At 29.3% G+C, this 86,629-nt stretch carries 80 protein-coding genes, 1 tRNA gene, 3 pseudogenes and 2 riboswitches; of the genes and pseudogenes, 16 read left to right on the top strand and 68 right to left on the bottom strand.

Annotated elements, in window-relative coordinates:
* The first annotated feature begins 202 nt into the window (after window positions 1–202).
* The gene (locus tag BHW04_RS09110) at window positions 203–1,141 is read left to right on the top strand and encodes an L-lactate dehydrogenase (protein ID WP_302631968.1); all 939 of its coding nucleotides are present in this window, start codon (window positions 203–205) and stop codon (window positions 1,139–1,141) included.
* A gap of 58 nt (window positions 1,142–1,199) precedes the next feature.
* Here BHW04_RS09110 and nifJ read toward each other — a convergent pair whose 3' ends face one another.
* Window positions 1,200–4,718 carry a pyruvate:ferredoxin (flavodoxin) oxidoreductase gene (gene nifJ, locus BHW04_RS09105; protein ID WP_302699412.1) on the bottom strand — a complete coding sequence of 1,173 codons (3,519 nt, stop codon included), beginning with the start codon at window positions 4,716–4,718 and terminating at the stop codon, window positions 1,200–1,202.
* A gap of 218 nt (window positions 4,719–4,936) precedes the next feature.
* Here nifJ and BHW04_RS09100 point away from each other — a divergent pair.
* A tRNA-Met gene (locus BHW04_RS09100) sits at window positions 4,937–5,012 on the top strand.
* A gap of 39 nt (window positions 5,013–5,051) precedes the next feature.
* On the opposite strand, the gene BHW04_RS09095 is transcribed toward BHW04_RS09100, so the two are convergent.
* From BHW04_RS09095 to BHW04_RS09075, 5 genes are all read right to left on the bottom strand, one after another.
* On the bottom strand, window positions 5,052–6,707 hold the full coding sequence (locus tag BHW04_RS09095; protein WP_302699411.1) for a sensor histidine kinase: 1,656 nt from the start codon (window positions 6,705–6,707) through the stop codon (window positions 5,052–5,054).
* 226 nt (window positions 6,708–6,933) lie between these two features.
* Complete coding sequence (locus BHW04_RS09090) at window positions 6,934–7,557, bottom strand: cyclase family protein (RefSeq protein WP_022213095.1); 624 nt, start codon at window positions 7,555–7,557, stop codon at window positions 6,934–6,936.
* A 170-nt stretch (window positions 7,558–7,727) separates the two neighbouring features.
* Entirely contained in the window at window positions 7,728–8,174 is a 447-nt protein-coding gene (locus tag BHW04_RS09085) for a dUTP diphosphatase (RefSeq protein ID WP_022213096.1), read from the bottom strand.
* 103 nt (window positions 8,175–8,277) lie between these two features.
* Window positions 8,278–8,715, bottom strand: coding sequence for a hypothetical protein (locus BHW04_RS09080; protein WP_022213097.1), 438 nt, complete (start codon window positions 8,713–8,715; stop codon window positions 8,278–8,280).
* A gap of 127 nt (window positions 8,716–8,842) precedes the next feature.
* Window positions 8,843–10,132, bottom strand: a complete 1,290-nt coding sequence (locus BHW04_RS09075) for a uracil-xanthine permease family protein (RefSeq protein ID WP_302699410.1) — start codon at window positions 10,130–10,132, stop codon at window positions 8,843–8,845.
* A gap of 383 nt (window positions 10,133–10,515) precedes the next feature.
* On the opposite strand from BHW04_RS09075, the gene BHW04_RS09070 reads away from it, so the two are divergent.
* On the top strand, window positions 10,516–11,241 hold the full coding sequence (locus BHW04_RS09070; protein WP_186834557.1) for a polysaccharide deacetylase family protein: 726 nt from the start codon (window positions 10,516–10,518) through the stop codon (window positions 11,239–11,241).
* A gap of 129 nt (window positions 11,242–11,370) precedes the next feature.
* Here BHW04_RS09070 and BHW04_RS09065 read toward each other — a convergent pair whose 3' ends face one another.
* From BHW04_RS09065 to BHW04_RS09035, 7 genes are all read right to left on the bottom strand, one after another.
* Window positions 11,371–12,753, bottom strand: a complete 1,383-nt coding sequence (locus BHW04_RS09065; protein WP_302623448.1) for an MATE family efflux transporter — start codon at window positions 12,751–12,753, stop codon at window positions 11,371–11,373.
* Window positions 12,754–13,001: 248 nt separating this feature from the next.
* Window positions 13,002–13,184 (bottom strand): DUF4250 domain-containing protein, encoded by a 183-nt coding sequence (locus BHW04_RS09060; protein ID WP_302699409.1) that lies wholly within the window; start codon window positions 13,182–13,184, stop codon window positions 13,002–13,004.
* A gap of 246 nt (window positions 13,185–13,430) precedes the next feature.
* Entirely contained in the window at window positions 13,431–14,300 is an 870-nt protein-coding gene (locus BHW04_RS09055; protein WP_186834555.1) for a tRNA 2-thiocytidine biosynthesis TtcA family protein, read from the bottom strand.
* 152 nt (window positions 14,301–14,452) lie between these two features.
* Window positions 14,453–14,797 (bottom strand): BRCT domain-containing protein, encoded by a 345-nt coding sequence (locus tag BHW04_RS09050; protein WP_186834554.1) that lies wholly within the window; start codon window positions 14,795–14,797, stop codon window positions 14,453–14,455.
* Window positions 14,798–14,917: 120 nt separating this feature from the next.
* Window positions 14,918–16,558, bottom strand: coding sequence for a site-specific integrase (locus BHW04_RS09045; RefSeq protein ID WP_302699408.1), 1,641 nt, complete (start codon window positions 16,556–16,558; stop codon window positions 14,918–14,920).
* Between the two features lie 78 nt (window positions 16,559–16,636).
* Complete coding sequence (locus BHW04_RS09040; RefSeq protein ID WP_022213107.1) at window positions 16,637–17,374, bottom strand: metallophosphoesterase family protein; 738 nt, start codon at window positions 17,372–17,374, stop codon at window positions 16,637–16,639.
* A gap of 38 nt (window positions 17,375–17,412) precedes the next feature.
* Window positions 17,413–18,282, bottom strand: coding sequence for a hypothetical protein (locus tag BHW04_RS09035; protein WP_302699407.1), 870 nt, complete (start codon window positions 18,280–18,282; stop codon window positions 17,413–17,415).
* Window positions 18,283–18,444: 162 nt separating this feature from the next.
* Between BHW04_RS09035 and BHW04_RS09030 the strand changes: the two genes are divergently transcribed.
* Window positions 18,445–18,600, top strand: a complete 156-nt coding sequence (locus BHW04_RS09030; protein WP_022213109.1) for a hypothetical protein — start codon at window positions 18,445–18,447, stop codon at window positions 18,598–18,600.
* Between the two features lie 56 nt (window positions 18,601–18,656).
* Here the strand turns inward: BHW04_RS09030 and BHW04_RS09025 are convergent, their stop codons facing one another.
* The 3 genes from BHW04_RS09025 to pepV all read right to left on the bottom strand — a co-directional run bounded on the left by BHW04_RS09025 (window position 18,657) and on the right by pepV (window position 22,752).
* Entirely contained in the window at window positions 18,657–20,006 is a 1,350-nt protein-coding gene (locus tag BHW04_RS09025; RefSeq protein ID WP_302699414.1) for an FAD-dependent oxidoreductase, read from the bottom strand.
* Between the two features lie 103 nt (window positions 20,007–20,109).
* Window positions 20,110–21,324 (bottom strand): peptidase T, encoded by a 1,215-nt coding sequence (pepT, locus tag BHW04_RS09020; protein WP_302699406.1) that lies wholly within the window; start codon window positions 21,322–21,324, stop codon window positions 20,110–20,112.
* 24 nt (window positions 21,325–21,348) lie between these two features.
* Entirely contained in the window at window positions 21,349–22,752 is a 1,404-nt protein-coding gene (pepV, locus tag BHW04_RS09015) for a dipeptidase PepV (RefSeq protein ID WP_302699405.1), read from the bottom strand.
* A 243-nt stretch (window positions 22,753–22,995) separates the two neighbouring features.
* Between pepV and BHW04_RS09010 the strand changes: the two genes are divergently transcribed.
* The 3 genes from BHW04_RS09010 to BHW04_RS09000 are packed head-to-tail and all read left to right on the top strand — an operon-like array spanning window position 22,996 to window position 24,107.
* The gene (locus BHW04_RS09010) at window positions 22,996–23,265 is read left to right on the top strand and encodes a spore coat associated protein CotJA (RefSeq protein WP_022213113.1); all 270 of its coding nucleotides are present in this window, start codon (window positions 22,996–22,998) and stop codon (window positions 23,263–23,265) included.
* Entirely contained in the window at window positions 23,265–23,525 is a 261-nt protein-coding gene (locus BHW04_RS09005) for a spore coat protein CotJB (protein WP_022213114.1), read from the top strand. Before BHW04_RS09010 ends, BHW04_RS09005 begins: the two co-directional genes overlap by 1 nt.
* A 3-nt stretch (window positions 23,526–23,528) precedes the next feature.
* Window positions 23,529–24,107: a manganese catalase family protein gene (locus BHW04_RS09000; protein WP_022213115.1), complete on the top strand. Its 579-nt coding sequence runs from the start codon at window positions 23,529–23,531 to the stop codon at window positions 24,105–24,107.
* 207 nt (window positions 24,108–24,314) lie between these two features.
* On the opposite strand, the gene BHW04_RS08995 is transcribed toward BHW04_RS09000, so the two are convergent.
* The 5 genes from BHW04_RS08995 to codB form a co-directional block, all read right to left on the bottom strand.
* Window positions 24,315–24,905: a zinc-ribbon domain containing protein gene (locus BHW04_RS08995; protein WP_441294423.1), complete on the bottom strand. Its 591-nt coding sequence runs from the start codon at window positions 24,903–24,905 to the stop codon at window positions 24,315–24,317.
* A gap of 120 nt (window positions 24,906–25,025) precedes the next feature.
* Window positions 25,026–25,613, bottom strand: a complete 588-nt coding sequence (locus BHW04_RS08990; RefSeq protein WP_302699404.1) for a GNAT family N-acetyltransferase — start codon at window positions 25,611–25,613, stop codon at window positions 25,026–25,028.
* Window positions 25,606–26,253 carry a DUF2935 domain-containing protein gene (locus BHW04_RS08985; protein ID WP_302699403.1) on the bottom strand — a complete coding sequence of 216 codons (648 nt, stop codon included), beginning with the start codon at window positions 26,251–26,253 and terminating at the stop codon, window positions 25,606–25,608. The genes BHW04_RS08990 and BHW04_RS08985 overlap by 8 nt, the downstream gene beginning before the upstream one ends.
* A gap of 147 nt (window positions 26,254–26,400) precedes the next feature.
* A complete protein-coding gene (locus BHW04_RS08980) occupies window positions 26,401–27,666 on the bottom strand; it encodes a cytosine deaminase (RefSeq protein ID WP_022213118.1) in 1,266 nt (421 codons plus the stop codon).
* 12 nt (window positions 27,667–27,678) lie between these two features.
* Complete coding sequence (gene codB, locus BHW04_RS08975) at window positions 27,679–28,926, bottom strand: cytosine permease (RefSeq protein WP_022167509.1); 1,248 nt, start codon at window positions 28,924–28,926, stop codon at window positions 27,679–27,681.
* Window positions 28,927–29,316: 390 nt separating this feature from the next.
* Between codB and BHW04_RS08970 the strand changes: the two genes are divergently transcribed.
* On the top strand, window positions 29,317–29,532 hold the full coding sequence (locus tag BHW04_RS08970) for a hypothetical protein (protein ID WP_302699402.1): 216 nt from the start codon (window positions 29,317–29,319) through the stop codon (window positions 29,530–29,532).
* A gap of 4 nt (window positions 29,533–29,536) precedes the next feature.
* Window positions 29,537–29,839, top strand: a complete 303-nt coding sequence (locus tag BHW04_RS08965) for a spore coat protein (protein ID WP_022213119.1) — start codon at window positions 29,537–29,539, stop codon at window positions 29,837–29,839.
* A 118-nt stretch (window positions 29,840–29,957) separates the two neighbouring features.
* On the opposite strand, the gene BHW04_RS08960 is transcribed toward BHW04_RS08965, so the two are convergent.
* The 9 genes and pseudogenes from BHW04_RS08960 to BHW04_RS08915 all read right to left on the bottom strand — a co-directional run bounded on the left by BHW04_RS08960 (window position 29,958) and on the right by BHW04_RS08915 (window position 38,230).
* A complete protein-coding gene (locus BHW04_RS08960) occupies window positions 29,958–30,590 on the bottom strand; it encodes a YczE/YyaS/YitT family protein (protein ID WP_207722788.1) in 633 nt (210 codons plus the stop codon).
* Window positions 30,591–30,769: 179 nt separating this feature from the next.
* A pseudogene (locus tag BHW04_RS08955) lies at window positions 30,770–31,179 on the bottom strand (peptide deformylase).
* 128 nt (window positions 31,180–31,307) lie between these two features.
* The gene (locus BHW04_RS08950) at window positions 31,308–32,078 is read right to left on the bottom strand and encodes a formate/nitrite transporter family protein (protein WP_022167504.1); all 771 of its coding nucleotides are present in this window, start codon (window positions 32,076–32,078) and stop codon (window positions 31,308–31,310) included.
* Window positions 32,079–32,717: 639 nt separating this feature from the next.
* The gene (locus BHW04_RS08940; RefSeq protein WP_186834548.1) at window positions 32,718–33,308 is read right to left on the bottom strand and encodes a lysozyme inhibitor LprI family protein; all 591 of its coding nucleotides are present in this window, start codon (window positions 33,306–33,308) and stop codon (window positions 32,718–32,720) included.
* Between the two features lie 336 nt (window positions 33,309–33,644).
* Window positions 33,645–33,770 carry a hypothetical protein gene (locus BHW04_RS08935; RefSeq protein WP_022213125.1) on the bottom strand — a complete coding sequence of 42 codons (126 nt, stop codon included), beginning with the start codon at window positions 33,768–33,770 and terminating at the stop codon, window positions 33,645–33,647.
* Window positions 33,771–34,191: 421 nt separating this feature from the next.
* The gene (locus BHW04_RS08930; protein WP_302623244.1) at window positions 34,192–35,748 is read right to left on the bottom strand and encodes an ABC-F family ATP-binding cassette domain-containing protein; all 1,557 of its coding nucleotides are present in this window, start codon (window positions 35,746–35,748) and stop codon (window positions 34,192–34,194) included.
* A 103-nt stretch (window positions 35,749–35,851) separates the two neighbouring features.
* Window positions 35,852–36,409: a DUF3867 domain-containing protein gene (locus BHW04_RS08925; RefSeq protein ID WP_302652819.1), complete on the bottom strand. Its 558-nt coding sequence runs from the start codon at window positions 36,407–36,409 to the stop codon at window positions 35,852–35,854.
* Between the two features lie 68 nt (window positions 36,410–36,477).
* Window positions 36,478–37,515 carry an ABC transporter substrate-binding protein gene (locus tag BHW04_RS08920; RefSeq protein WP_022213128.1) on the bottom strand — a complete coding sequence of 346 codons (1,038 nt, stop codon included), beginning with the start codon at window positions 37,513–37,515 and terminating at the stop codon, window positions 36,478–36,480.
* Window positions 37,516–37,856: 341 nt separating this feature from the next.
* A pseudogene (locus tag BHW04_RS08915) lies at window positions 37,857–38,230 on the bottom strand (RidA family protein).
* A 143-nt stretch (window positions 38,231–38,373) separates the two neighbouring features.
* On the opposite strand from BHW04_RS08915, the gene BHW04_RS08910 reads away from it, so the two are divergent.
* Complete coding sequence (locus tag BHW04_RS08910; protein WP_022213130.1) at window positions 38,374–39,399, top strand: branched-chain amino acid aminotransferase; 1,026 nt, start codon at window positions 38,374–38,376, stop codon at window positions 39,397–39,399.
* Between the two features lie 31 nt (window positions 39,400–39,430).
* Here BHW04_RS08910 and BHW04_RS08905 read toward each other — a convergent pair whose 3' ends face one another.
* Genes BHW04_RS08905 through hemA form a run of 8 tightly spaced genes read right to left on the bottom strand, consistent with a single transcriptional unit; the run spans window position 39,431 to window position 46,783 of the window.
* Window positions 39,431–40,237 carry a formate/nitrite transporter family protein gene (locus tag BHW04_RS08905; RefSeq protein ID WP_022213131.1) on the bottom strand — a complete coding sequence of 269 codons (807 nt, stop codon included), beginning with the start codon at window positions 40,235–40,237 and terminating at the stop codon, window positions 39,431–39,433.
* A gap of 12 nt (window positions 40,238–40,249) precedes the next feature.
* On the bottom strand, window positions 40,250–40,393 hold the full coding sequence (locus BHW04_RS08900) for a hypothetical protein (RefSeq protein WP_186834543.1): 144 nt from the start codon (window positions 40,391–40,393) through the stop codon (window positions 40,250–40,252).
* The gene (gene hemL, locus BHW04_RS08895) at window positions 40,371–41,666 is read right to left on the bottom strand and encodes a glutamate-1-semialdehyde 2,1-aminomutase (RefSeq protein ID WP_022213133.1); all 1,296 of its coding nucleotides are present in this window, start codon (window positions 41,664–41,666) and stop codon (window positions 40,371–40,373) included. Before hemL ends, BHW04_RS08900 begins: the two co-directional genes overlap by 23 nt.
* Entirely contained in the window at window positions 41,666–42,640 is a 975-nt protein-coding gene (gene hemB / locus BHW04_RS08890) for a porphobilinogen synthase (RefSeq protein WP_302633243.1), read from the bottom strand. The genes hemL and hemB overlap by 1 nt, the downstream gene beginning before the upstream one ends.
* Window positions 42,633–44,108 carry a uroporphyrinogen-III C-methyltransferase gene (cobA, locus tag BHW04_RS08885; protein ID WP_302623297.1) on the bottom strand — a complete coding sequence of 492 codons (1,476 nt, stop codon included), beginning with the start codon at window positions 44,106–44,108 and terminating at the stop codon, window positions 42,633–42,635. The genes hemB and cobA overlap by 8 nt, the downstream gene beginning before the upstream one ends.
* 11 nt (window positions 44,109–44,119) lie before the next feature.
* A complete protein-coding gene (gene hemC, locus BHW04_RS08880; protein ID WP_022213136.1) occupies window positions 44,120–44,992 on the bottom strand; it encodes a hydroxymethylbilane synthase in 873 nt (290 codons plus the stop codon).
* Window positions 44,961–45,629 carry an NAD(P)-dependent oxidoreductase gene (locus BHW04_RS08875; RefSeq protein ID WP_022213137.1) on the bottom strand — a complete coding sequence of 223 codons (669 nt, stop codon included), beginning with the start codon at window positions 45,627–45,629 and terminating at the stop codon, window positions 44,961–44,963. The genes hemC and BHW04_RS08875 overlap by 32 nt, the downstream gene beginning before the upstream one ends.
* Window positions 45,590–46,783: a glutamyl-tRNA reductase gene (gene hemA, locus BHW04_RS08870; protein ID WP_022213138.1), complete on the bottom strand. Its 1,194-nt coding sequence runs from the start codon at window positions 46,781–46,783 to the stop codon at window positions 45,590–45,592. Before hemA ends, BHW04_RS08875 begins: the two co-directional genes overlap by 40 nt.
* Window positions 46,784–47,092: 309 nt before the next feature.
* Window positions 47,093–47,195: riboswitch (purine riboswitch) on the top strand.
* A 30-nt stretch (window positions 47,196–47,225) separates the two neighbouring features.
* Here hemA and ade point away from each other — a divergent pair.
* Window positions 47,226–48,962 carry an adenine deaminase gene (gene ade, locus BHW04_RS08865; protein ID WP_302623298.1) on the top strand — a complete coding sequence of 579 codons (1,737 nt, stop codon included), beginning with the start codon at window positions 47,226–47,228 and terminating at the stop codon, window positions 48,960–48,962.
* A gap of 73 nt (window positions 48,963–49,035) precedes the next feature.
* On the opposite strand, the gene BHW04_RS08860 is transcribed toward ade, so the two are convergent.
* The 4 genes from BHW04_RS08860 to BHW04_RS08845 form a co-directional block, all read right to left on the bottom strand.
* Window positions 49,036–50,538 (bottom strand): DUF1846 domain-containing protein, encoded by a 1,503-nt coding sequence (locus tag BHW04_RS08860; protein ID WP_302699401.1) that lies wholly within the window; start codon window positions 50,536–50,538, stop codon window positions 49,036–49,038.
* A 265-nt stretch (window positions 50,539–50,803) separates the two neighbouring features.
* Window positions 50,804–51,454, bottom strand: a complete 651-nt coding sequence (locus BHW04_RS08855) for an NAD(P)/FAD-dependent oxidoreductase (RefSeq protein WP_302699400.1) — start codon at window positions 51,452–51,454, stop codon at window positions 50,804–50,806.
* 59 nt (window positions 51,455–51,513) lie between these two features.
* A complete protein-coding gene (gene yidA / locus BHW04_RS08850; RefSeq protein ID WP_302699399.1) occupies window positions 51,514–52,326 on the bottom strand; it encodes a sugar-phosphatase in 813 nt (270 codons plus the stop codon).
* Window positions 52,327–52,414: 88 nt separating this feature from the next.
* A complete protein-coding gene (locus BHW04_RS08845) occupies window positions 52,415–52,687 on the bottom strand; it encodes an ATP cone domain-containing protein (RefSeq protein WP_302630641.1) in 273 nt (90 codons plus the stop codon).
* Between the two features lie 233 nt (window positions 52,688–52,920).
* Here BHW04_RS08845 and BHW04_RS08840 point away from each other — a divergent pair, with 233 nt between their 5' ends.
* Window positions 52,921–53,430: a L,D-transpeptidase gene (locus BHW04_RS08840; RefSeq protein WP_022213144.1), complete on the top strand. Its 510-nt coding sequence runs from the start codon at window positions 52,921–52,923 to the stop codon at window positions 53,428–53,430.
* Here the strand turns inward: BHW04_RS08840 and BHW04_RS08835 are convergent.
* The gene (locus BHW04_RS08835; RefSeq protein ID WP_302652830.1) at window positions 53,423–54,076 is read right to left on the bottom strand and encodes a peptidylprolyl isomerase; all 654 of its coding nucleotides are present in this window, start codon (window positions 54,074–54,076) and stop codon (window positions 53,423–53,425) included. The two genes, BHW04_RS08840 and BHW04_RS08835, sit on opposite strands and share 8 nt — an antisense overlap.
* A gap of 143 nt (window positions 54,077–54,219) precedes the next feature.
* Window positions 54,220–54,636: a DUF3785 family protein gene (locus tag BHW04_RS08830; RefSeq protein ID WP_186834539.1), complete on the bottom strand. Its 417-nt coding sequence runs from the start codon at window positions 54,634–54,636 to the stop codon at window positions 54,220–54,222.
* A gap of 172 nt (window positions 54,637–54,808) precedes the next feature.
* Here BHW04_RS08830 and BHW04_RS08825 point away from each other — a divergent pair, with 172 nt between their 5' ends.
* Window positions 54,809–55,369, top strand: coding sequence for a hypothetical protein (locus BHW04_RS08825; protein WP_186834538.1), 561 nt, complete (start codon window positions 54,809–54,811; stop codon window positions 55,367–55,369).
* 65 nt (window positions 55,370–55,434) lie between these two features.
* Here the strand turns inward: BHW04_RS08825 and BHW04_RS08820 are convergent, their stop codons facing one another.
* The 15 genes from BHW04_RS08820 to BHW04_RS08750 all read right to left on the bottom strand — a co-directional run bounded on the left by BHW04_RS08820 (window position 55,435) and on the right by BHW04_RS08750 (window position 73,682).
* On the bottom strand, window positions 55,435–56,736 hold the full coding sequence (locus BHW04_RS08820; RefSeq protein WP_186834537.1) for a homoserine dehydrogenase: 1,302 nt from the start codon (window positions 56,734–56,736) through the stop codon (window positions 55,435–55,437).
* Window positions 56,737–56,852: 116 nt separating this feature from the next.
* The gene (locus BHW04_RS08815) at window positions 56,853–57,800 is read right to left on the bottom strand and encodes an ABC transporter permease (protein ID WP_022213149.1); all 948 of its coding nucleotides are present in this window, start codon (window positions 57,798–57,800) and stop codon (window positions 56,853–56,855) included.
* Window positions 57,800–58,888 carry an ABC transporter permease gene (locus BHW04_RS08810; RefSeq protein ID WP_022213150.1) on the bottom strand — a complete coding sequence of 363 codons (1,089 nt, stop codon included), beginning with the start codon at window positions 58,886–58,888 and terminating at the stop codon, window positions 57,800–57,802. Before BHW04_RS08810 ends, BHW04_RS08815 begins: the two co-directional genes overlap by 1 nt.
* The gene (locus tag BHW04_RS08805; protein ID WP_022213151.1) at window positions 58,888–60,408 is read right to left on the bottom strand and encodes an ABC transporter ATP-binding protein; all 1,521 of its coding nucleotides are present in this window, start codon (window positions 60,406–60,408) and stop codon (window positions 58,888–58,890) included. Before BHW04_RS08805 ends, BHW04_RS08810 begins: the two co-directional genes overlap by 1 nt.
* Window positions 60,409–60,553: 145 nt before the next feature.
* Complete coding sequence (locus BHW04_RS08800) at window positions 60,554–61,609, bottom strand: BMP family lipoprotein (protein WP_022213152.1); 1,056 nt, start codon at window positions 61,607–61,609, stop codon at window positions 60,554–60,556.
* 158 nt (window positions 61,610–61,767) lie between these two features.
* A riboswitch (purine riboswitch) is annotated at window positions 61,768–61,866 on the bottom strand.
* Window positions 61,867–62,081: 215 nt separating this feature from the next.
* Window positions 62,082–63,923: an asparagine synthase (glutamine-hydrolyzing) gene (gene asnB / locus BHW04_RS08795; protein ID WP_022213153.1), complete on the bottom strand. Its 1,842-nt coding sequence runs from the start codon at window positions 63,921–63,923 to the stop codon at window positions 62,082–62,084.
* Between the two features lie 246 nt (window positions 63,924–64,169).
* A complete protein-coding gene (locus BHW04_RS08790) occupies window positions 64,170–64,271 on the bottom strand; it encodes a MetS family NSS transporter small subunit (protein ID WP_022213154.1) in 102 nt (33 codons plus the stop codon).
* A gap of 2 nt (window positions 64,272–64,273) precedes the next feature.
* Window positions 64,274–65,785 (bottom strand): sodium-dependent transporter, encoded by a 1,512-nt coding sequence (locus tag BHW04_RS08785; RefSeq protein ID WP_302623288.1) that lies wholly within the window; start codon window positions 65,783–65,785, stop codon window positions 64,274–64,276.
* Between the two features lie 342 nt (window positions 65,786–66,127).
* Entirely contained in the window at window positions 66,128–66,970 is an 843-nt protein-coding gene (locus BHW04_RS08780; RefSeq protein ID WP_302699398.1) for an HAD family hydrolase, read from the bottom strand.
* A 175-nt stretch (window positions 66,971–67,145) separates the two neighbouring features.
* Window positions 67,146–68,561 (bottom strand): aminotransferase class I/II-fold pyridoxal phosphate-dependent enzyme, encoded by a 1,416-nt coding sequence (locus BHW04_RS08775; RefSeq protein ID WP_302623278.1) that lies wholly within the window; start codon window positions 68,559–68,561, stop codon window positions 67,146–67,148.
* A gap of 156 nt (window positions 68,562–68,717) precedes the next feature.
* Complete coding sequence (locus BHW04_RS08770; protein WP_302623277.1) at window positions 68,718–69,935, bottom strand: M16 family metallopeptidase; 1,218 nt, start codon at window positions 69,933–69,935, stop codon at window positions 68,718–68,720.
* Window positions 69,936–70,012: 77 nt separating this feature from the next.
* Entirely contained in the window at window positions 70,013–71,365 is a 1,353-nt protein-coding gene (gene scfB / locus BHW04_RS08765; RefSeq protein ID WP_302623276.1) for a thioether cross-link-forming SCIFF peptide maturase, read from the bottom strand.
* A gap of 180 nt (window positions 71,366–71,545) precedes the next feature.
* Window positions 71,546–71,683, bottom strand: coding sequence for a six-cysteine ranthipeptide SCIFF (scfA, locus tag BHW04_RS08760; RefSeq protein ID WP_022213160.1), 138 nt, complete (start codon window positions 71,681–71,683; stop codon window positions 71,546–71,548).
* A 151-nt stretch (window positions 71,684–71,834) separates the two neighbouring features.
* On the bottom strand, window positions 71,835–72,068 hold the full coding sequence (locus tag BHW04_RS08755) for a hypothetical protein (RefSeq protein WP_022213161.1): 234 nt from the start codon (window positions 72,066–72,068) through the stop codon (window positions 71,835–71,837).
* Window positions 72,069–72,284: 216 nt separating this feature from the next.
* A complete protein-coding gene (locus BHW04_RS08750) occupies window positions 72,285–73,682 on the bottom strand; it encodes a VanW family protein (RefSeq protein ID WP_302623275.1) in 1,398 nt (465 codons plus the stop codon).
* Window positions 73,683–73,861: 179 nt separating this feature from the next.
* On the opposite strand from BHW04_RS08750, the gene BHW04_RS08745 reads away from it, so the two are divergent.
* Window positions 73,862–75,013 (top strand): DEAD/DEAH box helicase, encoded by a 1,152-nt coding sequence (locus tag BHW04_RS08745; RefSeq protein ID WP_302623274.1) that lies wholly within the window; start codon window positions 73,862–73,864, stop codon window positions 75,011–75,013.
* Window positions 75,014–75,041: 28 nt separating this feature from the next.
* Here the strand turns inward: BHW04_RS08745 and BHW04_RS08740 are convergent, their stop codons facing one another.
* Window positions 75,042–75,875 carry an Mrp/NBP35 family ATP-binding protein gene (locus tag BHW04_RS08740; protein ID WP_302631541.1) on the bottom strand — a complete coding sequence of 278 codons (834 nt, stop codon included), beginning with the start codon at window positions 75,873–75,875 and terminating at the stop codon, window positions 75,042–75,044.
* Window positions 75,876–76,038: 163 nt separating this feature from the next.
* Here BHW04_RS08740 and BHW04_RS08735 point away from each other — a divergent pair, with 163 nt between their 5' ends.
* Window positions 76,039–76,371 carry a hypothetical protein gene (locus BHW04_RS08735; protein ID WP_302631540.1) on the top strand — a complete coding sequence of 111 codons (333 nt, stop codon included), beginning with the start codon at window positions 76,039–76,041 and terminating at the stop codon, window positions 76,369–76,371.
* Here the strand turns inward: BHW04_RS08735 and BHW04_RS08730 are convergent.
* The 3 genes and pseudogenes from BHW04_RS08730 to BHW04_RS08720 all read right to left on the bottom strand — a co-directional run bounded on the left by BHW04_RS08730 (window position 76,308) and on the right by BHW04_RS08720 (window position 79,133).
* Window positions 76,308–77,243, bottom strand: a pseudogene (locus tag BHW04_RS08730) (DUF5692 family protein). The gene BHW04_RS08735 and the pseudogene BHW04_RS08730 overlap by 64 nt on opposite strands.
* Before the next feature lie 149 nt (window positions 77,244–77,392).
* Entirely contained in the window at window positions 77,393–78,799 is a 1,407-nt protein-coding gene (locus BHW04_RS08725) for an APC family permease (protein ID WP_302699397.1), read from the bottom strand.
* 148 nt (window positions 78,800–78,947) lie between these two features.
* The gene (locus BHW04_RS08720) at window positions 78,948–79,133 is read right to left on the bottom strand and encodes a hypothetical protein (RefSeq protein WP_302631538.1); all 186 of its coding nucleotides are present in this window, start codon (window positions 79,131–79,133) and stop codon (window positions 78,948–78,950) included.
* A 94-nt stretch (window positions 79,134–79,227) separates the two neighbouring features.
* On the opposite strand from BHW04_RS08720, the gene BHW04_RS08715 reads away from it, so the two are divergent.
* Window positions 79,228–79,884 carry a hypothetical protein gene (locus BHW04_RS08715; RefSeq protein ID WP_022166327.1) on the top strand — a complete coding sequence of 219 codons (657 nt, stop codon included), beginning with the start codon at window positions 79,228–79,230 and terminating at the stop codon, window positions 79,882–79,884.
* Window positions 79,885–79,961: 77 nt separating this feature from the next.
* Here the strand turns inward: BHW04_RS08715 and BHW04_RS08710 are convergent, their stop codons facing one another.
* The 5 genes from BHW04_RS08710 to BHW04_RS08690 all read right to left on the bottom strand — a co-directional run bounded on the left by BHW04_RS08710 (window position 79,962) and on the right by BHW04_RS08690 (window position 86,456).
* Window positions 79,962–80,792, bottom strand: coding sequence for a carbohydrate ABC transporter permease (locus tag BHW04_RS08710; protein ID WP_186834528.1), 831 nt, complete (start codon window positions 80,790–80,792; stop codon window positions 79,962–79,964).
* Window positions 80,792–81,634 carry a carbohydrate ABC transporter permease gene (locus BHW04_RS08705; RefSeq protein WP_302630640.1) on the bottom strand — a complete coding sequence of 281 codons (843 nt, stop codon included), beginning with the start codon at window positions 81,632–81,634 and terminating at the stop codon, window positions 80,792–80,794. The genes BHW04_RS08710 and BHW04_RS08705 overlap by 1 nt, the downstream gene beginning before the upstream one ends.
* 102 nt (window positions 81,635–81,736) lie before the next feature.
* Window positions 81,737–83,101: an ABC transporter substrate-binding protein gene (locus BHW04_RS08700; protein WP_302631537.1), complete on the bottom strand. Its 1,365-nt coding sequence runs from the start codon at window positions 83,099–83,101 to the stop codon at window positions 81,737–81,739.
* 302 nt (window positions 83,102–83,403) lie between these two features.
* Complete coding sequence (locus BHW04_RS08695) at window positions 83,404–84,741, bottom strand: alpha-amylase family glycosyl hydrolase (RefSeq protein WP_302623873.1); 1,338 nt, start codon at window positions 84,739–84,741, stop codon at window positions 83,404–83,406.
* Between the two features lie 149 nt (window positions 84,742–84,890).
* Entirely contained in the window at window positions 84,891–86,456 is a 1,566-nt protein-coding gene (locus BHW04_RS08690) for a C40 family peptidase (RefSeq protein ID WP_022213170.1), read from the bottom strand.
* Between the last annotated feature and the right edge of the window lie 173 nt (window positions 86,457–86,629).

Here is an 86,629-nt window from a genome sequence, read left to right as displayed (position 1 = left end):
AAAGGAAGTTTTAATTGATAAAACTTTCGATTTATAGTATAATTCTTGTGTAAAATTTTTTTCAAAAGCATAAAAATATTTTACCATAAATCTCAGACTTATGGAGTTTGAGATTTATTTTTTTAACAAAAATGAGCTGTGCACTAATTATTTAGTGCGACAGCTCCATATGGCTATTACTATTATAAAGGAGTGTTTATTAATGAGTAAAATATCTATAATTGGTGCAGGTTCAATTGGTGCGACTACAGCCTTTGCTCTATTACAAAAAGGAGTTGCCACAGAAATAATCCTTAATGATATAAATCAAGAAAAAGCTTTAGGTGAAGTACTGGATCTAATACATGGAAGTTCCCTTTGTAAACCTTGTAAGATTTCACTGGGAACCCTTGAAGATACAGCAAATTCAGACATAATTATTATAACTGCTGGTTTAGCTCAAAAACCTGGAGAAACAAGATTAGATTTAGTTGATAAAAACTATAATATATTTAAAAACTTTATTCCAACATTAGCTAATCTAAGTCCTAATTCTATACTTTTAGTTGTTTCAAATCCTGTAGATATACTAGCCTACATGACATATAAGTTATCTGGATTCCCTAAAAACAGAGTTATTGGCTCCGGTACTGTTCTCGATACTGCTAGACTAAGAAGCTTACTTGGAAAATACTTCGAAATTGATGGTAGAAATGTTGAAGGATATGTACTTGGTGAGCATGGTGATAGTGAATTTGTTGCTTGGTCAGAACTATCTATCGGAAATATTCCTGTTAAGAGCTTCTCAGAACAGTTTAATATAGAATGGGATAAAGAAACGGAAAATGTTATTGCTACAGATGTAAAAAATGCAGCATATGAAGTTATCAATAGGAAAGGTGCTACTGCTTTTTCAGTTGCCCTTGCACTAGTTAGAATAGTTGAAGCATTTTTAGGTGATGAAAAATCTATCCTTACAGTTTCCACACTACTAGAAGATTACCTTGGCGTAAGCAATGCTTACTTAAGTGTTCCTACTATTGTTGGAAAAAATGGTATTGAAAAAGTTCTTGATATTTCATTAAGCGATGAAGAAAAGGTAAAATTCATCAATTCCGCTAACTTAATGAAAGAATATATAGATAGCATTGATAATAAATAGCTGTATTAAATACTGGTAGTAAATAATAAAGCATAGCTTTTTAGCTATGCTTTATTATTTAATTTATTTCTGATAGTTTCTTATACATACCATATCTTCTAATAGCATCTTCTTTAGTTCTTGCAAACAATTCTTCTGCCAATTCTGGATATACCTTAGCTAAAGCAGAATATCTTACTTCTCCCATTAAGAAATCATTAAATAAATCATAATTTGGTGCTTTAGAATCTAAAGTAAATGCAGGCTTTTCTCCTACCACATCTGGATTATATCTATATAACTGCCAATATCCACAAGCTACTGCCTTCTTTTGTTCACCTGGTGTATTACTCATTCCTGATATAATTCCATGGCTTATACATGGAGCATAGGCAATGATAAGTGATGGTCCTTTATAGTTTTCAGCTTCAGTGATTGCTTTCACTGTCTGATTCATATCAGCACCTAAACATACTTGTGCTACATAAACATAACCATAAGTTATTGCCATTAAGCCTAAATCTTTCTTTCTTATTCTCTTACCTGCTGCAGCAAATTTTGCTACTGCTGCTGTTGGTGTTGACTTTGATGCTTGCCCTCCTGTATTAGAATATATTTCTGTATCCATTACTAATACATTAACATCTTCTCCACTGGCAAGTACATGATCTAATCCTCCATAGCCAATATCATATGCCCAACCATCTCCACCAAAAATCCATTGTGACCTTTTAACTAAGAATCCTTCATCTTTCTTTATGGCATTAGCTATTTCACTATCTTCATTTTGTAAAACTGCTTTAACTTTTTCAGCTCTTTCTCTTGTTCCTTCACTTTCATCTTTATTTTCAAGCCACTCTCTTAAAACAGATTTCACTTCTTCACTCATATCACTTTCTAGAGCTTTTTCAACATTACTTGCTATTCTTTCTCTTACAGCTTTAACTCCTAAATACATTCCAAGTCCATACTCTGCATTATCTTCAAATAATGAGTTTGCCCATGCAGGACCATGACCATTTTGATTCTTTGAATACGCTGTAGCAGCTCCTGCTGCAGCCCATATTGATGTACATCCTGTAGCATTAGCTATCATCATTCTATCACCAAATAATTGAGTTACAAGTTTAGCATATGGAGTTTCCCCACATCCTGCACAAGCACCTGAGTATTCAAGCAATGGCTGTTCAAATTGACTTCCTTTAACTGTAGCTTTCTTCATAGGATTTGCTTTATTTTTAACCTTATCTGTAGCATAATTCCAAGGTTCTATTTGATCATGCTGAGTTTGTTGTGGTTTCATTATCAATGCTTTTCCTGGTGCTGGACAAATTTCTGCACAATTTCCACATCCTACACAATCTAAAGGACTTACCCCTATTGTAAAATACTTAAGTTCTGGATCTTTAACTCCTTTAGCATTTAATACTTTAAAATCTTTTGGTGCATGTTCTCTTTCATCTTCATTTAATAAAAATGCTCTTATTGTTGCATGAGGACATACAAATGAACATTGGTTACATTGTATACAGTTTTCAGGAATCCATTCAGGAACATTTACAGCAATACCCCTCTTTTCAAATCTAGTGGTTCCTGATTCAAATGTATCTCCTGCTCCAGTTTCCACAAATTTTGAAACAGCTAGTTTATTACCTTGTAATTTATTTATAGGATCGCATATTTCTCTATAGAAATCTGTTAAATGTTTTTCTGTTTTTTCTTCTTTATCCTTTGCGTCTTTCCATGAATCTGGAGCATTTATTTTTTTTACTGAATTAATTCCTGCATCAATAGCAGCAAAATTCATATTCACTACTTTTTCGCCTTTTTTACCATAAGAAGTTACAACTGCTTCCTTTAAATATCTTATGGCATCTTCTACAGGTATTATATTTGCTAGTTTAAAGAATACTGATTGCATAATCATATTTATTCTTCCACCAAGGCCTATTTCCTGAGCTATCTTAACGGCATTAATTGTATAAAAATTAATATTATTTTCAGCTATGTAACGTTTTAAGCTTCCTGGAAGCTTTTCTTCCAACTCTTCTTCATTCCAAATAGTATTTAAAACTAAAGTACCATTTTTCCTTAATCCTTCTACTATATTATATGAAAATACATATGATTGATTATGACAAGCAATATAGTGGGCTGAATCTATTTCATAATGTGACTTAATAGGTTTATCTCCAAATCTTAAATGGGAAATAGTTATACCACCTGATTTTTTAGAATCATATGAAAAATAACCTTGAGCATACATATCAGTATGATCCCCAATTATCTTAATGGCAGTCTTATTAGCACCAACTGTTCCATCTGAACCTAATCCCCAGAATTTACAAGCAGTAATACCTTCTGGTGTTACATCAATATTTTGTACTTCATCTAAAGATGTATATGTCACATCATCATCTATTCCTATGGTAAACCTATTCTTTGGATTATCCTTGCAAAGATTTTCATATACAGCTGCAATATGTGATGGATATGGATCTTTAGAACCTAATCCAAATCTTCCACCAACTACTACTGGTGCATCTTCCATTTCACTTACTGCCTTAAGTACATCTAAATATAAAGGCTCACCTGAAGCTCCTGGTTCCTTTGTCTTATCAAGTACAGCTATTTTCTTAACAGTCTTAGGAATTTCAGCTAATAATTTTTCATAACTAAAAGGTCTATATAATCTTACTTTTATCAAACCAACCTTTTGACCTTTATCCATCAAGTAATCAATGGTTTCTTCTATTACTTCTGTTACAGCTCCCATTGCTATTATTATTCTATCTGCATCTAATGCTCCATAATAATCAAAACAGTGATATTCCCTTCCTGTAATATGTTTTATCTTATCCATGTATTCCTCTACTATATCTGGTATAGCATCAATATATTTATTGATTGATTCACACATTTGAAAATATACATCTGGATTCTGATTTGTTCCTCTTATAACTGGATGATCTGGATTTAATCCATATCTTCTAAATCTTTCTAATGCTTCTTGGTCTATAAACCCTTCTAGATCTTTACTTTCAATCACCTCTATCTTTTGTAATTCATGCGAAATTCTAAATCCATCAAAAAAGTTTATAAAAGGCATTTGTGCTTTTATAGCAGATAAATGTGCAACTGCTGATAAATCCATAACCTCCTGCACAGATCCTTCACAAAGCATTGCTATACCAGTTTGTCTCGCTGCCATAACATCTTGATGATCTCCAAAAATACTTAATGAAGATGTGGCTATAGCTCTTGCTGCAACGTGAACAACACCTGGAAGTCTTTCTCCTACTAGTTTATATAAATTTGGAATCATAAGTAATAATCCTTGAGATGCTGTATATGTAGTCCCAAGAGTTCCTGCTTGCAAAGCTCCATGAAGTGCTCCAGCTGCCCCTGCTTCAGATTGCATTTCAACAACTTTTACAGGTTGACCAAAAATATTTTTTCTTCCTTTAGCTACCCATTCATCAACATGTTCAGCCATAGGAGATGAAGGAGTAATAGGAAATATTGATGCTACTTCAGTAAACATATAAGATATATGGGCAGCTGCTGTATTTCCATCCATTGTCTTCATTTTTCTCATTATCAGTTCCTCACTTTCCTTTCTTCACTATATAATTATTTTTTATCAAATTAAAATTAATATACCTTCATAGTATTTTTATTATTTAGTTAACTATGCAATTATCTTTTATAAAATTTTCTTTATGTTATAATAAAAAAATTATATATAGTTGACTTTTAAAAATTATAGGCATATAATTAAATTATACCTCAAGTAAACGTTTAAATATATGATGTCGCGGGGTGGAGCAGTCGGTAGCTCGTCGGGCTCATAACCCGAAGGTCATAGGTTCAAATCCTATCCCCGCAACCAAAAAAGAAGTTTAAAACATTTAAACTTCTTTTTTTAGTATTAATATAATTCATATATATCTGAAAATTCTATATTTATTTTTTGTACCAATGGTTTACTTTCAGCATCCATTACTTTATTATAAACATCTAATTCTTCATCAATTTTAATATTAGGTAATTTAACAACAAATTCACTGCCTTTAGAAACTTTTTCTAAATATACTTCTCCATCATGTAACTCTACTAATGACTTAACTAAAGCTAATCCTATACCGCTTCCTTCTTTTTTTCTATTAAAGGACTTATCTTCTTGAACAAATCTATTAAATATTTTTTCTCTAATATCCTCTGAAATTCCAATACCATCATCTTTAACCCTAATAAAAACATACTTCTCATCAGCTTCAATAAAAACCGAAATATTGCCATTATTATCAGTAAATTTAATAGCATTAGATAATAAATTTAATATTACCCTTTCCATACTTTCAGGATCACATCGTATTTTTAACTCTTCTATATATGTATCAAAAACTATATTTATATTCTTTGATTCCACATATGGAACAATTGATAATGTAATGTCTTCTACTAAACTTACAATTTCACAATTAATAAATATAAGCTTCATATATCCAGAATCAATTTTAGTCATATCCACAAGATTATTTACTAACCGCAATAGTCTATAACAATTTTGTTTTAATGTATGCTCATATTTATTATAAGCATCACTTAAAGATTTTTCACCATTTTTTTTATTTATATCCAATAATTGAATACAAGAATAAATTATATTAATAGGAGTTTTTATTTCATGAGACAAATTAGCAAAAAATTGACTTTTAGCTTTTTCTATTTCCTTTATTTCTTTATATTTTATTTTTAGTTCATCAAAACCACTTACTTTATTATTTAAACTTATACTTTCCTCAATTTTCCTTATAACTTCTATATATAATCCAATTAATAATATAGTATAAGCAATTAATGTTAACATTTTATTATATTCTAAAATCTTGTCACTATACTTAAAAAATATATCAAAATTAAATATCCTTCTAATTGTAAATATACTAATAGTTGTTATAAATATTGTATATATAAACTTATTTTTTCGTATACATCTTATTGACAATAATATTAGTAGTATAAAATAGTAAATTAATATACTTCCTTGAAAAATATTCCACAAAATTTTATTATTGCTTATTAAAATATAATTTACATTAAATTTCACCTCTATAAATGTAACAACAAAGTTTATTATCATTGCTAAAATAATAGATATTCTCTTATTTTTAAGAATTTTATTGGCATATTTACCTTCATTAAAAATTGCTATTGTAAGTAAAAAAACTCTAAAAACAAAAGTAAATGTTATTAAATGTTGTGTTAATACATTATAGCTATTAATAAAATTCACATAAATATATTCAATTAAAATACTTACATATGATAATGTTAATATAAAAAATTCATTATTTCTATACATATAATAGTATAATATGCAAGTTGGAATAGCTATTATCCCTATAACTATATTAATTGAATTCAAGTCTTCAAGTATAGGCAAACTATTTATACTATTAATGTCTATTATCTGTATTCCTAAGATAGCACACCCTAAAAAAATAATTGTAGTAAATAGCATGTACATAATATGTTTTCTGTTTTTATCTCTATAATCCATTTGTTCACTCTTTAAAATCATATAGCTATAATCTCTTTCCCATCAATATTTATTTCTAATAATAACATAAATTGTCTAATTATGCTACATTTAAATATAGTAATATTTTCAATACTAGCTAATAATAGTTAAGTGAATGTTTTATTGATTTAGATGAAATATTATAATTAGATTACACAAGGAAATATATTTTATCCTATTTTTTCATACTTATTTTACTTTTCCCCCCATATGCTTTTTCCTAAAATTAATACCCCTGATATTGAGCAAAGGCTCTAACCAAGCTAGCTTCTGCATTAATTTTTAATGGTTGAGCAAAAACTTCAAACTTTTCAACATATACTAAATCTTTTAAATTTGTTATGTTTTCTAACAATGCAATATCATTCTTTAAAAGTATCTTATGAATATTGTATGGATGTTTATCAGGAGAAGGAGCATCAATTCCTATCATTTTTATTTTCTTAACTACTAAAAATTCAGCAAATTCCTCACTTATCACTGGATGATCTTCAAAATAATCATCTTGACCAAACTTACTGCTACATCCAGTGTAAAATAAAACTATATCATTTTCCTTAATCTTTTTATAGTATTCTTCCTTTAAATTGATAATATCTTCTCCTACTACGTTAATTAATACACCGTTTCCAATAAATCTGTCCAGCGGATATTCACTTATATATTTGCTATTTTCACACATATGCATAGGTATATCTATATGAGTTCCTACATGCAGTCCTGTACTTATATTATAAGCAGTATAACCGTCCTTTTCCAAATCTGCTGCTTGTTTAATACTAAAACTTTCATCTCCAGGATATACCTTTGTATCATTATCTATTATTTGAGTTAAATCAACATACTTCATAAGTTTATATCTCTCCTTCTAAAAGCTTTTATTTTTTCCTAATTTTACCACATTATTTATTATAAGACAACAATTGACTTTGTTAATATTTACATAAATTTAAAATTATGCTTTATATATATCACTAAAGGGTTTATATTAAAAACTTTTAATATAAACCCTTTAAATATCTATTTTACCCCCGTAGTTCCAAATCCTCCACGATCAGAATTTCCAAAGTTATCAACTTCTTCAAGCTCTATTTCTGGCATTACTTCCATAATTCTAAATTGACCTATTTTATCACCTTTTCTTATCCAAGTACCATTCTTTTCATTGTCTTTTCCTTGTAGGCAATATACTGGCATATGCCATTGATCATTATCTCCTATATATGTATCATCAACAACCCCTACACTGTTTGTTTGAATTATTCCCCATGTTTTAAAAGTTGAACTTCTTGGTGCTAAATGTCCTTCCCATCCTTGTGGTAATTCTAAAGCAAAACCTAACGGTATCATCTCTCTCTCATTTACAGGTACAAACACATCTTTATTGGCATAAACATCAATCCAATTACCTTTGCTTATCTTTTCCAATTTCCTTGCTTCTTCAAAATATTTAATTCTTATCTTCATATTTTAATCCTTTCTTTTGTACTATATTCAAATCCTTTTTTATATAGTATCATATATTTTATTGGGATGATAGGATATAATTACAAACCTATCATCTCATTTATCATTTCCTTATCTTATTAATTACAAGAACAGTTTCTTCCTGATTTTCCTCATCTATTGTAACTTCATTCCATTCCATATATGTCGGTTTCTGAAAAAATCTTCTATCTACAATAGCTATCACTCTATAACTACCTTTTTTCAAATTTACAAAAGTAACTTGGCCTTTTTCATTTGTTAATTTTGATGAAATAAGCCTCGGTGAAATTCCATTTAACATGTACAAATTTATTTTACTAGAAGATATTAACGTTCCATCTTTACTACCTAATTTAGATATAACATTTATCTTCCCTCTAATATCTACATTTTCCTTTTTATTATTTTCTACCGGCTCTACCTCATAACTTTCATAAGTTACTATATTTTCTTCAGTGATATTAGGTACTATCTCTTTATCGTCTATACTTCCATAATCATCATCTATTTTAATTTTCATCTTCACCTCTCCTTTTATCATATATTGACATAATATGCTTAAATCCTAATTTTGTGATAAAAAATTAAAATTCACTATAAAGACAAAAAATGAGGCTTAGTTTTAACCAGCCTCATTTCTAATAATACTATTTATTTTTTCTATATGTTAAATTCATAACTTGATTTAAAATAACACCAACAATTCCTGCTAAACTTAATCCTGAAATACTAACACTGCTTGTTACTCTAATTCCTATAGGAGTACTTAAAATATTTCCTGATAAACCAATAAATAATATGGCTATAATTATTATTATATTTTGAATATTCATCTCAACTTTTTCTCTTTTTATTGTTTGCACTCCAACAATAGCTATCATTGAAAATAGAATCAAACTTATTCCACCCATAACTGGGCTTGGCATAGTTACTATTACTGCTCTAAATTTACCTATAAAGCTTAATAGTATTGCAAATACTGCTGTTATTCTTAATATTGAAGGATCATAATTTTTAGTTATTGCAAGTACTCCTGTATTTTCTCCATAAGTAGTATTTGCTGGTCCTCCAATTAGTCCTGCTGCAAAAGTTGCTAATCCATCTCCTAGCATTGTTCTATTTAAACCTGGATCTTCAATAAAGTTTTTTCCTACTACTTGACCATTGGTTGTTATATCTCCAACATGCTCCATAAATACTGCTAATACTACAGGAACAATTATTAATATAGCTGATAAATCAAACTTAGGAAGAGTAAAATTTGGTACTGCTAGAAGTGCTGCTTCTGATATAGCTCCTGTTTCAACTATTCCCATAGCATATGAAATTCCATATCCTACAACTACTGCTATTAATATTGCTACCTGCTTTAACATTCCTTTGCCATAATGTTTAATTATTAAAGCTAAACCTAAAGTTACAGCTGCTATTAAAACATTTCTTATTGCTCCTGTTTCTCCGCCTAACAATCCATTAACTCCAGCATTTTTTAATGCATCTGGAATTAAATTAAGTCCTATAACCATTATCATTGGTCCTACCACTTGTGCTGGTAATACTTTTCTAATTTTATCTACACCAATCTTCTTAATTATAAAAGATAATATTACATAAATTAGCCCTACTGTTACAATTCCACCTTGTGCATATCTTAAATCTCCATATTCTTTTGCCACCACTTGAATTACTGGAATAAATGCAAAAGATGATCCTAAGAATACTGGAACCTTTCCTTTTGTACAAAGATGAAATATTAATGTTCCAAGCCCTGCTGAAAACAATGCTACTGCTGGATCTAACCCTGTTAATAAAGGTACTAATACTGTTGCTCCAAACATTGCAATAAGATGCTGAAACCCTAATATGCCCTTAAAAAATCCGTTTCCAACTTTCGCTTTCTTTAAATCCTTACTTATTTCTTCTGTAAATTGCACCATATGTGGTCACTCTCCTCTTAATTTAATATAACAATGTTACTTGTCTTAACTAGCTAAAAGCCAATTTTCTTAAGGAGAAACTCTATTTCTCCCTTTATAGCCTCTCTGGACTATTATTAAAGGTATTTACATCAAAAAAGCTCCTTACCTGGTCGGTAAGAAGCTATAGATATCACAAAAAAACATAGAATACCACTATATGCTACTTTCCGACCTCTCTGGATCGCTTTAAAGATAAATCTTAAACTAATTATACATAGATGCTTTACTTTTTGCAATGCTAAATCACATATTTTTCTACTTTATTTTAATATTATTCGGAAATACTATAAATATGATTAATTTAATTTTTTACTTCCTATATTTTGAAAGGAGACTTTTTTATGTGTAATTTTTTTAAAAAAACATCATTTTTCTTGTTGTTTCTAATGTTGATTGCTCCTTTTTTTAAGGTGAGATGTGAAGAATGTTCCCTAGAAGAAGAAAGTAAGAAAACCGTCTATCTTACCTTCGATGACGGTCCTGGAGGTAAAGTAACCCAAGAAGTCTTGGACACTTTACAAAAAGAAAATGTTCCTGCAACTTTTTTTATAATTGGTAATCAAGTCTGCGGACAAGAAAATATTATCTTACGAATGAAAAATGAAGGTCACAGCTTAGGACTACATAGTTTTTCTCATGATAGAAATATTTTGTATAGAAGTAATGGTGATTTCATTAATGAAATGAAAAAATGTCAAGATGAATTATTTAGGGTTACAGGGGATTACTACACTATTTTAAGATTTCCCTTTGGTAGCAATAATAGTACCTATAAATTAACTAAAACCATGGTTGATTGTGTACATCAAAACGGCTTCACTATTTACGATTGGACTCAAGATACATTAGATGGCGCTAACCCTAATTCTCCTCCTGAACAAATTTTAAATAGAGCTATTTCTACTAAAGATACGGTGGTAATTTTAATGCATACTTCAAATATTAATATTAATTCTGCCAAAGCTCTTCCTAGTATAATTAAGTATTATAAATCTCAAGGATATATATTTAAAAAAATAACTTCTCATACTGATGAAATTTATAAAATAACAAGACCCAACTGTTAGTTTAATGATGAGTGATGAATTAATAAATAAACTTTCTTAAATAGAGTTTAGAAAATATTATTTATCAGAAACTTTTTAAGTTTCATTATTAATTCATCATTAATTCATTATTAACTAAATTGTGACAATTTAACTAATTGAATTAACGCAGCTACATTCACTGTTTAATTTCTTAAAGGACTTTAGTACCATGAAATAAAAGGCTATAACTAAAAGTATTCCTTTCACCACACTAGAAAGACTTATACTCCACCAGACTCCATCTACACCTAAAGCTAAGCTACTTGCAAGAATTAAGGCTGCTGGCACTCTTAATCCTGTAAAAATTGTACTTATAACAGATGGAATCATAGTTTTTCCAACGCCAAAGAATGCTCCAGTAGTAGTTATTTCTAAACACATAAATACCTGTGAATATCCTAGTATCCTTAAATAATCTGCTCCCTGCTTTATTACTTCAGGTTCATTTATAAATAAGGAGAATAACCATTCACCACCAAATATCAACAATCCAGTAGCAAATATTCCAAGAATAGATGATAGCATTAATGTTTTCTTGTAACCTTCTTTTACTCTTTCATATTGACCTGCTCCATAATTTTGTCCTACAAAAGCTGTTAAAGCAGCTGAAAAACCATCTGCTGTCATCCATGAAATTGATTCTATTTGTGAACCTACCTTCTGTACTGCTATAGGTGTTGCTCCCCATTCTGCAATTATTCTGCCTATTAGCATTGCAAAAAATGAAAATAAACAATTTTGTGTTGCTGAAGGAGTTCCCCACTTAATAATTTCTTTAGCACTATTTTTTTCTAAATATTTAAAGCTCTTTCTATTTATCCTATAACCCATTTTATAAAATACATAAATAAATATTAATGTTACCATAACTTGTGACAATACTGTTGCAAATGCTGCACCTTTTACTCCCATTGCTTTAAAAGGACCAATACCAAATATCATCACAGGATCTAATACTATATTTATAATTAAGCCTATTGTATTTACTTTAAAGGGAAGTTTGCTATTACCTGAAGCAGTTATTATCCCTGTAAATTGAGGATTCAAAAAAGCACAAATCATCCCTAATGATACAATTACCAAATAGTTTGTTGCCATAGATATTATTTCTTTATCTCCTAATTTAAAAAATTCAATTAATACATCCTTAAAAATAAGTAAAAATGCTGTATATGCTATTGCAATTATACTACACATAAAAATACTTGTATGTATATATATGTCCTTCTTATTCTCATCTTTTTTTCCTATAGCTTGAGAAACCCCTACTTGTGCTCCAGTTTTTGTAATCATAACTAAAGAATTGCCAAACCAAGTAAAAAAGCTTGCAGTACCTACTGCTGCAACTGCTGCACTTCCAACCTTACCAATCCACATCATATCCACTAAGCTATACGCCATTTGAATAAAAGATGTACCTAAGATTGGTATTGATAGTGTTAATAATGTTTTAAATATATCACCTTTCACCAAATCAACAGTTTTTTTCATAAGCTCCTCCTTTATTTTTTTACAAAAGAAAAAGACGAAGTTCGCCTTTTTATTAGGTATTTATCTAATTATCCTCTTCTTTTGAAACTCTCTTTTTATCATCTAATATTATTTTTACTAAGGCTGTTGATGCTGCAACTAAAGCCGCCAGTTTCAAACTTTTTTTTAATTTCATTTTATGTTTCACCTCACCTATATAATATTAAATACTCTTTCACAATTATACTCTTTTATTCTTATAGAGTAAATTATTTAAATTGATTTAATTGAGTATTATATTCATATCCTGCTTTTGATAGCTTCTTAATCAATTCATCTTTATCTATATCTGCATCCTCACAATACTGGTCTAAACTATCATAAAAATCTCTTAACTTCATATTTACAATACTAACTAATATATTAGAATCCATATCTAATAAACTACTCATAAATTTTTCCTCCTATATCTAATTATATATTAATAAAAGCTGCCAAAAAAGGCAGCTTCCACCATTATACTAGAATTACTAAGCTTAGCTTCATTTTATTTTTCCTTACCTACTGAATTAACTTCTGGTACTCTAGCAGCATCATTTTTTTTATGCCCTTTATAACGCTCATGTTCCCAACTTGCTCTTTGATCTTTCTTTGCCATAATACCACCTCCAATAATAGTATTGATATTATGGATATTTTTATTCTAAAGGATTTTCTGGATCTAAGAATGAATATTTCTCTCCATCCTTTTCCCATCCTAAAATTGAATTCATATTTACATTTGTTGCTGACTTAAATATTGATTTATCTACATCTTTAAAATTCTTCTTTAATTCAGCTATCATATCCTTTATTTCATGTCTCTTATTACCAATCTTCTCTGCTGCAACCATGCATGCACAGTTTAATGGCCAAAGACCTGTATATCTGATAAATCTCTTTATATACTCTTCTTCCACAAGATAAAGTGGTCTTATAAGTTCTATTCCTTCAAAATTATCTGCTTGAAGTTTTGGTAGCATGGTTTTGAAATTACCTGCATATAAAACATTTAGCATAGTAGTTTCTATTACATCATTATAATGATGTCCAAGAGCTAACTTGTTACATCCAAGTTCTCTTGCCTTATTATATAATGACCCTCTTCTCATTCTTGCACATAAATAACAAGGATAATCTTTTGCCTTTTCATCAATAATTTCAAAAATTCTTGATTCATATATATGTACAGGAATATTTAAGTGTTGGCAGTTTTCCTCTAATAGTTCTCTTATTTGAGGATGATATCCTGGATCCATAGCTATGAACTCTAGTTCAAATTTTGTTTGTCCATGCTTTTGAAGTTCTTGGAATAACTTTGCCATAAGAAGCGAATCTTTTCCTCCAGAAATAGCTACTGCTATTTTGTCTCCTTCCTCCACTAACTTATACTCTTTTATTGCTTTAATAAATTTAGACCATATAGGTTTTCTATATTTCTTTACAAGACTTCTTTCAATTTCTTCAAGAGTCTTCTTTTCCTCTTCTGGTACTATTCTTGGGCATCCTTGTCCTGCTATACCGCTCATACTATCACCTCATATTTAACTTATGTTTAACTTTTTATCTTAAAAATCCTTTAATTCACTAACTTAAATTATTTTACTTAATTTATTTCATAAAAGCAACTCTATAATTATTGGTGAACATCACCATCTCTTTCAATATTCATAAGCTCCTGCTATATATTTAATATATCTAAGCTTAATTCAATTTCTTTAATATCATTTTCTTCATCTTTTCCCATTAATATATTATAAAAATCATCACAACTTATTATTTTACATCCCATTTTTTTTGCTTTTATAAGCTTTCCGCCAGGCTTCTCTCCAACAATTAATAGAGTTGTTCTACTAGTAACAGTACTTTCAACTTTTGCTCTGCAGTTTCTTGCAAATTGAGCTAACTCCCACCTTACTGTAAAACCTCTTCCGGTAAAAACCACAACTTCATTCTCTAATGTTTTTCTGCCTTCATCATAATTAAAATTTCTAGAATCTACTCTATCAATCATTACTTCTGTCATTCCTCTTAGTTTATTTTAATATATTTATATATTATCTAAATATATTTATAAAAGCAAAATTTAATTTATTTCTGGCAATACTTTTAAAAATAAAGGAGCTTTGTTTACAGCTCCTTTTAACTATCCTAAATATTCCATATATTTGAGAATATATTTATCTTTATTCTTCATAGTTTCCTTTATTTTATTTTTTTGAAAATTACTTATAAAACCTTCATCATATAAAAAATTAAAATAATGACTAAGAGCATAAATTTGTGCTTTTATGCTACTTACACTGGTGGCACAAGTAGAAATAAACCATTCTCCTAAATACCTATCAACCATCATATTATCAATTTTCTTAAGTTCTTCTTCACTTTCATAACATAAAAAATCACATATAAACAACTCTATATTTCTACAATATAAAAGAGCTGTTTTTTCCTTAAGTCTCTTTTCTTCAATAAGATACTTGGCAAATTTATTAATATGTTCTTCTGCAAAATAATATAGTTCATCTTCCTTATCATTAATTATGTTCATAAATTTATGAATTATATTTTCATCTTTGCCATATAACTCCTTACATTCTTTATATTTTTCAAGTACATCTCTTTTTTCGTGTTTTGCTTGCTTCACAAATTTTTCCACATTATTCATATGGAAGTTAGATTCTTTATTTTCTTTTATCTTTTCACCATACATCTTTAATAGTTCTAAACCTAACTTAGTTAAGTTATGACCTATTTCATCATTAAAAACATTGGCAGCTTTTTCAAAAAAATCATTACTTTCCTTAAGACCGCATATTATTTCTTCAATTAAAAATGTTCCTAAATATGTTGGTGCTAACAATCCTAAATAATATGAAAATACTGTAGTAAAATAAATATCAAAATACACTCTTATTTCTGTACCCATTATAAAAGCACCTACATTATCACCCATAAGTACCTGTGCAAACTTTATAGTTTCTAAAATATTCTTATCTTCTGTAAGTTGGTCTATATTTTCAATAAAATTATTGGCAAAAGGTAATAATTCATCTATAAACCTATTAAAATCCTCTTCTTTTATGTCATTATTTAAAAATTCTATTATCTGCTTTCTTGTTGCTTTCTTTTGAACATTATTAATATTATTTATATTTCTCATGGTTATGTTAATGGTTGCTTGGAAAATCCTATTTAATTTCTCCTTATTCGACAACATCTTAAAATCTATATAGCTTCCACTCACTTGAAAACATTTACAGTTTATTGCTCTTATTTCTTCAATAATATTTAGTTCCTGACATAATTGAACTAGATAATTTACATAATACAAACTTTGAATTGTAAACTTTCTAACTACACTATCACTAATAGTTAAAATTTTTTCACATTGATTTTGAAATATTATTGAAGGATTAGCTACATTCATCAACATATCTATATCATTAATAATAGGATGTTCCTCTAAACTACAATATTGAAATTCTACATGAAGATTTAAGTTATTATCCTTTACATCATAAAGTAATACAGGTAAAATTACATAATTGCCTGGAAACCTTTGTTGAACTATACTATTAATTAAATAATTTGGAGTTATATATGTTTCATTTATCATAGAAGAAAAGAGCCAGTTTCTAAAAATTTCATCCTTTATTTTTAATAATTCTTTCTTTTCTTTGTTTTTTAGAAGATCATACTGTTCTTTAAATTCATTAATAAAATCTAAAAATAATTCCTCTATATAAGCATTATTTTTTATATATTCAATTACCCCTGATTTCATAAATTTAACTCCTTTTGTAAGATTATTATTTTACTAATTATTATTACCAAAGTTAAATAATATAAATCATAAAGATAATTACAATCTCAAAAATTTTCCACTTCTAATTTCTTTTATGAAAATATCTAAATCTGGTATTTGCTTTTCTATTGCTTCTGCTATTACTTTCTCATTATCATATTTTACCCTTCTGAAGTTTACTCCAAAAGAAGCCTTCTCCTTAAAGCCATATTCCCCTTCAAGTATTACATAAGAAGCCATTGGTATATTATCATAAGGACATCCTACACTCCCTACATTAAACAATATCTTTCCATCCTCAAGATAGTCAATAAACGCACCATGAATATCTCCATATCCAACAATATCAGATTTAATCCCCTCATTATCTAGCCTGCTGATTTTAGGAATATCAAACATTTTTAACTTTTCTTCAATTTCAAGATTAGGATACATTCTTAAATACACATCTTCACTATGAGCATGAAATAACCTAACAAATCTTCCACTTAAATAAAATCCTACAGATTCTGGTAAACCTCTTAAGTATTGTAGTCTCTCATCACCTATCCTATCTAAATACCACTTATTTCTTTCCTCCATTTTATGAGAAAGAAACTTATCCCAATTTCCAGCCACTACAATATCACATTTATATCTACAAAAATCTATAACTCTTTTACAGCTTGGGCCCTTACCAACTAAGTCCCCTAGACATATTATCTTATCTATATCATTTTTCTTTATATCATCAAATACAGCTTCTAAAGCTGGCATATTTCCGTGAATATCAGATATTATTGCTATTTTACTCAATTTATACTCCTCCCCAAAATATATTTTTAAATATATAATTATTGTTTAGTTTTTATATCTATCATTTGTTCAACTACTCCATATAATTCCTCATTAAATATAGATAACTTATCATATAATTCTGTTATATCCTTTTCTGCTTTTAAAGAAAATTCTTTTCTTTTTTCAATATCATCTAACCCTAAATTTGCAAGCTTCATCATCTCACTATCAACTACACATATATTCTTTAAAGCTCTTATATTTTCCTTATCAAAAGTATCTTCTAAAGCTCTCTTTAATTCACCTTCTTTTATATTAGCAAGAGTGATATTAAATTCATCTATAGTCTTATTAATCCATTTTATATCATCACTTTTTATATACGCATCATTGCTATTATAGAATCCATTTCCTTTTTCATCTTCTTTGAATGCCCCACTTATTATATCTTCAATTATCCTATTAATCTTTGAGTAATAGCTCATAAATATTATTTCTATCTTAGTAAACTCATAACCTTTATATGCTGAATCTCCTTCCGTAAATAAATTATCTCTTAATTCATCAACTATATCACTATCTATAGTTAAAAAACCTGTACTAAAATTTCCTGATTCAGCTCCTATAAAAGCAGCCCTTTCTGTCATTATTATCTTACTATTTTTATCTAAATTAAAGCTACTATTTATTTTATTGATTCTTTTTATATTTTCACCTTTTATAGTATCAATATCAGATATTACTGTTATTTTCCCCTTTAAAGACTTTAATGAATCCATAAGCTGAATATTTCTCTGACCCTTGCCAAAAGCCATTATGTAAATTTCTTTGGCTTCCTGTAACTTACCTAATATGTATTTATAGCAACATTCATCACTAGACTGTACAACTTTATAGTAATCACTTATATTTGTTTCAAAAATCATATTTTTGACCCCTTTCTTTTTTGCTTTTAAAAATATTGTATTACTTTTTGTAAAAACTATCTATATTTTTATAAATATCATTTATTACCTAATTTTTTTATTTATTTTACTGTTCATTTCAACTAAAATATTATACATAAAAATAAAAAGAGGTAATTAAAGATGAAAATTGAAAAAAAAAGCTCTAATGCTTCATTGATTTGTCCAATTTGTGGCGATACAATGAAGGATTTCAATTATGCATATGATAATAAGCAATATGGTAAAAATTATTACAAATGTGACACATGTGGTCATAAAGAATGCATTGTCAAATAATTTTTTCATAAAAACCAGGGATAAAATTCATTAAGAACTTTTATCCCCTTTTCTTTTTATAACCTTATGGACTGTTCAAAATCAAAAAAGTTATATGGATCATATTTCTCTTTGATTTTTCTTAATTTTTCTTTAAACGGACCATAATATTCATCTTCATAACTATCTAATTCCTTTAAAGGGAAATTAATAAATGAACCTTTAGTCATCGTCTTTAATAGCCTAAACTTTTCCAACATCCATTTTTTATTTTCTGGAGCATACTTTTGCTCTTCCCATAATACTTGGAAGCCCATTATTGCTTCAGCATCTCTATAGTAAAAACTAGTATTCTCTTTAGGTATTTCTTTTATTACTCCTCCTAGCCCATAAAAAGACACTGCTGCATATTCAGCTGACTTAGGTATATCTGAAATAACATCCACCATCTTAATTATTTCCTCTTCACTATAATCATCATATACAAATCTTCCAGATGACTTATATTTTTCATACTCTGGATGACTATCTTGAATTTTTCTATTGGCTTCAAGAACAGTAATATATTCCAGATTAAAATCACTATTTATTCCTATATCTTTAAATGGTTTTAAAGCTTCCATAGTCTCTTTTTCATTACCATAAAACAGCCCTGTAATTTTTATCCCAGTACCTTTATGCATGGAATTATATATGGCAGTTTTTAAATTAAGCCTTATATCTAAGCTCTTAAATTCCTTTTGCCAAAGCTTAAATATTAGAACCTTTTCATCAATAGTTAAATTAGGATAATCTATATTTATCAAGGTAGCCTTATTAATTTTATGAGGAAGTTTAAATTTCATAGCAGTAACAATACCAAAATTCCCTCCACCACATCCTCTAAGTGCCCAGAACAAATCACTATTAACCTTTTTATCAGATAATATTTTTTCTCCTTTATAATTAATGAGCTCCACTTGTAAAAGGCTATCAATCCCTAATCCTAAAAGCCTACTAGAATATCCCCAACCTCCACCTAAGGTAAAACCAACTACCCCGACTGTTGGACATCCTCCTCCTGGAAATGGATAGCCGGCACCACAAACAGCTTCATAAAGTTCTCTATTTCTTACTCCACCTTCTATGGTAACTGTTCTTTCTTCTTCATTTATGTATATTTTATTCATTAAGCTTATATCTATTACTAAGATATCATTACCATTGGAAAGTCCCTCATAATGATGTCTTCCGCTTCTTATCCTAAAAGGTAATTTTTCTCTTGCTGCAAAGGCCATAGCCTCTATTATTTCATCCTCATTTTTACAAAAAACTATTGCTAACGGATATTTTTCTACTCCTCTATTCCAGCCTTGCCTTTCTTCTTCATAAGCAAAATCATCTTTGGTAATGACTTTTCCTTTTAATTTTGCAAAATCCACCTTCATTCTCCCACCTGCTTTACCTTTAGATTTCTTATAAAAAAAGCCTCCTGAAAATGGCTGCAATCTTTCCTCTACTGCAGCCATTTAAATTTGGCTTAATTCATAACTATTTAGCGTAATTTTTTAAGATTTCTACTATTATATCTGTACATATATCCATGCCTTCAACAGTTATATGTTCATACTCACCATGATAAGCAAATCCACCTGTACCTAAGTTAGGACAAGGTAATCCCATATAGCTTAATGTAGCTCCATCAGTACCACCTCTTATTGGCTCAATTATTGGCGTTACATTTAAAGTCTTCATAGCAGCTATAGCATTATCTATTAAATGCATACATGGCTTAACATGTTCTGCCATATTCTTATATTGATCTGATATAGTAATTTTTACTGTGCCTTCTCCATATTTTTCATTGATTAACTTTTCAGCTAATAATAATGTTGCTTTTTTGGCTTCTAGCTTGCTATTATCATGATCTCTTAAAATATAGCTCATTTTAGCATAATCAGTATTACCATTAAAACTCTCCAAATAATAGAATCCTTCATAACCTTCAGTATGTTCAGGTTTTTCACATGATGGAAGCATTCCATTTAACTCTATACCTACGTTTACTGCATTAATCATGGTATTTTTTGCACTTCCAGGATGCACAGAAACACCATGTATTTCTATTTCTGCTACCGAAGCATTAAAGTTCTCATAAGAAATCTCACCTTCCATACCTCCATCTATTGTATAAGCAAAGTCTGCTCCAAAGTTCTTCACATCAAAATGAGCAGCACCTCTACCAACTTCCTCATCTGGTGTAAAGCCTACACATATCTTTCCATGAGGTATATTTTCATTAAGTATTCTTTCACAAGCTGTAAGTATTTCTGCTATACCAGCCTTATCATCTGCCCCTAAAAGTGTATTTCCATCTGTTGTTATAAGTGTTCTTCCCTTTAATTCTTTTAAATGCGGAAATTTACTAACTGATATAACAGTGCCATTTAATAAAGTAATATCTTCACCGTTATAATTTTCTACTATTTGTGGATTTACATTTTCTCCTGGAGCCGCTGGTGCAGTATCAAGGTGTGCTATAAGCCCTATTGCTTTTCTATCTTCATATCCTTCAGTTGCTGGAATATATCCATATACATAGCACTTATCATCAACTCTTACGTCTTTTAATCCTAATTCTTTCATTTCTTCCACCAACATATGTGCTAAATCAAATTGTCTCATTGTTGATGGCACAGTTTGAGATTTTGGATCAGACACAGTATAAACCTTAACGTATTTTAACAATCTTTCATATGCTTTCATAATCAATCTCTCCTTAACTATATTCTAGCTGCAAAGTTGAATTATTGCTTCAGTAAATATCTTAGCACTTAAAATCAATTCATCTACTACGGCAAATTCATCATCACCATGCATATTATTATCAGTTCCTGGCATTGTGCATCCAAATGCCACACCATTTTTTAAATTATGGACATATGTTCCTCCTCCAATGGCAAGACACTCTCCCTTTTGACCGCTATATTTTTCATAACATCTTAAGAGTGTTTGAACAAATTCTGAATTTTCATCAACATGATGTCCTGGTAAAACTTCACATGGCTCTAAAATGATACCATTATCATTTAATTTTTTTGCCACAACATCTCTTAAATTTTTATTAGTAGCACAAAGTGGTGCTCTACAATCAAAAGTTCCTTTTAAGGAAGTCATATTATATTCAAAGATAGTAAATGATAAAGTAAGTTCTCCTGATACTTCATCACTCATATTAACGCCTAAGGCTTTACCTTTATAATCTCCATGTGGAAATAATTTATTTACAGCACATAATCTTTTAAATCCTTCACTTTCTGCAAAAGGTATTTCACATAATAATTCAAGCATAGCAGTAAGTGCATTATTACCACTTTCAGGATAAGCTGCATGTGCTCCTGTACCTCTTATATTAATTACACATTTATTATCTTCTTCTGTAATTTTATATGTTATACCTAAAGGTAAAAATTTTCTTTCACAATAGCCTAAAAGCTCATTGTAACTTATACCTTCTATCACTGCAGAAGCTCTGTCTGGAATAACATTCACCTTTACTCCTGAATTTATAGAAACTATTCTTGGAAGCTTTTTATCTTCTTCAAATTCTGCTATAAATTTTGGCTTAAAACTTCCCTTTTCAACATTTATAAGCGGAAAATCTGCATCTGGAGAAAAAGTCATAGGTGCTTCTTCTTCTCTATCATAATAATACTTTATATCTGAACTTCCACACTCTTCATCAGTTCCAAGAATAAGCCTCACATTCTTATTTAAATGAATATTTAAATCCTTTACTGCCTTCATAGCATATAAGGCTGTTACCGCAGGCCCCTTATCATCAGAAGCACCTCTTCCATAAAGCCTTCCATCCTTTATTATAGGTTCAAAAGGCTTTGTTACTGTCCATTCATCACTTACTGGTACTACATCTAAGTGTGCTAAAATATCTAATGCCTTTTCTTTTTCATTAAAGTCTACTGCTCCTACATAATTTTCATAATTTTTAGTGACAAATCCCATAGAAGCTGCCATACTTAATGCTTCTTCTAAAACCTTAGCAGGTCCTTCACCAAAAGGCATCCCATCTTTAGCTTCACCTTTATCACTCCTTATTTTTATAAGCTTAAATATATCATTAATCATTTCATCCTTATGGATATTGAAATATTCTTCAATTTTATCTTTATACACCTTATGCCCTCTCTTTCTAAATAAAATTATATTACTATTTTAATACTTTATTATTCTTATTTCTATAACTATCCTAAAGATTCTTTCTTAAAGGGAAAGTTTATATTTCATTATTTTCCCATAACTAAAAACACTCTTATTATATCGACATTTATTTATCTACTTTTTATTTTTTAACACTTTTTCTCTTTTTATTGCATAATATTATCTTGTACAATATTTATTAATGAAAGGATATATATCATGTACTTTTATAGAAAAGACGATTGTATAAAATGTAATGATTGTATGAATGATCCTTGTGATGCTTCTTGTAACACAGCCTGTAATCCAAAAGTAAATTGTTATGAATCTTATAAAGTATTTGCTCCCAATATATATGCAAAACCTTATATTACTTTACAGCCTTATGAACATTTATTTAATTTAAGTGATGCTTTTTATGCTGGCACTATTTTTAAAGATCTTTATAGCCCTTATTGCGATGTAAAATATGTTAAGGGGGTTAAATGATGGATAGAGAAGATTTATTAAATAATATTAGAAAAATGTTATTTTATTGTGTTGATTTAAATCTTTATACTGACAGTTTCCCATGTTGCGAAAAATCCACTGAAGATTATGAAATAATGTCTTCAAAATTAAAAAAAGCAATTTATGAATACGAACAACAATATGGTCCTTTAATTAATTTCGGATTAGCTTATATGCAAAATCCTAAAGCTTGGATAGATACCCCTTGGCCATGGGAAAAATGTAAGGATGGTGAATAATATATGTGGTGCTATGTAAAAACTCTTCAATATCCTGTTAATTTAAAATGTTCAGATTTAAGTATGGCAAAACTTCTTATTACTCAATTTGGTGGCCCTGATGGGGAGCTATCAGCAGCTCTAAGATATTTAAGCCAAAGATTTTCTATGCCTACCAATAAATCTAAAGGTATGCTAAATGATATTGGCACAGAAGAAATGGCCCACGTTGAAATAATTGCCACAATGGTTCATCAAATAATGGAAAACTCTACAATAGATGAAATAAAAAAAGCAGGTCTTGCTGGCCATTATGCAGATCATGGTAAAGGTGTGTATCCTACAGATGCTACAGGTAATCCTTGGAGTGCTACCTTTTTTCAATCTAAAGGTGATGTAATAGCTGATTTACATGAAAATTTAGCTGCAGAACAAAAAGCTCGAGCAACATATGAATGGCTTTTAAATTTAACAGATGATTACGAAATCAAAAAAATTCTGGGATTCTTAAGAGAAAGAGAAGTAGTTCATTATCAAAGATTTGGTGAAACACTAATGCACGTACAAGAGAATCTCTCTCATAAAAATCCAAATTGTAAATAAAACAAACTAGCTATCACAGATAGCTAGTTTTTATGTTATATATTTCAAAATATGATAATAATAAGAATATCAAATATTATAACTAAAATATATTAGAAATCAAAATTGGTATGGCAAAAAATATCAATGCTTTTAATATATTATCTTTTACAAGATTTACCCTCATATTAAACTTTCCCCTTAAGCTAAAATTCCACCTCTTTATTTCTATTGTCTATTATAATATTCAATTCCATCAGATGGCTTAAAATATGTTCTTATATATCCATCTTTTGATACAAAGACAATTTCATTATTCTCTGCATCATAATATATATCATCTCCGTCTTCTGCTTCCTGCTTATGTTTAGAAGAAGCTGAAGTTACTACTTCATTAGCCCCCTCTAAATAATCTTCTTTTGTTGTATAACCAAATTCACCACCATGCTTTAAGAAATGCTCCTCCCATAAATTATCATTACGGAATTCTAAAACACCATCTGCTTTTTGGCTTTGTAGCACACTTCCTATGTTTAAGGCATCAAAATTTATATTAAATACCTTACCTATAAATGATAAAAGAAGTACTACTGCCACTATAATAATATTTCTAAATTTTTTACTTTTATTCTTACTGTTAATCCTTTGGATATTAGTCTCTTTTATACTCTCTTTTTCATTATTATTTATATTGTTATTTTTCTTTCTACATTCACTACATCTCTTTGGCAGATTAATACCCTTATCATTATAAAATTTTATTTCTGAATCTGTCAGTGTAAATTCCTCTCCACATTGTTTACACTTTCTTTTATCCACTATGTACCTCCACTTATCTTCATTTTTTACATTAATCATATATTTTCTTAACAAATTTTCAACTAAAACTAGTACATCTTTTTATTAAAAGCAATAAAAATCCCCTCTTAGATTTACTATCTATACAGCAAAAATACCTAAATCATTCCACATTAATTTTTCAGAATTTGATTTTATACCATCAAAATTATCTATAAAATCTTTGTAATGCATTGCTCCAAGTTTTTCATATAGAGTTTTAGCCCTATCATTTCCTTTAACAATACATATACTCATATTTTTATATCCAGCATCTAAGGCATATTTTCCTACAGTATTTATTAAACTTGTACCAACACCTTTTCCTCTAGCAACTTCTGCTACATGTAAAGAATCTAAATACCAACATTTCACTTCAGTATCATCTACCTTAGATGCAACAAAGCCTAAAAAGTCATGTTCTTCATAGGCAACAAATATTTGCTGTCCTCTTATACATAAATATTCTGACCATTTTTTACTTATATTTTCAACTGTTAAATTATCTAAATAATTTTGAGAAAGTATTCCACTATATGTTTTTCTCCAATTTTCAATATACAGTGTACTAATTTTTAATATATCACTATCATTTGCTTTTCTAATTATCATAAAAAACCTCTTTTCAAAAATATTCTTTTTTCCAATTATAGCTAGTACATATACTAAATTTGCTTTTTCATCAAACACTCTCAACCCACTTTATATAAATTAATTTGGCTGTCTCAATCAATGTATCACTTACAATAGTGGTACTGGTAGCTTCATTAATATCAGATGTTTTTTTCATTAACTCTTTAAATTTCTTAGCAAACTTATCAGCAGAATTTATGAGCTTTTCTTCACTTGGATCAAGCATCCCTCTAATAAACATGGCATGCTCCATGAAGATTTCATTCCAAAATCTCTCTACTTTTTTAATTTTATATTGCTCTATATCAATATTATTTTCAAGATCTTTTATATTCTGCTGGTACTTTTTAGCCTCTTCTATTATATGTTCAAGCCTCATAGGGTAATTAGAAGTAAATAGCTTACAGCTAATCACTTCTTCTAAAACCTTCTCTTTAAAGCATATTAACTTGTCTAGCATCTTTATAGCCCTGCAATTTAAATTCTTTACACAATCTGAAGTCTTCACATCAGCTATTTTCTTATTTTTACATTGAAGATGACTTTCCATTAAAGTTATCTTGCAATTAATCTCTAAGCCTGTATAATACTTTGTTTTCTTTTCAGCTTCTAAAAACAATAAGTGCTCTTTCATTATCCTTCCCCAAAAAAGATGTAGTTCCAGTGACTGCATGACATATTCTTCTCTACTTATCATATTTTTGCTCCATATAAGTTTTTTATATTATGCTATAAAAAATTTAATTCTATTACTTACCTTGCTCTTCCATCAGCCATCTGGTAATTTTCCTCTAGCAAAAAAGAGCTAGCTATGAGCACTAACTCTTTTTAAAAACATTCTCCACTATCTTTTAAATGTCACTTCTTTTTCTTCATTCATATTTATATAGGACTTGCTTGGTATAGTTTTAGCAATTACTCTTCCTTCTCTTATAGAATATAAGACTTCCGCTCTTCTTCTAACGGCATCATATCCGCTTTCAGCATTTAGTAATATTAAATTCCCTGGCTTGCCTATTTCAATTCCATATTTATCTTCTATATTTAATGTTCTTGCACTATTAGTTGAGATAAATTTTAATGATTCATTTATATCATCATAACCCATCATCTGACATACATGTAAACCAAAATGAACTACTTCTAACATATTTCCTGTTCCCATTGGATACCATGGATCAAATATATCATCATGACCAAAGCATACATTAATTCCTGCTTCATTTAATTCTTTAACTCTTGTTATTCCTCTTCTCTTTGGATATGTATCAAATCTTCCTTGTAAATGTGTATTTACTAAAGGATTAGACACAAAGTTTATTCCTGACATCTTTAATAATCTAAAAAGTTTATATGTATATGCATTGTTATATGAACCCATAGCAGTAGTATGGCTTGCTGTTACTTTATTCTTTAAACCACTTTCTAAAGCTCTTGTTGCTACAACTTCTAAAAATCTTGATTGCTCATCATCTATTTCATCACAATGAACATCCACTAATACATCATACTTTTTAGCTAATTCAAAAATCTTATTTATAGATTCTACCCCATATTCTCTTGTAAACTCAAAGTGTGGTATAGCTCCAATAACATCTGCTCCTAATTTTATAGCCTCTTCAACTAATTCTAACCCATTAGGATATGAAAGAATTCCTTCTTGTGGGAAAGCAACTATTTGTAAAGTAACATAATCCTTAACTTCTTCTCTTACTTCTACCATTGCTTTTAATGCAACTAAACTCTCATCAGTCACATCCACATGAGTTCTAATAAATTGAATTCCATTTGCAACTTGCCATTCAATAGCTTTTTTAGCTCTATTTTTAACATCTTCTTTTGTTAAAAACTCTTTTCTTTGAGACCATCTTTCAATTCCTTCAAAAAGCGTACCACTTTTATTCCACTCTGGCTCTCCAGCTGTTAATGTAGTATCTAAATGAATATGTGGTTCTATAAAAGGAGCTGAAGCTAATGCTCCATTTCCTTCTATAATTTCTTCACCTTCCTTAGCTTGAATTTCTTCAGCTATTGCTTCAAATTTTCCATCTGTTATTCTTATATCAAATAATCCATCTCTATCTAAAAGTCTTACTTTCTTAATTAACATAATATTATCACCTTATCTGTTAGTTATTTTTGTTCCTATTACATAAACTAAAATTGTTGTTACTATTGCATTTAATGCTATAACTCCTACCGACACAACATTAGCCACTATAAATCCTACTAAAAATGCTACTATTGCAATCCAATTTATATTTTTAAATTTTGTATTATCCATAGTATCATATTTTCTTTTCTTTACAAAGAAGTAATCTGCTATTATTATTCCACCTACTGGAGGAAGCATTGAATTTAGAAAAGTTAAGAATGCTGTAAAATTATTATTTAGCCATATTGAGCCTACTGTTCCAATTAATCCACATGCTATTACTAATTTCTTTTTAGGAAGCTTTGTTATATTTGAAAGTCCTAATGCTGATGTATATAAAGCATTATCATTAGTTGTCCATATATTTAATCCTAAAACCAATATTGCAGGTATTACTAATCCTTGAGAGAACATTACATCTGCTATATCAGAATTTCCTGTAACCATTGCTCCTACAGCTCCAAATAAGAACATCAATGAATTTCCTATAAAGAATGCTACAACTGTAGTTGATACTGCAACTTTTTTATTTTTTGAGAATCTAGCAAAGTCTGGTGTTGCTGTTCCTCCACTTATAAATGAACCTACACATAAAGTTACCGCCGTTACTAATGCCATTTTAGTAGTTGGTTCTATGTTCATTAATCCTTGAACTCCACCTACTGAACTTGTTGCCATTGCTACTGATGTACTACCTAATACTGCTATTGCTGGAACAGCTATAGCACTTAATATTGTTAGTGACTTCATTCCAAAGTAAGCTGTTGCCGTCATTAATATACCTGTAATTGCTACTAAAAGATATAAATTTATATTAAATCTATTTGCCACTGGTATTGCAAACATTGCTATACCTACTCCAAACCAACCTATTTGAGTTATACTAGTTATAAATGATGCTACATATGATCCCTTTTCTCCAAAAGAATATCTAGCAAGCAAATGCATTGAAAGTCCTGTATCTGCCCCTATATATGCCAGTGCTCCTGTGTAACATGCCAATATTAAATTACCTATAACTACTGCTATAAAGAAATCTTTTAAAGGTAAGCCTGTCCCTAAGTTTCCTCCTGTCAGCATACTTGCTGAGAAGAATGTAAAACCAAGCATTACTACAAACATTGAAAAGAATCCCTTTTTATCTTTCTGATGAACATGTTCTAAAGCATAATCATGATCATCTATTCTTTCTTCCATTATTAATTTTTCTTCCATTTTTAATCCTCCTAAATTGTATATTTAGGAAAACCAGTACTTATGTGCAAAAAACGACCCTTCTAAAAATATAGAAAGGTCGTTTACACATATAATTAGATATTCATATTAAGCACGTAAAATACTTTCATATTTTGCATATATCACGCTATTCTTTAATTCTATCTAATTATTTTATCTGCCGTATTCTTTCGACCTTATTAGTCTCTCTGGACTAAATTTAAAGGACTAGTTTTCTTGAAGACATTATATACTTTTTTGTCGGAATAAGTCAATATAATTTTATTTTATTTTTATTGCATAAAATTCCTAGGATAATTTAAAGCTTATGACACATCCTAAGATATATGTTTTTTAATTTTTAAAAATTTTATTAGGAGTGATATCAATATGAAGCAACTTTCACAAGTTGAAATTTTATCTTTAACAGCTATATTAAAAGCTGAAAGCGACGGCCTTAAAATGCAAAGAGCTTTAAACACTGTAATTACAGATGAAGATTTAAAGAGACAGTCAAAATCAAGCATTCTAGCTGCAGAAGGAAGAATAAATGGATTAATTCAATTCATTAATGAAAATAACATTTTAACTAATAAGGAGGAATAGTAAAATGCTAAAAGTAATTGGAGATTTGATTAAAGACAATGTAAATATTGATGATAAGGTAATATCTGAAAGTATGATGACAGCAGCAAAAGATGGAGCAATGCTTTATCTTACTTCTGCTTTAACAAGTACCACTCCTGAACTTAGAGCTATTTACTCTGCTGCTATAGGTCAAATGGTAGAAGGTCATACATCTCTTACAGCATTAGCTGTAAAAAAAGAATGGTTAAAGCCATATGAATCACCTGTGAACATGCTTTCTTGTGCCTATAATTGTGCTAGCAACACAGCTGCTAATAAGGATTAAGTCCTTACTAAATAAAAAGAGTTAGGAAAATTCCTACCTCTTTTTATATGTATATTAAATCATTAAAGTCTTGTCCAAAAAAGCATTCTCTTTATTAATGCTTTAATATTTTATATAACTAAACTATTGCTGTACTAGTACCTAAAAACTTCTTTACTGGTCTTTCAACTATAGGTAAGAAAAATTGAATTGTAGGTCCTAAAAGTAATGTTGCTACAATTGTTCCTAAACCAAAAACTCCACCTAATAAGTATCCAGCAACTACATATGTTAAATCTAAACAAATTCTAATCCATCTATATTGAATTTTAAATGATTCTGAAATTACAAATGGAATTTCATCATGTGGCGCCACTCCTAAATTAGCAGTTTTTTGAATTGAAAAACCAATAGAAATAACTACACAACTTATAGCAACTACAAGTATACGTACCACAAAAGGCATTGATTCAATAGATAACTTTTGTATAGCTTCATTGGCTATATCTAAAAACATTCCTGCAGCAAGTGTAGCTAAAAAAGTTCCTAAACTTATTTTATTCCTTGCAAAAATTAATAATAGTACTAAAGCACAAAACATAAATATGTAATTTGCAGAACCAACAGTAATATTTAATGCCTTACTTATTCCTTGAATAAATACTACACAAGAATCTCCCCCTGTATTTGCATTTATAAAAGCAGCACATCCTATTTGAATAATAAAACATCCTAATAAAAAACAAAATATTTTTTTAATATATAGCTTCACATTAACACACAACCTTTCTTTAACATTTTTATGTTATCATTTACACTAAGTTTCGTCAATCATTTTTTTCCATTTTTCTCAGATTTATTCTATTTTTCATCATAACACTGTTTTTTATTTTTTTATTGAAGAAAAAATGAAGCATTAAAAGTGCTTCATTACTATTAAATAATTATTTATTAAATTATTATTCCATTACAATGATCAATTTCATGCTGGATAATCTGAGCTACAAATCCTGTAAATTTTCCTTTTTGTTTTTTAAACTCTTTATCAAAGTACTCAACTTCTATACTTTCATATCTATTAGTCTTTCTAAATCCAGTTAGTGACAAACAACATTCTTCCGTTTCATAAGAATTTTTTTATCTGTTATTATAGGATTAATCATTGGAACTATCATCTCTCCTACTGAAAATACTATAATACGTTTCTTAACACCTATCATATTTGCAGCCATACCTACACAATCATCTAAATTAGCTCTTAATGTATCTATCAAATCATCAACAATATATAGATCATCCTTAGTGGCTTCTTCTGATTTCTGTGCTAAAAATAATACATCTTTCATAATTGGTTTTATCATTTCAATTCCAACCTTTCTTCTATCTATAATATACAATAACATATCTATATTATCATATTATTTTCTTATACATTTTAATAAAAAAAACTCTAATTTAGCAAACTAAATTAGAGCTCTTATTAATTATCTTATTGTGATTTTTTTGATATTAAGTAATATGGAATTGCTACAAATAGTATTCCTCCAACCATATTACCTAAAGTAACCATTCCTATATTATAAATATATCCAGATATGCTTACTGCTGCTGTTCCTGGAGCTAAAAGTGCTATAGTAAGTAATGTCATATTAGCAACACTATGTTCAAAACCACATGTTATAAAGATAAATAGGCACCAGAATATCATTACTAATTTTGATATATCATCTTTACATCTAAAAGTACACCATACTGCTAAACAAACTAGTATATTACAAAATACCCCTCTAAAGAATAATTCACTAGCTGGCAAACTCATCTTGGTAGCTGCCGTATTTGCAATAAATTCTCCAACTGATCCTTTAGCAAGCCCTGTTAAATAGAACATATATCCTGCAAGTATTGATCCTGCTAAATTACCAATAAAAGCTGCTACCCACACTTTTATAGTATCTATCCATGATACAGCTTTATTTAATGATCCAACTGTCATGATAAAATTATTACCAGTAAATAATTCAGAGCCAGCAAAAACAACTAAGCTTAAAGCTCCTCCAAAAGAAATACCCATTATGATCTTAGTGGCTGCTGATCCTGCTGCTGTAAGTAATCCTCCAATTGTAAAAATAAGCATTATGGCCATACCTACATAGATTCCTGCTAACATAGATGAAATAAAATATCCTAGCTTATTATTTTTTAATAATTGATTTTTTGCACTAGCTGCACCTGCAACTTTGTTAAACTCTTCCTTAAACATTAAATTTCCTCCATCATCATTTGTTATTTTTATAACTATCTCTTGTTAATATAATAACTTACATTACCACTTATTACCGTGATTTTTATCACACTTTTAGTATTTTTTTAGCACTTATTCTGTTTTTTATCACATTTTCTATTATTTCTTGATATTTTTTTATCAATACTTTGTCTTTAAATATACATTCTAAAGCTTTACTTTTATCTTAAACATAAAAAACCACCTCCACTTTTCATGTATAGGCAGCTTATTACCATTTCCAATCTATTTTAATAGCTTCATAATTAATTTATTTTCTTTCACTTTTTAATTCCTCCCTATAAAAATCTTCTATCTATATTTCATTATAAAGCCAAAAATAATAAGCCCCATATTACACATCTTTAAATATCTAACCATGTGTATATGAATGCTTTATTCATTACTATGCTCCTAATAAGCCACCTACAATTATCCCAAAATAAGTTCCTATTACATACCCTAAAGTTCCAATAAGCATAATTGGTCCAATAAGTTTTGTCCATCCTCTATTTGTTATTGTGATATTTTCCCTATCTATTTTATACTGTAATGACTCTTATGTAAATTTAAAGTATATAAAAAGCTAGCACTAAAATGTACTAACTTTTATTTTAATTAATCTGTCATATACTGATTTACTAATTCATAACATTTTTCCTTAGTTGCTTCATACAAAACTATATATCCTGCAACAGGCTCAAAAGTTCCTCCTTTGAACTTTGCTTCTTCTTCCCTAGCTTTTCCCTCTTTCTCCTCTATCCATTTAAGCTGTTTAATTTCTAAATCATTCATTATCTCTGGAGATAACTCCTCTTTTAGCAAAGCATAAATATCATTGAGTTCTTTATCATACATTTCATAAGCTTTTCCATAATAACTCTTCATAGCATTTGTAATACCTTCATCGGCATTCTTCTTTTCTGGTAATTCATCAAGCTTTTTTTGTATGTTATCTAATCTCTCTATATACTCGTTTCTCCTTCCTTCTACTTTACTTACTACATCCGGTATATCTGTTGTTTTAATATCTTCATTTGCTTTAGTATCATCTACTATTTGTTGTAGTTTACTACTATCAGAATCACTAATCATACTGTTACTTGTATCATTTACTGTTTGCTTTGAACTTTGATTATTACAACCAAACAGAGTACCACCAATTATGGTTATTATACTTATTGTACATACTAATTTTATCTTATTCATAAATACCTCCATACCACTTTATCACATGTAAAACAAACAAACTATTCTATGCACAGATCCTCACAAATAATACATTCAGTTTACTATTAACAACCATTTGTACAATTATTTTAAAATTTTGTAGTTAATGTACCTTGATGAAACATCATTAAATTTTAGATAGTCCTTTATCGCAATTCCACACAAAATAGCATATTTTTTAATACATCAGTAACTGTAGCTTCCTATGTTGTTGCATAAATTATATGTCATGATACTGACGATAAAAATCCAACTGTAATTGTTCCTGATAAAATTAAATATAATATTATCTTTCTAATTCCTATAATTCCTTTATTATTTTTTAAAATTTTTCTTACAAAATAAAACATTTAATAGAAAATAAGTATCAATAATCATTATACTTAAATTTTTCAATGTTCTAGTTTCACTTAAATCAAATCCATAAAAGCCTATGCTCATAATAAGAACTCCATAAATAACAAGTAAAAATAAAACAAGCAAAATAAAATAATCTTTATCAGTTTTTAATTTTGTAATATTAAAAAAAAAATTTTACTATCTTCATCTTTATTTTTCATTAAACAAAATCCCTTTTTTATATATAATTTTACCATATATTCTAATAATTTCAATAACAGTTTATCTGACTCATTCTTTTCACTATAAACAAAAAGAAACTCCCCTAAAGGAGTTTCTTCATTAACTATTAACTTCTATTTCTTATTTATTAACTATAAAGTTATATTTCTCATGCTACTTATCACTTCATATTAATGCACTAAAATTCAACCAATCAAATTAATTTTTCATTTTTAATTTTTAATTTTCCTAAGCATTCATCACTGATAATTCATAATTAACTCTATCTCTAACTTAACCACTAAACTACTTTAGTTGTCCACTCTTCACAGTTCCAAATATCAGTAACTACGTCTCTGTAGAATTCAGGTTCGTGACATACTAGAAGAACTGATCCTTTGTATTCTCTAATGGCTTTCTTAAGTTCATCCTTAGCTTCAACATCTAAGTGATTAGTAGGTTCGTCTAAGATTAAGATATTTGTTTCTTCATTAATAAGCTTACATAATCTTACCTTTGCTTGTTCTCCCCCACTTAATACGCAAACTTTACTTTCAATATGCTTAGTTGTTAAACCACATTTTGCTAAAGCAGATCTTATTTCATATTGAGTCTTAGACGGGAATTGCTCCCAAACTTCTTCAATACAAGTATTATAGTTTGCTTCTTTTATTTCTTGTTCAAAATAACCTATTTGCTGATAATCTCCTAAATGAACCTCTCCACTAAGTGCAGGTATTTTGCCCATTAAGCTCTTTAAAAGAGTCGTCTTTCCTAAACCATTTGCTCCCACAAGAGCAACCTTTTGTCCTCTTTCCATTGAAATATTTAATGGTTTTGTTAATGGCTCATTGTATCCTATAACAAGATCCTTAGTTTCAAATATAACCTTACCTGAAGTTCTTCCTTGTTTAAAGTTAAACTCTGGCTTCGGTTTTTCAGCTGCCAGCTCAATCATTTCCATCTTATCAAGCTTCTTTTGTCTAGCCTTAGCCATACCACTTGTAGCAACTCTTGCTTTATTTCTTGCAACAAAATCTTGTAGCTTAGCTACTTCAGCTTGTTGTCTTTCATAAGCAGCTTGTAACTGTGCCTTATTTGCTTCATATATTCTTTGGAATTCATAGTAATCACCTACATATCTTGTAAGCTGTCTATTTTCCACATGATATATTAAATTAATTACTGAATTTAAGAATGGAATATCATGGGATATTAATATAAAAGCATTTTCATAATTTTGTAAGAATCTCTTTAACCACTCTATATGTTCTTCATCAAGATAGTTAGTAGGCTCATCAAGTAATAATATATCTGGTGTTTCTAGTAATAATTTTGCCAGTAGTACCTTAGTTCTTTGTCCTCCACTAAGCTCAGTAACATCTCTATCTAAACCTACATCTAAAAGTCCAAGACCTTTTGCTACTTCTTCTGCTTTTGCATCTATTACATAAAACCCATTGTTATCTAGCATATCTTGAATAACCGCTGTTCTTTCAAGGGCCTTATTCATTTCATCATCAGTCATTTCTCCCATTCTTCCATAAAGCTCATTCATTTCTGCTTCCATATCAAATAGGTATTTAAATGCACTTCTTAGTACTTCTCTTATAGTTAATCCTTTTTCAAGTTCAGCATGTTGATCCATGTAGCCAACTCTAACTCTATTGCTCCAAATTACTTTTCCTTCATCAGGCATAAGCTTTCCTGTAATTATATTCATAAAAGTAGATTTACCTTCACCGTTAGCACCTATTAATCCTACGTGCTCACCTTTAAGTAATCTAAATGATACATCTTCAAATATAGCTCTATCGCCAAAACCATGGCTGATATTCTTTACTGTTAGTACACTCATCTTATTCCTCCTAAGCGTAAAAATAGAGTGCGAAACATAAATTCACACTCTATTTATTATACATTATATTAAGCTAAAATAAATAGAAATTTCTTTCTAAATTTTAGTAATCATATGCTTTGCTATAATCACAAATAATAACTTTTAATTTATCATCATTTAAAGTCTTCCTATATGAACATAAAAATTCATTTAATTCAGTATCAACTAAGTCAACTTTATCTTTGCTTCTTATTATTACATTATGATCATCTAATAAGATAATTACATTATTTTTATCATTTTTGATGTAATATTCAGTAGTTGGCTTTACCTTAATTCTATCTTTATATTTCTCCTGAAAACTCATGGTCTTCCTAGCTTGTTCATAATCTAGCGAATTATTAGTTAATTTATCTAAACCTAGTGATTTAATTTGCTCTTCAAAACCTTTAGTATCTAATCCATATCTCTCCATAAGTTTAGTTTGAATCTTTAAAAATTTATCTTGAGAAATATTGTTATTTTCCATATATGCTGTCATTTCTTTTGTGAATTCAGCCATAGTCAATTTACCTTCAGCCATCTTATAGTATAAGCTATATATATAAGACTCGAAATTATCTATGTCTTTTTCATTTACTTTGTTCTTAAGTTCATTAAAATCAATTATCTTATCCATTCAGCTTACCCTCCTAAGCACCATTTATTATTTATTATATACCAACTTTATTCATTATACTACTATTTTTAGCTCTTCACTTCCAACCATACTTTTTCGTATTTTAATAATTCTTCTTCATTTAAATACTTATAACTTTCACATCTATTCATAATTTCTTCTGGCATATATGCACCTGGATTATTTCTTACCTCCTCATCTTGCTCCATCATAGCACCTTCATGTGGAGTAGTATAACCTATTTCCTCGGCAACTCTATACGCACTGTCTTTTTCACATAAAAAGTTAATAAATGTTTCTGCTGCTGATTTATTTTTTGTGCCTTTTGGAATTACTAATGAATCTATCCAGAAATTAGCACCTTCCTTTGGTACTATATATTTTAAATAATCATATTCATCTGCTAAAGTAAGTCCTTCTCCTGACCAAATCATTGCAATAGCTCTCTCACCAGATATCATTAAATCTTTAACATTATCAGCCCCATAAATAGTTCCTAATTTCTTTTGCTCAATTAAGGCAGCTTTAGCCGCTGAAAGTTCTACTTCATCAGTGCTATTTAATGGATATCCTAAATATTTAAGTGCCATACCTATAGCATCTCTTTGAGAATCTAAAACAAATATTTCATCTTTATATTTAGGATTCCACATGTCACTCCAACTATTTATATCTTCACTAATTAGTTCTGTGTTATATATTATTCCTATAGTTCCATTCATATATGGAAGCGAATAAACATTACCTGGATCAAAGCTTTTATTTAAATTACTTGATAAAAGTTCAGTCCAATTAGGAATATTTTGTTTATCTAACGCTTCTAATCTACCTTCCGAAATCAGTCTTTCCACCATATAATCTCCTGGTACTGCCACATCATATTGAGTCTTACCTGAAGTAAGTTCCTGATACATTGCTTCATTATCATCAACAAATACTTCATTTACTTTTATATTATATTTTTCTTCAAACTCATCTATTAACCCTTCTGCAATATTTTCTCCCCAATTTAAAAAGTTAATTGTAGTTTTTTCATCTTTTTTGCATGATATCATTGTTGCAGATATCATAATGAAAACCGTAAAAATAGCTATTATCTTTTTCATTTATTATTTTCCTTTCAATAAATATGTATTGTTCTATAAATAATATATGCAAATATACAACGTATATTTGCATATTAATTTGCTATCTAAATTTTCTTTAACCACTTCTATTATAACAGAAGAAATATACTCATTATCATCTTTTAATAGAATCTTTTCTATTTTTTTCAACATATGTAATATGTACTTATTATACTGCAAATTTTGCTATAATAACAGGCATTTCTGCTTATTTTTTATTTTTCTAAATATTATTTAAATATATGTAAATTTTTAATCAAAAAACTAAATCATTTTTAATAATAATTTAGCTTTTTTTAAACTTTTCATTGAATTTTATACTATTTAATAGCTATAGCCTCTATTTCTATAATTGCTCCCTTAGGTAACTTAGCTACTTGTACACAACTTCTTGCTGGTAGGTTATCCTTGAATCCCCATAAATTTCATTAACTTTTTCAAAATCATTAAGGTCTTGAAGAAAAATCGTTGTTTTAATCACCTTTTCTAAAGAACTTCCTGCTGCTTCTAAGACAGCTGAAAGATTTGCCATAACTTGTACAGTTGCTTTGCTAATTTCAGTTACTAATTCTCCATTTTCAGGATTTAATGGAATTTGACCAGAAGTAAATACTAAATCTCCTACTATCATTCCTTGAGAGTATGGTCCAATTGCTGATGGTGCTTTTTTAGTTGATATTATTTCTTTATTCATTTTTATCCTCCTCATACAATATCATAAATTGATTATATACTATTTTACTTATATTTTTGAATATTATTTTTCTACATTTATCATTTCATATTAATGTTAGTAGTGGTAAAATATTATAAAATAAATAAAAAAGGGTGATACTTATGAGTAAAATTATAGATTTAGATTGGAATAACTTGGGGTTTGAATATATAAAGACTGATTTCCGATATATATCAACTTGGAAAGACGGTAATTGGGATAAAGGATCACTTACTGATGATAATTATCTCCATATTAGTGAAGCATCTTGTGCTCTTCATTATGGACAACAATGCTTTGAAGGGCTAAAAGCATATAGAACAAAAGATGGCTCAATTCAATTATTCAGGCCTGATAGAAATGCTGAAAGATTAAATTCTAGCTTAAGAAAACTTCTTATGCCAGAAATTCCTGTGGAAAAATTTATTGATGCATGTATACAAGTAGTAAAAGCAAATGAACATTTTGTTCCACCTTATGGTAGTGGTGCAACTTTATATTTAAGACCTTTCGTCATAGGTGTTGGTCATAACATTGGCGTAAAACCTGCTCCTGAGTATATCTTTTCAGTATTCTGTACCCCTGTAGGTGCTTACTTTAAAGGAGGATTAACTCCTTGCAATTTTAATGTAGCTGAATATGACAGAGCAGCTCCTCGTGGAACTGGACATACAAAAGTTGGGGGTAATTATGCCGCTTCTCTTCAAGCACACAAACTCTCTGCTGACAAAGGCTTTGCCGATTGTATTTATCTTGATCCAGCAACTCAAACCAAAATTGAAGAAGTTGGTGCAGCAAACTTTTTTGGTATTACAAAAAACAATGAATTTGTTACACCAAAATCACCTTCCATATTGCCGAGCATCACAAAATATTCACTTATGGAAATAGCTAGAAAATATCTTCATATGCCTGTTTATGAACGAGAGGTATATATAGATAATTTAGATGAATTCAAAGAAGCAGGTGCCTGTGGTACTGCTGCTGTCATAACTCCTATTGGTGGAATTGAATATAAAGGTAAACTTCATGTCTTCTATAGTGAAACTGAAGTAGGTCCTGTTATAAAAGAACTTTATAAAATTCTTTATGGGATACAATTTGGTGATATAAAAGCACCTGAAGGGTGGATTTACAAAATCAATTAAAAAAGACACAGCTTTTGCTGTATCTTTTTTATTATGCTACTTTCTCAGCTTCTTTTGTAGATTTTTTCTTATCAGTAATAAAATAATATGGTAATCCTACAAATAATACTCCACCTATAAAGTTTCCAAGGGAAACCCAAGCTATATTGTGGAACCATCCTCCAATTGTAACTGCTGCATCATGTGGTAGTAATAATCCCATAGTTAAGAATCCCATATTAGCAACACTATGTTCAAAACCTGCAGTTATAAATGTAAATAAGCACCAGAAAATCATTATTAATTTAGCTGTTTCTTCTTTTAATTTATAGCACATCCAAGTTGCTAAACAAACTAATATATTACAAAGTAATCCTCTTAAAAATAATTGTCCAGAAGGAGTTCCCATTTTTATAGCAACTTGTTCTACTATAAACTCACCTATATAATCGCTTTTTCCTAAAGCAGCACCACTGTAAACATATAGGCATGCACCTATAACACCACCCATTACATTTCCAATCCAAACTGCAACCCATATTTTCACTGCATCTAGCCATGTTACTTTATTTTCTAAAGCACCTATAGTCATTATCATAGCATTACTAGTAAATAAATCTCCACCTGCCATGAACACTAAACTTAAAGCAACACCAAAACATAATCCCATTACTATTTTGTAGGTTCCAATATCAGCATGATGCATTATTCCACCAATAGAATAAATAAGCATAATTCCTAAACTTACAAATAAGCTTCCAAGCATTGCTGATGTTAAGTACTTTGGCACGCTTTTGTTAAATAATCCAATCTTAACTTCAGCTGAATGAGATAAATTATCAATCTCTTTTCTATACATTACTACTTCCTCCTATAAATCACATATTTTTTCTTTATCACACCTATATGACCTTAATAATAATACAACTTTTTCCCCTTTTTGTAAATTGTCAGAAAAGTCAATCATTTCAAGATATAAATTGTGTATTTCACTATATGGAAACAATGAATTCATTTTCCGCAAACTCCTTAAAAGCTGATAAGAATTTTTTAACATGATCTTCATTATGCTCACTACTTAAAAATAATGCTTCAAACTGCGATTGAGGAATATTTATTCCATTCTTATTCATACATAAGAAATACTTTTTGAACATTTCCAAGTTACAACTTTTAGCATCTTCATATGTTCTTACAGTATCTTTATCAGTAAAGAATATGGTCATCATTCCACCAAATCTATTTACCACTACATTTATATTATTTTCAGAAGCAATACTTTCTACACCTTTTTGTAACATTTGTCCTAAATAATTTATTTTATCATATATTTCTGGCTTAGATTTTAATATATTAAGCGTAGCAAGTCCTGCTGACATAACTATTGGATTTCCAGACATAGTACCAGCTTGATATACTCCCCCTAGAGGTGAAAGATTTTCCATTATTTCTTTTCTTCCTCCATAAACACCTGCTGGAAGTCCACCTCCCATTATCTTAGCATAAGTTATAAGATCAGGGCTTACATTAAATAATTCTTGTGCTCCTTTAAAAGCAACTCTAAAACCACTCATTACCTCATCAAAAACAAGTAATGCGCCATACTCATCACACAGCACTCTAAGAGTTTCCATAAATTCATTATCTGCTTTAATAACACCCATATTACCTGCTACTGGTTCAATAATAACAGCTGCAATATCATCACCATAAGCTTCAAATAATCCTCTTACTTGTTCTGCATCATTATAAACACCAATTAATGTATTTTTTATACTATCTTGTGGTATACCAAGAGAACCGGCAATGCCTTCTGTAAGCACACCTGATCCTGCTTCTACTAAGAATCCATCAAAATGCCCATGATAGCATCCAGCAAATTTGATTATTTTATTTTTCTTGGTATATCCTCTAGCTAGTTTTATGGCACTCATAGTTGCTTCTGTTCCTGAATTAACCATTCTCACCATTTCAACATTATCCATTTCCTCACATAGAAATTTTGCCATTTGAAGTTCTAATTCTGTTGGTGCTCCAAAGGCTATTGCACTTTCACTTATTTCCTTTATGGCAGTCACTACCTCATCATTACAATGGCCTAATATCATAGGTCCCCATGCTAATACAAAATCAATATATTCCTTACCATCTTCATCTTTGATTATTACACCTTTTCCACTCTTCATCACAGGAGGATTTATTCCCATATCCCTATATGCCCTTACTGGTGAATTAACTCCACCTGGCATATATTCGTTTGATTTAATAAATATTTCTTCATTTCTCATTAATTACTATCCTCCTTTAACCATCTTGCTGCTTCTATTGCATAATAAGTCATTATCATTTTTGCACCAGCTCTTTTCATAGACATAAGCATTTCTAAAGCAACTCTTTTTTCATCAATTAGTCCTGCTTCTCCTGCACTCTTAACCATTGCATATTCTCCACTGACATTATATACGCATAATGGTACATCATATCTATTTCTTGCTTCTCTTACTATATCAAGATATGACATAGCTGGTTTAACCATTATAATATCTGCCCCTTCATTTATATCTGCTTCAATTTCTAGCATTGCTTCTCTTGAGTTAGCAGGATCCATTTGATATCCCTTTCTATCGCCAAATTGTGGAGCTGAACCAGCTGCTTCTCTAAATGGACCATAAAATCCTGATGCATATTTTGCTGCATAACTCATTATAGGTGTCATTTTAAAGCCATTATCATCTAAAACCTTTCTAATATGACCAATTCTTCCATCCATCATATCTGATGGTGCAATCATATGTGCACCTGCCTTTGCATGTGATAAAGCTATCTTTCCTAAATACTCTAAAGTTTCATCATTATCTATGCTCTTTCCATGAAGGATTCCACAATGTCCATGATCTGTATACTCACACATACATACATCTGTTATTATATACAGTTCATCATCTAATTCTCTAAGCTTTCTTATGGCTTTTTGAACTATTCCATCTTCATTATAAGCTTCTGTTCCTTTACAATCCTTATGTTCTGGCACACCAAAAATTATTACTGATCTTACTGCTGTTTCCTTTAATTCCTTTACAAGTTCACCTAGTCTATCTACTGACCAATGATAATTTCCTTTAAGAGAGCTTATCTCTCTTTTTATATTTTCACCTTCCACCACAAAAATAGGAAGGATAAAATCTTTCACACTAAGCTCATTTTCTCTTACAAGATCTCTTATAATTACTGTATCTCTTAATCTTCTTCCTCTTCTAAACATCATATTCCTCCTTTATACCTATTATTTCTTCCAAAAATCCTTCTTCTGAATGCTTTTTGCAAGTATAACAATGAATATCATTAGACTTTAATGCCTTAGCAGTCTGTCTACCAATGGCTATTGATATCTTCTTGCTTATTTCTTCTTTACCAAATACATTAATCATATTATGTACAGTGCTTGGACTTGTGAATAATACATAATCTACTTCTTCAAGAGCCTTTTTGTTTTTCATATCTCCGCATACTGTATCATAAGTATGAACTCTATCAACATTTAATCCTAAGGCTTCTATTTCTTCCTTTAAATACTCTCTACTACTTGAAGAACACGGAATAAGTACATTTTCTCCTTTTTTAAGATATGGATTAAGTGCTTTAAATAATCCTTCACCTACAAACTCCCTAGCCATGATAAAAGGCATTACTCCACGAGCCTCTAAAGCCTTTCTTGTTGCTTTTCCTATAACTGAGAAATTAGCCTTAATAGTTCTAATATCTATTTTCTCTTTAATTAAATAATCAAAGAACATATTTACTCCATTTACAGAGGTTAAAATTATATGGTCATATTTATCAATCTTTTTCTTTACTTCATTTAGATTATCCATTGTAGACTTTCTCTTAATAGAATTAATTTCTGTAACTTCTGCACCTAAATCTCGCAACTTATTTTTTAAGTTTGAAGATTGCTCTCTTGATCTAGTTATACAAATATTTGCTCCAAATAAAGGTTTTTTCTCATACCATGATAATTTTTCATTTAATGATACTACTTCTCCAACCACTATGATACATGGAGACTTTAATCCTACTTCTCTCACCTTAACACATATGTCATCAACAGTACCAATGACTTTTTTCTGCTTAGACGATGTACCTCTCATAACCACAGCAGCTGGTGTACTACCATCTTTACCATTTTCTAATAAATTACTCATTATTCTTTCAATATTTTCAAGCCCCATCATAAATACTAAAGTACCTATTTCCTTTGCTAATACCTGCCAGTTAATCTTTTCATCAGCTGCTGTCATACCAGTTATTATATGGAATCCTTGTGACATTCCCCTTTGAGTTATAGGAATACCTGCATAATTAAGTACTGCTATAGGAGAAGTAACTCCAGGAATAACTTCAAACTCTAAGTTTTCTTCCTTTAAAGCTAATACTTCTTCGCCTCCTCTACCAAAAACATATGGATCTCCACCTTTTATCCTACCTACTACATGGCCTTCCTTTACCAAACTTACAATCATCTCATTTATTTCTTCTTGAGTCTTATAATGACATCCTGGCTCTTTTCCACAATAATATATTTCACAATCTTCCTTTAAATAATTTAGTATATTATTAGATACAAGCCTATCATAAAGAACTGCTGTACATTTTTCTAATACCTTTACTGCTTTTACAGTTAATAACTCCTCATCTCCTGGCCCTGTGCCAATTATATATGCTTTGCCCATTTTTAATCCTCCTATACTTCTAATATGCTTTCTGCTAATTTAATACCTAATTGTATATTATCATCCTTTTTTCCAGTTATATCTTTAACAACTATTTTGCCATTAACTTCAAATGTTCCTATGATATAAAGATTATCCTTTTTTATTTCAGCATAGCATCCTATTAATGTATGGCATCCACCATTAAGCCTTTTCATAAAACTTCTTTCTGCCTCTACAGCAATTCTTGTATCTTTATCATCTAGTGCCTTAAAATATTTTCTACTTTCACTATTTTTTAAACATTCAATTCCTAATGCACCTTGACCGACAGCCGGTATAAATACCTTTGGATCTAAATATTCTGTTATTATATCTTCCATGCCAAGTCTCTTAAGACCTGCTGCTGCAAGTATTATCCCATCCATACCTTCATTTTTCATCTTTTCTAATCTAGTGCCTACATTCCCTCTTATAGGTACAATATTTAAATCACTTCTTATCTTTCTTAATTGTGCTGCTCTTCTAATACTACTTGTTCCAATTATAGCTCCTTTTCTTAAATTCTTTAAGGAAATTCCATCTCTTGATACAAAAACATCTCTTACGTCTTCTCTTTCTGGCATTGCTACTAATTCAAAATCTTCTGCTAATTCATATGGTACATCCTTCATTGAATGAACAGCCCCTTGTGCTTTTCCTTCCAATAAAGCAAATTCTATTTCTTTAACAAAAAGACCTTTACCACCAATCTTATCTAAAGTTACATCTAGTCTTTTATCTCCTTCAGTAACTACTAATAATTTTTTTGCATCTATCTTTTGCTTTTCTTTAAGCATTGCAATAATAGTTTCTGTCTGTTTCTGTGCAAGCTTACTTTTTCTTGTTGCTAAAATCAAATTCATTTATTTTCTCCTTATAAAATAACTCTAATACTATTTTCCCCTTACCTTTATCAAATATATATTTAAAATCTTCACTGTTAACAAAGGAAAGTAGCTTTAGCTTTTCTGCATTTTCCATATTAATAGTATTTCTTAAATTTCCTGTAAACTCCATAAAATCATCATATCCTACAATTTCTTTTTGAAGTTTATCAGCCAGCATCACTGCACCTTTTGGATTACCAACCTTGGTGTTTATACTCATTAAAATATTACTGCTTTCCCTTTTCACTGGAATAACACCCATACCCTTTTTAAAATTTGCAGAATTAATATATATTTTAGCTAAAGAATTACAATCTCTTATTATATTATCTATAATTTCTTCATCTGATATAGCTATTATGACCATATGTTTATCTTCAATAAATCTTTTATAATATTCTTTTTTTATTAATGTAACTGAAATATTTTGGAAATCATCAATAAATTCTCTTGATAGCACTTCCACTTCCACTCCATTACTACTTAAAGTCTTTGCTTTAATATATGAACCTCTTCCCCCTCCAATAATACCAACTCTTAAAGTATTAGCAAAGAAAGTTATTGGCATATATTCTATTTTTTCGTAAATATCTCCATTAAAATTCTTAGACACTGTTCTTCCCTACCCTTTGCCTTTTCATTCTTTAGCACTTTTATGGCTCTATTTATATAATAATCTGCCGTACTTTTTATCAGTATTTCTGCTAATTTAGCATCTTCTTTATTCTTGCATTTATTTTCAAAAGATTTAACTCTATGGCTTACGATAAAATCACCTGAATCTTTAAATTCTTTAATATAGTTGGTAACACATCTTAAATTCAACCAATTCATATATTCTTTTATGTATTTATCAATAATATATTTATTTTTTTGCATTCTTTCCACTCTTAAATGCTTATTTTCATCATCAAGCTTACTTATCTTATCAATATCTAAAAGTTGTACTCTTTCATAGTTCTGAAGCTGTGGATCAATATCTCTTGGCATGGCTAAATCTATCAATAATATATTCTTACCTTCCTTATTTATATGATATTTTTCAACTACAAGATGGCTAGCTGCTGTACAGCTTATTAACCCATCCATTTCATTTAATCTTTCTCTAGCCTCATTGTAAGTTAATATATTTACCCTCTGGTCAGTAATTTTCTCTACTTTACTCTTATCTCTTACTACTATGTTTATTTCTTTAAGCTCTGTACCTAAAGCATATTTAATCACTAGCTTTCCTATAGTTCCATAACCCATAACCATTAATTTTTCAGCTTTACTTTCTATAACTTTATTTACAGCTATAGAAGACGATGATACTGGAATCTCATAAAGCTTAGTATCACTCCTAAATCTTTTACCACAGCTTATGGCTTCCTCAAAAAGTCTCATAAGCTCTGAAAATATATATCCTTTTTCAACTCCTTCTAAATAAGCATCCCTTATTTGACCTAAGATTTGATCCTCACCTAATATTCTGGAATGAAAACCACAAGCAAGCTCAAATAGATGTTTTACAGCACTTTCACCATCTATGTAAAATACATACTCTAAAAGACTCTTATCCCAATTTAAAACCTCAAATATCAATTCCTTATCTATGCCTTGACCTTTAAAGTAAATTTCTGTCCTATTGCATGTGCTTAATATTACAAATTCATCAGTAATATTTCTCAATGAGTTACTTATTAAATCTTTAGTTCTTGGTGAAATCACTAATTTTTCTCTAATACTTACATCTACACCCTTTTTTATCCCTATTAGACCTAACATACTTCACCACCTACTTTTTATTTAAAAACATACTTATAATTATATACACTACCTCATACATTAACAACTTTTCAGCATAATTTTATTATATCCTGTGAAACATCTCTTTCATTATTCATTAAAAAATATTTTCGTCACTTAACACCTTAAATTTAGGTAAATCTCTCGAAATACTTATCTATATTTTTTCTCCTCCCTTTCCTCTACTAAATCATTTTTACTTTTTTTTTCATATTTATTATTATTTTCAATTTATAACTATCTTGGTGCTTATATAAATTATTCTTTGACATAGTTACGTAAAATTACTATAATATAAACAATAACTTTCGTATAAGCTTAATAATACGGTTTAAGCGTCTCTACAATATCACCGTAAATGATATTTACTATGAAGAAAAGTCCACGAAGGTTAAGTACATATAAAGAGGTGGATTTATTAATGAAAAAAGATGTATTTATCAAAAACATACAAGCTGCATCTAAGCAAATAATTTCTGACTTGGTCATAAAAAACATCACCATTGTAGATGTTTTTCAAAACTCTACATTCATTTCTGATGTTGCAATTTGTAATGGATATATAGTAGGTATAGGTGAATATAAAGGAAAAACTGAAATTGATGGTACTGGAAAGTACATTTGTCCTGGTTTAATAGATGGACATGCTCATATTGAAAGTTCACTATTAACACCTAAAGAATATTATAAAGCCGCATTACTTCATGGAATAACTTCTATGATTGTTGACCCCCATGAAATTGCAAATGTATTAGGTATAAAAGGCATTAACCTTATGATGGATTTAAGTGAAAACTTACCGTTAGATTTCTACTTTATGCTTCCTTCTTGCGTTCCATCAACTCCTTTTGAAAATTCTGGTGCTATATTAAATAACTTAGACCTAAAGCCATTATATGATAATAAAAGAGTTTTAGGACTTGCAGAAGTTATGGATAGCCCATCAGTTATTAACTGTAGTGAACATATGATATGTAAACTTTATGATGCAGTTGAAAACAACTCCATTATAGATGGTCATGGAGCTGGCTTTGATATTGATAAAATAAATAGCTATGCTGCTGCATCTATTAAAACTGATCATGAATGTCACACTTATGAGGAACTTATTGAAAGAGTTCGTAGGGGAATGTACGTACTTATACGAGAAGGTACTGTAGCTAAAAATTTAAATGAACTAGTTAAAGGTGCTTCAATACATAATAGCAGAAGACTTTGTCTTTGTACAGATGATAAACATATAGATGATTTATTAAAAAATGGTTCCATTGATAATTCAATTAAAATGTGTATCCGTGATGGACTACGTCCAGAGACAGCAATTCAAATGGCTACTTTAAATACCGCCGAATGTTATGGTTTAAAAACAAAAGGTGCCATTGCTCCTGGATATATTGCAGACTTTATCATTCTTGATTCTTTAGTTACCTTTAAAATTTCTTCTGTTTATAAAAATGGTAAACTTGTAGTACAAGATAATAAACTAATTACTAATAGCTCTGTTGAGTTAACGGAAATTAACATTGAGCCAACTATTAATATTCCAAAGCTTACAAAAGAAAGCTTTAATATATCTCTTGAAAATAAGACACAATTAAATGTAATTGAAATCATACCTAATAACTTAGAAACTAATCATCTTAAAATAAATATTTCAGCATTAAATTTAGATAAATCTTTCATCCCATCTATTGATGAAGATTTATTAAAGATAGCTGTAATAGAAAGACATCATAATTTAGGTAATATAGGTTTAGGAGTAGTTAAAGGATTAAAATTAAAATCTGGTGCCATTGCAACTACTGTAGCTCATGATTCTCATAATTTAATTGTATGTGGTACTAATGATACTGATATGATTCTAGCTTGTAATGAAATTAAGCGATTAGGTGGTGGAATAGTTGTGGTGAAAAATGGTTTAGTTCTTGCTTCTTTAAGCTTAGAAATTGCTGGTCTAATTACTAATAGAAGTGCTGATGAGGTTATAAATGATTTAGTAAAATTACATGCTGCCATTGATAAAATTGCTCCATCAATAAACTTTAATCCATTTTTAACTTTATCATTTTTATCACTGCCAGTTATACCTGACATAAAAATTACAGATAAAGGGCTTTTCAATGTTAAAACCTTTGAATTTATAAATATAGCTGAATAAAAAACAGGAAATAGCCGTTAGGTTATTTCCTATTTTAATTAAACAGTACATATCGTTGCACTTATGCACGTAATTAATAATAAAGGCTTTCTGATGGATATACTGCATCACAGGTTATATCTATTCCAAGCTTTCTGAAAGTTTGTTCATCATTAGTTGGAATTATTATTGTTGAATGTGCTTGCCCACCTGTAAGTAGTGGTAATTTATCCATTGCTGCTTGAGCCATTGGATTTGTTGCTGCACAAATACTTAATGCTATAAGAACCTCTTCACAATTTAAGGCAACATTTTTACTTGATAAAGTTTCAGATTTTAATTTAATTATCGGTTCTAATATTACTGGTGATATTAAATGAATGTCATCTGAAATATTTGCTAAATACTTAATTGCATTTACTAAAACTGAAGCAGAACTATCTAAAGTTTGAGTATTTCTACCTGTGATTATTGTTCCATCTTCTAACTCTAATGCAATAACTGGCACTATCTCATTTTTATCTACTGTTTCTTTTAAATTTTCTGCACGTTTTCTAGCTGGTAAAACCACATTTCTATCTTCTTCTTTTAAATTAACCTGTTCCATGATAAGTTTTGCAGCTTCAAAAGTTTCTTTATCTACATAACCTTTTTTATATTCACAACCTGTTTTAAAGTATCTTCTAATTATTTCTTGTTTTGATGCTTCTTTAACAACATCATCATCTATTATTCCAAACCCTACTCTATTAACTCCCATATCAGTTGGCGATTTATATACAGATTCCTTACCAGTAATCTTTTCTATTATTCTTTTTAATACAGGAAATGTTTCAAGATCTCTATTGTAGTTTACTGCTGTTTCTCCATATGCATCTAAATGGAAGTAATCTATCATATTTACATCCTTAAGATCTACTGTTGCTGCTTCATAAGCTATATTTAAAGGATGCTTTAATGGTACATTCCATACTGGAAAAGTTTCAAATTTGGAATACCCTGCCGCCTTTCCTCTTTTGTATTCATGATATAACTGACTTAAACAAGTTGCTAACTTTCCACTTCCAGGACCTGGTGCTGTAACTACCACTATTGGTTTACTAGTTTCTATATATGGATTTTTACCATATCCCTCATCACTAACAATTGTATCCACATCTGTAGGATATCCTTTTGTAGCTCTATGCTTATAAACCTTTATTCCTCTTCTTTCGAGTTTATTAATAAATACTGTTGCCGATGGCTGGTCATTATATCTAGTTATAACTACTGAATTAACTTCTAAATCATAAGATCTTAAATCATCAATAAGTCTCATAACATCCATATCATATGTTATTCCAAAGTCACCTCTTATTTTATTTCTCTCTATATCACCAGCGTATACACAAATAACTACTTCCACATTTTCTCTTAACTTATGTAATAATTTAATTTTAGCATTTTCATCAAAACCTGGTAGCACTCTCTTTGCATGAAGGTCGAATAATAGCTTTCCACCAAATTCTAAGTACAGCTTATCATAATTATTTACTCTTTCTAAAATATATTTAGATTGCTCTTCTAAGTATTTTTCATGATCAAATCCTATTTTCATTTTTTCAACTCCAGTATATTATTTTTATTTCTTTTGTAATACATAAACAATTATATTATACATAATTTCCTGTATCTTTATCATACATATTCATATTTCATTTTTACAAAATATATAATATTATCACATAGAAAGACATTATTGTAAACATAAACCCGAAATCTATTTTAAATTACTTATTTATAATTCGTAAAATTAAAACCAAGAATCATATTTTTTTTAAATTCCATTCAAAGGACGTTATTCCTCAATTCATCACTCATCATTATCTTAATTTTACTCTTTCAATGAAGCTCTCAACTCCAATTCTTTCTATCATTAAGCTAAGTTTTTCTCCTAGTTCTGCTTCATCTTTATAATATTCAAAGATATTATCTACTAATTGTAGAGCTTCTTCTTCTGTAAGATCCTTGGCAATAACATCTGCCACTCTTGGATGAAAACCTGCTGAGCCTCCTGCCACCACCATCAATCCTGACTTATCAGCTATTACACCAACATCTCTAGCATAAACACTTCCACAGGCATTTCTGCATCCAGCTACTCCTATCTTAGTTCTACAAGGCATTTCTTTTTTAGCATATTTCTTAGTAAGCTTAACACCTATACCAATGGTATTATACTTACTTCTTTTACAAAATCCTGCTGGACAGCTTTCTACATTCTTTACAGAATTAGTTGTTATAACTGCTGGCTCCATTCCAAGTTCTTCCCACACCTTTGGTAAATCCTCTTCCTTTAAATTAGTAATTAATATCCTTTGCCCTGATGTTATCTTTAATACAGCTTTATATTTTTTTGCCACCTTAGCAATTTTTTCTAACGTTTCTGGTTGTATAAATCCACTTGGAATATCTGGTGTTATTCCAAAAGTTCTTTTCCCATCACGTATCTTTTGTAAATTCCCATAATGCATAAATTTCTCTCCTAACTAAATATAAGAACTCTATAAAGAGTCCTTATACGTAAATATTATTAACTATTTAAAACTAAATGCTCTATTGCTTTGGCAACTCCATCATTTTCATTAGTGTCTGTAATATAATTTGCAGTTTTCTTAACTTCTTCAAAAGCATTTCCCATGGCAACACCCATACCTGCACATTCAATCATGTGAAGATCATTTCCTGCATCTCCCATAGTTATTACTTGATCTAATGTTATTCCCATATGCTTCGCTAGCATTTCAACACCTACACCTTTATTTACTTCTTTATTTAAAAATTCAAGGAAATATGGCGTACTTCTAACTACTGTATACTTATCATATACTTCCTTTGGAAGATTATCTACAGCCTTCTGTAATACTTCTTCTTCATCAATCATCATTATCTTTATTATGCTATGATCTTTTTCTAACTTATTAAAATCTTCAATGTTTATCTTAATATTATTAATATTTGCTTCTACTTCAGTGTACTTACTATTTTTAGGTGTAATTAATCCTTTTGTTTCAGAGAAAGCATGAATATTTACCCCTAAATCCTTACTTACTTCATATAAATAATGTAAATCTTCACCAGTTAAACCTATTTTACAAATTGGCTCTCTATCCTTAGTCTTTAAAACTAAACCACCATTATAGCTAAGTACATAGTCATTTTCACCATACATATCTAGTTCTTCTAAATATCTAGTTACACCATCTATAGGTCTTCCTGTAGCTAATACTACCGTTACTCCCTTTTCTCTAGCATCATCTATTGCTTTTTTAGTTCTTTCAGATACTGTTTTATCCTTTCTTAGTAACGTTCCATCCATATCTAATGCTATTAATTTATAATTCAACAATACTCACCAATCCTTACTTATACTTTTACTTCTTTAATTATTAATCATTATATCATAGTTATAAATCCAATAGCAAAAATATACATCATTGTTTTTCATAACCTACATATTTCTCTATTATGTCAGAAAATCCATCTCTTTTTAATATAGCAATTACTATACCAGATATTTCATAACTTGAAGTGTCTTCGCCATCTTTCCTTACTTCTTTCATTTTAGAATTGATGTCTTCCACTAATATCTTTACATCTGATTCATTTAGTAACTCTTTACTATCATTAGTAGCACTTAAAATACTAATTTTTATTTTTTCAAGATCAAGTTCTTGAAGTCTTCCATCTTTCTTAATAACTTTCATCATATATCACCTCAAGAATTATTTTGTCTTGTTCCCTAAAAAATACTCTTTCTATATGGTGATTTTATTTTTTTATCATAAATTCCAACTATTTTATTATTAAAATATTATCAATTCTCATAGATGATATCATCATAAATATCAATCTATAGCATATAAGTTATAAATTTCATACCATTTTATATTTATTTTTATAATATATAGTATATTAATGATTTGAGGATTTCTAAATTATGATTTCTAAATTTATAAAAAAAATTCATACGAAACTTAATTTAAAAAACCTTCATCCATTTTCATCAAAACGTTATGCAAAAGACTACTTATCAAATGCCGAATCTTTTATAAATTCAAAAAATATTAATAGCTCAAGCATTTATCTAATCTGGGTTGATACTGACCATTTCAAAACTAATATCTTTAAAAAATCTAAAAATTCCTGGACTCTATATAAAAGCTTTTTATGTACCATAGGTAAACCATGGGAACCAACCATTAAGGGAACCTTTTTCGTTGGCGTAAAAGGTTATTCCTTTGGTGAAAATCGTGGCTTTAGATGCCTCTACTACACCCAAATTAAAGGAAACTATCTCTTTCACTCTATAGTCTATTATCTAGATGGTACCATAAAGGATGATAGACTTGGCATGCAACTCACCGATGGTTGTATTCGCCTTTCCACTGAAAATGCCAAATGGATTTATGATAACATCCCTGAAGGAACAACCATCTTTATTAATTAATCTTTTCCACTTCTGGATAATTAACTCCCTTTGTATCTACTGTAATAGATTCTATAACCACAGCTTCCTTTGGTTTATCGTTGTTATCTGTTGCTACTTTGCTAATGTTCTTTACTATATCTAGTCCACTTATTACTTTCCCAAAAGCAGCATATTGACCATCTAAATTATTGAACTCACCTACCATAATAAAGAATTGGCTTCCTGCTGAATCATTACTTCTTGCTCTTGCCATTGATAATACACCATCAATATGCTTTAAATCATTTTCTTCATAACCATTACTAGAAAATTCTCCTGCTATAGAATATCCTGGACCACCAGTTCCATTTCCTTCTGGATCTCCACCTTGTATCATAAATCCATCTATAATTCTATGGAATGTTAATCCATTATAAAAGCCAGAGTTTGCTAGGGAAATAAAGTTATTCACTGTATTTGATGCTTTACTTGGATATAACTCTGCTTTTATAGTTCCATAGCCCTTTACCACTATTGTAGCAATTGGTAAATCACCATTTTCAACACTAACATCATCCTTACTTTCTTTTACTTCTGTACTGCTTTCATTCTTAGTACATCCAATTGCTGCAATTATTGCTGTACAAACCGTTGCAGCTAAAATAATTTTTTTAACAATCTTCATATTTCTACCTCAATTTACTAATTTTTTACTATAGCACTTATTATATCATTTTTTCCATATAAAGAGGAACACTATTTACTTAATAGTATTCCTTCATAAATAGCTATATTTATTCTAAATCCTGTCCATTCATATACTTATATCTATATTTCAAATTCCTCTATTTCCACTGAATAGCTTCCGCAATGCTTACATACATTGACTAATACTATATAGCTATTATCCACTTTCCCTGCCTTTTGCAGCCTGTTAAATGAAAGTCCTTCGTATTCTTTATCAATTGAACTTATAACAAATTCTCCATTATTAGTATATATGTAAAAATTATATCCTAGAAAAGCAAAGAATTTTTTCTTTTCCCTAAGACCTTCTTTACATTCTCCACATGACATATCAAAGTACTCTTTTGAAAAATCCACTTCATTACTATTTGTCATTATTTCTAATACTTTATCTAAATCAATATTTTTTATAGGATTTTCCTCATCATTAATAAAATAATCTAAGTTTTCTTTATTTAGTTTATATTCTCTTCCTTCGAAAGTAAATCTGTATTCCATCTATTTTTTTCCTTTCTTTTTTATTAACTAATTCTATCATAAGATATCTTATAAATAAACAATATATTGTACCTATTGACATTTTCTTAAATAATTATTAATGTATTTCACTTTTTATTAACATTGATGGAATTTTAGTGTACAATATACTTTATATAATGGAGGGATAGTTATGAGCTCAAAAAATATTTATTTAGTATTTTCAAAAACTGGTACAATGTTTTCACAATTAATTTCTTTATGTACTCACGAAGAATATGCTCATGTTTCACTTTCTTTAGACAACACCTTCACAAAAATGTATTCTTTTGGCCGTATTAATCCAGCTAAAGTGCTTCCTGCTGGATTTGTATATGAAAATATATATGACGGAGTATTTGCTATGTTTCCTGAAAGCAAATGCCTAATTTATAAAGTTAGTGTTACTGAACACCAGTATCATAAACTTGTCAAAGAAATACGTATTTTCGAAAATAACAAAGATAATTTAAAATACAATATTTTAGGGACAAGCCTTGTATACTTTAATAAACCAAAAAAAAGAGAAAATTATTATTTCTGCTCTGAATTTGTCTCTGAAGTATTAATAAATAGCGGTATCTTTAATACCCATAAAAAACCTGAGGAAATCTTACCTTTAGACTTATTGGCAGTTGAAAATAAAACATTAATTTACGAAGGATATATTAATAAACTAAGTTTTGCAAGTGAAACGTTAACCAGCGTAATTTAAATATAAAACAGCGGATGTAATAAACACATTCCCGCTGTTTTTTATATTAACCTCATATCTTTAATTTATCTAAAATCTTCTATTCTTATTATATTATCAATACTTTTAACAGTTTTCAAATCATAAAGCCTCTCTATTGAATCCATAATTAATCCTTCTGTGGTACTATGAGTTATCAAGACCAATGTGACGTCAATATTTTCTTCCTGCTTTACACCCTTTTGAATTACTGATTTTAAACTGACTTTATTGGCACCAAATATTGTTGTTATCTGACCTAATACACCTGGTTTATCACTTACTGTAATTCTTAAATAATATCTGCTTTCAATATCCTTTAAATCTTTAATATTCATTTCCCAAAGGTTGTTCTTAACTACTGGCTGCATATTTTCAACTTCTACATTATTTCTTAATATCCATATAATATCACTAACTACTGCACTTCCTGTTGGAAGACTTCCTGCTCCTCTACCATAAAACATCATATCCCCTACAGCATTACCATTAATGAATACTGCATTAAATGAATCATAAACATTAGCTAAAGGATGAGTTTCTGGAATCATGGTTGGATGTACTCTTAATTCAAGTTCTCCATTCTCTTCTTTAGCAATAGCTAGAAGTTTTATTACCATACCAAAGCTACTAGCATATTCCATATCTATAGAATTTATCTTTGTTATACCTTCTCTATATACATGTTCAGGTTTTATTTTGGTACCAAATGCTAAAGAAGACAATATTACAAGCTTGTATTGTGCATCATATCCTTCTATATCAGATGTGGGGTCAGCTTCAGCATATCCCTTATCCTGAGCCTCTTTTAACACATCCTCAAAGTTCAAATTCTCAAGTTCCATCTTACTTAAAATATAATTGGTAGTACCATTAATAATACCATATAAAGTATTAATTTTATTAGCTGTTAAGCTTTGACTTATTCCATTAATAATAGGAATACCACCTGCTACACTTGCTTCATATTGGAAACTTACTCCCATTTCATCAGCTTTTTCAAATACTTCATCACCACAAGTAGCTAAAAGCATCTTATTAGCTGTAACTATTTGTTTTTTAGCTTCCATAGCCTTGATAATGTATTCTTTTGCTGGCTCTATACCACCCATAACTTCAACAACTATCTTTATTTCATTGTCATTTAATATCTCTTCATAACTTGTTGTAAGTATTTCTGTTGGTACTTCTACACCTCTATCTTTCTTTACATCTCTTACCAGTATCTTAGCTATTTCTACTTCATATCCTGAGCGCTTAACTATTTGTTCTTTATTCTCTCTTATTATTGATAATACACCTTTTGCTACATTACCTAATCCTAAAAGTGCAATTTTTACTTTTTTCATAAATATCCCCCTTTGTTTTTAGGTTAGTGTAAAGTTTTATTGCATAAAAAACAACGATCTCCTAATTTTATGTTAAAATTGAATATCCAACAAAACAAATTATATATCTTTATTACCTATCTCTTTCCTGCATCAAATGGTTCTCCAGCTGCTTTCGGAGCTTGTGTAGATTTAGAGAATATAATAAGTGCTATTAATGTTATTACATAAGGGAACACCTTTAATAGTACTAGTGGTATCTGTTGTAATTGTGGAATTACTTGTGAAACATTGGCAAGTGTAGACGCAAATCCAAAGAATACTGTTGCTCCTAAAATTCCAAGTGGTTTCCACTGTCCGAAAATTAATGCTGCTAAAGCTAAGAAACCTAACCCTGCCACACTTCCATTAAACTCTCCTGAATAAGTAACTAATATTATACATCCACCTAAAGCTGATAAAGCTCCTGAAATTATAACCCCAAAGTATCTCATCTTTGTAACGTTAATCCCTACTGCTTGTGCAGCTTGTGGATTTTCACCACATGCTCTTAATCTCATACCAAAAGCTGTCTTATATAATAAAAATGTACTTACAGCTAATATAACAAGTACTAACCATGTTGTTGCATAAGTTCTTGTAAAGAATAGCGGTCCTAATACCGGTATATCTTTTAATATACTTATACTTTGTGGTACAAACCCCATAGTTATTCTTATATTACCACTACCAGTGATATTTCTTGCTAAAAATACTGTTAAAGCTCCTGCCACCATATTTATAGCTGTACCACTTATTACTTGGTCTGCATTTAAATTTATACTAGCAAAAGCATGTAATATTGAAAATAACGCCCCAACTAAAGCTGCTACTAATAAGCCAATCCATAAAGCACTTTCAACACCTGCTGCTTGAAGCTTAGATATAGTTAAAGCTCCTGCAAAAGACCCAACAATCATAAATCCATCTAATCCTATGTTAATTATACCACTTCTTTCACAATATAATGCACCTAAAGCTGTAATTAGCATCGGTATTGTATAAGCTATTGCATAAGGAAAAATCTTAACTAATATATCCCACATTATTTCTCCACCGCCCTTTCAGTAGTTTTACCTGCTATCACTTTTTTCTTTTCTTCTTTTATTTTCTTAAACTTATTTATTACCTTATCCATAATCATACTTGTAGCTGCAAAGTAAATAATTGTTGCTATAATTGTATCTGCAAGTTCTGGTGGTACTTTAACATTAGCATTCATAAATCCTTTACCAACATAAAGAACACCAAAGAATAATGCTGATAATAATACTCCAAATGGTGAGTTATTACCTAATAAAGATACTGCTATACCATCAAATCCTTGTGAAGGCATAACCCCTATTTGCATAACTTGTGAGTTACCCATATATTGAACAACTCCTGCAAGACCAGCTAGCGCCCCTGCAATCATCATTGATACAACAATATTTCTATTTACTGGCATACCTGCATATTCTGCACCAAATTTATTATATCCAACGGCCTTTAATTCATATCCTAAAACCGTCTTATTAAGTATAAGCCAAATAATTACAACAGATATTATTGCTAATAATATACCAAGGTTTATGTATGAACCTCCAAACATTTTTGAAAGCCACTCAGACTTTAGTGTAGCTCCTTGAGCAAGCTTTGCTGATTCTGTTTCTGTAGTTCCTTTTAAATATTGTGGAACCATATAATATACTATCCAGTAAGCAGTCCAGTTCATCATGATTGATGAAACAACTTCATTAACCTTAAATAACGCTTTTAAAACTCCTGGTATAGCTGCCCATAAAGCTCCAGCCATTATACCACATATAACCATTAAAGGTATTAATACTGGTGATGGTAAATCTACTAAAATACCTATTGCTGTTACTGTAAATCCACCTGCTAACATTTGTCCAGGAGTACCTATATTAAATAACCCAGTCCTATTTGCAAAGGCAACCGACAACCCTGTTAATATTAAAGGTGTAGCCGTCGCAATTGAATTACCAATTCTCTGAGTATTCATTAATCCACCTTTAAAAAGGTAAGTATATCCATCTATTGGGTTATACCCCATAGATAACATTAATAAAAATCCTGCAAATAATCCTAAAACTATTGCCATAAGAGATTTTAACAATTGATTCTTATGCACTAAGCTTCCTCCTTCTTTACGCCGGCCATCATTAAACCAACTTCATTTTCATTTGTTTCATTAGCATTGACTATCCCTATTAATTCACCATTATTTACTACAGCAATCCTATCTGATACATTTAATACTTCATCAAGTTCAAGTGATACTAAAAGGACAGCCTTTCCTAAATCTCTTTGTTCTACTAATCTCTTGTGTATATATTCTATAGAACCAACATCTAGCCCTCTTGTAGGCTGAACAGCTATTAATAAATCCGGATTCGATTCTATTTCACGTCCTATTACTCCTTTTTGTTGATTACCACCTGATAAAGATCTTGCTATAGATTGTCCACCTTCACCACTTCTAACATCGAAAGTTTCTATTATTTTATTTGCATATTCTCTTATCTTTGCTCTATTAATTAAGCCAAATTTAGAAAATGGAGCTTTTTTATATGCCTTTAACACCATATTATCTTCCATTGTATAATCAAGAATCAATCCTCTCTTATGTCTATCTTCTGGAATATGTGCAATGCCATCATCAATTCTTTGACGGATAGATTCTTTTGTTATATCTTTATTCTTAAATTCTATTATTCCTGATTCAACTTGTCTCATACCAGTTAATGCTTCAACCAATTCAGTTTGTCCATTACCTTCAACACCAGCTATACCTACTATTTCTCCAGCTTTAATATCTAATGAAAAATTCTTTAGACCTAAAACTTTCTTATTATTTTTAACTGAAATATTCTTTATACTTACAACAGTTTCTTTGGGTTTAGCTTCTGATTTTTCTACTTTAAATGATACCTCTCTACCAACCATCATTTTAGCCATTTCTGATTCAGTAGTATCTTTTACATCAACTGTTCCTATGTATTTACCTCTTCTAATAACTGTACACTTATCAGCTACAGCTTTAATTTCCTTTAATTTATGTGTTATGATGATTACAGATTTCCCTTCTTTTGTCATTTCTTTTATAATTGAAATCAATTCATCAATTTCACTAGGTGTTAATACAGCTGTAGGTTCATCAAATATTAATACATTTGCATTTCTATATAACATCTTAAGTATTTCTACTCTTTGTTGCATCCCAACTGAAATATCTTCAATCTTTGCATATGGATCTACATTTAATCCATACTGTTTAGATAATTCTTCAATTCTCTTGGCAGCTGTTTTAATATCTACTACTAAACCTTTTTTAGGCTCACATCCTAGAGTTATATTTTCAGTAACTGTAAAGTTCTCCACAAGCTTAAAGTGTTGGTGAACCATCCCAATTCCTAAATCATTTGCTACATTAGGATTAGAAATTTTCACTTCTTTACCTCTTACCTTTATACATCCTCTATCTGGTTTATACATACCGAATAACATTCCCATAAGAGTTGATTTTCCAGCTCCATTTTCTCCTAAAAGAGCATGTACTTCTCCCTTTTTAAGTTGAAGTTTTATATTATCATTCGCCACTATTCCTGGAAACTCTTTACGGATATTAAGCATCTCTACTACATATTCCATTGATATCCTCCTTAAACTAAAAATATTTACTATTATATTCAGCTACTTTTACAATTACATTTTCATACACGAAACTTTATTTAATTTATAACGACAAATAAAAATGCATCCAGTTTTACAACCGGATGCACATATATATAATATATTATACTTCTGAATTAACTACTATTTCACCATTCTTTATAGCTTCTAAAACTTCCTTAACTTTTTCAACTGTTGAATTACTTAAGTTTGGATTTTCTGATGGTATACCAATGCCATCATTTTTAGCATCAAATGTTATAGTTTGTCCACCCGGGAAAGTACCTTTTAATTCTGCTTCTATCATTTGGTAAGCTGCTTCATCTATCTTCTTAATAGCTGAAGTTAATATTACAGATGTTCCATCCGATTTTAAACCATCATTGTATTGGTCAGAGTCAACACCAATTACCCATACCCCTTCTCTAGTCTTAGCTTCAGTAATAACACCATTTCCTGTTCCACCTGCGCAAGCAAAGATAGCTTTTACACCATTGTCATACATAGTTGCTGCTAATTGCTGCCCTAATGCTGTATCAGTAAATGATCCTGAGTATACTACGTTCTCATCTTTTAAAGTTACTCCTGTACCAAGATTTTCATTAGCATAAGCTACACCTTGCTTAAATCCAGCATCAAATCTTTGTACTGAAGGTATTTCCATACCACCAATGAATCCCAAATCACCACTTTTTAATTCTAAGGCTGCTGCAACACCTGCTACAAATCCTGATTCTTGCTCAGCAAAAAATAGCGCAGCTGTATTATCTGCTACTAAAGCATTTCCATTTCCATCATTTGGCTCACCATCAATGATTACAAACTTTGCATCGCTATATTTTTCTTGAGCTGAATATATAGCTCTTTCAAACTTAAATCCTGGACATATTATAAATTTATAATCTGCATCGTAAAGATTTTGAATTTGAGTTAAGTAATCAACTTCTGTTTCTCCATCTGGTTTCATATAATTTCTTTCAATTCCTAATTTCTCTTCAGCTAATCCAATTCCTTCCCAGCTTCCTTGGTTAAATGATTTATCATCTATTGTTCCTGAATCTGTTACCATACCAACTTTTAAAGTTGCCTCTTCACTACTTTTGACTTCATTACTTCCACATCCTACTAACCCTGTTACCATTAAAGCTGAAAGAACTAATGCTATTGATTTCTTTTTCATAAATTTTCCTCCTAAACTTTTTTCAATAAGTTATATTTCCTAAATACTTCTATATGAAAACCCATGTAAATTATCTTACTAAATTAACATGTATAGCTTAGTTACATTTAAATTAAATATATCAATTAGCATTTTATACCTTATTATGCATTAAGTCATATACAATTAAATTTACCCATAGCTTAGAAATTTTAGGTTTCCAGTAGAAACATCCCACCATATTAGGGATTTATATGAATAATCATAGCCCTCTTATAACAAACTATATTTCTTATAACAAACTATATTTTCATTATAATTCAAAACATTCGTAATATCAACATATTTTTTTCATTTCTTATAAACTTATACAAAATTTGCTTTGCTTCTGTTATTGCACCATTTCCAGTTATCGCCGCTGATTAGAATATGGCTGTAACTCAACTATAATACATTTTAGGCTGCTAATTGTATCCCTTCCCAAGTTCCTTGGTTAAATCAATATATTTACATTATATTCTTTCATCCATATATTAAGTTGAATTAAATATGCTATAAGTTGTGGCCCTGTCATCAATTGCCCAAACCAAGGAGTAGTATATGATTTTCCTTCCGTATCAACTATTTCTTTAACAACTTTCTTATCAATTATTTCTAAAATAGGAGAATTATTATCACTTAAAATTTTATTCATTTCTTTACATACCATTTCTGTATATATAGGATTATGGGTTTTAGGATACGGACTTTTTTTTCTATAAACCACATCTTCTGGCAATACTCCTTCTAAAGCTTTTCTTAAAATCCCCTTTTCTCGTCCATGAAGAAGCTTTATCTCTGCTGGAAGATTAAAAGCATATTCCACTATCCTAATATCTGCAAAGGGAACTCTAACTTCTAAACTATTATACATACTACATCTATCTTTTCTATTTAATAGATTTACCATAAACCATTTTAAATTCAAATAGAACATTTCTTTCATTCTATAATTTTTCTTATCTTCATTTTCAAAATGTGGTACTTCCTTTAAAGTTTTTAAATATTCATATTCAGCACATTCTTCTATATTAAACTTTTTAATTTTTTCATTTAAAATACTTTTTCTCATTCCTACAGCTCTAGACCAAGGAAAAGTTTTTGCATTTAACATTTCTTCATTAGTATACCATGGATATCCACCAAAAATTTCATCTGCACATTCGCCTGATAAACTTACTACAAAATTCTTTCTAATTTCTTTACAAAATAGCAATAAAGACGAATCTACATCTGCCATCCCTGGAAGATCTCTTGCCAAAGTTGACTCTTTCAATGCCAATACCAAATCTTTATGATTTAATACGACATTTTTGTGGTTACTTTTAATAAACTCTGCCATCCTAAAAGCCCAGTACTTATCTGAAGTAGGCTGAAATAAAGAAGATTTAAAATACTTTTCATTATCTTTATAATCAATAGAATAAGTATTTAGTATCTTGCCCCTATTTCTAAACTCTTCTGCTGCTATTGCTGATATGGCTGATGAATCCAATCCACCTGATAAAAAAGTACATATTGGTACATCTCCCACCAATTGACGCTTTATTGCATCAAAGAGTAATAGCCTTACATGTTCTGCCGCTTCTTCTACTGTTTCTTTATTTTCCTGTAAAGTAACCTTCCAATACTCCCAAACTTTTATATTTTCCTTATTTATAAGCAAACAATTAGCTGGTGCAATTTCCAAAATATTTTTATAAATAGCTTTTCCTGGAACTACCGCTGGACCTAAAGCAAATAGTTCAGTTATTCCTTCTCTATCAATTTGAGCCTTTACCATAGGATTTGCTAGTATTGCTTTTATTTCAGAAGCAAAAATTATATTTTTATTATTTATAGAATAAAATAAAGGTTTTACCCCCATTTGATCTCGTGCCAAAAACACTTGTTCTTTTTCTTCATCATAAATGGCAAAAGCAAATATTCCATTAAATTTTTTTATACAATTAACACCCCATGCTATATAAGACATTAATAGCACTTCTGTATCACTGTAAGAATCAAAAAAATAACCTTCTTCTAAAAGACTTTTTCTTAACTCTTCAGTATTATATAATTCACCATTATATACTAACACATACTTATTACCATTGATTATTTTTATCATAGGTTGTTCTCCACCTTCAGGGTCAACCACTATCAATCTTCTATGTCCTAAAAGTACATTTTCACTTTCATATATCCCTTCACTATCTGGTCCTCGCCTCTCTAATATATCAGTCATTTTTTTTATAATTTTGCTGTTTGATTTTAAACTTTCACTAAAATTTACCCATCCAGCTATACCACACATAATTTCACCTTCTCATTATTTTAATATAATACACAATTTATGTAATAAAAATAATCTAGGTGATTATTTTTAATTAATACTATAATAATTAGTTGAATCACATTAAAGCTAGTTAAGATTTCATAAGTTACAAGGTGAAATGCTACACCAGTTAAGAATTAACACTTCGTTAATTAAGTTCATAAGCAAAGCAACATGAACTGTTTAACTAAATAATAAAGGAATAGCCGTTTGGCTATTCCTTTATTATTTGCTTTCATTTCTTATTGTTATTGTTAATGTTGTTATTAATCCTCCATACAGAACTATTGCTCCTATAAAGAAGAATGTCATTGCTATCGGTGTCATAATTACGCAACCTCACTTTCATTATCAAAATCTAATGAATTTTTATTTTTCCACGGCATTTTACTAAGTAAAAGTGCACCTATTATTCCAATTCCTACAATAGCCCAACCATATGTTATAAGCTCAGCTGTTGAATAGCCTCCATATGGCGTTTTAATTTCAGTAATTATACTGCTTATTAACATAATTGCAAGTATTGCTGGTGTTACATATTTAATAATAATATCCCACCATTTTCCTATTCTATAATAAGAAACTGAATTTGTATGATTTCTAATAGTTTGTGGTTTAATTATCCATCCTATTACAAATGCTTCTAATAATCCAATAACCACTATTCCATAATTATTAACAAAGTTGTCTATAATATCCAATAAATAAAGTCCTGCTCTTGTAGCAAATGCTATACTAACGATAAAACCTACTCCGCATATTAGACTTACTACTTTTTTTCTTTCCCATCCTGTTTTGTCAATAACTGCTGAACTTACAGCTTCTACTAAAGATACCGATGAAGTTAAACCTGCAAATACTAAACATGTAAAAAATAATACTCCAAGTATTGTTCCCCAAACTCCCATTAATCCAAATACCTTAGGGAAAACTATAAACGCTAATCCTATTCCACCTGAAACAACTTCTTCAAATGGTAATGATTGACTTGAAGCCATAAATCCTAATATTGCAAATACACCTATAGCACATAAAAACTCAAATCCACAATTTGCAAATGCAGTCATAAATGCACTATTATTTATATCACTCTTCTTTGGAAGATAACTTGAAAAAGTCATCATAATTCCCATTCCAACACTTAATGAAAAGAATACTTGCCCATAAGCTGCAATCCAAACTTGTGGCTCTAACATTTTACTCCAATCTGGTGTAAATAATTTATTTAAACCAATAGTTGCACCTTCTAATGTAACTCCTCTTATAACAATTATAATCATTATAATTATTAATAGTGGTAATAATATTTTATTAAGTTTCTCTATACCACCTTTTACACCCTTATAACAAATAAACCAGTTAACTGCCCATAAAATTGCAATTCCTATAAGTATTGGCCATATTATGTAACCGAACTCAAATGCAGAATTTGAAGATTGAAGGAAATCATTATAAAAATATGAATTTGTATCATTTCCCCATCCTTTTGTAAAGCTTAATGTTAAATATCTTAATGCCCAACTTAATATCATTGAATAATAAGCTAATATAATAAATGCATTAATAGTTGGCCACCAACCAAGCCATTCCCATTTTTTATTTGCTCTAGCAATTGCTAAAGGTGTTGAACCTTTATATTTATGTCCCATTCCATACTCTAATATAAGTATTGGAATAGCTGCTGTAAATATAGCTACAAAATATGGAACTAAGAATGCTCCTCCACCATTTGTATATACTAAATAAGGAAATCTCCATATATTCCCTAAACCTACAGCTGATCCTACAGCTGCAAGAATAAATCCTAACTTACTCCCCCACTGTTCTCTATTTTCTTGCATTTTTATCCCTCCGTTTTATTAATTTATCATCTAATAAGCTTTTTTATTGCTAATTCGTTATGTTTTATCGTTCTTTTCTATATAATATATCATTTAGTATATTTGTGCAACATAAAATTATACTTTTATCATATATACATTAATATTTTTATAAAAATATTAATGTATACGATTATATTTTAATTATTTTTAAATTTAAAGTACCATTTTATAATAAAATGATTTTTAAATTACCTCCTAATTCCTTTAAATAAACAATGGGGCTGTCTCATCAAAAATTTTATATACAATATATTGTATTATTTATTCTTAATGCGACATCCCCATCTCTTAATTATATTATTAACTTTTTATCTTTAATTCATTTAATCTTTTTTCTATAAATAGTGCAACACCATCTTCATCACAACTTCCAATTACATCTGTAGAAATACACTTAACCTTCTCCACAGCATTTGATGTAGCATAACATTCATCAGCTAATTCAAACATTGGTATATCATTTAAATTATCTCCAAAACACACAAGCTTATCATGCTCTATATATTCACTTAAAAGCTTAATTCCATTTGCCTTAGAAGCTGCTGCACTATAAGCTTCAAGGAAGTAACATCCACTTTCATATATATCTTCATAATATTCAACAAATATTTCATCTATCTTCTTAAGTTCTTCATATATCCCTTTTATTTTTTCGTATTTATCAAAAACTATAAAATTAATTATTTTTGATTCCTTCAAAAACTCCTTATAATCTTCTACTTTTAAGAAAGTTTTTTGCTTTCTATCAGCTCTTTCTTTGTAGAAATTATATTCCCAAGAGTATTCAAATTCTTTATGATAAACCCATAAATGATTATTTTTTACTCCATATACCATGGCATTCTTATGAAATTTATTTAATATATCGAAAACTTTGTCTACTGTATTTTTTTCTATTTCTTTTATATTAATATATTTTTCTTCTTTAATATCGTAAAGCAATACACCATTCATTAGTACTGCTGGAAGTTTTAAATTTACATCTTGTAATAAATCCACAACTGTTGCAGGTGTTCTTGCCGTAGCAACTGTAAAGTTAACACCATCATCTATAAGCTTATTTAAAATCTCAATTGACTTTATAGATACCTCTTTATTACTATTTAATAAAGTTCCATCTAAATCTGTAACAAATAATTCCATAATTTTTACCTCATACCTTGTCTTTATAGTTACTTATTTCTTTTCCTGCGAGTATTACATTATATACTATAAATAATATAAATTCTAGTATTTTTTTAAAATTATGTTCTTTTTCTTCTGTGAATAAAAAGTTAAAGAATAAGATTCTAATTTATTTTACCAATATATCTTTCTACTATTCTTTAATTACTTTGATATATTCTTTATTTCTTATACCAATTACCGAACGATTATTGCTAAGATAGTCATTGATAATAGCTATTGCTTCTTTTGTTATGACTTCACCAGGACATAACAAAGGTATTCCAGGTGGATATGGTATTATAGCTTCACTGGCAATATTTTTATCTGCTTCATTTATTTTTACATATTTATACTCTTTTTTAAAAACCTCATAAGGTTCCAATACTTTTTCAGGAATAAAGGAATAATATTTAGAGTAATTATCTTGTCTTATATCCTTAAGCTGTAAATTTTCAAATGCTTTTAAGAGCTTATTAAAATCATTATCATCATTTATAGGAGATAATAATAAAACCACTCCTGAAGCAAAGCTCATTTCACATTGTATTCCTTGCGTTCTTAAATACTCTAAGAGCTTATGCCCACTATATTCCTTTGATAAAGTTACAATATATCGAGATTTATCAATATCATAATTTTCTGATAAATCCTCTTTTGATATTATATAAACTTTATTTAACAAATTAATTATATTTTTATATTTTTCCGCCTTATTTATAAGTTTTTCATATTCATCATTACCATATTCATCTAAATAGAATCTTGCATAATCCAGTGATGACATAATAAGATATGACGGTGAAGTAGTCATAAAAGTATTTAGATAAAATTCTATATCATTATCGTCTCTATTAGATAAAAGATAAGATCCTTGGGTTAAGGCTGGCAATGTCTTATGAGCACTTAAAACCACATAATCAGGTATACTATAAATAGCTTTAGGTAGATTGTCATTTGCAATAAAATGAGCACCATGGGCACTATCTACTACTATTTTTAATCCTCTTATCTTTAAATCTCTAAGCACTTCTTCAATATCATAAGTTATACCAAAATAACTTGGATAAGTTAAAATAATTCCCTTTAAGTTTTCACATTGCTCTATGGCATCATAAATATTCTTCTTATCTGGTGGTAGAAATATTCCTAACTTTTCATCTATTAGTGGTTCAATATATTTAACTTTTAGTTTCCTTAAAATAAGTCCATTATAAATAGACTTATGGCAATTCCTTTCAACTAATACCTCATCGCCTTCATTAAAGGCTGCAAAAATTGAACAAAGATTACCTCCAGTGCTTCCATTAACCATAAAGTACGCCTTTTTCACACCATATGTCTTAGCTAATAATTTCTGTGCTTCTAATATTATGCCTTCTGGTGCATGAAGGTTATCTAAAGGTTCCACTTCTGTTATATCAAGATAACCCATGGTATCTACAAATTCTTTTCCTATATCGTCTTTTAAAAAGCCCTTTCCACACTTATTGCCAGGCATTGAAAAAATTAAATTTTCTTCCTTTTTATATTTTAATACTTCATCTAAAAGAGGTGTTTTTTTACTCATCTAAGTTCTCCATTCAATGTTTTATCTATGATATTATAATACAAATTATAGCTTTTCCTCACATTCTTTAATAAATTATTTAATTATTTGTAATTATACATATAATTATTGTAAGTAACTAAACTGTTAGACATACAAAACTTACTATATTTCTTATTACCTTGTAATTATTTCTATACACTTATTATGAAACACTTTACTGCTTATAGCTATCAAATCTTCTTTATTTATATTTTTTAAGCCCTTGATTTCATCAAAATATAACTCATAATTACCAAACATAATATCATACATTGCTACTGCATTAGATAATCTTATGCTTTGTTCTTCATTAAATAACCTCTTTAATTTCAAGCTTTTTACAAGTCCATCAATTTCCTTCTTAGATAGATTTTCTAATGTTTCTTCTAAATTTTCAAAAATAATCTCAATGGAATTTATAGCTTCTTGTATTTTTTCTTCTCCAGTACTGAAAGTAATTTTATATAATCCAATACCACTTTCATTACTCACTTTAGTTAACACATCATACACTAAACCTTTTTTAGTTCTTAAACTATCAAATAGAAGGGAGTTAACACCTTCCCCAATATATTGATTTAAAACTTTAAAAATCTTTATTTCTTCATGATTTAAAACACTGATATCATATGTAATTAAAACTTTTGCAGTGTTAATGCCCTCTCTTTTATCTCTATAAATTCCTCCCTTAGCTTTTTCACTTTCTGTTAAAGTTGTTGTAAAACCACTATTATCCCAACTAATGAAATATTTATTAACAATCTCAATTATCTCCTTAAAACTCTTTTGAGATATTATCACTATGGTTGTGTTTTCTGGGAAATAATATTTATTATAAAACTCTTTTACATCCTCAATGCTTATATTTTCTAAAGATTTTTCCATTCCAATAATTGGATATTTTATCCTTCTATCTTTGTAGCTATTAAGAAATAATTTATCTTCACAAAATTGCTCTACTTCCTCATCCCACTCTTTAAGTTCTTCCTTAATAACATCCATCTCTTCTTTAAAGCCATCATTCCCTAAAGTAGTATTAATTAATAAATCTGCATATAACTCTATACCTTTTGCTAAATCCTCACTTAATAATGTACCATAATAAATCACATAAGGATAATTAGTCATGGCATTTTGAAAACCAAAAATTTCACTGAACTCTTTATTTATTTCTACTTCTGATCTATTGCTTGTACCCTTATATATCATGTGTTCTGTTACATGTGCAATCCCAAACTTCCCCTCTGTATCTCTTATTGCACCTGCATCTAGTGCAATAGATATAGATGACAACATGGAATCAGTACTTTTATACACAAGCTTTAAACCATTCTTTAATATATATTCTTGCATAATACCCCCTAAAAATTTAATCGATAAACTGCTACTGCTTTTTAATAAAAAAACGAAGCTATTGCTTCGTTTTTTTATTATTCTGCCTTAAGTGCTATAGCACATTCAATTCTCTTCTTTTGCATTTGACATCCAATATCGTAAGGATTGTTAATATCATTATTGAACGCTATGTTATTAGCTTGGCATCCACCAGAGCAATAGAATCTAGCCCAACAGTTTCTACATTTTGGCTTATTGTATATATGTGCTTTCTTAAAACTCATTCCTAAATCTGCATTATAACTATCATCATAAATGCTTCCTAATTTATATTCTTCCTTACCAACAAATTGGTGACATGGATAAACTTCACCTTGTGGCGTTATTGCAACATATTCAAATCCTGCTCCACAACCTGATATTCTCTTATAAACGCAAGGACCACCATTTAAATCTACTTTAAAGTGGTAGAAGTTAAACTCTTTTCCTTCTGCTTTCTTTTGTACTAGTTCATCATATAATTTATCATAGCTTTCAAATATTTTAGGTAAGTCTTCTTTTCTTAAAGCTAACGGATGTCCATCTTCTAAAACAACTGGCTCGATAGATATTTCTCTAAATCCTTCATCTACCATCATCTTAACATCTTCATAGAAATCAAGATTTTCTCTTGTAAATGTACCTCTTACAGTATGAGCTTTATTCTTATCTCTCTTAGCTACCATTTTCTTTATATTTGGTAATATTTGATCATATGATCCTTTACCATCAAATCTAATTCTTACCTTATCATTCACTTCTTTTCTACCATCTATGGAAAGGATTATGTTTTCTAACTCCTTATCCATATAGTCCATCATCTCATCAGTTAAAAGTGTAGCATTAGTGGTCATGGTAAATCTTATTCTCTTATTCCATTTTGCTTCATTTTCTCTAGCATACGCAATAATTTCTTTGATTGTATCCATCATCATTGTTGGTTCTCCACCAAACAAATCTATTTCAATATTTTTTCTAGGACCACTTCTTTTAACTACATAATCTATTGCTTTTTTTGCTGTTTCTAATGACATCTTACCTTTATGTCCATTATATTCTCCTTCATCGGCAAAGCAATACTTGCATCTTAAATTACAAGCATGGATTATATTTAAACATACTGCTTTTATATAATCTCTATCATCCATTGAAGAATGAGCTATATCTTCATACTGATCTTCTGTGTAAAGAATTCCTTCAGCAACTAATTCTTGTAGTTCTTCATAAGCTTCTTCAACTACATCAGCCCCATATTTAGCTCCAAAATCTGCTACTAACTCCTCTTTTGATCTTAATTTGTTGTCATCTACTAAATCATATACTAGCTCGTCTACTATATGAACTGCTCCAGTATTTACATCTAAAACAAAGCATTTTCCACCTTGTTTAAATTTATGAATTAATGACATTAATACATCCTCCTTATAACAATACAGCTATTATTAAACACTACACTATATATAAATTTTTCTTTAGTAATCTTAATAATTCAACTTTATTAACTTACGCTACAATTTATAGGTATTCTTTCTTTAATTTCTTAAAAGTATAGGCAGTAACTAAGCATTATAGTTACTGCCACTTTTTAACTATGCTTCACATTCTAAATTAGCAACTGTGCAAGAAGTCTTACAAGCTGATTGACATGAGTTTGCACATTCCTTACAGCCTGGTTTGCTTAAGCTATTTTTTATATTTGTCTTGTTTATTGTTTTGATATGTTTCATGTACAAATCCTCCATTTTATATTAATAACAACGGTTATTATAACACATTTTACCGTGGTAATAAAGCTATTACTTTCCATAACATCTTTTTTTTACTATGAATATAAATAAAGTAGCTAAGCTAACAAACTTAAACTACTTAACTACTTTTCTACAATGAACTTTCCTTCTTAATTTCATTTATCATTTCTTCTTCACTTAAAGTCTTATCATCATAAGAATTATATAAATCATCTAATGAAACAGTATAATAAAGTCCTTTTTCTTTTTTATTTTTTTTATTTTTTTCACTGACCTTATTTTTTATCATGGTTCCAGCTGCAACTGAAGCTGCTATTGCTGAAAGTGCTCCTATAAGAATCTTTTTTCCATTTTTTCCTGACATGCTTTCACCTCTCTTATTATAAAAATTATAATAATTTATATTAATTTAATCAATTTATTTTTTCATTGAATTAAATTAATAATTTCTATTTTTTTTCATACTTACATCACCATATCCTAAAAAATTATAACTATTAATTATATTTCCATTATAATTGTATTTTATAACCATATATAACAAAAAAGCTATTGCAACTTTGCAATAGCTTCTAAATTTTTAAGAAAATGGTTGATATACACTTTCATTTAAGTATATGCTATCAACTAAATTTCCTGATGAATCATACTTATCTAAGTAAGTATAGCAATAAAGACTGCTTACAGCCTCTACTCTTGGTTCATAAGTATATCCATTAGTAGCATTTGAATTTGACCATATTTCCACAGTTAGTGACCCACCTGTTGATGAAGTAGTTATTATTAATGGATAATCATAAGTATTAACAAATCTTAAATCAATTAAGTCATCTGCTAATGTTGCATCTAATCCTATTCCTATATATCCTACTGTCATCATATGGTTTTGTCTTTCTGTTGGAAGTATTCCAGCTCTAAGCTCTGCGTTGTATAAAGTAGTAGCTATCTGGCATACTCCTCCTCCCATTCCTGGAACTACTTGTCCACCTACATACGTATTGGAACTTACAAAACCTCTCTCTGCTGTAGTTGGACCGATTCCATCAGTACAAGAGAATTCTTTGCCAGGCATTAATAACGTATTATTAAAATATGCTGCCCCAGTTTGAATGTTATGTCCACTATTTCCAGCTGAAAAATACGTTGTAAAGCTTGAAATTCTAGTATCTATTGTTCTTAATTCACTAGCTTTTATATCTGCTTCACTTTCAACTAATGATCCATTAGCAACTACATCAGCACCACCATTTTTTCCAGTAATTTGAGAAGTTATTGAATCAACTAATGTTTGCTCATCTAATATATATCCGCTTTGTTCTTCTACTACATTAACTACTCCACCTGAAATTGATGCACTTGCATTTACTGGTTCAACTTTTACATCTTCAGCTATCTGTGCAACAAATTCTTTAATTTTTTCTTCATTAACAGTAGTTGTTAAGTCATAAGTTTTTTTCTTAGGTTCATTAATTAAATTTAATTTCCCCTTGAAGCTTTTATTTTTACCATATGACATTATTTCATCTTTAACTTTATCTGTATCAGTAGTTACATCTAACTCAGTATAACTTGAAGAATATTCTTTACCATTCACAGTTACCTTAATTGTTTTATTAGCAATCTCAGCATCTTTTTCTGCTAATATTTTTGATAAATCCGCTTCATTTAATTCACCTACAGGTTCAGAATAAATATACACTTCTGGATATACCTTATTTTCATAACTATCCACAAGCTTTTTATTGCTTATCCACCAATATAATATCCCACCTATAATGACTATAAGAACTATAATACCTATTGTTAACCCTACCTTAAATTTTTTACTTTTTACATTTACATCCTTATGAATATCTTTTTCAGAAATTCTCTGCATAGTATCTTCAGATTCAATCTTTTCTTCATGAGTTTTATTTTCTATTTCTTCTTTAGCAATTGTTTCTTTTACTTCATCTAATTTTTTATTATCATTATTCATATTCATCCCTCCCTTATTTAAACAACTTTTCCCATAAACCATTATACACTATTTATACCTATTCTTATCATTTTTTGTTCGCAAAATTCTCTAATTTTTTTACTGTTTATTTTTTTCTTTATACTGTTATTTATTTTAGTGTATACTATAAATACTATTATTATATTAAGGAGACACCAATGAATAAATCATTTAATGAATTAAATATAAACCAGTCTATTGTTATGGCATTAAAAAAACAAAATATCACAACCCCAACAGGTATTCAAGAAACTTCTATTCCTTTTGCTTTAGAAAATAAAGATATTATTGCTGAAGCACATACTGGAACTGGCAAAACCCTTGCATTCCTTATTCCTATATTTGAAAAAATAAACTTAGAAAAACGTGAAATGCAAGCTATTATTTTAGCTCCTACTCACGAATTAGTAGTTCAAATTGAATCACAAATAAAACTTCTAGCTACTAATTCTCATATGGATATTAAATCTTTATCAATAATGGGCGAATCTAATATTGAAAAGCAAATAAAGAAACTAAAAGAAATTAAACCTCACATAATTATTGGTTCTCCTGGAAGAATCCTTGACTTAATCAAGAAAAGAAAAATTACTGCTCACACTATTAAAACAATCGTACTAGATGAAGCAGATAATTTATTATCTAAAAATAAACCTACAATAATAAAAGATATTATAAAGTCAACTATGAAGGACCGTCAGCTAATGTTCTTCTCTGCAAGCATTAATAAAGAAACTTTAAACCTTGCTAAAACATTAGTAAAAGAAGTTGAAATCATTAAGATTGAAAATAAATCTGAAATAAATCCAAGAATTGAACACATCTGTATCTTAGGTAGCCTAAGAGATAGATTTGAAAATTTAAGAAAACTACTTGCTGCTGAGCAACCTAAAAGAGCTATTGTATTTGTTAATAACAATACTGAGCTTAGACAAATTAATGAAAAACTACAATACCATAAAGTTAAATCTACAGCTATTTATGGAAATGCTTCTAAAGAAGAACGTCAAAGAGCTTTAGACTCCTTTAGAAGAGGTAAATGTAATGTTCTTGTTTCTTCTGACTTATCTGCTAGAGGTCTAGATATTCCTGAAGTAAGCCATATAATCAGCTTAGATTTCCCTGTAAATCCTAATGAATACTTACATAGAGCTGGAAGAACAGCTAGAGGAAATAATTCTGGAGTTTCTCTGTGCTTAATAACTAATAAAGATATTGAAATACTTCAATCTTATGAAAAAGCCTTTGGCATTGAGTTTACCGTAAAAAAATTATACGGTGGAAAACTTATGGACATGGAGCAACAATAAAAAAAGCAGCTTTATAGAGCTGCCTTTTTTATAGGATTATTTTCTTTTTGCATTTACTTATTATTTTATCAATTATAGGATCAAATAAATCTAAAATATCTTCATTTTGTTCTGCAATGCTATAATTTACAATTGATTTATGCATAGGAAGCTCTCCTAATAAATCTACATTCATATCCTTTAAGAATTTTTCTGTGTTTTCACCATCAAACATTCTAATTTTCTTATTACAGTCAGGACATTGTATATAACTCATATTTTCAATAACACCAAGTACTTCTATGTTCATTTTTCTAGCCATATTAATTGACTTTGATACTATCATAGATATCATATCTTGAGGTATAGATACCATTACAACACCTTTTATAGGAATTGATTGCATTACTGTTAGTGGTACATCACCAGTTCCAGGTGGCATATCTATTATTAAGTAATCTAGCTCTCCCCAGTATACTCCTGTCCAGAACTGATTAACTATTCCTGTAATAGCTGGTCCTCTCCAAATCACAGCTTCATCTTCTTTTTCAACCACTAGATTTAAAGACATTACTTTAATTCCTTCAGCAGTTTCTACTGGATAAATAAGTTGTTCAGTTCCCCTAGCTCTTTCATTTTCTATATGAAATAACCTTGGTATACTAGGTCCTGTTATATCAGCATCTAAAACCCCAACTTGATATCCTCTAGCTGCTAATTCTTTTGCTATCATAACTGACATTGTTGATTTACCAACTCCGCCTTTACCGCTCATTACTCCAATTATATTTTTAATTTTATTTTGTGGATTATTTACTATTCCGCAACTTTGTTCATCTTTACCACATGTTCCTTTACTTGGACAACTATTACAGCTTCCCATAGTAATCACCTCTTATCTATTGAATTCAATATAAACTATATTTTATTCTTCTTACATATGGTTGTCAAACTATATATATCCTATTAAATACACATCTAAAAAAATAACCTTTTCTTATTTTAATCATATATTATTTTATACTGCTTCATAGGAGAATTTGATTTTGAAGGATAAAAAAAACACTACAAATTCTAATGAAACTTCTGATTCTAATGAAACTTCTGAAAACAATAATAATTTTGAACAATTAATAAAGCAACAAGATATTGATTTAGCAAACTTAGAAAAAATAGGTCTGTTTTTTTTGCTTTATGGCTATTCTATTTTTGTAGTTGATGCAAATTTAGATATATTAGAAGCTTTAGATAGGAATAATACTGGCTATATCCCAGATAGTGTAACCTTATATGGGCAGGAACTTGTTCTTACAGGTTATATACTATTATTTATAGTAGCTTCAAAAAGAGTTGCCGAGAAAGCTTTTAGATCAAAGTGAACATCTTCTTTAAATGGATTTCTCTTATATTTAAATATTTTATAGAAATGATATATAAATACAATTATATTTGAAAGAAGTGAAATAATACTCACTATTAAAAGTGCTTTAGCATTATGTGATGATTACACGGCAAAAATTGATGTATCCACAAAGCTAGGGAATGTCATTGTAAACATCATCCAAGCTGCTAAAGTATAAGCCCTATTTTGTATCCAAACTCCTTTTTTAATAAATATTAATGGAAGTGTACATGAAATTAGTAAGGCTGCTCCTGCATAAAATGAATGATCTGACACACAATTATATACATATACAAAATTCCATAAATCATATGCTATAATCCAAAACCATAGCTGATCTGGCCATATCATATCTCTACTTCTATCCTTACTTACAAATATTCCTACCCATCCTGATATAGTAAGAATATTTAATATTCCTGCAATACCATTAATTATATTCCAAGGTCCACCAAGCATCCATACTCCATCAACAATTCCTTCAGCATATCCATAACACTGAAAATCTCTTACTACTGCTTCTAATATATTAACTGCTAAAATTATTGCTGGAAGCATCAGAATATACTTATTATCCTTCCAAGATTTAAAATACCTAATTCCCATAAAAATAAGACATCCAGCTAATGCAGAATATACCTTTACCCAATGAAACCATGTTCCTGTACTAGATCCTTCCCCTGCAGTATGAGGCCATACAAATACTGTTAGTACTATTGGCATAACTACACATAATATCACTGAAAATACTTTACTTTTTCTAGCAAACTCATTGATTAATATTAATGCGCCTAAAACAACAAACCAGGCTACCAAAGAGTACCATGTAATATTATTAAATAAAAGCATATTTTATCCCTTTTTTCTACTTTTTTCTATTACATTTTACTTAATTTATACATATTTTTCAAGTTAATTTTTCTTATTTATAAAATAAAAAAAACATTAAGATGAAAAAATCATCTTAATGTTTTTTTAACACTACCTTATTCTTGCTATTATCTATTACTTTTTTTAGCAAAGTATGGCAAAATAAGCCCTAGTAAGATCAGTACTATTGGTGTAGCAATATTTAACATTAATTGGAATACATCTTCTGAATATATTCCACCAATGCATGCTATAGCAGTAAATACAAAGCACCATACACCTATTAGTATTCCTAATGCTTTATTCTTTACGAAATAGTATTCTCTACCAAATTTTTCTCCAGTTTTCTTTAAAGCTATGTAAGCTACAAATACCCATAAGTATCTTAATGGCATACATACTGCATTTAATTTTACAAGCCATTTCACTAATTCATCAACGCTACCAATACCAAATGCTGGAACCACAATTAAAAGTGACACTATTACTAAAATAAGTTTATGTCCATTTACATAAGCCCCATTTTTATTTTTCTTAAATAGCACCTCTGGAATATATCTTTTATCCCCGCTATCAAGAAGCATACGTAAAGGTGCATCAATAGAAATTATTAGCACTGCAAATTGGCCTATCATATTAGTTACTGCATAAGCAATCACAAATAAGTTTCCTACATGATAGTAGTCCCCTAATTCTTGGAAAGCATAATATGCACCATTAGTCATTAAATCATTTGGAATATTATTTGAATCAAACATCATTCCAAGTGATATTGTTCCAAGTATAGCCGTTACTGCAACCATTACTGCTAAAGCAATCATACCTTTTGAGAATCCTCTTGCTGGATCCTTCATTTCATTTACATATGGAGATATTTTTTCACATCCTCCAACAGCAAATACTAAAATTGAAATATTAGTAAAGAAGCTTATATCAAATTTAGGTATAAACGTCTTAAGTGACCAATCTATTGTATTTAACTGTGCATCTGTAAGTGCTGGAGCTGCTATCATCAATAAAATAAATAATATTGACATGATAAACATAGAAGTTCCTGCTAAAGTTGATAGTTTTTTTAATATACTTATTCCTTTAGAGGCTAGGTAAATTGCTAAAAGGAAGATGGCTAAACATGCCAATTGCATAAGCCTTGTATCCATATCACTAATTCTCTTATCTTGGAATATTGCCCAACTGGTAGCTATCATAAAACTGTTAGGCTTTTGTGATAAATAAGGCATATGTACAACCCAGTATGTCCACCCTGCATAGTATGCAAGCTTTGCTCCTACTGTCTCATTAATCCAAGAGCTGACACCTCCACCACAATCTTTAAAGGCAGATCCTAATTCTCCTACCATTAACGCATATGGTATGAAATATAGGGCAAATATTATTAGCCAAGCCACTATAGCCTGCAATCCATTGTACTCAGAGAATCCATTTATTACATTACCAAATCCCCAAACTCCTGAAAAGGCCATAAATGCTAGACTATACCACATAATTTTTTTACTACTAGTATTATCTAACATTTTTCTTCTCCTTATACTATTTTTTATTATAATAAGATAATATTACAAATTTTCCTTCTTGTACATAATAAATATTTATTTTTTCATTTAAATTAGATTTTAATTTCATATAAAAAGCACGTTTAAAGTTAAACATGCCATACTGATTTTATAAAAACCATTCTATTTCAATTTCTTGATCATCATTATATTCATTACATTCTATTGTCTTACTTTCTAATTCTCTTTGATTTCTCCATTTTAGAAATTCATAATAATCTAAAACTTCTTTTAATATTTTATCATCCTCTTCTTTAGCTAAAACATTTATTACTTCTTTTGTTAATTCACTCATTTGTCTTCCTCCCTCATTAGATATTAATTATATCTAATAATTTTTAAGTTTTTACATAAAATATTTATATTAATTAATATAAGGAGTAAATTTTATGAAAAAATTATTAATTACATTTTTAATTGGAGTAACTTGTACAACTACATTCTTTCCACCTTTACATATTGCTGCCTTATGTAAAGACATTCCTACTAACTCTGCTCCTGCAGTGAAAGATTCTTATAAAGATAGAGCTTCTGTTCACATTGAAGATTTAAAAGGTGAGTTTTCTGCACGTCCCTCATCTGGTATTAATGATGTAGATTTTCTTAACTCAGAAATATCAGTACTTAGAACAGCCATATACATTTCAGCTTTGATTCAAAGTTACATAACTGATGAACAGCTTATTGATCTTGCTGAAGAAATAGTTCAAGAAAATAGCGGAGTTATTCGCGAGAGCAGAATTCTAATAGATAAACTTTCTACTTCTAAAAAATCAGATGCTGCTGCCAGTGAAAAATATACAAAAGCATCAAAAGAAATCACTGATACACTATTTAATAATTTAAACAAAATAAATCCTGATGAAAGCGATTCTTTAACTTATATAAATCAAATTCAATATCTTATTGAAGCTTCAAAATCTCTAGCCAAATTAATAAATGAGTCTACTAAAGATAATATTATCAAAGAAATGTCTCAAGATATAATTAACAATGCAGATAGCAATCTTGAAACAATTACAGAAATAAAGCCAGCTATTAAATAAGATAATTTAAAAAGGAGCTATATAATCCTCCATATAGTTCCTTTTTAAAATCATAATTCACAATTCATAATTCATCATTACCCTTTAACTGCTCCTGCTGCTACTCCTTCAATAATATATTTCTGACAAGTTAAATAGAATATTATTATAGGTATAATTGCTAATACTAATACGGCCATCATTGCACCCATATCAATTGCGCCATAACCGCCTCTTAAATATTGTACTGCCATTGGAATTGTTTTATAATCACTCTTTAATACTAAAGATGGTAGCAAATAATCATTCCATATCCACATTACATTTAATATTGCTACAGTAATACAAATTGGCTTTAATAATGGAAGCACTATTAAAAAAAATGTCTTTATAGGATTGCAACCATCTATCAAGGCTGCCTCTTCAATATCAATGGGAATTGACTTTACAAAGCCAGAAAACATAAATATTGAAAGTCCTGCTCCAAACCCAAGATAAAGTACTATAAGACCTATAGGATTATCTAAACTAAGCATATTAGCCACCTTACTCATAGTAAACATGACCATTTGGAATGGAACAATCATAGAAAATACAAAGATAAAATATAATACTGTACTTACTTTATTTTTAGCTCTAGTGATATACCAACCTGTCATAGAAGTAAACAATACAATTACAATTGTTGAAAAAAATGTTATGAATATTGACCAACCAAAGGCACTTAAAAAACCTGTCTTTGACAATCCATCAATATAATTTTGTACCCCTACAAATGTCTCAGCTGTAGGTAATTTAAAAGGAGCATCACTAATATAAAGCTTACCTTTAAAAGAATTAAATAATATTATAAATATAGGAGCAAGAAATATAACTGCCAGTATTACTAATAATATATAAATAACTATATTACTTTTTTTGCCTTTCATTAACTTTCAACCTCCTTCTTCCTAGTAATATTTAATTGAATAATCATTATTATAGCAACTATAATAAAAAATATTACTGCTTTTGCCTGTCCTACTCCTTCCCAGCCATTCCTACTATAGAATGTTTTATAAATATCCAAAGCTAACATTGATGTTGCTCCAGATGGTGCACCATCTGTTAAAGCCAAGTTCTGATCAAATAACTTAAAAGCATTAGATATAGTTAAAAAAAGACATATTGTAACAGAAGGCATAACTAATGGAATTGTAACATTTCTTAAAATTTGTGATTTTGAAGCACCATCAATCTTAGCTGCTTCAATTAAATCATTAGGTATATTTTGAATTCCAGCAATATAAATTATCATCATATATCCTATAAGCTGCCAATTCATCATTATAACTAAACCCCAAAACCCATAGCTAGCACTATATGTTAAATTCACATTAAAGTGACTTAATACACCATTAATTATTATTTGCCATATATACCCTAAAACAATTCCTCCAATTAAATTGGGCATAAAGAAAATAGTTCTAAATACATTAGTGCCTTTTAATTTCCTAGTTAATAAATAAGCAAAGGTAAATGCCAATATATTTACTGTTATAGTTGAAACAACAGCAAACTTAACTGTAAAAAATAGTGCATTAATAAATTCATCATTTGAAAAAACCTTTATATAATTACTTAATCCTACAAACTGTGCATCAGCTACTGTTGTAAACTTAGTAAAAGATAAGTAAATGCCCATTATAAAAGGTACTAGAAAAGATATACAAAAAGCTACAAAAGTAGGCAATACAAAAAAAGCAAAATACTTCTTTAAAATCTTCTGCACAAGAATCCCTCCTTAATTAATCGATAATTGATAATTAAGGATGAAACTCCTTAATGACTTTCCTCCTCAATTATCAATTCTCTATTTTTAATTATCAATTAACTACTGTGCTTTTTCTAACTTCCAATCATCTTTTACTGTTTTAACTACATAATTCCAATCTTGAGTCCCTTGAACATACTCAAGTAATGCATCATTAAATGTCTCTTTAAATTTTTCACTTGGGAATGCTTGGAATATCCAATTTACATTTTTAATATTATCTTTCTCCATCCATTCCATAACTTGCTTTGACAATGGATCTAATGGTCTCTCCTCTTCAGTAAAAGTATCAAATGGTGCTATAAATCCTAAATCACCAACAACATAAGATTTTCCTGTATCACTGGTAAATAGCCAGTTTATAAAATCTATTGAAGCTTGTTGTTCAGCTTCTGAAGCTTTACTATTAACTGCGAAATAGTTCTCTGTACCTATACATATACCTTGACTTTCTTCTCCCTCTATACCTGTATATATTGGCAAGAATTTTATATCATCTTGTTTAACAACATTACCATCAACATCTTTGATTTGTGCCCATGCCCAATTTCCATTTTGAACCATTGCACATTTACCTAAAGCAAATTCAGACATTGAATCATCAACACTCTTATTTCCTAAAAGTCCTTTTTCAGTACAAGAATTATCTAAGTATAAATCAAAAATATTTTTATATTTATCATTATATTTAAATTCTACTGTATCTGATGCAAGACCAGTATCTATAATTTGTGTATCATCTTCACTTTCATCTTTAAACTCATAATAAAATGGTAGATTTGCTAAATGAGTATCCCAACGCCATCTATTTCCTGAAGACATAGATGTTGAAGAAAATACACCATCTATACCAAGTTCATCTTTATTAGCCTGCATATCTTCAACAACTTCTTTTAATATATCAAAATTATTAATATCATCTACAGATGTAATATTCGTCTTTTTATTGGCAAGAGTTATATATTTGTCCATTATTTCCTGATTATAAATTATTCCATATCCCTCAACTGCATAAGGTATACCATAAACTCCATCTCCATCAGTTACTGCTAGAGATTTATCAGATAAATGACTATAAAGATCAGTATCTTTTAAATTTGCACAATAATCTTTCCAGTTATTATATCCTACTGGCCCATTTATTTGAAATATTGTAGGTGCTTCACTCTTGGCCATTTCTGACTTCAAAGTTTGCTCATAGTCTCCACTTGCAGCTGTTTCTACTTTAACTTTTACTCCAGTCTCTTTTTCATAGTCTTCAGCTACACTCTTATAAACATCAGCAATTTCTGGTTTAAAATTCAAAAAATAAATCTGTGCTGAATCTCCTCCATTTCCTTCTTCACTGCTTCCTCCACATCCAACTAAAGAACTGGCAACCATAGACATAACAACTCCAGCTGCTACTAATTTTTTATTAACCATAAAACATCCCCTCCATATTTTATATTTAAAATTTATTCCATATGGAATAAATCTTACTTGCAAACCTCTAGTACCGATTTCATTTATTGAGTCATAATAATTATTTAATCTCTTTATACAATATATAACTTTATGTAAAAAAATATTAATACTAAAAATAATTTATTTTATTTTTATCAGTTTGTTGAAAAAAAGAGGATGTCGCATTAAGAATAAATAATACAATATATTGTGTTTATTTTTAATTATTAAAACAATATATTATATATAAAATTTTTAGTGCAACATCCTCCTTTTTTCTTTTATATAGAATTATCTTTACTGATTATTAATGCTCCATATGGCTCTATAGATATATTTCCATCTATGCTAATTTCTTTTCCACTTAATAAATCTATTGCCTTATGAAAACTAAAATTGTAATTAATATCTACATTTTTATCATCTAAATTTAGTGCAACATATATTTCCTGCTCTTTAAACTTTCTTAAAAAGACAAATTGTTCATTTCTTATAATGATGGGAGTATATGTTCCATGCCTTATAGCCTGGCTTTTACTTCTTATCTCACCTAAATCACATATTAATTTAAAAAGTTTCTTATTTCCATCTTTTAAAGTATCTATATTTAACTCTGGTCTTAATGGTAAATCAGTATTCTTTCCCTTTATAGCCTTTATGCCATATTCACTACCATAATATATACTAGGAATTCCCGGCATAGTATAAAGCAATGTGTAAATATTATATATATGCTCTGGATTTTTTATTACACTAGCAAGTCTATTTACATCATGATTATCTACAAAGTTATATAAACATAACTTTTCATAGATTCCGCCTTTTTCAAACTGCCTTCTAAATGAATGAGCTATTTCAAAATAATTTCTATCATTATGACTGGAATATAACCCCTTATAACACTCATAATTAGTAGTTGTATGAAGCATTTCATCATTAGCCCATCTTGAATAATCTCCATGAATAACTTCTCCCATAAGCCACAAGTCTTCCTTTTTATAATTTATATGATTTCTTAATTTTTTAAAAAAACTAAAATCAATACTATCTGCTGCATCTATTCTCACTCCATCTATTTTAAATTCATCGACCCAAAAATCTAGTGCCTTAAAAAGATATTCACACACTTCTTCATTCCATACATTAAGTTTCACTAAATCAAAACATCTATTCCATGGCTCATAATAAAAACCATCGTTCTCTGGAGTGTTGCCATTAAAATTTAAATTAACAAACCAACTACAATATCTAGACTTGTCTCTATTTTCTTGCAAATCTTTAAAGGCAAAAAAATCTCTTCCTACATGATTAAAAACTCCATCAATAACAATCTTTATATCATTATCATGTAGCTTATCACATAATTCTTTAAAATCTTCATTTGTCCCTAATCTCTTATCTATTTTAAAATAATCTATTGTATCATATCCATGATACGTAGATTCAAATACTGGTCCTAGATATACTGCATTTACCTTCATTTCTTTTAAATGTGGTATAAATTGTATAACTTTCTTTAGTCTATTTTTCTCTTGATATTCTTTACCTGGTTCTAATACTCCACAAAATCCTAATAAAAATAATTCATAAAAAATACATTCACCTATCCATGAAACCATTTTTTATCTACTCCTATTTAATTATTACTATAAATATTTATATGTTTATATATAATCTATATATTACTTTTATCTATATAATGACAAAAGGATTAAGCTTATTTATATACTTAATCCTTTTTAATAAATATTTTTTATATTATAAATAATTAACTTAAAACTCTTCTAGCTCTGCTTACATAACTCCAAGGAACATTTCTTATTTTAACAAAGTCTCCTGTATTTGAAGATTCTATCCATTGATTATCACCTATATACATACCAACATGTCCAAGATCAGCACTAAACAATAAATCTCCTGGCTGAACACCGCTTAATTGTATTTCAATACCAGCATTTATTTGAGAATAAGTAGTTCTACCAATATTTATTCCAGCTTGAGCAAATCCCCATTGCATTAATCCAGAGCAATCAAATGCACGATACCCTTGATTCACATATCCTTCAGCATGAATATACTCACCATATGCTGCATCTTCAGGAAATCTAACCTTCAATTCATTTAGTGAATTAGTGGTAAGATATTCTCCTGATCCACCCCATACATATGGTGCACCTACTTGCTCCTTCATAGCATTTAAAACTATATTATATGCTTCTGAATTTGAAATATTTTCTGAACCTGTAGTATTTCCTTCTGATGAATCTTCATTTAAAGTGCCACCTATTCCAACTTTTATGTAATCTGAATGTACATATCCTGTTGAATTTCTATAATTGATCTCATACCAATTTCCCTCTTCTCCAACAATTTCTACTGCTTCACTATTTACTAGATATCCTAAAACAATAGCACTAGAAGATGGACTTTGACGCACTCTTAAATTTGATCCTTCAACATTAACAACATATCCACTTCTTATTGAAGCATTATTATCTGATTCTGTTTCTGATGAATACTTATTTAATGTAATATACTCTTTACTCACATAAGCAATGGAATTATTATATAATATCTTATACCAATTTCCTTCTTCTCCTATTATATTAACTGCATCTCCTTCATATATATTACCTAAAATAGTTGATGAAATTGATGCTCCTTCACGTATTCTAAGAGCTATATTGCCTAAATCATAAGCATATCCTACAGCTGTTATTGAAGAACTTCCTGAATCATTTTTTGAATTTCCGCCATTACTTGTACTTCCTATAGAAACATAATCTGCACTTACATAGCCATATCCCCCATTATATTGGATCTTATACCAGCTACCTTCAACAGCCACAATAGATACTGTAGAGTTATCTAACACATATCCTATAATTGATGAATCTAAAGAAGCTCCACTTCTTACTCTTAAATTAGGAGCTGCATCATATACAGTTCCTGTATATATAACATCATATGTGGTAGATGATGAACCTGCTGATATTTCATCAACATAATCTTCAAATACATATCCTACTATATCATTATATTGTATTTGATACCATTGATCACTTTTTGATATAATATTAAATCTTGTTCCTTCAATCATAGTTCCTAAAACTTCTGAAGATGTTGATGCTGCTGCTCTAATCCTTAAATATGTTGAGTCAACATTTACAACTTGTCCCTTATTTGATGATCTGCTATTAATATTTTGCTCATGACCATCATTTGATAAATCATCAGTAAGTTCTACCGCATGAGCTTTTACTGAATTTAAAGCTAATATTCCACCAATTACTCCTGATATTGCTATAATTTTTTTAATTTTTCTTTTCTTCATACTAATATTTTCCACCCCACTTATTTAACATTTAATTCTCGTAAAATTTTAACTTTTCTTTAAAGTATTTATTTTACCATGTTTTTACCGTTTTTTCTATGGAATTTTTTATATTATTTTACATTTATGTATGTTTTTTTATTTGTTAAGTGTATATTAAAATATTTTTCAAC

Source organism: Clostridium sp. 29_15 (assembly GCF_001916075.1).
Lineage (GTDB): Bacteria > Bacillota > Clostridia > Clostridiales > Clostridiaceae > Clostridium > Clostridium lentum.
Note: the sequence above shows the minus strand (reverse complement) of the source record. Positions and strands in the feature narration are given on the sequence as shown.

What these genes read in the sequence shown, in the direction of transcription:
- BHW04_RS09025 (WP_302699414.1), bottom strand. Translation starts at nt 20,006, where the DNA reads ATGAAGGTGGATTTTGCAAAATTAAAAGGAAAAGTCATTACCAAAGAT.
- nifJ (WP_302699412.1), bottom strand. Translation starts at nt 4,718, where the DNA reads ATGAGAAAAATGAAGACAATGGATGGAAATACAGCAGCTGCCCATATA.
- hemA (WP_022213138.1), bottom strand. Translation starts at nt 46,783, where the DNA reads ATGTTAGGTCTAATAGGGATAAAAAAGGGTGTAGATGTAAGTATTAGA.
- BHW04_RS08925 (WP_302652819.1), bottom strand. Translation starts at nt 36,409, where the DNA reads ATGGATAAGATAATTGATTTTAATGAACTTAAGAACAAAGTAAATGAA.
- BHW04_RS08700 (WP_302631537.1), bottom strand. Translation starts at nt 83,101, where the DNA reads ATGGTTAATAAAAAATTAGTAGCAGCTGGAGTTGTTATGTCTATGGTT.
- BHW04_RS08775 (WP_302623278.1), bottom strand. Translation starts at nt 68,561, where the DNA reads ATGAGTAAAAAAACACCTCTTTTAGATGAAGTATTAAAATATAAAAAG.
- BHW04_RS09085 (WP_022213096.1), bottom strand. Translation starts at nt 8,174, where the DNA reads ATGAAGATAAGAATTAAATATTTTGAAGAAGCAAGGAAATTGGAAAAG.
- BHW04_RS09005 (WP_022213114.1), top strand. Translation starts at nt 23,265, where the DNA reads ATGGATAGAGAAGATTTATTAAATAATATTAGAAAAATGTTATTTTAT.
- BHW04_RS08910 (WP_022213130.1), top strand. Translation starts at nt 38,374, where the DNA reads ATGAGTAAAATTATAGATTTAGATTGGAATAACTTGGGGTTTGAATAT.
- BHW04_RS08835 (WP_302652830.1), bottom strand. Translation starts at nt 54,076, where the DNA reads ATGAAGATTGTTAAAAAAATTATTTTAGCTGCAACGGTTTGTACAGCA.
- BHW04_RS09045 (WP_302699408.1), bottom strand. Translation starts at nt 16,558, where the DNA reads ATGAAATCAGGGGTAATTGAATATATAAAAAATAATGCTTATATAGAG.
- BHW04_RS08965 (WP_022213119.1), top strand. Translation starts at nt 29,537, where the DNA reads ATGCTAAAAGTAATTGGAGATTTGATTAAAGACAATGTAAATATTGAT.
- BHW04_RS09095 (WP_302699411.1), bottom strand. Translation starts at nt 6,707, where the DNA reads ATGATTTTAAAGAGTGAACAAATGGATTATAGAGATAAAAACAGAAAA.
- BHW04_RS08855 (WP_302699400.1), bottom strand. Translation starts at nt 51,454, where the DNA reads ATGCATTATGGGAATTTACAAAAGATACGTGATGGGAAAAGAACTTTT.
- BHW04_RS08695 (WP_302623873.1), bottom strand. Translation starts at nt 84,741, where the DNA reads ATGGTTTCATGGATAGGTGAATGTATTTTTTATGAATTATTTTTATTA.
- BHW04_RS09000 (WP_022213115.1), top strand. Translation starts at nt 23,529, where the DNA reads ATGTGGTGCTATGTAAAAACTCTTCAATATCCTGTTAATTTAAAATGT.
- BHW04_RS08755 (WP_022213161.1), bottom strand. Translation starts at nt 72,068, where the DNA reads ATGTCAGGAAAAAATGGAAAAAAGATTCTTATAGGAGCACTTTCAGCA.
- scfA (WP_022213160.1), bottom strand. Translation starts at nt 71,683, where the DNA reads ATGAAACATATCAAAACAATAAACAAGACAAATATAAAAAATAGCTTA.
- asnB (WP_022213153.1), bottom strand. Translation starts at nt 63,923, where the DNA reads ATGTGTGGTATAGCTGGATGGGTAAATTTTAGTGAAAGTTTAAAATCA.
- BHW04_RS09060 (WP_302699409.1), bottom strand. Translation starts at nt 13,184, where the DNA reads ATGAGTAGTTTATTAGATATGGATTCTAATATATTAGTTAGTATTGTA.
- BHW04_RS08845 (WP_302630641.1), bottom strand. Translation starts at nt 52,687, where the DNA reads ATGAAAGTTATTAAGAAAGATGGAAGACTTCAAGAACTTGATCTTGAA.
- BHW04_RS08800 (WP_022213152.1), bottom strand. Translation starts at nt 61,609, where the DNA reads ATGAAAAAGAAATCAATAGCATTAGTTCTTTCAGCTTTAATGGTAACA.
- BHW04_RS09035 (WP_302699407.1), bottom strand. Translation starts at nt 18,282, where the DNA reads ATGATTTTTGAAACAAATATAAGTGATTACTATAAAGTTGTACAGTCT.
- BHW04_RS08710 (WP_186834528.1), bottom strand. Translation starts at nt 80,792, where the DNA reads ATGAAAGGCAAAAAAAGTAATATAGTTATTTATATATTATTAGTAATA.
- BHW04_RS08790 (WP_022213154.1), bottom strand. Translation starts at nt 64,271, where the DNA reads ATGACACCGATAGCAATGACATTCTTCTTTATAGGAGCAATAGTTCTG.
- BHW04_RS09010 (WP_022213113.1), top strand. Translation starts at nt 22,996, where the DNA reads ATGTACTTTTATAGAAAAGACGATTGTATAAAATGTAATGATTGTATG.
- BHW04_RS08905 (WP_022213131.1), bottom strand. Translation starts at nt 40,237, where the DNA reads ATGTATAGAAAAGAGATTGATAATTTATCTCATTCAGCTGAAGTTAAG.
- BHW04_RS08935 (WP_022213125.1), bottom strand. Translation starts at nt 33,770, where the DNA reads ATGAGCATAGGCTTTTATGGATTTGATTTAAGTGAAACTAGAACATTG.
- BHW04_RS08920 (WP_022213128.1), bottom strand. Translation starts at nt 37,515, where the DNA reads ATGAAAAAGATAATAGCTATTTTTACGGTTTTCATTATGATATCTGCA.
- BHW04_RS08740 (WP_302631541.1), bottom strand. Translation starts at nt 75,875, where the DNA reads ATGGGAAGCTGTAATAGTTGTCCAAGTAAAGGAACATGTGGTAAAGAT.
- BHW04_RS09065 (WP_302623448.1), bottom strand. Translation starts at nt 12,753, where the DNA reads ATGAAAAAAACTGTTGATTTGGTGAAAGGTGATATATTTAAAACATTA.
- BHW04_RS08815 (WP_022213149.1), bottom strand. Translation starts at nt 57,800, where the DNA reads ATGTGGGATATATTAGTTAAGATTTTTCCTTATGCAATAGCTTATACA.
- BHW04_RS08830 (WP_186834539.1), bottom strand. Translation starts at nt 54,636, where the DNA reads ATGGAATACAGATTTACTTTCGAAGGAAGAGAATATAAACTAAATAAA.
- BHW04_RS08745 (WP_302623274.1), top strand. Translation starts at nt 73,862, where the DNA reads ATGAATAAATCATTTAATGAATTAAATATAAACCAGTCTATTGTTATG.
- BHW04_RS09110 (WP_302631968.1), top strand. Translation starts at nt 203, where the DNA reads ATGAGTAAAATATCTATAATTGGTGCAGGTTCAATTGGTGCGACTACA.
- BHW04_RS09055 (WP_186834555.1), bottom strand. Translation starts at nt 14,300, where the DNA reads ATGAGCGGTATAGCAGGACAAGGATGCCCAAGAATAGTACCAGAAGAG.
- BHW04_RS08825 (WP_186834538.1), top strand. Translation starts at nt 54,809, where the DNA reads ATGAGCTCAAAAAATATTTATTTAGTATTTTCAAAAACTGGTACAATG.
- BHW04_RS08780 (WP_302699398.1), bottom strand. Translation starts at nt 66,970, where the DNA reads ATGGAATTATTTGTTACAGATTTAGATGGAACTTTATTAAATAGTAAT.
- BHW04_RS08860 (WP_302699401.1), bottom strand. Translation starts at nt 50,538, where the DNA reads ATGAAAATAGGATTTGATCATGAAAAATACTTAGAAGAGCAATCTAAA.
- BHW04_RS08940 (WP_186834548.1), bottom strand. Translation starts at nt 33,308, where the DNA reads ATGAATAAGATAAAATTAGTATGTACAATAAGTATAATAACCATAATT.
- hemL (WP_022213133.1), bottom strand. Translation starts at nt 41,666, where the DNA reads ATGAGAAATGAAGAAATATTTATTAAATCAAACGAATATATGCCAGGT.
- BHW04_RS09030 (WP_022213109.1), top strand. Translation starts at nt 18,445, where the DNA reads ATGAAAATTGAAAAAAAAAGCTCTAATGCTTCATTGATTTGTCCAATT.
- ade (WP_302623298.1), top strand. Translation starts at nt 47,226, where the DNA reads ATGAAAAAAGATGTATTTATCAAAAACATACAAGCTGCATCTAAGCAA.
- BHW04_RS08805 (WP_022213151.1), bottom strand. Translation starts at nt 60,408, where the DNA reads ATGGAATATGTAGTAGAGATGCTTAATATCCGTAAAGAGTTTCCAGGA.
- BHW04_RS08985 (WP_302699403.1), bottom strand. Translation starts at nt 26,253, where the DNA reads ATGATAAGTAGAGAAGAATATGTCATGCAGTCACTGGAACTACATCTT.
- BHW04_RS08840 (WP_022213144.1), top strand. Translation starts at nt 52,921, where the DNA reads ATGATTTCTAAATTTATAAAAAAAATTCATACGAAACTTAATTTAAAA.
- BHW04_RS08750 (WP_302623275.1), bottom strand. Translation starts at nt 73,682, where the DNA reads ATGAATAATGATAATAAAAAATTAGATGAAGTAAAAGAAACAATTGCT.
- BHW04_RS08770 (WP_302623277.1), bottom strand. Translation starts at nt 69,935, where the DNA reads ATGCAAGAATATATATTAAAGAATGGTTTAAAGCTTGTGTATAAAAGT.
- BHW04_RS09070 (WP_186834557.1), top strand. Translation starts at nt 10,516, where the DNA reads ATGTGTAATTTTTTTAAAAAAACATCATTTTTCTTGTTGTTTCTAATG.
- BHW04_RS09080 (WP_022213097.1), bottom strand. Translation starts at nt 8,715, where the DNA reads ATGAAAATTAAAATAGATGATGATTATGGAAGTATAGACGATAAAGAG.
- BHW04_RS08715 (WP_022166327.1), top strand. Translation starts at nt 79,228, where the DNA reads ATGAAAAAATTATTAATTACATTTTTAATTGGAGTAACTTGTACAACT.
- cobA (WP_302623297.1), bottom strand. Translation starts at nt 44,108, where the DNA reads ATGGGCAAAGCATATATAATTGGCACAGGGCCAGGAGATGAGGAGTTA.
- pepT (WP_302699406.1), bottom strand. Translation starts at nt 21,324, where the DNA reads ATGAAAGCATATGAAAGATTGTTAAAATACGTTAAGGTTTATACTGTG.
- BHW04_RS08690 (WP_022213170.1), bottom strand. Translation starts at nt 86,456, where the DNA reads ATGAAGAAAAGAAAAATTAAAAAAATTATAGCAATATCAGGAGTAATT.
- BHW04_RS08900 (WP_186834543.1), bottom strand. Translation starts at nt 40,393, where the DNA reads ATGAATTCATTGTTTCCATATAGTGAAATACACAATTTATATCTTGAA.
- hemC (WP_022213136.1), bottom strand. Translation starts at nt 44,992, where the DNA reads ATGAATTTGATTTTAGCAACAAGAAAAAGTAAGCTTGCACAGAAACAG.
- scfB (WP_302623276.1), bottom strand. Translation starts at nt 71,365, where the DNA reads ATGTCATTAATTCATAAATTTAAACAAGGTGGAAAATGCTTTGTTTTA.
- BHW04_RS08930 (WP_302623244.1), bottom strand. Translation starts at nt 35,748, where the DNA reads ATGAGTGTACTAACAGTAAAGAATATCAGCCATGGTTTTGGCGATAGA.
- BHW04_RS08950 (WP_022167504.1), bottom strand. Translation starts at nt 32,078, where the DNA reads ATGTTTAAGGAAGAGTTTAACAAAGTTGCAGGTGCAGCTAGTGCAAAA.
- codB (WP_022167509.1), bottom strand. Translation starts at nt 28,926, where the DNA reads ATGGAAGAAAAATTAATAATGGAAGAAAGAATAGATGATCATGATTAT.
- BHW04_RS08725 (WP_302699397.1), bottom strand. Translation starts at nt 78,799, where the DNA reads ATGTTAGATAATACTAGTAGTAAAAAAATTATGTGGTATAGTCTAGCA.
- BHW04_RS09075 (WP_302699410.1), bottom strand. Translation starts at nt 10,132, where the DNA reads ATGGTGCAATTTACAGAAGAAATAAGTAAGGATTTAAAGAAAGCGAAA.
- BHW04_RS08820 (WP_186834537.1), bottom strand. Translation starts at nt 56,736, where the DNA reads ATGAAAAAAGTAAAAATTGCACTTTTAGGATTAGGTAATGTAGCAAAA.
- BHW04_RS08970 (WP_302699402.1), top strand. Translation starts at nt 29,317, where the DNA reads ATGAAGCAACTTTCACAAGTTGAAATTTTATCTTTAACAGCTATATTA.
- BHW04_RS09090 (WP_022213095.1), bottom strand. Translation starts at nt 7,557, where the DNA reads ATGAAGTATGTTGATTTAACTCAAATAATAGATAATGATACAAAGGTA.
- hemB (WP_302633243.1), bottom strand. Translation starts at nt 42,640, where the DNA reads ATGTTTAGAAGAGGAAGAAGATTAAGAGATACAGTAATTATAAGAGAT.
- BHW04_RS08980 (WP_022213118.1), bottom strand. Translation starts at nt 27,666, where the DNA reads ATGTTAATTAAGAAAGTAAGACTTTTAGATAGAGATGGATTATTTGAT.
- BHW04_RS08720 (WP_302631538.1), bottom strand. Translation starts at nt 79,133, where the DNA reads ATGAGTGAATTAACAAAAGAAGTAATAAATGTTTTAGCTAAAGAAGAG.
- BHW04_RS09050 (WP_186834554.1), bottom strand. Translation starts at nt 14,797, where the DNA reads ATGACAGAAGTAATGATTGATAGAGTAGATTCTAGAAATTTTAATTAT.
- BHW04_RS08785 (WP_302623288.1), bottom strand. Translation starts at nt 65,785, where the DNA reads ATGCAAGAAAATAGAGAACAGTGGGGGAGTAAGTTAGGATTTATTCTT.